This window comes from Halorubrum trapanicum, from assembly GCF_017873555.1.
Lineage (GTDB): Archaea > Halobacteriota > Halobacteria > Halobacteriales > Haloferacaceae > Halorubrum > Halorubrum trapanicum.
Genome location: NZ_JAGGKE010000001.1, coordinates 391,277 through 473,815 on the forward strand (window position 1 = coordinate 391,277; position 82,539 = coordinate 473,815).

An 82,539-nucleotide genomic window follows, 5' to 3' on the forward strand; every position below is an offset into this window, starting at 1 on the left:
CGCGGCGTTCGCCTCGTGGAGCCGGTCGTACGCCTGAATGATTCCGCGCTCGACGTCGGCGTCGCGTCGGTTCGTGTGACCTTTCGCCTCGACGACCACCAGCGGCGGGTCGTCGCCAAGTCGGTCCACGGCCAGTAGCTCGTCGCTTAGCAGCCGCACGCCGACGAGGTCGGGGTAGCCGGAGCCGACTCGGACGTGGTTGAACGGCGCCAGTTCGTCCGTGATGGCCGGATCGATGGACTCGTCGGCGAGCCACCGGTCGGACGAAAACTGGGTATCGACGACCGCGTACCCGTCGTCGGCGTCGTCGGGGTACAGGCGGCGCTTCGCGTGCGCCAACACGCGCGGTTCCGAGAGCGGCGACGCCGCGCTTGCCATGAGGGTACAATGCCATCACCGGCTCATGAAGATGGGGGGTAACGGTGAGCGCGGTCATCGTCGCCGTGGACTCGACCGAACCGCGGCGGGAGATGCGACCCGCACCCCAGACAGACCCCGGACTCGTCCGGCTCAACACGGAGGTCCATCATGCGAACACCACCCCGCTGTTTGTCGGGTCGAACGCCCGACGCGAAGGGGCGCGATCGGTGACGTATGGAACCCGAATTATGGCCAGGTTCGGAAGGAACCTATTCGGCCGATTCCGTAGCGTAGCGAGTCGCTACGAGAGAATCCGTATTAGTCCCGAAACGGACCGTAAGTAAGTGGGCGCTACAGGATTTGAACCCGTGGCAACTTGGTCCGAAGCCAAGCACTCTGTCCAAACTGAGCTAAGCGCCCGTGCCCTCCTGTACTTCCGAGAGCGTGTTAAGTCCCGCGATTCGAAATTGGCGCCGCGCAGTCAGCGGGTCCGTCAACGTTACCGCCGTTCTTTCGATTCGCGGATGTGATACGTCCGGCCCCTGCGACGGCGCACGATTCCGGTCCAGCGATCGGAGCCGGCGGCTGAGCCGACGCGGGACCGCGCGGAGACGCGGCGGCGGCTTGCGAGGGGCGATCAAAAAGAATATTATTCGGAGCGGGCATGTTTCGGTAGTAGATGAGTCCTGGTCGTACGGCCTCGCGGCCGAACGAGCGGTCCGCGCCGACGACGTCGCCCCCGAGGTGCGTCCATGTATGAGTTGACGCCGCATTTCGACGCCGAGGTCGAACCCGGGACCAACATCCTGTTGACCGGTCCCCCGCTCAGCGGGAAGCGGTCGATCATGATGGACATCCTCGCCGCGGGGACCGACCGCGACGAGGGCGCCATCGTCGTCACCACGAAGGACGGCGCCGACCGCGTGCTCCGCGACTACGAGAAGCGGACGCCCTACGAGGGAAAGCCCGTCGCGGTCGTCGACTGCGTCACCCGCCAGCAGGGCGGCGACATCCGTGAGTCCGACCGGATCAAGTACGCCTCCTCGCCGGTGGACATGACCGGCATCGGGATCAAGCTCTCGGAGTTCTTCCAGGCGTTCGGCGACCGGGGTATCGAGCGGAACCGCGTGATGGTCCACTCGCTGTCGACGCTGCTGATGTACTCAGACCTCCAGACCGTGTTCCGCTTCCTCCACGTGTTCACGGGCCGGGTCCAGAGCGTCGACGGGCTGGGGCTGTACAGCATCGACTCGACGGCGCACGACGACCAGGCGATGAACACGCTCAAACAGCTGTTCGACGGGATCATCACCGTCACCGAGGACGGCGAACCCGACATTCGGCTCCCCTGACGGGAGGGGTGGCAGTCCGCTCCGTGTCCTCTCGCTTTCTCCCCGCACGACGACCGGGGGATCCGCTTAATCCCGTCGCGACCGAACGAGGAGCCATGCCCATCACGGACGACGCCGGACTCGACCGCCTGCTCGACGCGGAGACCGTCGCGGTCGTCGGCTGCTCGACGACGCCCGGGAAGGCCGCCCACGACGTGCCCGCGTACCTCCAGAATCAGGGGTACCGCGTGATACCCGTAAATCCGTTCGCGGACGAGGTCCTCGGGGAGCCGGCGTACGACGCGCTCGGTGACGTGGAGGAGGAGATCGACCTCGTGGACGTGTTCCGCCCGAGCGAGGAGGTGCCGGAGATCGTCGACGCCGTCCGCGAGCGGCACGCGGCGCGCGGCGATGCCGACGCGGTGTGGCTCCAACTGGGGATCAGCCACGACGAGGCGGCCGCGGCGGCGGAGGCCGACGGGATCGACGTGGTACAGGACCGCTGTATCAAGGTCGAACACGGTCGGCTACGCAGTTAAGACGGCGGGACTGTCGAGATCCCCGTTTTCAGACATCAGTTTGTCCGAAACGGCTGGTCGCTGATGCGTGCGTCTCGATCGGTTGCGGTACTGGGTGAATCGGATCTGTAGGGTAGTTGGTTATCTGTAAAATGTGGTGTTGCTGTCTGCTATTTGTAAGCAAATAGCAGAGCTGTGGTGAACACCGTCGAATTCCCGGCAGCTCGCTTATAAACTGTTGCCCGCAGATCGGTGGCGAACGCCGCCAAAGCCCCGGCCGCGAGGACTCGCGTGGCTCGTTGCGGTCCTCGTCGCTCGCTACGCTCGCTCCTGCGGTCCTTACATCGCCAAGCGTCGTCCTCGCGGCCGCCCCTTTGAGTCCCGCCCCGCACAGCAACCGCACCTCACGCCTCCCCAGCCTCGCGGCTCACGGCTCGCGGCTTCGCCGCTCGCGTTCGCCGCGTCCCTCGCGCGTGCTGCTCGGCCGCAAGGCGGCCTCGCAGGCACGCGCCACCGCCCTCCGTTATAGGAGATAGCCGTCGCCCAGGGCCAATTTAAATATCGCACCGCTGTCGATCACGGCGCCGCTCTCGCATGAATCACCCCTCCCACTCCTCGAAGCTCCGATAGACGCCCTTCGAGAGGTAGCGCTCGGAGGAGTCGGGGAAGACGGTGGCGACCGCGTCGTGCGGGGCGTCGATCTCGCCGTCGCGGACGTCGCGGGCGACCCGCTTCGCGGCGATCGCGTTCGCGGCCGACGAGGAGGCGACGAGGTGGCCCTCCTCGCTCGCGAGCCGCCCCATCTCCTCGTGGACGTCGCGGTCGTCGATCGCGACGATCTCGTCGACGAGGTCGGGGTCGAACAGCTCGTTGCGCTCGGTGTCGTGGGTGCCGATCCCCTCGGTCTTGTACTCCTCGTGCTCCACGTCCTCGCCGAGGAACTCGCGGTACGCGGAGCCGGCCGGCTCGACCGCGACGACGTGGGTGTCGGCGTCGCGTTCGCGGAAGTAGCGGGCGATCCCCATCAGCGTCCCGGCGGTGCCGCAGCCGGCGACGACCGCGCCGACCTCGCTGTCGAGCGCCTCGTCGATCTCGGGGGCGGTCGTCTCGTAGTGCGCCTCGGCGTTGAGCGGGTTCGAGAACTGCTGGGGGACGACGGCGTCGTCCAGCTCCTCAGCGATCTGATGCGCGCGGTCGATCGCCAGCCCCATCCCGTCCTCGCTGGGCGTGTTCACGACCTCCGCGCCGAGCGCGCGCATGAGCTGCTGTTTCTCCACCGAGAAGCGCTCGGGGACGACGAAGATCGCGTTCAGTCCCAGCTGCTTGGCGGCAACGGCGAGTCCGATCCCGGTGTTGCCCGCGGTCGGCTCGACCACGGTGCCGCCCTCGCCCACGTCGCCGCGCTCCAGCATGCGTTCGAGCATGTACTTCCCGATGCGGTCCTTGATGCTCGCGCCGGGGTTGAACGACTCCAGCTTGGCGTACACCGGCACCGCGTCCGGCGCGTCGTGGACGTCGACGAGCGGCGTCTCCCCGATCGTCTCCAACACCGACGACAGGGGCTCCCGATGAGCGGTCATAGCCCGGCAAACGTTGCCGCGGGATTTGTGTGTTGCCATCGCTTCCTCCGGATCCGGGGATCCCGGGCGGCGGCGTGGCTTGCCGGGACCGGGACCTCTCGGGGACCGCCGTGGCGGACCGATTCGACCGTCTGACCGTGTGACTCCGCGCCGCGGATCGAACACACTTATGCCGGTCGTCCGGCTCCGACCCTGTATGAGCGAGACCGATGCGGAGGCCGAGGTGACGGTCGTCCTGCCGGACGGATCAGAGCTGACCGTACCGGCGGGGTCGACAGTCGAGGACGTCGCCTTCGAGATCGGCCCCGGGCTCGGTCGCGACACCGTCGCGGGGAAGATCGACGGCGAACTCGTCGAAAAGTACGCCGAGGTCCACGACGGCGCGCGGATCGAGATCGTCACCGACCAGTCCGACGAGTACCTCACGGTGTTGCGCCACTCCGCGGCCCACGTGTTCGCGCAGGCACTCCAGCGCCTCCACCCGGAGGCGACGCTGACGATCGGTCCCGCGACCGACGACGGGTTCTACTACGACGTGACCGACGTCGACGTCGACGAGGACGACCTGGCCGCCATCGAAGCGGAGATGGACGAAATAATCGCGGCCGACTACGACATCGAACGCGAGGTCCGGTCGCGCGAGGAGGCGAAGGAGGTCTACGCCGACAACGAGTACAAGCAGCAGATCCTCGACGAGGAGGCCGACGGCGAGGAGGTCACCTTCTACGTCCAGGACGGCTGGGAGGACCTCTGTCAGGGACCCCACGTCGAGTCGACCGGCGAGGTCGGCGCCGCGACGCTGCTCGAGGTGTCGGCCGCCTACTGGCGCGGCGACGAGGAGAACGACTCGCTGACGCGGGTGTACGGCACCGCCTTCGCGAGCGAGTCCGACCTCGAGGAGTACCTCGAACTGCGCGAGCAGGCCCAGGAGCGCGACCACCGGAAGATCGGTCAGGAGATGAACCTCTTCTCGATCCCGACGGTGACCGGACCCGGTCTCCCGCTGTACCACCCGCCGGGGAAGACGGTCCTCCGCGAGCTGTCCGACTTCGCGAACGAGCTCAACCGCGAGAACGGCTACGAGGAGGTGGAGACGCCGCACGTGTTCCGGACGGAGCTGTGGAAGCAGTCGGGCCACTACGAGAACTACAAGGACGACATGTTCCTCCTCGACGTCAACGACGAGGAGTACGGGCTGAAGCCGATGAACTGCCCGGGCCACGCGACCATCTTCGACCAGCAGTCGTGGTCATACCGCGACCTCCCGCAGCGCTACTTCGAGAACGGGAAGGTGTACCGGAAAGAGCAGCGCGGGGAGCTGTCGGGCCTGTCGCGCGTCTGGTCGTTCACCATCGACGACGGCCACCTGTTCGTCCGCCCCGACCAGATCCGTCAGGAGATCGAGTCCGTCATCGAGATGATCTTCGAGGTCGTCGAGACCCTCGACCTGGAGGTTGAAGTCGCGCTGGCGACCCGCCCCGACAAGTCCGTCGGCGGCGACGAGATCTGGGAATCCGCCGAGGAGCAGCTCCGCGACGTGCTCGACTCCGGCGGCTACGACTACGACGTCGAGCCGGGCGACGGCGCCTTCTACGGGCCGAAGATCGACTTCGGCTTCGAGGACGCGCTCGGTCGCGTGTGGGACGGCCCGACCGTCCAGCTCGACTTCAACATGCCCGACCGGTTCGATCTGACCTACACCGGCGAGGACAACGAGGACCACCAGCCCGTGATGATCCATCGGGCGCTGTACGGGAGCTACGAGCGCTTCTTCATGGTCCTCATCGAACACTTCGACGGCAACTTCCCGCTGTGGCTCGCGCCGGAGCAGGTCCGGATCCTCCCCGTCTCCGACGAGACCCTCGGCTACGCCCACCGGGTGAAGAACGAACTGGAGGACGCGGGCTTCCGCGTCGAGGTCGAGGACCGCGACTGGACCGTCGGCCGCAAGATCCGCGCGGGCCACGACGACCGGCTCCCGTACATGGTGATCGTCGGCGACGACGAGCAGGAGGCCGGCACCGTCTCGGTTCGCGACCGCTTCGAGGACCAGCGCGGCGACGTCGAACTCGACGACTTCGTCGACCACCTCGTCGACGAGCGCGACGAGAAGCGGACGGAGCCGGACTTCGTCGACGGCGAGTGACGCTCGACGCGGGGCCGACGGGCGGCCGCCGGCGCGCGGCGGGAGTCAGGCCGGCTCGACGCCGGTGACCTCGAACTGCGCACCGCCCTCCTCGGACTCGGTGACCCGGACCGCCCAGCCGTGCGCGTCGGCGATCTCCGCGACGATGTTCAGGCCGAACCCCGTCCCGTCGCTCGCCGTCGTGAACCCCGTCTCGAACACCTGCTCCCGCTCGTCTTCGGGGATCCCCGCTCCGTCGTCGGCCACGTAGAACCCGTCGCCGTCCGCGAGCGCTCCGACCGTGACCGTGACGTCCTCGCCGCCGTGCTCCACGGCGTCGTCGGGCCCCGCCCGACTGCTCGTTGAGTTGTGCTCCACGGCGTTGCGGAACAGGTTCTCCAGCAGCTGTCGCAGCCGCGCCTCGGCGGCCAGGATATCGAGTCCGTCGACCGCGACGCGGAGCGCTCCGCCCCGACTGTCGGTCGTCTCCCAGGCGTCGGCCGCGAGCGCGCCGAGATCGACCGGTTCCGGGTCGTCGACGTCGCCACCCTCCCTGGCGATCGTGAGCAGGTCGTCGACGAGCGCCTCCATCCGCGAGAGCGACCGCTCGACCGGCTCGACGTGCTCGCTGTCGCACTCGTCGGCGAGGAGGTCGAGTCGCCCCCTCGCGGCCGTGAGCGGGTTCCGGAGGTCGTGGCTCACGACGCTCGCGAACTCGTCGAGGCGGTCGCGCTCGCGTTCGAGCCGCGCCGCCGCGCGCTGGCGTTCGAGCTCGTAGCTCACCCACCGCGTCAACAGCTCGACGAACGTCCGCTGCGTGTCCGTGAACGGCTCGGCGCGGGGCGTCGTCGCGGCGAAGCAGAGCGTCCCGTACTGCTCGCCGTCGGTCTCGACTCTCCCGCCGATGTACGTCTCCAGCCCGAACGTCTGGTGTGCGGGGTCGCCGGCCCACCCCTCTGCGGAGGCGTTGACGACCGTTAACAGTTCGTCGCGTTCGATGGTCCGCTTACAGTACGCCTCGTCGAGCGGACAGGTCTCCCCGGGCTGTAACAGGGGGTGTTCGGCGTGCGACACCTCGACGTGTTGGGTCCCGTCCTCGATCCGAGTGAGGAACCCGTTCGGTACGTCGAGGTACTCGCAGCCGAGCGTCAGAATCGCCTCGACCTTCTCTTCGAACGTGCGGTCGTGGTCCGACGAGACCGCGTAGAGCCGTTGAATCGCACGGAGGCTCTCCTGCTGTCGCTGTTCTAAGTCGCGCCGCTCGGTGATGTCCCGAAGGTAGACGGAGAGACCGCTGTCGGCTGGGAACGCGCGCACCTCGAACCAGGTGTCCAGCGGCTCGTAGTAGGAGTCGAACGAGACCGGCTCCTGGGTCGCCATGGCGCGGTGGTACTGGTCGTGGAACTCCGTCCCCTCTGACCCGGGGATCGAGTCCCACAGGTGGCACCCCTCCACCGCTCCCTCCGGTCCGACCGCGTCGTCGCTCATCGCGGACCGGAGGATCCGCCGTCCCTGCTCGTTCGCGTACGTGACCGTCCAGTCCGCGTCGAGGGCGAAGAACCCGTCCGCCATCCGGTCGAGGACGGTCTGAAGGTCCTGCTCTGATGCCGAGCCGCGCGCGGGACCGGACATGGTACCGAGTACGCGTCGCGGCGGTTTAGGTGACGCGGATCGCCGGTCAGGGTCTCGGTGGCGGCGGTGGGGTGGGCCGACACGCGTCCGTTGCGCTCGGGTCCGTCGATCTGCCCGCCGAGACGACACGCGGTGGTTCCGTCGGGTTTTTGCCGACGCTCGCCGGAACTGAACGCATGTCAAACCGGCACGCCGAACTCGGCATCGACGAGCGACCGCCCGAGGTCGGAGAGCTGACGCCCCCGGACCGCACGCTGATGGGTCCCGGGCCGAGCGACGTCCACCCACGCGTACTCAGGGCGATGAGCACGCCGCTCGTCGGCCACCTCGACCCCTCGTTCGTCGAGATCATGGACGAGGTCCAGGAGCTGCTGCGCTACACCTTCCGGACCGACAACAAGTGGACGATTCCGGTGTCCGGCACCGGCTCCGCGTCGATGGAGGCCGCCATCGGCAACCTCGTCGAGCCGGGCGACACGATGTTGGTCCCGACGAACGGCTACTTCGGCGGCCGGATGAAGTCGATGGCCGAGCGCGCGGGCGGCGAGGTCGTCGAGGTGTCGGCGCCGTGGGGCGAACCCCTCGATCCGGTCGACCTCGAGCGCGCGTTCGCCGAACACCAGCCCGACGTGTTCGGCTTCGTCCACGCCGAGACCTCTACGGGCGTCCTTCAGCCGAACGTCCCCGAACTGACCGACATCGCGCACGACCACGACGCGCTCGTGATCGCCGACTGCGTCACCTCGCTCGGGGGCGTCGAGCTGCGCGTCGACGAGTGGGGCGTCGACGTCGCCTACTCCGGACCCCAGAAGTGCCTCTCCTGTCCGCCCGGGGCGAGTCCGCTCACCCTCAACGACCGCGCGATGGACAAGGTGCTCGACCGAGAGGAGCGACCGCGGTCGTGGTACCTCGACCTCTCGCTGTTGGAGGGGTACTGGGGCGACGACCGCTCGTACCACCACACCGCGCCGATCACGAACGTGTACGCGCTGCGCGAGGCGCTCCGCCTCGTCGCCGAGGAGGGGATCGAGGAACGGTGGGCGCGCCACCGCCGGGTCGCCGGCGACCTGAAGGCGGGCCTTCAGGATCTGGGACTGGAGATGAACGCCCCCGACGAGTACTGGCTCCCGAGTCTGAACGCCGTCCGCGTCCCCGACGGGGTCGACGACGGCGCCGTCATCGACCGCCTGCTCGACGAGTACGACCTGGAGATCGCCTCCGGTCTCGGCGCCCTCGAGGGCGACATCTGGCGGATCGGCTGTATGGGCTACTCCGCCCGGCCGAAGAACGTCGAGTACGTCCTCGCGGCGCTGGAGGACGCGCTGGCGCGACAGGGATTCGACGGGTAGCGACGGGCAGCGACGAATAGTAACCGATAGCAACCGATGGGACGGGGAGGGTTGCGCCCTCCCAGACGTCTCCCTCCGGCGCGCGCGAGAAACGCGCGCGAGGGCCAGTTCGGCGCCCGGAGCGACGCGGAGGGCGCCGAACGGCGGTTGGGGAGGGAGAGGCCGCCCCGAGAGCGAAAGCAGAACTGTTCTACCGAAATCTCGGCCCCTGGTCACACCGCCAGCGCTGTCCTACCACGTCGTCAGCGCCACCCTACCACGTCGTCAGCGCCGCGCGCCCGTGATCCCGCGAGAGAATCGCGAGGAACGCCAAGACGCCGGTGATCGCGAACGCCCCGCCGACGTAGAAGACGGATGCCATGCTCACCTCGACCATCAGCCAGCCGGCGATGAGCGGTCCCGCAACGGATCCGGGTCGCCACACGAGCTCGCGGATCCCGAAGCTGGAGGCGACGCCGCCGTCGTCCGTGCCCTCGTCGGCGAACAGCGCCATGCTGGCCGGTTCCCGGAAGGAATCGGCGACGCCGAGCAGTCCCGACAGCGCCACCAGCGGGAGGTACGCCGGGGGTAACCCGCCGAGGAGCGGAACCGTCACGTCGGCGCCGAGCGCCGTGCCGGCGGCCGGGGCAAACGGGATCAGGACCGCTATCGCGCCGTAGGCGCCGCCGCCGGCGAAGACGAACAGCGACCGGCCGTAGGCGTCCGAGAGCCGCCCGGTGAACAGCTGCCCGACCATGTTCGTCGCCTTCTCGGCGGTGACCGTCACCGCGACCGCGGTCGCGCCGACCGCGAGCCCGCCCGCCGCCAGCTCCGTGCCGGCGTAGATCGGGATCCACGTCCGCACCATCGTCACCGCGAAGGCGTACTGTGCGCGGAACGTCGAGATGGTGAGGATCCTGCGGTTCACCGCCAGATCGGAGAACGGGAACCCCTCGATCCGCGTCGGGTCGGCGTCGAGCATGCCCCACGTGACGAGCCACGCGACCACCATCAGCGCCGTGATGAGCGTGAACACCGGCCCGAATCCGACGGCGTCGTAGATGGCGCCCGCGCCGAGCGACCCGAGGATCGACGCCGCGAAGGAGGCGGCGTTCGCCTTCCCGATCTTGTCCGCCCGCGTGCCGGCGTCGGCGAGCTGGCCGACGAGCGAGAGCGTCATCAGCCCCGCGCCGGTGACGACCAGCCCCTGAAGCGCGCGGACGAGGATGAACGACCCCGACGAGTCAGCGAGCGGGAAGAGGGCGTACACGCCCGCACCGGCGCCGAGAACGCAGAGCAGTACGAGCCGCTTGTCGAACCTGTCCCCCGCCCACGCGAGCGGAACCACGGCGACCGTCTGTGCGAGCGTGAAGCCGGTGGTGTACATCCCGATGACGAACCCGGCCGAGACCGTGACGCCCAGCACCGTCGTCGCCTGCGGGTCGAGCGTGTTGATGTACGTCGGCAACAGCGTGATCAGCGTGATGAACCCGAACCCCTCCGCGAACCGGGTGAGGTAGAGCGCCCAGAACTGCGATCGGTCCGCCCCGTTGCCGTCGTCCGCGTTGCTCACACCATATCGGCGCGTACCGCTTCAAAAGGGGTTACGATTCGAAACGTCTGCCGGGCCGGATGGCCGAGGGCCGCCGTCGGGCTTATGTGGCGTCCGAGAGACGTGCCCGTATGGGCGAATCCGCCTGCGACCGCCGGTTCTGTCCGGAGTGCGACCTCGCGGTCTCGTGTGCCGACGAGGCCTGTCCGGAGTGCGGGGCGGTTATCGAACCGCCGACGAGCCGCGACTGACGTCGCCGCGGTGGTTCGGTGCGGCCCGGCTTCCCGAACGGTCGGTCTCACTCCGTGAGCGGGAGCAGGATTCCGAACACGAAGGGCGCGAGGAGCATCACCAGTACGCCGAACATCTCGGCCTCGACGAGCAAGGTCTGCTCCCACGCCGGGACCGCCGCACCCGTGGAACGGAGGTACACGTCAGCGACCACTCCGAACGTGAAAAGCACCGCGCCGACCGCGAACGCGCGTTTCGTCGCTTTCGAGTAGTCGATGTCACCGTAGCGTCCTACCATATCGACGGTCTGAACGGCGTTCGTACAAGTATCCGTCGGCTGCTCCCCGTGGATTCGTCTCCGGTACCGCGCCGTCGTCGTGCTGTCGTCGTGCTGTCGTCGCGCCGTCGTCACGCGGTCGTCGCGTGGCTGTCGCTCTGCGATTTAAGAACGGGCCGGGCGCGATTGTGAACTACGAGAAGACGGTCGCTCGCTTCGCTCGCGCTGCGACTTCTCTACTTCAAATCGCTTCCGTCCGGTTCCTTCACCGCGTCGCTGTCGCTCCGCGGTTCAGTGTACGGGCCGGGCGCGATTTGAACACGCGACCGACGGATTAAGAGTCCGTCGCTCTCCCTAACTGAGCTACCGGCCCTCACGAGTTCGTATCCCGGTCACGGTAAAAGGCCTTTTCATTCGACCACGCCGGCGTCTCCGAGTCGGCGCCCGAATCGCACGAGAGCGACGGGACCGACTCGGCTCGACGGCTATCTACTGATCCGAAAGCGACTGACTCCACGACCTCCTCGCGTCCCGCGACGGCGAGAGCGCACTCGTTAAGTGTCGTGCCGCGGAAATCCCTCCAATGAGTAGTGGGGCATCCGGATCCGCGCGGACCCGATACGCCATCCTCGGCTGTGGAAGCGTCGGCCACGCCGTCGCGGAGGAACTGACCGAGCGCGGCAAGGACGTCCTCATCCTCGACCGCGACGAGAGCCGCGTCGAGGCGCTCCGCGACCAGGACCTCAACGCGCGCGTCCAGGACATCGCCGAACCGGACGTCGTCGACGAGCTCGGCGACCGCGACATCGTGTTGATCCTCGCGAGCGACGTCGAGGCGAACAAGGCGGCCGTCTCGGCGGTGCGGGAGACGGGCGGCGACCACTACGTCGTCGTCCGGGCCTCCGACCCCGTCAGCGAGGACGAGTTACGGGAGCGCGGCGCCGACGTCGTGATCAACCCCTCGACGGTGATCGCCGACAGCGCACTCCAGTCGCTGGAGACGGGGGAACTGGAGTACATGGCCCGCCAGCTCGCGGAGATCATCGAGGCGGGCGGCGACCGGATGGCGATCCTCACGCACGACAACCCCGAACCCGACTCGATCGCGTCCGCGACCGCGCTCCAGGCCATCGCCGAGGCGTTCGGCGTCGACGCCGACATCGTCTACTCCGGCGACGTCGGCCACCAGGAGAACCGGGCGTTCGTCAACTTACTCGGGATCGACCTGCTGGCGCGCTCCGAGGCGCCGGACCTGTCGGAGTACGGGACCGTCGCCGCCGTCGACCTCGCGAAGTCGGCCGACGAAAGCTTCGACTTCGACGTCGAGATCGACATCTACCTCGACCACTTGGAGACGGAGGTGCCGTTCGACGCCCGGTTCGTCGACGTGCGGACCAACGTCTCCTCGACGTCGACGATCCTCACGAAGTACCTCCAGGAGTTCGATCAGTCGCCCTCGGAGGCGGTCGCGACCGCGCTCCTCTACGGGATCCGCGCCGAGACGCTCGACTTCAAGCGGGACACGACGCCCGCCGACCTGACCGCGGCCGCCTACCTCCACCCGTTCGCGAACCACGACACGCTCGAACAGGTGGAGTCGCCGTCGATGAGTCCGGAGACGCTGGACGTGCTCGCGGAGGCGATCCAGAACCGGGAGGTTCAGGGGAGCCACCTCTTCTCGACGGCCGGGTTCATCCGCGACCGCGAGGCGCTCGCGCAGGCGGCCCAACACTTACTCAACCTCGAAGGGATCACGACGACGGCCGTGTTGGGCATCGCCGACGACAACATCTACCTCGCGGCCCGCTCGAAGGACATCCGGCTGAACATCGGGAACGTCCTCGACGAGGCGTTCTCCGAGATGGGCGACGCCGCCGGCCACTCGACGCAGGGGTCGCTCGAAATCCCGCTCGGTATCTTCACCGGCATCGAGGCGAGCGGCGAGAACCGAGACACCCTGCTCCACCTCACCGAGGAGGCGGTCCGCCGGAAGCTGTTCGACGCGCTCGGCGTCGAGGGCGGGAGCGGCGACGGCTCGAACGGGTCCTGACGGGGCCGTTTTCAGCTTCGCGGCCGTAGCTCCGTTCAACCTTCATGTACGTCCCTGACGATCCGCCGGCGGAGTGTCCCGCCTGCGGCGACCCGTACGAGTCGGTCTCCCGGCACACCGGCGGCTTCGTGGCGAACTTACTCGACAACGAGCGCTACCGGCGGGTGTGTTTCTATCCCGCGACCGACGACGGCGACCCCGCGGTCGACTGTTACCATCATACGCACGCGCAGGCCGGTACCGACGCTGCGAGGCGCTATAACGACGACTGAACGCGGACAGCGCGCTCAGAACTCGTCGCCCTCGGTGATCGAGGTGTGCGAACCGATCAGCGCGCCCGAGAGGTCGACACCCCCCAAATTGGCGCCGGTGTCGATCACGGAGTTGCGGATCTCGGAGTCGGTGATCGTCGCGTCCTCGAAGACGACGGTGCGGTCGAGCGCCGAGTCGGTCACCGTCGCGCCCGACATGACGTGGACCACGTCGCCCAGGTCGGTCCGCTCGACGGTCGCGTCGTCGGCGACGAGCGTTCCGCCGTCGAGCGCGTACTCGACCGCGTCGAGGTAGCTCTCGGGGGTGCCGATGTCGAACCACGCGCCGTCGAAGGTGTACGCGTGGACCGCCCCGCGCCGCTGGAGCCACTGGAGGAACCAGCCCGGCTCGTCGGGGTTCTCGCCGTCTTCGAGGTAGGTCGTGAGCTTCGGGAGCGTCTCGGCGGGGAAGGCGTAGCAGGCGATAGAGACGAGCGTCGACTCCGGGTAGTCGGGCTTCTCTTGGAACTCGATCACCTCGTCGCCGTCCAACTGGACGAGTCCGTACGACTTCGCCCGCTCGCGGTCGCCGACGTCGTAGGCCGCGAGCGTCGTCGTCCCCTTGTCCTCGAAGAAGTCGGCGAAGTCGGACAGATCGAAGCTGATCATGTTGTCGCCGGCGACGACGATCAGGTCATCGTCGACGCCCTCGCGCTCGACGAGCTGTTCGAGCGCTCCCACGACGCCGAACTTCTCGTCCTCCTCGACCGTCTCCTCGACCGAGAGGGTCGGCTTCTCGAAGGGACTGTCGGCGAGGTACTCCGCGAACGTGTCGGCGAACCGCTCGTTCGTCGAGACGAACACCTCGTCGACTCGGTCGTCGGCCTCCAAGTCCTCGAATATCTCGTCGATGATGGTTCCCTCTCCCACCGGCAGGAACATCTTCGGCCGGTGTTCGGTGATCGGCCAGAGCCTGGTCGCGTAACCCCCCGCGAGTACGACTGCCTTCATACGTCTCCCGTCTCGCCCCGATGACATACCTCTTGTGCCCACGCGCGTTCCGGGAGACGGGTTTCGACGTCGGTCCGAGGCCGGACGGTTTTCCCCGTCGGCGCCGAAGTCCGCGCATGGAGACGACCCGTCAGCGGATCGCGAACGCGCTCCGCGAGGAACCCCGGACCGCGAGCGACCTCGCCGCGGCGCTGTCGCTGCCGACGCCCGTCGTGTACGAACACCTCGAACACGTCTCGCGGTCGGTCGCGGACGACGAGGAACCCGGAAGCGACGGAGCCGGCGACGAGGGCGAGGAGTTCCTCGTCGCCCCGCCGACCTGCCGCGAGTGCGGGTTCGACCGCTTCGACGACCCGGTCAACGATCCGTCGCGGTGTCCGGAGTGTAAGTGCGAGCGGATCGAGGAGCCGGCGTTCGTGATCCGGTAGCCGGGCGATTCGGGGCCGGCGTCCCGACCGAAGCGCCTACAGTTCGTCGAGCAGCGTCGCGGCCGCGGCCGCCGACGAGCCCGGGCCGCGGGCGGTGATCAGGTCGCCGTCGACCGTGACGCTGGTGTCGGCGTCGAGTTCGGCGTCGAAGTCGGCGCCGGCGAGAATGACCTCGTCTTCGACCCAGTAGGGGAGCTTCCGCCCGTCGGGCATCACGTCGTTCTCGTCGACGATGTCTTCCTCCCACTCGTTCGGGAACCCGGTGATAGCGCGCCCCTCGACGAGCGGCGTCCCGTCGGCCTCGCGCGTGAACGCCAAGATGCCGACCGCGTGGCAAACGACGAGGGCGACGCCCTCCTCGCCCGCGACCGCGTCGAGCAGCAGCTGGCGGGCGTGACGGTCCTGGTTCACGTCCCAGACGGTGCCGTGGCCCCCGGGGAAGACGACCGCGTCGTAGTCGGCGGCGTCGACCGTCGCGACGGGCGCCGGATCGTTGAGGCCGGGGTGCTCCTCGTCGACCTCGCGAAGCTCTGCGACTCGCTCCTCGCCGCCCGCAGCCTCGGGGTCCAGCGAGCGCTCGTCGACGACCGGCGGCGACCCGGAGGGGGTCGCGACGGTCACGTCGACGCCCTCCGATTCCAGCGTCGTCAGCGGCTCGATACACTCTTCGGCCCAGTAGCCTTCCTCGCTCACGACGAACAGCGCTTCGGTCATGTGTACCCCGTCATTCGCGACCGCCATATAAAAGGCGCCCGCGCCCGGCAGCGACGAGGGACGGCGCGGGGTTTATAACTGAACGTGGCGGTGCGGTCGGCGCGCGCCTCCGAGCGCCCTTTGGGCGCGAGGAGCGCGTGCGAGGGACGCGGTGAGCGACGGGCGACCGAAGGGAGCCCGGAGCGAACCGCGAGGCTGGGGAGGCGTGAGGTGCGGTCGCTTGCGGGGTGGGACTCGAAGGGGCGGCCGCGAGGCGGACGCAGGCGACGGGAGGACCGCAGTGAGTGAGCGGAGCGAACGAACGAGGACCGCCCCGAGCGTGCGTCCGCCTCGCGGCCGGGGCTTCGGCGGTGCTCACGTCGTCCGGTGATTCACGAACGAATATTCGGCTGCTGTCCTCCGTGCCATCGTCTCCCACCGCGATCCCGTAACCGCCACGCTTTATTAATCCGCCCGAGTACCCGCGACATGGACCAGTTGCGGCAGTCGCTCCTCGACGCGCCGATCATCGAGAAAGGCGAGTACCAGTACTTCGTCCACCCGATCAGCGACGGCGTCCCCATGCTCGAGCCGGAGCTGCTCCGGGAGATCGTCATCCGGATCATCCGGAAGGCGGAGCTGGAGAACGTCGACAAGATCGTCACCCCCGCGGCAATGGGGATCCACATCTCCACCGCGCTCTCTCTGATGACCGACATCCCCCTCGTGGTCATCCGCAAGCGTCAGTACGGTCTCGACGGCGAGGTCCCGCTGTTCCAGGAGACCGGCTACTCCGAGTCGGAGATGTACATCAACGACGTCGAGGAGGGCGACCGCGTGCTCGTGCTCGACGACGTGCTCTCGACGGGCGGCACGATGAAGGCCATCCTCGACGCGCTCACCGACGAAGTCGGCGCGGAGGTCGTCGACGTCGTCGCCGTGATCAAGAAGGCCGGTCCCAACGAGCTGGACGACACCGACTACAACGTGAAGACGCTGATCAACGTCACCGTCGAGGACGGCGAGGTCGTGGTCGTCGACGCCCAGGGCGACGAATAGGTCGTTAACTACAGATCCGCGGGGAATTCTGCGAAAGTTCCACTCGCACCTCTATTCGTAGTCGACGACGGACCGGCGCTGGACACTTCCAAAGCCCCAGTCGCGAGGACTCGGTGCGCTCGCTGCGGTCCTCGTCACTCGTTTCACTCGTTCCTGCGGTCCTTGCGTCGCGCGCCTTCGCCCTCGCGACTGCCCCTTTGAGTCCCACCCCGCAAGCGACCGCACCTCACGCCTCCCCAGCCTCGCGGTTCGCTCCGGGCTCCCTTCGGTCGCCCGTCGCTCACCGCGTCCCTCGCACGCGCTCCTCGCGCCCAAAGGGCGCTCGGAGGCGCGCGCCACCGCAACAGATCCGAGTCGGCCGGGATTTGTCTACTCGAACTCCGGCTCGCGCTTCTCGAAGAACGCCGCCATCCCCTCGCGCTGGTCGTGCGTGCCGAACAGGCCGGCCCACGCCCGCCGCTCTAAGGCGAGCCCGGTCGCCGACGATCCGTCGCCGGCCGCGTTCAGCGCCTCCTTCGCGGCCCGCAGCGCGGTCGCGGGCTTCGCGGCCAGCTCTCCCGCCAGCTCGTCGATCCGCTCGTCGAACGCGTCGTCGGCGACGACCTCGCCGACGAAGCCGACCTCGGCGGCCTCGGCCGCGTCGATCCGCTCGCCGAGGAAGATCAGCCGGCGGGCGACCTCGTCGCCGACCAGCGCGGGAAGTCGCTGCGTGCCGCCCCAGCCCGGGATGATCCCGAGGTCGATCTCCGTCTGTCCGAGGACCGCGCTCTCGGCCGCGACCCGCAGGTCGCAGGCGAGCGCCAGTTCGCAGCCGTCGCCGAACGCGTAGCCGTCGACCGCGGCGATAGTCGGCGCGGGGAACGTCTCGATCGCGTCCGCGACGCGGTGGCCGAGCTCGGCGTACGCCTGCGCCTCGGGCGTCGACAGGTCGACCATGTGCGAGATGTCAGCGCCCGCGACGAACGCCTCGTCGCCCGCGCCGGCGAGGACGAGGACGCGCGCGTCGCGGTCGGCCGCCTCGTCGAGCGCGTCCTCGATCGCTTCGAGCGTCTCGACGGTGAGCGCGTTGAGCTGTTCCGGTCGGTCGACGGTGATCGTCGCCACGCCGCGGTCGTCGACGTCGAAGGCGATGGTGTCCCGACTCATACGCGGTCCGTCACGGGGGGGCGTGAAAACGGTTCGGCAGGCGGGTCCGGCGGGCCAGAAACGTCGTCGACGGCCGGCCGCGGTGCGCCCGTCAAACCTCTTCGCGGCTGTCGATCCCCGTGTAGATGAACCACGCCGTCGTGTACACGCCGACGAACAGCAGGTAGCCGACGATCAGCCCTCCGAGCTGTCGGCTCGCGAGCCCGTCGGGGAGCGTCCGCGAGAGGATCCCGAGGGCGAGGGCGAAGACGACGAGCGAGAACAGCCCGGAGAGGGCGTACACGCCGAGGTCCGAGGTGAGGCGGTCGCGCACGCCCCCACAAACGAGGCCGAGTTACATACCCCCATCGGTCGCGCGCCGAATCGCGGGATGGCGGGCGCGAGACCGGTCTCGGTCGGAGACGGGCGCCCGATCGCTTAATCGGACGCGACGCCTATCGGGCGACATGGAGCGCACCCGACGCGAGGTCCTCGGCTCGGGCGCGGCGCTCGCGGCTGTCGCCGCGGCCGGCTGTCTCGACGCGATCGGCGGCACCGACGGCGAAACGGCAAACGACGCGGCGGGAGCGGTCCCCCAGACCGACCCGCCAGTCGACGACCCGGCGAGCGGCTCCGGCTACGACGCGGTGTACGACGCGGTCGCCCCCTCCGTCGCCCGCGTCCAGACGTACGTCGAGAGCCGCGAGACGATTTTCGGTCCCGGCGAGGGGGGCGAGGCCGGACAGGGGTCCGGCTTCCTGTACGACGACCGCCGCCTCGTCACGAACGACCACGTCATCGGGGACCCGGACACGATCCGGGTACAGGGGGCCGACGAGCGCTGGGTGAACGCGACGGTCGTTGGGCGCGACCCCTACAGCGACCTCGCCGTCGTCGAACTGGACGGCGACCTCCCCGGCGACCCGCTCCCGGTGGCGAGCGAGCTGCCCGACATCGGCTCGGAGGTGCTCGTCGTCGGCGCGCCCCTCGGGCTGGAGGGGTCCGCGACGCAGGGGATCGTCAGCGGCCGGAACCGGACGATTCCCGCCTCGTCGACCGCGGCGGGGCGGTACTCGATCGCCGACGCGATCCAGACGGACGCCGCGTTGAACCCCGGCAACAGCGGCGGACCGATCGTCACCCTCGACGGCACCGTCGTCGCCGTCGCGACCGCGACGCAGGGGGAGAACCTCGGCTTCGGCGTCTCCGCGCGGCTCGTCAACGAGGTCGTCCCGGAGCTGATCGCGTCCGGAAGCTACGACCACTCGTACATGGGCGTGAGCGTGCTGGAGGTCGACCCGCTGATCGCGGCCGGCAACGACCTCCCGGAGGCGCGCGGCGTGTACGTCCGCGGCGTGGTCGACGGCGGCCCGGCCGACGGCGTCCTCCGCGGCGCAACCGGCGAGACGACGGTCGAGGGCGCGAGCGTCCCGACCGGCGGCGACGCCATCGTCTCGCTCGACGACACGGAGGTGGCCGAGAGCGCCGACCTCTCGCAGTTCCTCGCGCTGGAGGCGCGTCCCGGCGACACCGTCTCCGTGGGCGTCGTTCGCGACGGAGACGAGCGGACCGTCGAGGTGACCCTCGGGGAGCGACCCGACCCGTGAGACCGCGCCGGCGGTCGCCGGCCGCGGCACCGTTGCGCGGATTGCAACCCCTATAAGCCCCCGGCCACACGTGCGGGTATGAACGGGAACCGGTTCGGCCGACTCTTCCAGCTGACGACCTACGGCGAGAGCCACGGCGACGCGATGGGCGTCACCGTCTCCGGCGTCCCCGCGGGCGTCGAGCTCGACGAGGAGGCGATCCAGGCGCAGCTCGACCGGCGCAAGCCGGGGCAGTCGATGATCACGACCTCGCGGGGCGAGCCGGACGAGGTCGTCGTCAACTCCGGCGTCCAGGACGGCTACACCACCGGCACGCCGATCGGCATGGTGATCCAGAACAAGGACGCCCGGTCGGGCAAGTACGAGCCGTACGTCACCGCGCCGCGCCCCTCGCACGGCGACTACACCTACTCCGCGAAGTTCGGCACGCGCAACTGGGGCGGCGGCGGGCGCTCCTCGGCGCGCGAGACCGTCAACTGGGTCGCGGCCGGCGCGGTCGCCGAGCAGGTGCTCGCCGCCTCCGACCACGACGTGGCGATCAAAGCCCACGTGAACCGGATCGGCGACGTCAAGGCCGACGCGGTGAGCTTCGACCAGCTGCTCGACCGAAGCGAGGAGAACGACGTGCGCTGCGCCGACCCGGACGCGGCCGCCGAGATGCAGGAGCTGATCGAGGAGTACCAAGAGGCGGGCGACTCCATCGGCGGCTCGATCTACTTCGAGTGTCGGGGCGTTCCGCGCGGACTCGGCGCGCCGCGCTTCGACGGCTTCCCGAGCCGGCTCGGGCAGGCGATGTTCTCGATCCCCGCGACGACGGGCGTCGAGTTCGGGCTGGGGAAGGACGCGGTCGACGTGACGGGCAGCGAGCGCAACGAGGACTGGACGTTCGACGACGGCGAGTCGTTCGACCACGTCGAGAGCGAGGCGGGCGACCCCGTCCCCGTCGGCAACGATCACGGCGGGCTTCAGGGCGGGATCACGACCGGCGAGCCGATCTACGGCGAGGCGACGTGGCACGCCCCCACGTCGATCCCGAAGAAGCAGCGCTCCGCCGACTGGGAGACGGGCGAGGAGAAGGAGATCCAAGTCGTCGGCCGCCACGACCCCGTCCTCCCGCCGCGGGCCGTCCCCGTCGTCGAGGCGATGCTCTACTGTACCGTCCTGGACTTCATGCTGCTCGCCGGCCGGATCAACCCCGACCGCGTGGACGGGAATCCGGGCCAGTACGACACCGAGTACCATCCGAGCAGCCCGGAGAACGAGTAGCGGGGGACGCTGGTTCGGCGCGGTTTTTCGCGGTGGCAACGGATTCGAGAGCCGACGAGTCGTTGACTCGCCCACAAATTTATTACAGAATATTACAGACTATGGCACATGCCGATCGGTATCGACGCGTTCGACGACGAACCGGAGGCGGCACTCGACGTGGCCCCCGGGACCCAACCGTATCGGGTCCTCGCGTTCCTCGCCGGGCACGACGACCAAGCGTTCACACAAACCGAGATACACGAGGAGACAGGAATCAAGCGCGGGAGCGTCGGTGCCGTCTTATCGCGACTCGCGGACCGCGGACTCGTCCGCCATCGGGGTCGGTACTGGGCGATCGCCGAGGACGAGCGGCTCGCGTCGTTCGCCGCGCAGCGGGCGGCGAGTTCGGCGTCGACGACGGACGATTACTACGGCGAGGACGAAGCGTGACCGAGGAACGCGGGGCGGTGGTCAAGGGGCCGGATCTGTTCGCGGACAACGAGTTCCGGCCGTACGTCCGGATTAACGACGACACGCACCCGTTCGCCGACGAGGAGGCCGTCTACGTCACCGCGACGACGACGCGCCGCTCGGCCGCGATCCCGCTCACAGAGGAGGACTTCGCCGACGGTGGTCTCCCGCGCGAGACGTACGTCAACCCGTGGACCGTCGTGACGATACGGCACGCGGACATTTACGGCGAGGAGGGACGGCTCATCGAGGAGACGACGGAGGCGATCGCGAGGGCGACGGCGGGGTATCTGGGGGTTCGCTGAGTGCGTAAGGGTCGGAAGATAGCGGTTTGGGTCCTCACTCCCCCGGCGTCCACTCGCAGGCGTTCCCCGCGGTGAGGTCGTTCTCGTCGACGTGCGCCGAGAGGCACGCGTAGTTACAGAAGTACCTCGGCGAGCCGCAGCCGTCGTCGCAGTCGCGCACGCAGATCGGGTCGTGATCGAAGATCCGCGAGCCGCAGTACGCGCAGGACTCGTCGGCGTCGGGCGTCGACACGGTCGTGGACATGGGCGGAGACAGGGCGTACCGCCTTGAAAAGGCGTCGCGCGTCCGTGCGACTCACACCACGACGACGGCGTCGACGACGACGAGCAACACGAAGCCGACGAGGAAGGCGCCGGTCGCGGCGTCGGCGTGTCCGTGCCCGTGCGAGGAGGGGATCAGCTCCCGGAAGACGACCGCGAGCATCGCGCCGGCCGCGAACCCGGACGACACCGGGAACAGCCCGGCGCTCAGTCCGACGAGCGAGTAGCCGAAGACGGACGCGACGACCTGCGGGACGACCCCCGAGAGAGTGGTGTACCAGACCACTCGGAGGTTCGGCATCCCCGTCTCGGCCATCGGCACCGCGAAGGCGAAGCCGTCCGGAACGTTCTGGAGACCGATGACGATCGCGAGCAGCAGCGCCACCTCCTCTAACCCGGACGCGAACGCGACGCCGATCGCCAGCCCCTCCGGCGCGTTGTGGAGGGTGATCGCCCCGCCGATGAGCAGCGCCTTCCGGAGCGACGACTCGCGCTCGGCGAGGAGTCCGGCGTCGTCCGCTGCCGTCCCGGCGCCGGCGTCGCTTTCATCGCTTCGGCCGGTCGCTTCGGCGACCGGATCCGCTGCCGGGGTCTCCATCACGGCCACGTCGTCGTCGGTCGCGCCCCCCTCCGCGAACCACTCTCGGTACTCCGCGTGGAGGTGCGGGATGAGGTAGTTCCCGCCGAGCAGCGCGAAGCCGCCGAGGAGCACCCCGGCCATCACCGCGCGGAGCGTCCCCTCCTCCATGCCGGGGATCACGAGACCGAACACGCTGGCGGCGACCATCAGCCCGGCCGCCAGCCCGAGGGCGGCGTCGTAGACGCGGTGAGTCACGCGGTTCCGGAAGAACACCGGGAGCGCTCCGAGACCGGTCGCCAGTCCCGCGACACCTGTCACGCCGAGGACCGTCGCGAGCGTCGTCATGCGTTTCGCAACCGCACACGGATTGATAAAGGGCCGGGGGCGGACGCCGGGGCGACGGACACCGGGCCGGCGGCCGTCGGAGCGGCGGCCGTCGCCGGGGATCGCGATCAGCGGACCGCCACGCGCCGGAGGTCGCGGCCGTAGGCGGCGAGACCGACGACGAGGGTCGCGACCGCGCTCACCGGGAGGACCGAGAGCCAGCCGGCGGTCGCCCCGACGCCGAAGCGCACCCCCAGTCCCGCGGCGACCCACAGCGTCGCGGCCGCGGCGAGGACGAGCAGTCCGCCCGTCACCCGCCGGTCCTCTCGCCCGAGCGCGACCCCGCCCGTGGCGCTACCGGCCGCGAGCAGGTGGAAGCCGACCGCGAGCGGCCACGCCCGGATCGACGGCGGGAGCGTCGCGAACGGGCGCGGCTGGTCGAGGAAATACGCCCACACCGGGTAGCCGCCGACGCCGCCCCCGTCGGCGCCGAGCGTCACGAACCCCCAGAGGCTCACCAGCGTCGGGGCGTCGTCGCCGCCCGGAACGACCACCATCGGGACCGCGAGCAGGCCGACGACGAGGAGCCACTCGACGCGCCCGCTGGTCGACGGACTCTCCGGTCCCGACCCGGATCGCGACGCCGACTCCGCGGCCGACCGCGAACCGCCGCCCGGTCTCACCATACGAGCGGTTCGACCCTCGGAAGTAAGTATGGTCGGAAAACGCGGCCGAGGTCAGCCGCGACGGCGAGCGTCGCCGCGGCGTCGAGAGATTTTAAGCGTTCCCCGCGAGAACGACCGCCCATGCCAGCCCTCCGCTCGATCCGACCCGCGGTCGGTGCCGTCGCGAAGAACCCCGTTCTCGTCGGGGTCTCGGCGCTGTTCGCGCTCGCACAGCTCCCCGATCTCCTCGTGGGACCGGCCGCCAGCCCGGAGCTCTCGGCGGCGGTGTCGGCGCTGACGTTCGGGATCCTGCTCCTCGTCGCCCCCTTCTTCCAGGGCGGCCTGCTCGCGATGGCGGACGAGGCGCTCGACCGGAAGACGGGCCTCGCGACGCTCGTCTCGGCGGGGAAGGAACACTACCTGCCGCTGCTCGTCGCGTACCTCGCGGTCCTCGGCGTGAGCCTCGCGTTCGGCTTCCTCGCCTTCGTCGGCGTGCTCCTCGGGGTCGCCGGCAACCTCCTCAGCGAGCCGTCCGGATTCCTCGTCGTCCCCGCCGAGGACGTGACGCTCGTCGCGGTGCTCGCGATCATCGCCGTCGGGCTGTTCGGCGCGTACCTGCTCGTCACGTTCCTGATCCAGTTTTACGCGCACGCCGTCGTCGTCGACGACGCCGAACTCGTCGCCGCGTTCCGCCGCAGCGTCCGAGTCGTGCGATCGAACCTCGGCGTCACCCTCCTGTACACGGTTCTCCTGACCGCCGGCGCCTCCGCGTTCGGTCTCCTCGTCGCCGTCGCGTCGCTGTCGCTCGCACCGGCGCCGGCGATCGAAAACGCCCCGGCGTGGGTCCCGACCGTCGAGGTCGGCACGGGGGGAGCCGTCGGCGTCGGGGTCGCGGTGGTGGTCGTTACCGGCGTCCTCGGCGCGCTGTGGGCGACCTACTCCGTGGCGTTCTACCGCGCGCTCTCGGATCGGACCCCCGCTGCGGGGCGGTAGGCGTGACTCACCGGTGTCCGAACCGCGGGTCGAACCACCTGACCCGGACGGGCGCCGGACTCCTCCGGCCGCGGCGTTCGACGCGGACCGAGGGCATTTAACCGCCGGGGGCGAACCGGTCGATCGACATCCGATGTCGCCCTCCGTCCCCTCGTTCGGGAGCGCCGAGCGGTCGGCGTCCGCCGACGGCGCCAGCGACTCCCGCGGTCCCGGCGCGTCCGGCGGATCCGGTAGGCTCGGATCCGACCGCGGCCTCCGGATCCGGATGCTCGTCGCGACCGCGCTGGTCGTCGCGCTCCCGTTCGCGTTCGTGTACGCGTTCGTCTTCCTGATCAACGCGGTCGGTCTCCCGCTGTTGGAGTGGGCGAACGAGCGCCCCTACACCGGCGAGGTGTACGTCGATCCCGTCTTCCTCGCGGTCGTCGTCTTCGGCGGACTCGCCGTCCAGTACCGGTACGGGCCGCGGACCGTGCTGCGCTCGGTCGGCGCGCGGCGCGTCTCGGCCGACGAGTACCCCGAACTCCGCGCCGCGGTGACGCGGCTGGCCGCGCAGGCCGACGTGCCCGTCCCAGATATCGCCGTCAAGCGAACCGAGCTCCCGAACGCGTTCGCGGTCGGGACGTCGGGCGACGGCACCGTCGTCGTCACAACGGAGCTCCTCGACCGGCTCGACGACGAGGAGCTGGACGCCGTGCTCGCCCACGAGCTGTCGCACCTCGCGAACCGCGACGCGAGCCTGATGACGGTCGCGTGGGTGCTGCCGACGGTCACCTACTACGTCGCCGCCCTCGCCTTCTACGTCCTCTACGGCCTGTTCAAGCTCCTCCAATTCGGCGGTGGCGGGGGCGGAGGCGACCGAGACGGGCGCGCGCTCGCGGTCGGTCTCGTCGTGATCACCGTCAGCGCGCTGCTGACGCTCACCGTCTCCGCGATGTTCTGGGTCGGGAGCGTCCTGATCCACCGCGTGCTCTCGCGATACCGCGAGTACGCGGCCGACCGCGGGGCCGCGGAGATCACCGGCTCGCCCGCCGCGCTGGCGAGCGCCCTGCGGACCGTCGACGAGGTGATGCCGGAGGTGCCCGACAGCGACCTCCGCGAGCTCGACGGCGGCGCGGAGGCGCTGTACCTCGCGCCGCTGGAGGCCCGGGCGTTCGGCGACAAGGAGCTGGTCAGCACGGACGTGTTCCCGGAGACGCACCCGCCGACCCGAGAGCGGATCGCGCGGCTCCGCGAGCTGGCGGGTGAGGAGGCGTGACGGGCGACGAACGCCCCTCGTCGCCGCCGACCCGCCGGCGGTTCCTCGCGGGCGTCGCGACCGCCTTCGCGGCGGCGACCGCCGGCTGCGGCTACGTCCCGGGCGGCGGCGACCTCGCGTGGCGGGAGTCGCTCCGGGTCGGGAGCCTGGCGTTCGGTTCCGACAGGCGGTCCCTCCCGGCCGAGGATCGGCTGGTCACCGTCGAGAACCAGTCCGGGCGCGACTACGACTTCGAGGAGGAGGTCTGGCGCGACGTCGAGAACGCGGCCGTCTCGGTCCTCACGCCCGACGGGACTCTCCGGAGCGTCGGCGAGACGGAACGGCAGGCCGTCGGTGCGCCCGCGGTCGGCGGCGACGCCGTCTTCCTCCCGCTCGAACGGGATCGACTGACGGCGGTCGACCTGTCGGAAGGGGAACCGTCAGCGGGCGGTTCGTCCGAGGCGGATCCCGCCGGGAGCGACGGCTCGACGGAGGAGTCGGCGGACGGCGCGGTCCGCTGGCGGATCGACGCCGGATCGCTCCTCGCGACCGGATCCGAGGGCGGGTCCGGGAACGACGGGACGGCCGACGGGGACGAGACGACCGACGGAGACGGGACGGCCGACGGGGACGAGACGACCGACGGAGACGGGACGACCGACGGGGGTGGGTCGTCCCTCCGCGGCGTCCGCGCGAGCGACTCGATCGTCGTCGCGGTGGGAGCGCACGGGATCGCGGCGGTCGACGCGGAGACGGGCGACCGCGCGCTCGCGGTCCCGGACCTGTGGACCGACGAGAGCGGCGGGTCCCCCGCCGACCCGACGCCGCGCGTCGCGGTCGACGACGCTACCGTGTGGGTTCTGATCCCCGGAGACGCGGCGGCAACCGAGAACGGCGACGCGACGGTCGTCGGGTACGATCGGACGGGAGCGCGCCGCGTCGAGCGTGCCGTCGACGACGCGAACGACTGGATCGTCGCCGTCGACGGCACCGTCGCGGTCGGCGGCGCCGACGGGACGCTCACCGGATACGACCGCGAACTCGAACGCCGGTTCGCGCTCGACGCGCAGGCCCCCGAGAGCCGACCGCCTCACGTCTCGGGCGAGGGACGCCTCTACTACTCGCACGGGCGGACGGTCGTCGGGGTCGACGTCGACGCGGGCGAGGTCGCGTTCGAGCGGTCGGATCTCCCCCGGGGTCACCTCGCCGTCGACGAGCGGGGCGCGTACGTCGCGGAGCGCGGGGACGGATTCGACGACGCGGAAGCCCGGATGGTCGCCGTCGGTACCGACGGGTCGGTTCGGTGGGAGACACCGTTCCCGGAGGGCGTCGAGCCGTCGGAGCTGTTCGCGATCGGCGGGCGGCTGGTCGCCCTCGACGGCGGCACGGCGTACGGGTTCCGCGCGACCCCGGGCGAGCGCTGGTCGCCGCTCGGGTAGAAGCGAAATCGGTCGGGAAGAAGCGAGATCGAGCGAGCCGACCGCGACGCGTCAACCCAGCAGGCTCTCGCCGTCGAACTCGGCGTCGACGTCGACGTCCATCAGGTCGAGGACGGTCGGGGTCACGTCGAAGAGGTTCGCGTCGGTCAGGTCGAGGTCGGGGTCGGTCGCGTACAGCAGCGAGTTCTCGAACTTGTGCATCCCGTTTCGCGGGCCTTCGGTGAAGACGGCCTCCTTGCCCGAGAAGCCGGACTTGAGGTCGAACCCGTCCGCGGGAATGACGACCAGGTCCGGGGCGATCTCGTCGTGGTCGCCGTCGAAGACGGTCTCGCCTTTCACGATCCGCTTGCACACCTCTCGGCCGTCCGGCCCGGTGAGCGATTCGAGGTCGTCGATGAGTTCCTCGCGCGTCTCCTCGTACTCCGCTTCGGGAACGACGCCGTTCGGCTCGCGTCCCTCCAGGTTGAGGTAGAACCGGCCGGGAATGAGCGAGTACGCGCGGGTCTCGTCGTCGATGTCCGTGAGCGAGTCGTGGTCGGCGTCCTCGTAGGAGAGCCACCCCTCGTCGGCGAGGAACTGGTTGAAGTTCACCTCCCAGTTCAGCTCAGTGAAGCCGTGGTCGGAGGCGACGATCAGCGTGGTGTCGTCGTCCAGCGAGTCGCGGATCTCGCCGATGTACCCGTCGAGCCGCCGGTAGAACTCGAGGAACTCCTCGGCGTACTCGCCGTCGTTCGCGTAGTCGCCGAACAGGAAGTGGTTCACCCGGTCGGTGCTCATGAAGACGCCGAAGAAGAGGTCCCAGTCGTCCTCGGCGAGGTAGTGAGAGAAGGCCTCGTACCGGGCGTCGAGGGTCGCGTACGCGTTCTCGACGAACTCCGTCTTGTCGTCGTCGTGGCCGAGCTTGGCGTTGACGTCGATGCGGTAGTCGAAGCCGTCGAGCGTCTCGCGGACCGACTCGTCGCTCGCGGCCGCGTCGAGGTCGGGCGAGAGGAAACCGGAGACCATCCGCTGGACCCGCGTCGACGGCGGGAACGTCACGGGAACGTTGAGGACGGTCGCGTCGCGGCCGGCGTCGGTGACGCGGTCCCACAGCCGGGTCGCCTTCACGTGGCGCCCGAGCGGGACGTACGTCTCGTAGGAGTCGACCTCGCGATCCTGAAAGCCGTACACGCCCGTGGCGCCGGGGTTCACGCCGGTCGTGAGGCTCGGCCAGCACGCGCTCGACTCCGGCGGGACGATGCTCTCCAGCCGCCCGCCGGAGCCGGTCTCGGCGATGTCGGTCAGGTTCTCGAAGACGTCGGGATGGTCCTCGACGAGATCGAGCGGTACGCCGTCGATTCCGAGGAAGACGACGCGGCCGTCGTCGTCGCCGCGGAGCCGGTCGAACAGACCCATGTCCGCTGGTTCCGCGGCGGTCGACATATCCCTTGTGTTCCACGAGACCGCGGCGGCGACGGCCCACGCGTCGGCGGTCGCCCGCGGCCGAGATTCAGAAGGCATATCTCCCTTCGCGCCGACGGGTTCGGCGTATGAGCGACGACTTCCCGGCGAGCGTCGACGTCGATTACACGGACGGCGAGGGCGAGAGTCCCGACGACTACCCGTCGATCCAGCACAAAATCGAGAAGGCGGTCGAGGTCACCCGCCGCGGGCTCGAACAGTACGACAACCCCGCGGTGATGTGGACCGGCGGCAAAGACTCCACGCTGACGCTGTACTTCATCAATCAGGTGGCCGAAGAGTACGGCTACGAGAAGCCCACCGCCGTGTTCATCGACCACTTCCAGCACTTCGACTCGATCACCGACTTCGTCGAGCACTGGGCCGACGAGTGGGGGATCGACCTCGTGTACGCCCGCAACGACGACGTCGGCGCGTACGTCGAAGAGCACGGTCTCGAACCGGGTGACGACATCCCCGTCGACGCGCTCTCGGAGCACAACCAGCACCACATCCGAGAGATCCTGGAGTTCGAAGAGGACGCGTTCCCGTTCCTCTTGGACACCTACGTCGGGAACCACCTGCTGAAGACGGTCGCGCTCAACGACGCACTCGAGGAGTACGACATCGACGGCGTCATCTCGGGCGTCCGCTGGGACGAACAGGAGGCCCGCGCCGACGAGACGTTCTTCTCGCCGCGCCACGATCCTGATCTGTTCCCGCCCCACGATCGCATCCAGCCCATCCTCCAGTTCGCCGAGACCGACGTGTGGGACGCCTTCTGGAACTTCGTGGTGCCGGACACCGTCGACGCGTTCCCCGACGAGGGGTACATCCCGCAGGCCGACGACGACCTCCCCGAGGGGGTCACCCAAGCGGACGTACCCATCTCGCCGAAGTACTTCGCCGGATTCCGCTCGCTCGGCAGCGAGGTCTCGACGGAGAAGACGACCGAAGAGCCCGCGTGGCTCCAGAACCTCGAGGGCACGACCGAGCGCGCCGGCCGCGCCCAGGACAAAGAAGACCTGATGGAGCGCCTGCGCGACCTCGGCTACATGTAACGCTCGGCCGAGACTTCGACCGGATTTTTTTGATCGTGTGAAAGAGCCGAGTCAAACATGGCCGCGTACCGATTCCGTGTCTACACCCACGCGAGCGTATTTATGTATGGGTACCCATACGTAAGTCATGAGCAAGAATATCTCGATCAGCGACGACGTGTACCGCCGGCTCAAACGCGAGAAGGGCGATCGGAGTTTCAGCGATCTCATCGCCGACACGCTGGACGAGGGGGGCCGGCTCGCTGACGTGACCGGACAGCAGGTGCTCGACCCGGAGACGTACGCTGAGGTCGACGCCGAGATCGAGCGGCTGAGCGACGGGACGCTGGATCGACTGACCGACAGAGCGACTGATCGATGAAGCTGCTCGACACATCGGTCGTCGTCGACATCGACCGCGGCGGTATCGACGAGAAGGTACAGGCCCTCGACGAGCAGGGTCGCCACGCGCTCAGCATGGTGACGGTGACGGAGCTCCGACTGGGCGTCGAACTACAGTACGATCGCGGAACCGACGCGTATCGACAGGCGATGGACGACCTTGATCGACTCCTCGCGCGCTTCGAGGTGTACCCGATCTCACGGCCGATAACGACGGCGGCCGCCGAGATAATCGCGGATCTCCGAGACGACGGGCAGCGGCTCGACGACTTACACGACGTGTACATCGGCGCGACCGCACGCGCACAGCAGTTGCCGGTGTTGACGGCGAACGTCGATCACTTCGAGCGCATCGAGAACGTGCCGGTCGTCGACTGGGCGGAATTCTGAACGGTGGCCGAGTACCGCCTGGCGTTCCCAAGAACTACTCGTCGCGGTACGGCTCACACACGAGTTCGACGCCCTCCTCGAAGCCGATCTCCGGCTCCCAGCCGGTCGCCTCGTGGAACGTCGAGTAGTCGGCCATCGTGTCGTGGACGTAGCCGTCGAAGGGGCACTCGATGTAGACGGGGTCGATGTCGGTGCCGAGCGCGTCGTTGATCATCGCGACCATCTCGTTGAACGAGTACGCCTCCTGGGTGCCGACGTTGTACACGCCCGTCAGTTCGTGGTCGGCCGCCAGCTCGCAGGCGCGGGCCACGTCCGAGACGTGCGTGAAGTCGCGGGTCTGGCTGCCGTCGCCGAACAGCTCGGGCGCCTCGCCGTTCGCGATGGCGTCCGCGAACTGCGCGACCGTGTTCGCGTACTCGCCTTTGTGTTCCTCGTTGCCGCCGAACCCCTGGTACACCGAGAAGAACCGGAGGCCGGCCATGTTCATCTCGTGGTGGTTCGCGTAGTACTCGGCGTAGCGCTCGCGAGCGAGCTTCGAGGCCTCGTAGGCGGTGCGCGCCTCGACGTCCATGTCGACCGGGGAGGGTTCGGTGCGGCTCCCGTAGATCGAGGAAGTGGAGGCGTAGACGACGGTGTCACAGCCCGCTTCGCGGGCGCGCTCGACGGTGTTGACGAACCCCTCGACGTTGACCCGGCAGCCGCGCTGGGGGTCGGACTCGTGCATGTTCCGCGAGGAGAGCGCGGCGAGGTGGAAGACGACGTCGACGTCGACGGGGAACTCGCCGTCGACGACCGAGGCCTCGACGAACTCCACGTCGGAATCGAGGTTCTCGGACGTCCCGAGATAGGTGTCGTCGACCGCGATCACGTCGTTGTCGGCCGCGAGGCGGTTCGCGAGGTTCGAGCCGATGAAGCCGGCGCCGCCCGTGACGAGGACGCGTTTGTCCTGCATGGGTTACGCTCGTTCGGGCGTCCGGATTATCGTGTCGGTCCGGCGTCGACAGAGAGTGGAGATGAAATGTTAACTTGTGGATACTCTTGTAAATGGTACTTAGATAAGCTGATCCCATGCCAAGACAAACGATTGTAACCGGTTTTCGGCGGTATCGGTTCGACGTGGCAAAACGTATTTGAGAAGTGGTTTATTCATTGCTTTACTTCATGAAGGACACGTTCGACAGCATTTCGAGTCCCATATGTGACGTGTTGGAATCGGAACCCGTGGCGATGACAGGCCGCGTGTAACCATGGCGCACCCTCGACGGGAAAGACCGGGTTGTCAATCTGGTGTTTTTCACGCAGTTCTGAGAGAAACATCGATATGATCGCGTTTGTTCTCTCGGATAGAGCCGTACGTGGACAAGCGGTTCGTGTCGGGATCGACGGCAGCGTACAGCCAATATCGCTCAGGTTTGGGATCTATCACGACTTCATCGACCGCGACGAGACTCGAGTTGGGACCGTCTGTCGGCTGTAAATCGGCTTTTTGTACCCCTCGGTGGACTGTAGTTCAACGGGGATCGGCATCCAAGTTTTCAATTATCGAAACGGTATTCGAAAATGATATTCCAGCCAAATGGAGTCGGATACCGAGTTTTATCGCCGGTTCGGGCGTCACCTCTCGCTCCAGAAAATCTAACTCGATACAGCCGCTACCGCCGTTGAGACGGTCGAAACTGAGCATAGACCGTTCGATCCTCTGACCACCTCATTCCCGGCCTTATCTCAACACTACCCCACCGACACCTCGAAATCACGCGATACGCTCTTTGATCCGCCTGAGGGCGGGGAGGAGAACATTGCCGAGCGTTAGTCGAAAGTGCGGACTAAGAACGGCTAATGTACCGAAGTAGACGGCAGCGCCGAAACCGATAAGTCCGACGACCGGGAGCCACCACGACAGCGCAATCAAGGGCCTGACGGCGATGATAGTGATGTACATCAGTACTGCGCTCCCGAACTGTGCCCACAGCGGCCAAGGGAGGATGATACCGCCCAACTCTCTTTTGCTTAAGTATTGGTAGGAAAATAATACTACTACTTCGACAAAAAGGGTCGCCGCAATAATCCCCAGCAGGCCGTCCCAGTAGTAACCGAGCACACCGGCGAGCGGAAGGTGGATGATGAGTGCCGCTGTCCGGAGTCGGAAGACGAACTGCGGCCGGTCAGAGCTTTCGAGCGCCGTCGCGAACGGGTCCTGATAGATGTAGAAGATGAAGAAGCCGGCCACACCAACGAGTGCGGCTCCCCCAGCGCCGAAGCTTGACCCGAAAAAGGTCCGCATTAGTGCCGCTGGCATCGCCAGCGCACCGAAGAACATCGGGAGGACAAGCAGCCCCGAGTATGCGACGGTGTTCACTACATCCTCCCTGATTTCTTGGCCGAGCGAGGTGAGTCCACTCACTTTCACTCCGAGCGCGTTTGAGATGCTCCCCGAGAGCTGTTGGGCCGGCGTGACGATCCGGAGCGCCGTCTCGTAGAATCCCACTGCCGCGTCCCCCGCGAAGAAGCCGATGAGGATCACGTCGACACGCTTGTAGAAGTCCTCGACGACAGCGGTCGGCACAGAGTAGCGCGCAAAGACGAAGAGGTCCTCGCTAGTGTCACCGAATCCCTTGAGTCTGGGTCGGACGCCGGCGGCAGCAAACACTCCGAGCGCGGTGATGAGCGTTCCGCCAGCGAGGCCAGCAAGCAGGCCGAACGCTTCGTAGCCCGCGAACAACAGCGGAAGCTGGAATCCGAGTGTGAGTACGCTCCGGACGGTGTCGGCCCACAGCGAGCGGCTCGGGTATCCCAGCCCGGCGTAAAAGCGATTGAGTATCTGGAAGAGTCCGACCGTGGCGAGCACGGCTACGACGGCCGTGACGACGAGCGGCGTCATTGGCAAGAACGAGGTGTAGTACGCGACGGCAAACGTGGCAGTCGCGACGACGACGACCCACGCGAGGTGGAACGCTATCCCCACTGCCAGATACGGACGGGGGTCCGCACCCGCCTCGCTGACGCGCTTCTTCAGGGCAACCCCGACACCCGCGTCGACGCGGACAAGGAGGAGCGCTATCGCGAGCGCGAAGTAGTACCGCCCCGTCCCCGCGGGGCCGAGGACGCGAGCGAATAACACCACCCCGACGAACCCCAGTCCGGACATCGTAAATTTCGCTGCGACCGAGGAGAGGGCTTCGCTACCCAGATCGAGGTCAGCGGTGTTCTCCGCCATCCGTTACTTGTAGCCCAGTGCTTCGAGGTCGTCTTCAGGGAGTTGGTCCTTCGAGACGGGCTCTGCTGCGGTGGCGGCCCACTCCTCCAACGCGAGTTCGAGGTCACGGTCCGTCGCTGTTTCGCCGTCGAGGGTGCGAATGCCCTCTGCGTTGGCAAAGTGCTGAGCGTTCATCGCGGCATGGCTGCCGTTCGACGCAGCAAACGCGGTACCTCGCGAGAGATCCCCGTCACCGTGTTCAGCGCCCAGAAATACAGAGGGAATATCCACGAGGCTCCGGACCTCGCTGTCGGCAAGGTCGACAGAAAGGTTCCGCCCGGTGGCTGGCACGCGCAGTATCTCGGGGCACATCGTCGCGTGGTGGCCCCACTCACCGTACTCACCGAGCAACTCGCCGTGGTCCGCGCAGAACAACACTCTTGTCTCGTCGGGCACCGCTTCCCAGAGGCGCGCGAGGCGGTCATCCAGTTCCTGAACCTCGCCCCGGTAGAGTTCACGTCCGAGTTCGACGTCGTCCTCGCTCCCGCGGCCGTCGAGCAGGCGGCGGGTGACCTTCTGGGCCTCCGTCCGCGAGACCGGGGCGTCGTCTGGGTTGTACGGGTGGTGAGGCTCCATAAAGTGGAGCCAGCCGAACCAGTCGCCGTCGGGCGCCTCCGTCGCGACGTCCTCCAACAGGTCGTCGATGACCTCGGCCGCGGGTCGGTAGTCGCGAGAGGCGTCTCCAACCGTGCCCCGCAGGCTCTGGTATGCGTTGTACGCCCGCGAGGCGATTCCGTAGACGGTGCTCTGAGGCGTCATGTTCGCCGCAACCCGGTCCTTCAGCGAGGATCCGTCGCGCTCGGGTTCGACGAAGCGGTCGAAACCCGCGTCGTAGCCGTAGCGTTCGGAGAGGAAGCGGTTCGTCGAAACGCCAATTTTGTAGCCGGCGTCGACCTTCGGCACGAAGCTCTCCTCGGGCGTCACGCCTGCCTCGTCCGGATAGACCCCACCGATGATCGACTGGAAACAGGATGGTGTCGCCGTGTTCGTCGCGAACGTCGCTGGGTGGGCCTCGCCGAGGAACGCCCGCGTCTCAGGCATGTACTGGTAGTGGTCGTAGCGTAGGGAGTCCACGGTGACGAGAAGGGCGGGCGGGCTCATCGTCCGTCCTTCGCTCCCGTTGGGCATAAATCTCGTGCGGCGCTCATCTGTACCCCAGCGCGGTCAAGCGGTCTTCTAGCGTCGACTGTTCAAGTTCGACCTCCACGGGTTCGATCTTGGGTTCCAGAGTCCACTCATCGGTGGCGCTCGTCTCCACCCACGGCACTTCCCGGAGGGCGGACGCCGGGACGTGACGATAGTGGCCGTAAAGGCCCCACTCGCCGAAGGCCTCGCCGTGGTCGCTGGAGATGATAACTGTTCCGGAGTCGAGGTTCTTCAGGAGGGGCGCAACCCCGTCCTCAAGCACCCAGCGGAGGTTGTCTCGGTAGGCGGCCCACGCCTCTTCTTGGTCTATCTCACCCATCTGGAGGAGGTCCCAAACCGATTTTTCAGCCTCGCCGCGCTCGTCTGCCTCCGCGCGGTCGCCCACGTCGAGCGATCGGTAAGGAACGTGAGGTTGCATGTAGTGGACGATCAGGCGGTCGAAGTTTCCCTCCCGGCCGACCGAGACGGCCCGATCGGTGACAGTTTCGGGCGGGACGACACCGAGGTCGTCGTCCCAGCCGTAACGCCACACCTCGTCAAGTAGGCCGAACGCTTCGGGGTCGGGTTCGAAGGCGTCGCCGAACTCTTGTGAGAAGTTGTTCGCGCAGACGTAGGCGGTGTCAGCTATTGTTTCCGGATCCGCGCCCGCGAACGTCCGGTCAAGGAACTCCCATGACGTGGAACCGACCGAAGTGAAAGAGGGGATGTCACCGGGGAGGAAGTCGTACTCGTTACTCACTTCGGCCATCACGTCGGGACGGCAGGTGTCGAGGAGCAGGAGGACATCCCACTCCTCCTCGTAGACGTTCGTACCCCGCTGATCGAACCCAAAGGTGTGAGAGGAGTGACGCAGGGCGCCGCCCCAAAAATCAAGAGCAGCTGAACGCCCGCCCTTACGCAATCCGTACTGGTCGAGTTTGAACCGGGACTCCTCAACCCAGTCGACAAACGTCATACGTACCCGAGGGCTTCGAGGCGGTTCTGGCGCTCCGAATCGGACACCTCGGACTCGGTAGGTCCGGTCTCTACCACGAGTTCGCCCGAGTCTGTCGCGCTCGTCTCCACCCACGGAACCTCCTTCAGCGTCCGAATTGGAACGTAGGGTGGGTGGGCGTATGTGCCCCACTCCCGGCCGGTCGGGCCGTTGCCGGTCCACTTCTGTAGCCCCCAGCGACCGAACACCTCGCCGTGGTCGCTGGTGAGGACGACCGTATCGGCGTCGACGTTGTTCAAGAGTGGTTCGACACCGTCTTCCATCACCCAGCGGAGGTTGTCACGGTAGGCGTCCCACACTTCCTCAACCGAAACTTCACCCGCGCGGAGTTCCTCCCACATCTCGCGCGCCGGGTGGGTCGCGCCCTGGTTGCCGATACCGGGTTTCTCGTCCCAGCCGTAGCGGTCGATCATCGAGCGATAGGGGGCGTGGGGCTGCATATAGTGAACGACCAGCTGCTCGGGATCGTATTCGCGCGCGGCGGCGACGGCGCGCTCGGTGACCACGTCGGGTGGCGTCGTGTAGTCGTCGTCGTTCCAGCCGTACTTGTGGACCTCGTCCAGGTGGAGGAGGGCGTCCTCGTCGATATGCTCAGCGAACAGGTTGGACGTGACGTACGCTGTATCCGCCAGCTTCTCGGTGTAGTTCCCGTTGACGCTCCGGTCTATCGTCGGTTCGGGGTAGTCTCCGTTGGTGAAGTTCTTCTTCACCCACTCAACGGAGGCCGACCCGAGGGAGATGTGGGTCGGCACGTCTCGGGGGACGTAGTCGTACTCCCCGGCCATTTCCGCGAGCAGATCTGGACGACAAGTGTCGAGGACGACCAGCACGTCCCACTCGCGCTCAAACACCGACGTGCCGTAGTTGTAGCCGTTCCGTCCGACCCGGTCGAGGACGCCCGTAAGGAGTGCCTCAGCGGAGCCCCGCCCGCCGGTGAGGGCCCCGTACTCCGCCACGCGCTCCCGGGATTCGTCCATCCAGTCCTGAAGCGTCATATTGAGCTGTCATCGCGCCGTGCGGCACGACGTGTTATCGGGAGAGTTGGCCCCGCTCCTTTTAATACTTCCCTATTGGTAGCGCCCCGTGACCCGGAGACGGCCGTCACAGGGACTCTCAATGAGGTTCAAGGGCATCGAGGGGAGTCAGCGGTAGCCCAGCGCTGCGAGGCGGTCCTCAACCTCCCGGTCGCTCAGCCGGGTGGCCTCGGGCTCTATCTCCGGATCGAGTTCGCCCGAGTCGCTCGCCTCCGTCGTCGCCCACGGCACCCGCTTGAGCGGCGGGATGGGCGCAGGCGTGCTGTGACCGTAGTACCACCAGTCGCCGAACCCCTCGCCGTGGTCGCTAGTCACGGCTACTGTGCCGTCGATGTTCTCCAAAAGCGGCGCGACACCGCTGTTGAGAACCCAGCGCAGTGTGTCCCGGTAAGCCCTCCACGTCTCATCGACGGTGAGGCGGCCCGTCCTCAGGCGCTCCCACATATTCATCTCCGGGCGGTCATCCGGGTTATCCATTCCCACGGTGAGGGAGTACCACTCGGGGTGTTCCTGAACGAAGGTCCTGTAGGGGGCGTGAGGCTGCATGTAGTGGACGATCAGTCGCTCGGCGTCGTGTTTGCGGCCGATGGCGACGGCGCGGTCGGTGAGGTTCTCCGGCGGGACGTTCCCCCAGTTCACATCCCACGCGTACTTCCAGACCTCGTCTATCAGGTAGAGCGCGTCGGGGTCGGGTATGTCTCTGGTGTGCGGATTCGCGCTCACATAGGCCGTCTTCTCCAGTTCCTCGCCGTGCTCGTCGGGGTCGAAGGTCTTGCGTATCCACTCCGGCGAGCGCGACCCGACGGAGTTGATCCGGTCTCGCTCCGGGTTGTACCCCGAGAGGAAGTCGTACTCCTCGCTGACTTCGGCCAGCAGGTCGGGGCGACAGGTGTCCAACACGACCAATACGTCCCACTCTTTCTCCCAGACAGGAGTGCCGTAGTTGTATATGTGTTCGCCGATTTTGCCCAGCCCACCTTCGTACAACTCTTGGACGGCGCCGTAAACGCCCGTCGCCGCGCCGTCGCGCCCGAAGCGTTTGACGCTGTTCTCGACCCACTCGCCGAGCGTCATTCCGCGTCACCCCCCTCGAACGGGTCCGGTGGCTGGGTTTCACCGCCCCGCGTGTCTCCCGAACCGGAGTCGGACTCCCCGGATACGTCCGTCTCGAGCACCGTCACGCAGGACTCAGACTGCGCTCGTGCGACGGCCTCGCGCATCCCCTCGCGGAACGCCGCTGTACTGTAGCGCTCGGCGAAGGTCTGGATCTGCGCGGAGGACCATGCGACGCCCTCCTGTTCGAAGCGCGCTATCGACTCGCGAATACTCGCTGGGTTGGGGCCGTGGGTGTAGCCGTTCTCACCGTCCCGAACTTGGTACTTTGTGTACCCCTCCGCGACCCCGAGGACCGGGGTACCACTCGCGAAGGCCTCAACGGGTATCATCCCGAAGTCCTCGTTCATCGCGTTGAACAACAGAGCCTTCGCCTCACCGAGGCGACGTTTCTTCTCGGTCTCGTCCATGTAACCAACGAATGTGACGTTCTCGGGCGCGCGCGATTCAAGGGCGCCGCGCTCCCTGCCCGCACCGCCAACAACGAGTTCGGTGTCTAATTCGTCGAAAGCGTCGACGATGGCGCCGATTCTCTTCTCCGGGATGAGCCGGGAGTACGTCAGGTAGTAGTCCGCTCGCTCGCGGGGTTCGTACTCCCCAACAGGGACCGGTGGGTAGACGACACTCACCTTTTCGCTGGGGACGCCCCAGTAGCGCTGGACCCGCCGCGCGACGAGTTCGCTATTGGCGACGAAGCGGTCTGGGTAGTTCGTGTTCGGCAGGAACAGCGTCCGAGCGAGGAAGGCATAGAGACGGGTTATCGGACTCCCAGCACGCTGCTGGAACAGGTCGTATGGCGTGCGCGGCGTGCTGTGGATATAGTGTACGAGCGTTTGTTCATCTTCGGGGACATACCATGACAGTTCGTTCTTCGAGAGGACGAGCGTGTCGTACTCGGTTAGCTCGGGGAGTCGCTGCGCAGCCCACGCGTAGTAGAGGTCTCGTGTGAGGATGTTCCGTTTCAGGAAGGAGACGGGCGAGTCATTGAATAGGCTTGTCGTCTCCACGTCGGTGGGCAGATAATCAGGATCACCGAAACCATAGTAGAGTGGCGCATCAAAGAGCCGTGCGAGTTCGTCTGAGACCCGTTCGGCACCACCGCGTTCGAGGTAGTTGCCGTGTGCGACGGCGACGCTCCCGAAAGTCTCAGCGTCAACTGACTTTAGGTCCGTATCAGCGGTCTCGTCCACGTCGTCGTCATCTCCCGCTTCTTTCATACTCATTCGTAGATCTCCCTGAGTTCCGCGTCCACTTCCCATGTTCCGTCTCCTTTCCCACGGAGCAGATCGATTCCCCCCCGGAGAAGCGATACCTGTGTGTCGAATAGCGAGTACAACGCTTGGACGGGACCGAGCAGATCCTTCTGTCCGAGGTACGTGAACAGTCCCACTCCCACCGGTAGGGCAAGCCCGACGGCCCCGAACTGTAGAATTACCCCGGCTGTCCCAACGATCAGCGTCAGCGCCAGCAGCCACGGCGAGGCGATCATGAACCACCAGTTGAACGGCAACACCGCTCGCCCGTATTTGCCGTACCGGCCGAGTGCGTCGCGATGCTGAACCAACAGTCGGATCAACCCCATCGCGCGCCGGTCCTTCTGCTTGCGTCGCTTCACGAACTCCGAGTGGCTGGCCTCCTTGTACCGTACCGCGGGATCGAAGATCACGCGCCCGCCCTGTCGACGGATCTTCAGGGCGAGTTCGGTGTCGTCGGCGAGCGAGTTCGGGTCAATCGGGAGCAGCGCGTCGTTCTCGAACGCCGAAAACGGCCCGTGGAAGATCAGCGTCGAGTCGAGATGTGACTCCAGCTGTTGGATGTGCGACTGAACGCCCCGGTATCCCGACTCCACGCCGCTGCCGCCGAGGACTTCGACGTTGCGCCCCGTGACGGCGTCCACTTCGGGGTCAGCGAGGTTCGCGGCCGCCTCCCGAAGGACGTCCGGGGGGAGCTTCGAGTCGCAGTCGGTCTTCACGACCATCTCGCGCCCGGCCGCCTCGTACGCCTCGTTTAGCGCGGGCGCGAGCCCGCGACGCTCGTCTTCCTCGATCAGCGTGAGGTCCGGAACCTCCAAGTCTGAGAAGTAGTCGCGGATGATCTCGCGCGTTTCGTCCGTCGACGAGTCGACGACGACGAGTTCGACCTCCTCCATCGGATAGTCCAAGGCCAGCAGGTCGTCGAGTTTCGCTTCGACGATCCGGGACTCGTTGTACGTCGGGAGGACGATACTAACCGGGGGTTCGGCCTCGGACTTGGCTGCCGGTGACCCGGACGGACGCAACCACGCGTACAGCCCGAGAAACGCGATGTACGGGGCCGCCGTCACCGCGAGCAGCACGCCGGCGACGGCCGCGAATGGACTCATGCGTCGCGCTTGACGCCTGGAGGATAAAAACCCACGCGGATAGTGACGGACCCGCGGTCGACGGCTCGGAATCGTCCGCGTATATAACAAGTCTTAAGCGCGTTTTCACAGTGGCATTTTGTAATGAGCCAGCAACAGGACTCGTCCGAGGGTTCGGGTTCGTCCCCGCTCGACCTTCTCGAACGCTGGTTCCACGTCCCAGTGCTCGTCGGCGTGTTCGCCGTCATGCTGTGGACGCGGATCCGGTCGTACGGCAACTTCGTCCGCGACGGCGAAGTGTACTTCCGCGGCAACGACGCGTGGTACCACCTCAGAGAAACGACCTACCTCATGGAGAACTGGCCGAACACGCTTCCATTCGACCCGTGGACGGGGTTCCCGTACGGGAACAGTGCGGGGCAGTTCGGCACCCTTTGGGACCACATCATGGCGGTCGGTATCTGGATCGCCAGCCCGATCATGGGCAGTGCCGAGGAGGTCATGCTCGTCATGTCCCCCATCGTCGGCGCGCTCGTCGCGGTACCGACGTACTTCATCGCGCGTCGGTTCACCGAGCGCGTTCCCGCGCTCGCCGGCGCGGCGACCCTCGCGCTGTTTTCGGGTACTTTCTTCCGGTACTCGCTCGTCGGCTTCCCCGACCACAGCGCGGCCGAAGTCTTCTTCCAGAGCACCGCCGTCCTCGCGTTCCTCGTCGCCTTCGGCGTCGCGGAGCGCGAGAAGCCGGTGTGGGAACTCGTGGTGGATCAGGACTGGGAGGCCCTGAAACGCCCCGTCACGTACGCGGTCGCGGCCGGCGTCGCGCTCGGACTCTACCTCTGGACGTGGCAGCCCGGCGTCCTGATGGTCGGGTTCACGGGGATCTTCCTCGCGATCAAGCTCACGAGCGACGCCTACCACGGGAAGAGTCCGGAACCGGTCGCGTTCGCCGGCGCGGTCGCGATGACGGTCACGGGTCTGATGCAAGTCGTCCCGCTGAACCAGTTCGGATTCGACACCACCGGCTACTCCCTGCTCCAGATCGTTCTCCCCCTCGGCGTCGCAGTCGGCACCGTCTTCCTCGCGTGGCTCGCCCGCCAGTGGGAGGCACGCAACCTCGGCAACGACACCTATCCCGCGGCTGTCGGCGGTCTCATCCTCGCATCCGCGGGCTTCGTCTGGCTCGCGATCCCGTCACTGTGGTCGACGCTCGTCGGGAATCTCCTCAACACCGTCGGCTTCTCGGCTACGGCGAATACCCGCACCATCGGCGAAGCCCAACCCCCGCTCCAAGACGCCTCCTTTGCCGACTTCGTCCTCTCGCAGTACGGGCTCGCCTTCTTCCTCGCGCTGGCGGCGATCCTCTACGTCCTCGCTCGCCCGCTCTACCGGTCGGACGACACGAACCACACCCTCTACATCCCGGCCGCGCTCGCCGTCGTCGGCTCCGTCTACGTGGTCCCGCAGGCGTACGGCGCGATCGGCGGTCTCGTCGGCGTGAGCTGGCAGGTGATCGGTCTCCTCGTCGCCGCGGCGTTCCTCGTCGGCGCGACGTTCCTCGTCGAGTACGACACCCAAGAGCTGTACTTCGTCGTGTGGGCGGCGTTCATCGGAAGCGCGGCGTTCACGCAGGTCCGATTCAACTACTATCTCGCCGTCATCGTCGCGGTCGGCACGGCGTACTTCCTCCAAGTGGCGCTCGACGCTCTCGATCTCACCTCACTCGACGCGCTCCGCGATATCGAGGGGTGGCAGGTGCTGACGGTGGTCGCGGTGCTCGCCGTCCTCATCGTTCCCCTCGTCGGCGTCGCCACGCCGGTCTGGCAGGCGGGCAACTCCAGCGATCCCGGCAGCGTCGTCCAGTGGGACGAGAGCCTCCAGTGGATGAACGACGAGACCCCGCAGCCGGGCGAGCTCGAGGGCGCGGACAACCCGATGGAGTTATACGGCACCTACGAGCGCCCGGCCGACGGCGACTTCGAGTACCCGGAGGGCGCCTACGGCGTCCAGTCGTGGTGGGACTACGGCCACTGGATCACCACGCGCGCCGAGCGCATCCCGAACGCCAACCCGTTCCAGCAGAACGCCGGCGAGGCCGCCGACTACCTCCTCGCGCCGAGCGAGGAAGAAGCCGCGGAGGTCCTCGCGAGCCAGAGCACCGAGGGCAACGACACCCGCTACGTGATGGTCGACTGGCAGATGGCGTCGCCGAACTCCAAGTTCAACGCCCCGGTCACCTTCTACAGCGGTAACGAGACGGTCAACGACTTCAACGAGCTGCTCTACCAGCAGGTCGAGGGGCAGGACGGCCAGCAGGGCGGGCTCCAGGCCGCGCTTCAAATACGGACGCAGCGCTACCACGAGAGCCAGATGATCCGGCTGTACCAGCACTACGGGAGCGCGGTCGAGCCGGAGCCGGTCGTGCTCGACTGGGAGCCGCGGACGGCCCAGACCCAGTCCGGCGAGCAGGTCGACATCAAGGTCCTCCCGAGCGAGGGCGAGCCGATCCAGCGGTTCGACAATCTCTCTGCCGCGCAGTCGTACGTCGAGGAGGACGGCTCGGCACAGGTCGGCGGCGTCATGGGCGTTCCCTCGGAGCGGCTCGACGCCCTCGAACACTACCGGCTGGTCCACGCCACGCAGTCCCCGGGACAGTCGCCGTACGCGCAGCAGGCGCAGATCCTCGCCCAGCAGTTCGGGATCGACCTCCAGTCGACGTTCGGCGAGTCGCTGTTGGGCGCGTTCAGCGACGACTTCGTCAAGACGTTCGAGCGGGTTCCGGGCGCGACGGTCGAGGGGTCGGGCGCCGAACCCGGCCAGGAGGTCGAGGCGACCGTCGAGATGGAGAAGCCGAACGGGCAGACGTTCGAGTACACGCAGTACGCGACCGCCGACGACGACGGAAGCTTTGAGCTCACGCTCCCGTACTCGACGACGGGCTACGACGAGTTCGGTCCCGAGAACGGGTACACGAACACGAGCGTCCGCGCGACCGGGCCGTACAACGTCACCACCGAGCAGACGACCGGCGACGACCTCTACACCACCCAGCGCGTCGGACAGGTCGAGGTCACCGAGGGCCAGGTCGTCGGCGCCGACGACTCGGCCGCGACGGTCGAGCTCGAAGAGCAGATCATCGACTGCCCGAGCGGCGACGCGGAGTGTCCGGTCGACGACGGCAGCGGGAGCGACGGCGGGAACTCGACGAACTCGACCGACGCGGGGTCGCTGATCGGAGTCGAGCCGGCCGCAACGACCGCGACGACCGCGACCGCACCGAACTGACCGCGGTCCCCGAGACGGCGGCCGACGGGGGCGCCCGATCCCGTCCCTTCATTACCGCCGCTCCGCTTTTCGACGCACGAAGATGGTCGAGTTTCGCGAATGGGCGACGCTGTATCTGAAAGGCGTGGCGATGGGGAGCGCCGACGCCGTGCCGGGCGTCTCCGGCGGGACGATCGCGCTCATCGTCGGGATCTACGAGCGGCTCGTGGCCGCGATCACGGCCGCGACTCCCTCGCGACTCCGGCGGATACTCGCGGGCGTGCGCCCGGCGAGCCGCGCCGACGCGCGGACCGCGTTCCGCGAGCTCGACGCCGGCTTCCTCCTCGCGCTCGGCGCGGGGATCGGCACCGCGGTCGTCGCGGTGTTGAGCGGCGTCGACTACCTGCTCGCGACCCGCCCGGTCGCGACCTACGGGTTCTTCTTCGGGCTGATCGCCGCGAGCGCGGCCGTGCTCTTCGCCGACGTCGACCTCTCGACGCCGCGACGGAAGGCGGCCGCGTTCGGCGGATTCGCGGCCGCGTTCCTCGCGTCCGGGTACGCCTCCGCCGCGGTCGAAAGCTCCCTGCCCGTCGTCGCCGTCGCCGGCGCGGTCGCGGTCAGCGCGATGATACTCCCCGGTATCTCCGGCTCGCTACTGCTGATCGTCCTCGGTCAGTACGACTACATGGCGGGGACGGTGGGCCGGTTCGTCGACGGCGTCGTCGCGCTCGCGCTGGGTCGGGGGACCGACGGGATCGTCGAGACCGCGCCGGTCGTCGCCGCGTTCTGCGCGGGCGGCATCGTCGGACTGGTCACCATCGCGCACGCGGTCCGGTACGCGCTCTCCCGCGCCCGCGAGGCGACGCTGGCGTTCCTCGTGAGCCTGGTCGTCGGCGCGCTCCGGGCGCCGCTCATCGAGACGGGAGACACCTTGTTCGAGAGCGGCGAGTCGTGGCGGGCGGCCGCGCCGCGGTTCGCGCTGGCGGCGCTCGCCGGCGCCGGCGTCGTGCTCCTGTTGAACCGCTACTCCGCGGCGATCGAGTACTAACTCGCTGCGGGATAGATCAGTTGCCGCGGAGCAGATCAGTCGCCGCGGGGCGGAGCGCGTCGCTCGACTGAGCGCACCGCGCAACGCCTTTTCCGTTCCCGCCCGTACGCACGCCCATGGTTCAGATGGAATCCGACTCGGCGCTCGACCGCGGCGACGCCGCGCCCGACTTCGAACTGCCCGGGACCGACGGGGAGACGTACGCGCTCGACGACTTCGAGGCGGACGCGCTCCTCGTCGTGTTCACGTGTAACCACTGCCCGTACGCGAAGGCGAAGATCGACCTGCTGAACGACCTGGCGGCCGAGTACGACGAACTCGCCGTCGTCGGGATCAACCCCAACGACGCCGACGAGTACCCCGAGGACTCCTTCGAGACCATGCGTCAACGCGTCGCCGACGGGACGGTCGCGTACGACGCGTACCTCCGCGACGAGACCGGCGAGGTCGCGGCCGCCTACGACGCGGTGTGTACGCCCGACCCGTTCCTCTTCGGCCGCGAAGACGGCGCGTGGCGGCTGCGGTATCACGGCCGGCTCGACGACGCCCTCAACCCCGACGACGAGCCGACGGAGTTCTACGTCCGCGACGCGGTCGACGCCGTGCTCGCGGGCGAGGAGGTCGAGATTCCGGACCGACCCTCCCGCGGCTGCTCGATCAAGTGGCCCGACGAGTAGGGCGGTGCCGGATCGGCGTTCCGTCAGAGACGGGTTAACAAGGATCCGGGCCGAAGAGGACGTATGAGCACCAGAGACGAGGAGCCGGACTTTCACGAGATAGACCGCTACGACGGCGGCGTCGGCTGGATCGCGTACCCCGACGAGGCGATGGAGCGCGCGAGCCACGCGTTCGCGGTCGCGAACGAGGAGACGGGCGCGGACGACGTGTGGGTGGTCGACCCGGTCGACGCGCCCGGCGTCGACGACCTGCTCGACGAGCTGGGGACCGTCGCCGGCGTCGTGGTCGGACTCGACCGCCACGTGCGCGACAGCGGCGAACTCGCCGAGCGCCACGGCGTCCCGGTGTACGTCCCCGAGTGGATGACCGGCGTCGCGGAGGAGCTCGGGCCGGACGTCGACGTCGAGCGGTTCGGTTCGCGGCTCGCCGACACCGGCTTCGAGGCGATCCGGATCCGCGACTCCTCGCTCCCGCCGTGGCAGGAGGTCGGCCTGTTCGACGGGGAGACGCTGATCGTCCCCGAGTCGCTCGGCACCGGGTCGTACTTCCGCGGCGACCGCGAGCGCCTCGGCGTCCATCCGATGCTCCGGCTCACGCCGCCGACGACCGCGCTCTCCGGTCTCGATCCCGAGCGCGTCCTCGTCGGCCACGGCGTGGGCGTCCACGAGCGCGCGGCCGTCGCCGTCGAGGACGCCCTCTCGAACTCCCGGGGGAAGGCCCCCGGACTGTACGCGAAGACCCTCAAGTCCGCGCTGCCGTTCTGAACGCGGGCGAGACGCCCGTCTCGGCGACGGGGACCCCTTCTCCCACCGGCCGATCCGTGCGTGTCCTTTTGCCGTCTCGTCCCGTAGCCCGGAGCGAACAGTGATCTACGTCACCCGCGACCTGTTGACCGTGCTCCGCGAGCGCGCCGCGAGCGAGGACCCCGACGAGGTGAACGTCCGCCTCTCGACGACGCCCGCGGGCGAGTTCGAGACCGACCTCGGACTCGACCCGGAGACGCCGGTGGTGACGCATTTTACCCTCCCGTCCGTCGGCGGCTCGGTCAGCTCCGTGTTCGGCGTCGACCTCGGCACCCCGGCCGGCGACGGCGGCGCGCGGTTCGTCTCGCACCCGAACGGCTTCCTCGGCGTGTCGCGGACGGACGACCTCGCGGCCGTGGTGCTCGTCGCCGTCCCACCGTACGACGACGACTCCGTCGCCGCGTTCGACCGCTCCGGGGACGGGGTCAAACTCAGCGTCGTCGACGCGGTCCCGCCGACCGAGTCCGTTCCGGAGTGAGAAGAACAGGAGTTTCAAGCGGCCGGAGGGAGTAGGTCGCATCGATGGCAGCACGGCCACCCGGCGGCGGCGATACGGAAGAGCCGGAGGCGATCGAGTTCGGCATCGCGGCGCTCGACGCTCGGCTCGACGAGGCGGAGGTGTCGTTTCCCGCGACGGCCGCGGAGCTACGCGACGCGCTCGGCGATCAGGCGGTCCCCTACGACGCGCAGGGGCGCACTATCGCGCTCTCGGACGCCCTCGACCGCGTGCCACAGGAGAAGTTCGAAACCGAGACGGCGTTTCTCAACGCGCTCTATCCGGTGTTCGACGAAGCGCGCCGCGAGGAGCGCGGCGTGATCGCCAGCCTCCGCGACGCCCTTCCCTTCTGAGCCGGCGTCGAGCGGCGACGGCGTCGCCCGAACCGCTCACCGAGCCTCCGAGCGGGCCTCGATTTCGGCCGACTCCTCGTCCTGTTCGCCGGCGTCGTAGCGCTCGATAACGTCGTTGACCAGGACGATGTCGCCGACCGCGCGGACCCAGCGGTACGGGACGATGACGCCGGTCGAGCCGCCGACCTGTCCGGCGAACAGCTCGTGATTGAGTTCGGCGAGCGCGAGTCCGGTCACGGCGCGGGCGTCCAGGTCGAGCTGGATGTCCTCGATTTCGCCGACGAAGACGCCGTTGCTCGAGTACACCTCGCGACCGACGAGCGACGTGATCTCTTCGGGGGCTGCGTTCATACTCGATACGGTCACGAGCGCGCCTAATAAGCGTTCGTTGTCGAACGACGCGCGTCGGACAACTTCGACTCCCGCGCGTCGGCCGCCATCTCCTGTTTTCCCGCGTCACTCCCGCGGCGCGATCACCTCGATCGGGTGTCGCGGGGACGAGTCCAGCAGGGCGTCGAGCTGCTCGGTACAGGACGTGCCGGGGGCGACGACGGTTCGGTCGGTGTCGCCGAACTGCTCGCGGAGCGGCTCGCCCACGTCCATGCTCAGCTCGTAGTAGTCGGTCTTGTAGCCGAACGAGCCGGCCATCCCGCAACACTCCGTCTCGGAGACGCGCACGTCGTAGCCGAGGCGCTCGAACACCGCGGTCGCGTACTCGCCCACCTCGACCGTGCGGGCCTGACAGTGCGGGTGGTACGCGATGCGCTTGCCGGAGGCGACGGGTCCGGTCCCCTCGCTCGGCGCGCGCAGCGCCGCCGGGTCGGCGCCGCTCTCCAGCAGGCCGAAGACGTACTCCATGACGTCGTAGCTCGCGTCCGCGAGCCGCTCGTACGACTCGCTCGGGAGGAACCGCTCGTACTCGCGGCGGAACGTCGCGAGGTCGCTCGGCTCGATGACGACCACGTCGCGCCCGGCGTCGAGGTGGGGGGCCAGCCCGGCGTACACGTCCTCGGCCGCCGCCTCGGCCGTCGCGACCATCCCCTGCGAGAGCGGGGGACGTCCGCTGCCGGGGAGATCCGGCACCCGAACGCGGACTCCGAGCGCCTCCAGCGCGCGCACCGTCGCCTTCCCGCGCTCGACGTCGACGTAGTTCGTCGCGGTGTCGGGGTAGACGACGGCCTCGCGGGTCGCCTCGGTCTCGGAGACGGCGGGGCCGCCCCGGGCTTCGAACCAGTCGACGAGCGACTCGCGCGCGAACTCGGGGAGGTCGCGGCGGCGGTCGATCCCGACGACGCGCTCGGCGAGTGCGCGCAGGGGGCCGGCGTTCGCGAGCCGGTTCGCGACCGGCGCGGTCTCGTGTCCCAGCTTCGCGAGCGTCGCGTAGTTGCCGACCAGCCGGGTAGCCAGATCGAGCCCGCCCGGCTCCTCGTCGGGGACCAGCTCCTCGAACGCCCAGTCGAGCTGGCTCGGGTCCGCCTCGCCGCGGTTGATCCGGTCGCGGACCGCGGTGTTGATCCACGGAATGTCGATGCCGACGGGACACGCCGGCACGCAGCGCGAGCAGCCGGTACAGAGGTCGTTGAACTCGGCGGCGGTGTCGAGTCCCTCGATGCCGGCCTCCCAGCCCGTCGCGATGCCGCCGGAGTACGTCTCGCCGCCGAACGCGTGGCCGCCGACGCTCTGGAAGTTCCCGCAGGCGTTCGAGCAGGCCGAACACCGGATACAGTACAGCGTCTCCTTCAGCGTCTCGTCGTCGCGCATCGCCAGCCGGCCGTTGTCGATCAAGACGAGGTGGAACTCGCGGTCGGACGCAGCGCCGTCTGGATCGGCGGCCAGCGGCGTCTCGTCGTCCTCGAAGTCTGGTACGGGCGAGTCCACAGGGGGCGTGAGCGTCGAGATGTAGGAGGTCACGTCCTGGCCGGTCCCCGACCGGCCGATCAGCTCGACGAAGGGGGAGAACTCCTCGACGGTCGGGACGAGCTTCTCGACGCCCGCGACCGCGACGTGCGTGTCGGTCGCCGTCACCGTCTTCCGGGCGTTGCCCTCGCTGGTGACCAAGAGCATGGTGCCCGAATCGGCCGCAATGAAGTTCGCGCCGGTCATCCCGAGGTCGGCGTCTTCGATCAGGTCGCCGAGCCGCTCGCGGGCGAACATCGTGAGCTCCTCGGCGGTCTCGGGCGGGTCGTCGGGGTCGAACCGCTCGGCGAACAGCGCCGCGATCCCCTCGCGCGACTTGTGGATCGCCGGCGCGACGATGTGCGACGGCTCCTCGTCGGCCAGCTGGAGCACCCACTCGCCGAGGTCGGTCTCGACGACCTCCACGCCGTCCGCGGCGAGCGCGTCGTTCACCTCGATCTCCTCGGAGGTCATCGACTTCGATTTCACCGCGCGCTCGGCGTCGCGCTCGGCCGCGACCTCCCGGACGTAGCGGTTCGCGTCGGCCGCGTCGTCCGCGAGGTAGACGGTGCCGCCGTTCGCCTCCACGGTCTCTCTCACCTCGTCGATGAGCTCCGGGAGCCGTTCGATGGCGTCCTCCTTTATCGAGCGCGCCTCCGCTTTCAGCGCCTCGTAGCCGTCGAGGCGACCGGTCGACTCGTAGCGCCCTTCGTTGAACCCGCGGGTGTTCGCCGCGACCGCGTCCCCCTCCGTCGCCAGCAGCTCGCGGATCCGCTCGGCCTTCGTCTCTCGGTCGATGTCGCTCGCCTCCGCGCCCCCCGCGCGGCCGGTCTCACTGCCGGGGCCGGCGTCGCTGCTCATCGGTCCACCTCCGGCTCGTCGCCCGGGCCGCTCGCGTCGTCCGCCGCGTCGCCGTCGCGCAACAGGACGACGTGGACCTCCTTCGGCCCGTGCGCGCCGTGGACCAGCCCGCCCATGTCCGCGGTGGCGCTCGGACCGGTCGCGAACACCACGTCGACCGACTCGTCGCGCGCCCGCGGGCCGAGCCAGTCGAAGGCGTCGGGCATGTCCGGGACGATGTCGCGCTCGCGGAGGACGACCACGTGGCGGTCGACGAAGAGGGTTACCGGCTCCGTCCCGGCCGCGTCCGCTTCGAGCGCGACGCTCCCGTACTCGGCGACGCCGAGCGACGCCGCGGTGACGCCGGTGTGGGCCTCGCGTAAGTCGGCGGTCGCGGGATCGGTCCCGACCCGGTCGGGCAGCGTCGCGGGCGAGTCCGCGAACGCGTCCGGTCCCGAGCGCGCCAGCGGCACCCCGACCGCAGGCTCGCCCGCGGCCGCGTCGATCATGGCCGCGCACTCCGCCGGCGGTCCCGCGGAGACCGCGACGCCGAGCTCGTCGAGCCGACCGGTGAACGTCGACGCGTCTGCGAGTGCCATGATCGTCCGTTCGCCGGCCGGCATATGGGTGTTGTGGCCGTTCTCGGCGCGCAGAAGCGGTGCGCCGAGGCGGTCCCGTTCGACGCGGCTGGAACGGGCGAATTCCCGCGACGTGCGGACGGCAGGAGCTTTTTCATGATTCGACCGTGAGGGACTCGCATGGCGACACACACGCCGGGGTCGGACCCGACCGACGGCGGCGACTTCGACTACGCCGGCGGCGCGGTGGAGCGACCGGAGCTCGTCGACGCGCTCGACCGCCGCGTCGACGGGGACGTACGGTTCGACGACTACTCGAAGCGGCTGTACGCGACCGACGCCTCGGCGTACGAGGTCACGCCGATCGGCGTCGTGATCCCGGAGTCGACCGCGGACGTCGCGGCCGTCCACGAGTACTGCTTCGCCGAGGGGGTCCCCGTCCTCCCGCGCGGCGGCGGCACCTCGCTCGCGGGGCAGACCGTCAACGAGGCGGTCGTCCTCGATCTCACCGGCGAGATGGACGCGGTGGTGTCGACCGATCCCGACGCGAAGGCGGCCCGCGTTCAGGCGGGCGCGTACGTCGGCGACCTCAACGCCGCGGTCGAGGACGACGGCCTGAAGTTCGCGCCCGACCCGGCGTGGCGCGACAAGTCCGCGGTCGGCGGCGCGATCGGCAACAACTCCACCGGCTCGCACTCGCTGAAGTACGGGAAGACGGACCACTACGTCGAGGAGCTGGAGGTCGTCCTCGCGGACGGCACCGTGACGACCTTCGGCGAGGTCGCGGTCGAGGAACTGCGGGAGTCCGCGGACCCCGACAGCGACGACCTGCTACCTCGAATCCACGCCGAGATCGTGCGAATCCTCGACGAGGAGGCAGACCGGATCGACGAGCGGTTCCCGGAACTGAAGCGGAACGTCTCCGGCTACAACCTCGACCGCCTGCTCGCCGAGTACCGCGGCGAGCACGGCGAGGCGGGCGTCGTCAACCTCGGCCGCCTCATGGCCGGCAGCGAGGGGACGCTCGCGACCGTCACCGAGGCGACCCTCTCGCTCGTCGAGATCCCCGAGACGAAGGCGGTGGCGCTTCTCACCTACGACGACCTCCTCGACGCGATGGAGGACGTGGCGGCGTGTCTCGAACACGACCCCGCCGCCGTCGAGGTGATGGACGACGTGCTCCTCGGGCTGGCGGCCGACACGCCGGAGTTCGCGGACGTGGTCGACATGCTCCCCGACGGCACCGACTCCGTGCTGCTCGTCGAGTTCTACGCCGAGAGCGACGCCGAGGGAAAACGGAAGGTCGCGGACCTGATCGCGGACCGGGTGGGCGCCGCCGCGAACGGGGGGACCGCCGACGAGGACGGCGCGGCCGTCGACACCGCGGCTGACCCGAGCGCGGGCGCCGCCGAGACGACGAGTTACCCCCGCCGGGCGGTCCACGCGATGGAGGCGCACGACCCCGAGACACGCGACCGATTCTGGAAGATGCGCAAGGCGGGCCTGCCGATCCTCCTCTCGCGTACCACCGACGAGAAGCACATCTCCTTCATCGAGGACTGCGCCATCCCGCCGGAACACCTCCCGGAGTACACCCGCGAGTTCCAGCAGATCCTGGCGGACAACGACACGTTCGCCACCTTCTACGCGCACGCCGGGCCGGGCGTGTTACACGTCCGCCCGCTGATCAACACGAAAGACGTCGACGGCGTCGACGCGATGGTCGACATCGCCGACCGCGTCACCGACGCGGTGGTCCGGCTCGGCGGCTCGGTGTCCGGCGAGCACGGCGACGGCCGCGCCAGGACCCAGTGGAACCGGAAGCTGTACGGCGACGACCTCTGGGACGCCTTCCGCGACCTCAAGACCGCGTTCGACCCGGACTGGCTCCTCAACCCCGGGAACGTCTGCGGCGACTTCGACATGCGCGAGAACCTCCGGTTCGACGCCGACTACGAGCACGACGCCGGCTTCGACCCCGCGATGGAGTGGGCCGTCGACAACGGGATGCAGGGGATGGTCGAGCTCTGTCACGGCTGCGGCGGCTGTCGCGGGCCGCAGGAGACCACCGGCGGCGTGATGTGCCCGACCTACCGCGCGTCCGAGGAAGAGATTCAGTCGACCCGCGGCCGGGCGAACACCCTCCGCGGAGCCATGAGCGGGGAGCTTCCTGACGACCCGACCGACGACGAGTTCGTCACGGAGGTGATGGACCTCTGTGTCGGCTGTAAGGGCTGCAAGGTGGACTGCCCGAGCGGCGTCGACATGGCGAAGCTGAAGGCGGAAGTCGAACACGCCCACCACGAGGAACACGGGGTCGACCTCCGGACGCGGCTGCTCGGCCGCTTCGAGTCGCTCGCGCCGCTCGCTTCGACGCTCGCCCCCCTCTCGAACCTCCCGAACAAGATTCCGGGCAGCGGTCTCTTCGCGGAGAAGGCGCTGGGGATCGCGAGGGATCGGGACCTCCCGACCTTCCGCTCGGAGACGCTCACCGACTGGTTCGAGGCGCGCGACGGTGCGCGCGTCCCGCGCGAGGAGGCCGACCGCAACGTGCTCTTATTCCCCGACGTGTACACCACGTACACGAACCCCGCGGCCGGAAAGGCGGCGGTGCGCGTGCTGGAGGCCGCGAACTGCCACGTCGCGATTCCGGACGTGGACGGCAGCGGGCGCCCCGCGCACTCGAAGGGGATGCTCGACGTGTCCCGCGCGACCGCGAGAGACGCCGTGGAGACGCTCGCGCCAGACGTCCGCGACGGCTGGGACGTGGTCGTCGTCGAACCCTCCGACGCCGTCATGCTCCAGTCGGACTACCACGACCTGCTCGACGGCGGCGCCAGTGACGTGCCAGACGACGACGTGGCCGCCGTCTCCGAGAGCGCCTACGGCGTGATGGAGTACGTCGACGCTCACCGCCTCGACGAGGCTCTTCCCCTCGACGCGCCGGCCGAGTCGCTCACCTACCACGGCCACTGCCACCAGAAGGCGACGAAGAAGGACCACCACGCCGTCGGCGTGCTCCGGCGCGCCGGCTACGGGGTCGACCCGCTTGACTCCTCCTGTTGCGGGATGGCCGGCTCGTTCGGCTACGAGGCCGAGCATTACTCGATGAGCAAGGCGATCGGCGAGACCCTGTTCGACCAGGTCTCGGCCAGCGACGGCGACGCCCTCGTCGCGCCCGGCACCTCCTGCCGGACGCAGTTGGAGGAGGGTCCCGGCGAGGTCCCAGAGCCGTCACACCCGGTCGAGAAGTTGGCGGCCGCGCTGGCGTAAGGCGGCAGCCCGTTCGGGCTGTCACTCCGCCGTCGACCACACGTTCGCCCCGACGAGGGCGATCAGGTACGAGAAGACCGGGAACAGCACCGCGACGACGGCCAGGAACGCCGGGTCGAGTCCGGCGGGTTCGTCGGAGAGCAGTCCGGTGTACTGGAGAACGGCCAGCGTGAGGACCACGACGGCCGTGTTGAGCGCGTACTCGGAGAGCGACGGGTTCGGGAACCGCATACGACGGGGTGGCGCCGCCGCTCACTCAACGTTTTCGGCCCGGTCGCGCTCGCGTTCTCGCCGCCGGGCCAACACCCGCTCGAACCCCTTTCCCGGGCCGCCCTCGATCGGCCATCCCTTCGTCCGCCACTGAGGTGGCTCCGGCGAGAACTCCGAGCAGGAGCCGGAACACTCCCGCGCGGTCGGGACTTTCCCCTTCGCCGCGCAGTACGGGAGGAGCGCGCGGCCGTCGCGCCGGAGTTCGAAGTGGCGGCAGTCGGGCCGCATCGTGTCGTGGTACGAGCGCCACCCCTTCCCGTAGGCGCGCTCGGCGATCTCCAGCCGCAGCGTCTCGGTCTCGCGGTCCCGGCGCTCGCCCTCGCCGGGCGCCAGATCGCTCGGATGCCACGCCACGTCGACCGCGTCGGCGTCGACCCCGTTGTCGAAGTCGGTCGCGAGGATCCCGGCCTCGACCGGCATCTCGCGGAGGAGGGCGGGTTCGACGCGCTCGCCGGTCGTCTCGGTCGCCAGCCACGCCTCGTCGGCGAGACCGGTCTCGATGTCGTGTGTGAGCTGGTCGGCGAGCCGGTCGGCCGCCGAGCGGTCGAGGTCCGGCTTGTTCTCGACCGCGACGATCCGCTCGACCCAGTCCGGGTACGGTCGCACCCGGCGAAGCTGGATCCGGTTGTTCCGGCGGCGCTTCTCGATCAGGTCCCGACCCGCTGCGCGGTGGACCGCCTGCCGGACGTAGCGCCACGGGTAGCCGGGGTCGGGCAGCGCGTCGCGGTACCACGCCCACTCGGCGGGCGCGCCCCGGACGACGTGGAGCAGGTCCGAGTCGATCGTCCGGTCGCCGAACGCGCGCCGCCGTTCGAACGCCTCCGGATCGACTTCGAGCACGACCGTGTCCCAGCGGCGCTCCTGCGTTCCGAGCTGGCGGGAAACTATCGCGGGGCGAGACCCTTCGCTCGGGTGCCAGGTAAGCTCGGCGTACCGGCAGACGAGAAGCTCGTAGCCGAACTCGGCGTCGGGCGTCACTACTCGAACCGTCGAGCGGGGCGGACAAAAGGAACCCGCTCGGGGGCGGGACGGTCGTCGACTGCGATCCGCCCCAGCAGCCCGATCAGACGTACTTGCCGTTCTCCTCGTCTTTCCGCTCGTCGAGGTACTCGTGTGCCTCTTCCAGAATCTCGCGGGGACCGTCCTGAGTGATCGTGTTGAGCGCCTGGTCGTAGTCGCGCCACTGGAGGTCGCGGTGTTCCTTCGAGAGCTCGGCGCTCGCCTCGAACGAGCGGGCGATGAACAGGTGGACCGTCTTGTGGATGGTCTTGCCGTTCGCCTCGAACACGTAGTCGTACTCCTTGCGGAAGCCGTCGATCAGCCGGAAATCCTCGATCCCGGCCTCCTCGCCGACTTCCCGTATCGCCGTCTGCTGGAGCTCCTCGTCCCCCTCGACCCCGCCTTTGGGGAACTCCCAGTCCCCCGGTCGGCTCTTCAGGAGCAGGTACTCCCGTTCGCCGCGGGTGTCGCGGAAGAGGATGGCTCCGGCACTGGTCGCTTCGACCGTCATTGGCCGCAGGTAAGCGATCACCCCTAAAGAGCGTGTCGGACTCCCGAACAGATCCGAGCGACTCGGCGGCGTCGACCGGTCTGCGGACGAGATTCGCGGGTCGATCGCGCGCGTCGACCGCGGGTAGATGCGTTTTTACCGCTCGGGCGGCCATTCACGCACGACCCCCAGCCATGACCTTCGTCACGAAACTCGACTTCGCGTCCGGCGACCGCGACGTGCTCGCCGAGACCGTCCAGGAACTCAAGGAGACGCTCGAACGCAAGGGCGCCGAGTGCAAAGGCCCGCACGCGACCCCCTCGGAGACCGTCACCGTCCCACTGTACAAGAACCTCTCCGCCGGCGACGAGTTCTCTCCGTGGCGCTACGACGTGTACCGGCGCTCGATGGAGATCCACGGCGCCGACGACATCGCACGCGACGTCGTCGGGCGCGACTTCCCCGACTCGATCCACGTCGAGGTCGAGGTCGACCAGAAGAAGCCGCTCGGTCACCGGCGGGACTGAGGCGCGCGACGACGCCGAACCGGCGGTCGAAACGGTCACGGCTGCGGTTTTCGCCGCGACGGATTCCCGCCGCCAGCGCCCCGCTCGTCAGCTGAGCGTCCGCAGGTTCTCCGTCTCGACGCGGTCCGGCAGCCGGTCGAGCGCGCGCTCGCACCACGCGTCGTGGCCGAGCGTGACGGCCGTCTTGGGGTTGGCGGCCGCCAGCGCGACGACGCTCTCCGCGGCCGCGACCTGCGCCGCGTCGTCGGTCCGCTCGGGCACTTCGGCGGTGAGCGGGTACGTCTCCGAGAGCGCGGGCGGGTACGGGCCGAACGGGGGCTTCACGCGCCACACGGCGTCGTACTCGTGATCGGAGGGGGCCTTCGACTCGGTGAGGAGGAGCTTCTCGGGCGCCGCCAGCCGAGCGAGGCGGTCGCGGTGGCGATCTACCTCCGGGCGGCGGGCCGCCTCGTGGGAGGTGTAGAAGAACGCGTCCTTCGAGCCGGGGTCGGTGCGCTCCAGCTCGTCGGCGTGGTCGAGCAGCGCGCGGTACCCGTCGAGCATCGCCGGGTGCCCGCGGGCGCGGCGGTCGACGAGTTCCAGCAGCGTCCCCGAGCGGATCGCCTCCTTCACGCGCCGCAGTTCCTCGAAGGTGACGTGGAGGTTGTGCTCGGCGAGCAGCCGCTCCGTCTCCGCGTCGTCGAACCCGCGGAGGTCCGCGGGCGCGTGGTCGGCGCACACCGGACACGAGCAGGGGAAGTAGTCGAGGTCCGCGAGGTGTTCCGTCCCGGAGACGGTCAGGTAGCGGCCGTCGCGCGCCATCAGCGCGTAGGCGGCCGAGTCGAACAGGTCGCAGCCGGCCGCCACCGCGAGCGCCAGCATCATCGGGTGGCCGGCGCCGAACAGGTGGACCGGCGCGCCCGGCCCGAGCCCGCGCTTCGCCGCCCGCACCGCCTCGACGGTGTCGGCGTAGCGGTAGGAGTTCAGGAGGGGGACCATCGCCCCGACGGGGAACACGTCGAGGTCGGTCCCCGCCGCGTGTCGGCCCGCCTCCTCCCGGAGGTCGGCGTAGGTCGACCCCTGAACCGGCGCGTTGACCAGCATCTCGCCGGTCTCGGCCTCTTCGGCGTCCGCGAGCGCCCGCTTCGTCGTCGCCAGCTCCCGCTCCGCCCGCTCGCGGTCGGCGTCGGGCGGCGTGGGCACGTCGACTGGGGTCGCCACGTCGCTGCCGATCTGCCGCTGGAACTCGATGATCTCCGCGGTCGTCACGTCGATGTCGCCGTACTCGGCCAGCTGGAAGGAGCCGGAGTCGGTCATGATCGCGCCGTCGAAGCCGAGGAACTCGTGGAGTCCCTCGTCGACCGCGCGGTCGCGGATGCGGTCGGTGCTGCGGATGATGTAGGAGTTCGTGATCAGCATCTCCGCGCCGAACTCCGATTCGAGCCGCTCCGGCTCGATCGTGAGCACGTTGGGGTTGACCACGGGCAGGAGCGCCGGCGTCTCGACCGTGACGCCGGCGCGCGGGACCTCCAGCCGGCCGATCCGCCCGGCGGCGTCGTGGTCCCGGATCTCGAAGTGATCGCGCATACCCCGACTGTGCGGACGCGGGCGGTAAGGGTTGCGTTCGGCGGTGACGGGCCGGCAGCCGGGCGCTCGGACGCGACCGTCCGCGACGGCCTACAGCCCCGTCGGGTGCGAGGCGTACGTCGTCTCCAGCCCCCACTCGCTCGACAGCGACTCCAGCGCGCGGACGCCGAACGTCTCCGTGGCGTAGTGGCCGGCGAGGAACACCGTGAGACCGGCCTCCCGAGCCTCGTGGTAGACCTTCCCTTTCCCCTCGCCGGTGATCAGCGCGTCCGCGTCGGCCGCGACCGCCTCGTCGAGCCAGTCGACGCCGGAGCCGGTGACGACCGCGACGCGCTCGATCTCCTCGGGTCCGAAGTCGAGGACGCGGGTCGGCGACGGCTCACCCTTCGGCTGGCCCTCGAACCCGTCGAGCGTCTCGCGGATCGCGTCCGCCGAGCGCGGCGACGCCGTCTCCCCGATCGTTCCGATCGTCACCGGCCCGATCTCGCCGAACGGCTCCCGCCCTGAAAGGCCGACCGCGTCTGCGACACCCGCAGCGTTGCCCAGTTCCGAGTGCCCGTCGAGCGGGAGGTGAGAGACGTACAGCGCGACGTCGTTCTCGATCAGGGCCGCGATCCGGTCGTGCGCGCGTCCCGTGACGCGCTCGATGCCCCCCCACGAGAGTCCGTGGTGGACGACGAGGGCGTCGGCGCCCGCGTCGGCGGCGGTCTCGATCGTCGCCTGCGCGGCGTCAACTGCGAACGCGACGCGTTCGATTTCGGCCTCGTCCGGACCCACCTGTAGCCCGTTCGCGCTCGCGTCGACGTCGGCGTACGCGGCCGTGTCGAGTTCGTCGTCGAGTCGGTCGACGTACTCGGAGAGCTTCATACCGGACCGTGGACCGGGCGGGGAATAAAGCGCGGCGGTCCGTCGGGATCAAATCGAGTCGCAGGTGCGATCGATCCGCGACCCCTGCGGCCAACGGTTTATAAATAACCGAGGCGGTGGCGCGTGCCTGCGAGCGGCCGCCACCGGCGGCCGCGAGTCAGCACGCGCGAGGGAGTCAGTCGCCGGAGCGAAGCGACGGCGACTGACGAGGCTGGGGAGGTGTGAGGTGCTGTGCAGGGCGGGACTCAAAGGGGCAGCCGCGAGGGCGGCGTAGGCGACCCAAGTACCGCAAGGAGGGGAGCGTCAGCGACCGACTGAGGAACGCAGCGAGCGTACGCCGCCCTCGCGGCTGGGGCTTTGGAGGTAGTCGTCGTCGATCCGCTGTTAGCTATTTATATGCGAGCGGCTGGGGGTTTGGCGGTGTTTGTCGTCGATCCGCAGTCACCCATTTATAAACGACCGGCTGGAGATTCAGAAGAGTTCCTCGTTGACCCGCTGTCAACTAGTTATAAACGACGAACTTAGTCGTCGAGCTCCTCGGCGATGGAGTCGGGGACCGCGTCGGGACCGCCGACCGCAGCGTCAGTAATATCCGCCTCCTCCGGTCTCTCGGCCTCTGACGTGAACTCGGGGTCGAACAGCCGGAGCGCGGTCCGGATCGTCTCCCAGTCGTCCTCGCCGGCGGCGTCCCGGAGCGAGCGCGTCGGCGCCGCGAGCAGCTGGCCAACCAAGGCGTCCGCCAGGTCCGCGACCGTCTCGCGCTGCTCGTCGGTCAGGCCGCCCTGCGCCTCCAGCTTCGACATCGCGCGGTCGAGCTCGCGCGCCTTCACCTGGTCGGCGCCGGCGTACATCGACGAGATGGCGTCGTCCGCGCGCTTGCGCTTGTACGCCTCCAGGATGCGCTCTAACTCCTCGTCGATGATCGACTCGACGTCGCGGGCCTCCTGCGCGCGGCTCTCGCGGGTCCGGCGCGTGACGTCTTCGAGGTCGTCGATGTCGTAGACGGTGACGCCCTCGCGGGCGCCGGCCGCCGGGTCGACGTCGCGCGGCTGCGCGATGTCGATACAGACGACCCGCCCGGCGCCGTCGACGTACGACGGGTGGACGATCAGGTCCGGGCTGCCCGTCGCGGTGACGACGAGGTCGGCCTCGGGGATGACCGCGGGGAGGTCCGCGAGCGACACCGCCTCCGCGGGGGTGTCGACCTCCTCGACGACGAACTCCGCGTGCGGGACGGTGCGGTTCGCGACGACGATCTCCGAGACGGCGGTGTCGTCGAGCGTGCGGGCCGCGAGCGTCCCCATCTCGCCGGCGCCGACGACGACGGCGGTGCCGTCGGTCAGGTCGATCTCGCTGGCCGCCAGCCGGACCGCCGCGGAGCCGAGCGAGACGACGCCCTCGTTGATCTCGGTCTCCGTCCGCGCGCGCTCGCCGACGTGGAGCGCCTTCGTCACGGCGTCTTTCAGGACGGGACCGATCCCGCCCGCGGACTTCGACTCCTCGTAGGCCTCGCGCAGCTGGCCGATGATCTGGTCTTCGCCGAGCACGAGCGACTCAAGCCCGGACGCGACCCGCATCAGGTGCTCTAAGCTCTCCTCGTGGTCGAGGCGGCGGACCGCGCCGCCGCGAACCTCCGGCGCGAACGTCGACAGCGCCGTCGCGCCGTCGACGGTGCGGTCGGTGACGACGTACGCCTCCGAGCGGTTACACGTCTGCACCGCGAACGCCTCTTCGACCCCTTCGCGAGCGAGCAGGTCGGAGACGGTCGCGCGGACGCCGTCGCCGCCGGCGGCCTCGATCTCGTCGACGGTCGCGTCGGCGTGGGCGACGCTCACGCCGGCGATCGCACCCGTCTCTCTCATCGATTGAGTACCTCCTCGATCACGGTGTCGGCCTCTTGCCGTCCGTTGGATCTCCCCTTTTGTAAACCCTTCCAAACCCCCCGCGACCTGACAACGCGCCGGACCGCTTCCCGGCGCGTCTCGGGGTCGATACCCGCCGATTTCAGCTCCTCGCGGATCTCGCCCGAGAGCGCCGCCATCTCGCCGGCGCCCTCGATCTCGGCTTCGATCCGCTCCCGCAGCGCCTTCGCGAGCGCGGGGCTGGTCCCCCCCGTCGAGAGCGCCACGGTTACCGGGTCGTCCTCGACCGTCGCGGGCACCACGACGCTTCCCGGGTCGCGCCCGCCCGAGACGTCCGTCCGGTTGACCAGTATTCCACGGTCGAGCGCGGCCGCCTCCACGGCCGCGTTGACCGCGGCGTCGTCGGTCGCGGCGACCGCGATCGCCGGGTCGAACCGGTCGATCCAGTCGCCCACGGCGTCGGCGTCCGGGGCGGCGCGGACCAGTTCAACTGCCGGCGCTTCGTTCCCGTCGCCGTCGCCGTTCCCGTCGCTGTTCCCGTCGCGTCCGTCCGCGAGCGAGCGCAGCCGCTCGTCGAACTCGGGGCTGATGACGACGATCCGGGCGGCCTCGTCGAACCCGCGGGCCTTCCGCGCACCCACTGAGCCGCCCCCGAAGACGACGACCGTCTCGCCCGCGAAGTCGTGGTACAGCGGCGTCACGGCGCACCTCCGAGCGGCGGGAGTCGGCGGGTCACGCCGTGTTGCTGTCCGCCCGGTCCGCGATGCGGATGCCGGTCTTCTTCAGGATGCGCGTCGAGAACAGCGTGTCCCAGTCGTCGGCGCCGACGTCCCAGTGCTCGTCCATCAGCTCCCGCACCTCCGCGATCCGGCGCTCGCTTTCCGCCTCCGTGCGGCCGTGCGTCATCGCGAAGAAGTTGTACTCCCAGACGCCCGCGTGTCGCGGGCGCTCGTAGCAGTGGGTGACGAAGTCCAGCGCCGCCACCGCGGGCCCGACGTCGTCTAGGGCCGCCTCGGGCACGTCCCAGACCGTCATGCCGTTCTCCGTGTAGCCGAGCGCGTAGTGGTTCGGGATGACGCCGACGCGGCGCACCTTCCCCTCCCGCTCGAACCGCTTCACCGTCTCGATCACCCAGTCGACGTCGGCGTCGAGGGCTGCCGCCACGTCCGCGTACGGCGTCTCCGTCACCGGCAGCCCGCCCTGAATCTCGACGACGAGGTCGCGCTCGTCGGGCGTGAGCGTCCCGCGGTCGCTCGGCGTCACCTCGGGACCGAGGTCCGAGAGGTCGACGTCGCCGTCGGGGACCGGGCCGTCGACGAGGAACTTCGCGCCGACGTGGAACTCCCGGAGCTTCGGGAGGTTGTACGTCTCCTGGCCCGTCGCGGCCTCGATCTCCGCGAGCACCTCCGCGACGCGGTCGCTCCCGTCCTTGTCCGGGTCCGGGTGGTCCGCGACGCTCACGACGAACCACATGTTGAGGTGCGGGTGTTCGCGCTCGTAGTTGTGCGCGACCGCGGTGAACTCGTTGACGGTCTCCGCGATCTCCTCGTAGCGGTCCTCGGGCGCGTGCATCGCCACGAGCGACGCGGCGCCGCCGATCTCCTCGGCGTTGACGAGCGCGCCGAACCGCGAGAGGATTCCCTCTTCGTCGAGTTCGCGCACGCGCTCGCACAACTCCGGACCGGTCACCTCGACCCCGCGCTCGCGGAGCGCGGCCGCCGCCGCGTCGAAGGGGCGCTCCGCGACCGGGAAGCCGCCCTGGAACGCGTTGATGATCGCGCGGTCGAGCGCCGTCAGATCCGCGTCGACCTCCTGCATGAGTCGAGTTCGGGACCGAGCGAGAATAAGCGGTTCGACCTGACTCGGCGGTGTCGGACGAGCGGACCGGCGCGAGCCGCGTCGGTCGCCCCGGCTGCGCTACTCGTCCACGTCGCGGGCGATGTCCGCGAGCGACGACCGCGGCCCGCGGTTCGCGTCGTACACGGTCCGTTCACCGGGGATACGCAGTCCGTACAGCTCGCCGGGCACCACCACGTCGAAGACGACGCTGTCGCCCGGCTCCCGGTCGTTCTCGTCGAGCCACTCGACCAACCGGTTCGCCCCCTCGCCCGCGAGGCGGGCGAGCCGCCGGTTGTCGAACGCGCCGCGGAGGAGCCGCCCCTTCGAGTCGGCCGCGACCCGCGCGTGGTACTCCTCGCGGTCGATCACGACCCGAACGATGTCGTCCGCGCTCAGTCCGAGTTCGTCACAGGTTCCGGACTCGACGCGCCTGTCGAGCGCGTCGTCGTCGGGGAGCCTGGCGCACGGGCGACGAGTGCCGCCGCTCCGGGCGAGCGAGACGCGGATCGAAGAAACGTCCTCGCCGTCGGAGGGGACGCGAGGCATCGGGGACCGTTACTCGTCGTCTTCGGCGTCTTCGGCGTCGCCCTCGCCGAACGCGGCCGCGACGTCGCCGTCGCCGTCGACGACGCTCGCGTTGATCTGCGCGACGTCGTCGTCGATCTCGCGGCCGCGGACGGTGATCCGCTTGCGCTCGCCCTCGCGGGACGGCTCGAAGCCGACGCCGCCCTCGAGGAGGAGCTCCTTCAGGCGGGTGCCGGAGACGTCCTCGCGCATCGGGCGCCCGGTCTCGTCGGAGCCGCCGGTGAGTTCGATCGTGTGCTCGGAGAGTCCGACGGCGTCGCCGCCGATCTCGTCGCCGAGTTCGCGACCGAGGAATCGGTTGGCGTCCTGTCCGTCGACCTCTCGCTGGAACGTCTCGCCGGTCTCGGGGTCGGCGACGACGACTTTGAATTCGGCCATGCGCGAACCCAGATGCCCGCGCATAAAAAGCACGTCGAAACGTCGGAACCGCGAGCCGCGCCGCGCTCAGGCGTCTGCCCCGTCGACGCGCACGATCTCTCGCTCGCCGTCGCCCCACGGTCCCTCGACGAACGCGGCCTCGACCGCGCGGGCGACGGCCTCCGGGTCGTCCGGACCGTCGGCGTCGGCGACGCTCCCGACCGACTCCGGGTCGAAGGGCACGTCGAGCGCGTCGTAGACCGGGTCGGTGACCGACGCGATCGGACCGGGGTCCGCCGCCGAGACGACGAGGACGCCCGCGACGAGCGCCGCGTCGGCGCGGACGCGCTGCGCGAGGCCCGCAACTTTTCCGCCGGTTGAAGCGCTCGCGCCGTCCGCGCCGGTTCCGCCGACCGTCACGCCCGCCCCGCCCGCCTCACCACCGCCGCCCCCAACCCGCAGCGAGTGGTCGCCGGGACAGAAGGCGTCCGGCGGCTCCCCCCGTACCACGTCCGCGCCGAGGTCTCGGAGCGCGCCGCGGAGCGTCTCGGCCGCGACCTCGTACCGCGAGTCGATCGATCCGCGCCCGTCGCCCGTCGGCACCGCGACGCCGACCGAGAGGGTTGAGCCGGTGTACGCCACCGCGCGGCCGCCCACGTCGCGCTCGACCGGGGGAAAGCCGGCGTCGCGCGCCGCGCGCTTCGCCTCCACGAATCCGTCCTCGCGGGCGTCGCGGCGGCCGAACGCGACCTGTCGCGGCGGCGCGGTGACGCGCACGGCCGGGACGCCCGCCGCGGCCGACGCGAGCAGGTCCGCGGCGGGCGCACGGTTGGCCGCGGGCGAGGAGCGGTCCCCCCTGTACACGCGCATGGATCGAACCCAGGGCGGGGGAGCACAAGCACTTTGCGGCGGGCGGTGTCGGTCGCGTTCCCGTCTCGCGCCGCGCTCGTCGGCGCGTGACACAACAGTTTTGTCGGCCGTGGAAGTGATACAGGTATCGATGAGCGACCTGGGCGCGCTGCCGGTCCGAGCGTACCTGACCGCCTGCCTCCTGGCGGGGGTCATCGGACTCTGGCTCGGCCGGGTCGCGTGGCGGGAGCGCGACGAGCCGGGGGGGATCGAGGTCGCGCTCTACCTGCTCTGCGGGGGCGGCGTCTCCCTCCTGTACGCCATCCGGGTCGCGGCGCCCGGCGAGACCGCGATGACGGTCGCGCTCAACCTGGCGACGCCGTTCCTCGGGGCGCTCCCCGTCCTCTGGATCTGCTTCGCGCTGGCGTTTACCGGGCACGACCGCTGGCGGACGGAGAACCGGATCGTCGCGCTCGCGACGCCCGCGTTCGTCTGGGTGCTGCTCGCGTGGTCGAGCGGGACCCACGGGCTGGCCCGGCGCTCGGTGACCCCCGTCGCCGACGGCCCGTTTACCCTGCTCGGGTACGGGCTCGGTCCCGCGAGCTGGGCGTTCGTCCTCTTCGCGTACGGCCTGTGCATCGCCGGCGCGCTCCTCGTCGTCGACCTCTACGAGCGGACCGGCAACCGCTACCGGCTCCAGACGTTCGTCGTGCTGCTCGGCACGCTGTTCCCGTTCCTGGCGAGCGTCGCCACGCTCGTCGACGTCGGGAGCTACGCGAACCTCTCGTGGCTGCCGACGGCGTTCGTGATTCACGGCGTGTTCCTGTACGGCACCGTCTTCTGGCTCGGCACGCTGGACGCCGCGGTCGTCGCGCGCGACACCGCCGTCGAGGTGATGCAAGATCCGGTGATCGTCTCCGGCTCGGACGGCCGGATCCGCGACCTCAACCCGGCCGCCGAGGCGCTCCTCCCGCCCGACGCGGTCGGCTCGTCGCTGTCGGCGGCCTTCCCGCGGCTGGAGGACGGCTCCGAACACCCGATCGTCATCGGCGACCGCCAGTTCGACATCCAGGAGAACCCGATAACCGACCCGCGCGGGACCGACCGCGGCCACGTGTTCCTGCTCCGCGACGTGACCGCGCGAGAACAGCGGCAGGCGGCGCTCGAACGGCGGGAGGCCGAACTCGAACGGCAGAACGAGCGGCTCGAGGAGTTCGCCGGCGTCGTCTCCCACGACCTTCGGAACCCCCTCGCCGCGGCGTCCGCGGCCGTCGAGCTGGCCCGCCAGCGCGGCGACGACCCGGACGGCGCCTTAGAGCGGGCCGCGAACGCCCACGAGCGGATGGACGACATGATCGAGGGGCTGCTCGCGCTGGCGACGGCGGGGGAGACGGTCGACGACCTCGACCGCGTCTCGCTGGACGCGACGGTCAGGCGCGTCTGGTCCCGACTCGAAACCGCGGACGCGACGCTGACCGTCGACGGCGACGCGACCGCGTTGGCCGACCGCGACCGCCTCGAACAGCTGATCTCGAACCTGTTCCGCAACGCGATCGACCACGCGGGCGAGGACGTCGCCGTCACCGTCTCCATCGCGTCGGACGGCGAGGCGGTCTCGCTCGCGGTCGGCGACGACGGTCCCGGGATCCCGCCCGAGGAGCGCGAGCGCGTCACCGAGCGCGGCGTGTCGCTCGGCGGCGGCACCGGACTGGGGCTGGCGATCGTCGGCGACATCGTCGAGGCCCACGGCTGGACGCTCTCCGTCGCCGAGTCCGACGCCGGCGGCGCGCGGTTCGCCATCGAGGGGATGGAGGCGGCGGACGGGTGACGGGGTCGCCGGCCGGCGCCGCCGACCCCGATCCGCCGGATCCGACTGTCACGCTCCCCGGCGACGTCGTCGGGCGGTACGAGAAGTTCTCGCGGTTCAACTCCCCGTACCCCGCCCACCGCCGCGGCCGCGCGGTCGACCTGTACCCGGGCGACGACATCGGGCGCTCTCCGGTCGCCGGCGTCGTCCGCGAGGTCCGAACCGTCGGCTGTCCGGACCGCCCGTACGCGGCCGACGAGGATCACCTGATCGTCGTCGACCTCGCCGACGAGTGGTGCGCCCGCGCCGGCGCGCCCCCCGGCACCGTCGCGCGGATCCTCCACGTGATCCCCGAGGTGTCTCCCGGCGACCGGGTGACCGTCGGCGACGCGCTCGGCCCGACGACGCGCTCCGGCTTCTTCGGCCGGTGGGTCGACGACCACGTCCACCTCGGCTTCCGCCCGCCGGACGCGGATCCGCTCAGGGCGAGCGGGTCGCTCCCGGTCGCCGTCGACGCCCCCGTCGAGCCGGTGGCGTGGGACGGGACCGGAACCGTCGTCGAGCGCGCCCCGGCGCACGTCGTCCTCGACGGGCCGCGCCGTCGGGGATCGAGTCGGTCCGGTTCCGGTCCGGCGTTCGCGGCGTTCGCGAGCGACGAGGGAGTCCCGCTCGACGGCGGGCTGACGCACTACGCGGGCGGCGGCACGTTCGGGGCGGTCGGTGAGTCCGCCGTGGCGGGCGACTCGCTGTCCCTCCTCGGGACCCGAATCGGAACCGCGGTCGGACACGGCGGGGAGGCGGGGTCGGAACCGGGCGCGCCGCGCGTCGAGTGGGCGCCCGTCGACGTCCTCGCGAACGGCGAGCGCGTCGTCGGGCTGTCGCTGTTCGCGGCGCGCGCCGACCGGGTCGGCGTCAAGGTCGTCTGCCCGGACCGCGAGTTCGACATCGGGGAGTCGGTGACGGTCGCGGTCGTCTCCAGCGACGACCCGATCCGGCTCGGCGTCGGGTGATCGAGACCGTCAATCGATCGCCGGTTGTCGCGCGTTTCCGGGGGCTACAAGCCCTCTCGGAGAATCCCCGAAGTATGGATCGCACGGAGATCGCCGAGATGGATCCGCTCCCGTCGGCCGCGACGGCGTACGTCGAGGAGAAGCTGGAGGACGAACACGGCTACCTCTCGTGGCTGAACACGTCGGTCGAGGCGATCGAGCGCGGGCGCGTCGTCCTCTCGATCCCCTTCGACGACAAGCTCACGAACGCGGACGGCCGGACGATCCACGGCGGCGTCGCGGCGACGCTGATCGACACGGCGGGCGGCGTCGCCCAGCGCACGACGTTCGAGGACCCGCTCGCCGGCGGCGTGGCGACCGTGAACCTCAACGCGAACTACCTCCGCCCCGCGACCGGCGACCTCCGCGCGGAGGCCGAGGTGGTGCGGGCCGGCGGCTCGATCGGCGTCAGCGAGATGACGGTTACCACCACCGGAAACGGCGGCGAAGGGGCCACGGGAGACGACGCGAGCGACGGAGGTCGCTCGGAGGTCGTCGTCGGTCAGGGGTCGTTCCGGCTGTTCCGAGAGTAGCCCGGGAGGGCGTCGAGGATCGCGTCGAGGTCGGGCCGGCCGTCGGACGCGCCATCGGCCGCGCCTGCCTCCTCGGCGTCGATGTCGGCGTCGGCGCCACCGCCGAGTTCCGCCGCCAGCGCCGCGACCGGTTCGCGGTCGACGCGGTCGGGAGCGGCGCGGACGACGACCGACTGCTCGCCGAGCGAGACGAACCCGCAGCCGAGTCGCGCCGCGGTCTCGCGGAGGCCGAGTCCCGCGTGCGCGTCGCCGGCGACGACCGCGCGGACCGGACTCTCGAACGCCTTCGCGGTTCGTTCGTAGCCGTCGATGCGCTCGGCGAGCGCGCGGCGGTCGGCGTCGCGCTCGTCCGCGAGGTCGTCGAGCGCCGCGTCGAGGCTCCGGCGGAGTCCCGAGACGGTCGGCCGGTTCCGGAAGCGGAGGTCGCGGTCGACGAGGTCAGCGAGTCCCTCGACGCCGTCGGGGTTCCCGTCGGGCACGACGAGTCCCCACTCGCGGCTCCAGCCGCCGAGTTCCGCGGCGTCGACGTCGCGGTCGGTCGGTCCCGCGGTCACGGCGATGTCGGGGACGCCGTCGCGGAGGCGGCGGAGTCCCTCCCGAGAGCCGACGGCGAGGTACCGGGGGTTCGCGAGCCGGTCGAGCAGGCGGTTGAGCGCGGGGTCGTCCTCGCCGACACCGAGCAGCGTCGGCGGGCGCACGTCCGGCGAGAACAGGTCGACGGAGACGGTCTCGCCGGCGTCGAGGTACTCCGTGTCCGGGTCGACCGCGACGACGCCGTCCGCCTCGACGAGGCTCGTCGTCGCGCCCGACCCCTTGTCGACCGGGTAGACGAGCGGGCGGTCGTCACCCCTCTCCGTCGCGGCCTCGTCGAGGTCGAGCAGGCCGACCGGCATCAGGCGCAGGCGCCCCTCGCCGTAGCGCTCGCCGACGCCCATCCGGCCCTCGACGGTCGCCGTCGCCGGCTCGGGCTGGCCGGCGGCCTCGCGGATCGCGGGCGCGACGAACGTCCGGAAGATGGTGAGCGCGGACACCGGGTAGCCGGGGAGTCCGATGTACGCCGACTCGCCGGCGGGGGCGGTACTCCCGGCCGCGGCGCCCTCGTCGGCGTCGGCGCCGCCGCGGTCGAGTCGCCCGACGAGCATCGGCTTGCCGGGCTTGACGGCGACGCCGTGGAGGAGCAGCTCGCCGCGCGCCTCGATCACGCGGTAGATCACGTCGACCGCGCTCGCCGAGGTCGACCCCGAGGAGAGCACCAGGTCGCACTCGTCTGCCGCCCGGCGGAGCAGTCGCTCCATCTCCTCGTAGTCGTCGCCGGCGTGCGGGTACAGCACCGGTTCGCCGCCCGCCTCCTCGACGCCCGCGGCGATCGTCGTCGAGTTCACGTCGTAGATCTCGCCGCGCTCGGGGTCGAGGTCCTCGCCCGGCCGGACCAGCTCGTCGCCGGTCGAGACGATGCCGACGCGGGGACGTCCCTCGACCGGGGCCTCGTCGACGCCGAGCGCCGACAGCAAGCCGATCTCGCGGGGCGTCAGCCGCGTTCCGGGTCCGAGCGCGCGGGCGCCGGCGGCGATGTCGGTCCCCGCGGTCATCACGTGGTCGCCGGGCGCGACCGAGGTCCGGACCGCGATCCGTGAGGGTTCGCCGTCGGCGGCGTCCCCGCCCGCACCGCCGTCGTCGCCCCCGCCGACCTCGTCGGTCCGCTCGACCATCACGACCGCGTCCGCGCCGTCGGGCATCACCGCGCCCGTCGATATCTCCGCGCAGGTCCCGGGTTCGACCGCGACGTCGGGCGCCGCGCCCGCGTGGACCGCGCCGACGAGGTCGAGTTCGGCGGGGTCGGCCTCGTCGGCGCCGAAGGTGTCGCGCGCCCGCACCGCGTACCCGTCCATCGAGGCGCGGTCGAAGCCGGGCACGTCGATCGCGGCGTCGACGCGCTCCGCGAGGACGCGGCCGCGGGCCTCCCGCAGCGGGACCGTCTCCGGCGCCGGCGCGAGGTCGAGCGACGCGATCGCGTCGCGCGCGGCCTCGGGGGTCGCGAGGTCGCGGAACTCCTTGCGGTCGCTCACGGCGTCACCTCCCACAGCTCCACGTCGACGGTCTCGCCGGCGTCGAGTCCCTCGCGCGGTTCGGGGACGACGACCCAGCCGTCCGCGAGCGCGACGCTGGATAAGATTCCGGAGCCGCTCGCGCGGGTCGGCGTCGCGGTCGGGAGGGCGTCGTCCGCCGGGTCCGCGTCGCTCTCGGCCGGCTCATTGTCCGAGAGCGTCACCCGCGCGAACGTCCGCACGCCGGGTTCGCTCGCGACCTTCCGGTCGAGCGTCGCGCGCCGCGTCGGGAACGGCTCGGCGTCGATCCCGGCCGCGCGCTTCACCGCGGGCCGGAGGAACTGCGCCGCGTTGACGATACACGCGACCGGGTACCCCGGCAGCGACACGATCGGCGTCCCCTCGGCGCGGCCGAGACACACCGGGTGGCCGGGCTTCAGGGCGACGCCGTGGACGAGCACCTCGCCGAGTCCGTCGACGACCTCCGGGATCAGGTCCCGCTCGCCGACCGAGGAGCCGCCGGTGGTGACGACCACGTCGGCGTCGAGGTCGGCCGAAACCGCCTCCCGAAGCGCGTCCGGGTCGTCGGTGACGACGTCGCGGTAGCGCGCCGCGCCGCCCCAGCGCTCGACGAGCCGAGAGACGGTGAGTCCGTTCGTCTCGATCACCTCGCCGGGACCGGGGTCGGACTCGACCAGCTCCTCGCCGGTCGGGATAACGGCCACCTCGGGCGGCTCTCTGACCCGGACCTGATCGAGACCGACCGAGCGCAGGAGACCGAGGTCGGAGGGGCGCAGGACGTGACCCGGCTCGAAGCAGCGCTGGCCGTCGGCGACGTCCTCGCCAGCCTCGCCGACGTTCTCGCCGTCCGCGACCGCGTCGAACACCTCCACCTCGTCGCCGACCGCCTCGACCCGCTCGATCATCACGACCGCGTCCGCGCCCTCGGGCACCGCGCTTCCGGTGTGGACGCGGGCCGCCTCGCCGGGCGCGACCGCGTCGGACTCAGCGGGCTTAGCGGTCAGAACGGCGGGCGAGCGGTCGCCGGCACCGAAGGTGTCGCTCGCGCGGACCGCGTACCCGTCCATCGCGGCCCGATCGTATCCCGGCACCGGCGCCGGCGCGTCGATCGGTTCGGCGACGACCCGGCCGTCGGCCGCCGCGACCGGGACGGTCTCCGCCCGGTCGCGGGGCGTGACGGCGTCGAGCAGCGCCGCCCTCGCGTCCGCGACCCGGGTCCGCCGCTTGAATCCGGACTCGCGTCTGTCGTGGCTCATGGGTGTGAATTTCGCGTCCGCGGGCAAAAAGCCCGGACCTTCGCGGGGCGCGGTCCCCGGCGGAGTCCGGCGGTGATCGGAGCGTGCCGCGGCGCCACACACCGGTCGCGACCCGTGCGCGGTCGACCGTTGGATCGTCGTCCTCCGTAACGCCGCGGGACTGGTCCTCTAAGGGACGACCAGCACCCGCAGATCGTTCAGGTTCGTCCCGGTCGCGCCCGTGCGAATGAGGGCGTCGCGGGCGTCGAGATACGGGTACGCGTCGTTGTCGGCGAGCGCTTCGCGGGCCGCCTCGGGGTCCGCGACGGTCGTTCCGTCGACCAGCGCGCCCGCCGCGTCGGTCGCGCCGTCGATCCCGTCGGTGTCGACGGCGGCCACCGCGATCCGCCCCCGAGCGTCGGCGTCCGGACCGTCGTCGCGGAGGTCGAGCGCCGCGCTCGTCGCGAACTCCTGGTTCGGACCGCCGGTCCCGTCGCCGCGGACCGTCACCGTCGTCTCGCCGCCGGAGAGCACCACCGCGGGCGGCGAGACCGGCGTCTCGGTCGCCCGGACCTCCTCCGCGACGGCGACGTGCGTCGTGGCCGCCTCCCGGGACTCGCCGCGGACTCGCGAGGAGAGCACCAGCGTCTCGTAGCCGCGTTCGGCCGCCGCCGACCGGGCCGCCCGGAGGACCGTCATCCCGTCGGCGACGACGTGAGTCGAGACGGCGTCGAACGCTGGGTCGCCGGGAGCGGGGGTCTCGTCGATGTCGCCGGCCGCCCCGCGTTCGAGGCGGGTCCGGACGGCGTCCGGCGCGTCGATTCCGTACCGGTCGAGCACCGCGAGCGCGTCCGCGAACGTCGATTCGTCGGGGACCAGGGGTCCGCTCGCGATTGCGCTCAGGTCGTTCCCGACGACGTCGCAGAAGACCAGCGACACGACCGTCGCGGGAGCGGCGCGGCGGGCGAGCCGGCCACCCTTCAACGCCGAGAGGTGTTTGCGGACCGCGTTGATTTCGTGGATGTCCGCCCCGCTCGCGAGCAGGGCGTCGGTCGTGTCCTGAAGGGCGGCCAGCGAGACGCGCCCCGCAGGCGCGGCCATGAGCGCGCTCCCGCCGCCCGTTATCGTCGCCAGGACGAACGTGTCACCATCCGCCGCGTCGGCCGCGGAGAGCAGCTTCCGGGTCCCGTCCGCCCCGCGCTCGCTCGGCATCGGGTGGTCCCCCTCGCGGACCGTCACGCGTTCCGTGGCCACGGGGTCGTCCGTGACGACGACGCCGCGGTCGATCCGGTCGCCGAGCTCGCGTTCGAGCGCGGCGGCGACGTGCGCCGCGGCGTTCCCCCCGCCGAGGACGACGACCTCCTCGTACTCGCTGAGGTCGTAGGTCGCGTCCGCGATCCGGAGGTCGGTCCCGTCGAGCGCGACGGCCTCCCGGACGACCGTCCTCGGGTGGCCGGCCTCGATGCCGGCCTCGACGCATTCGAGCGCGGTCTCTCGGGCCTCGCTCGACGCGAGGCGGTCGGACTCCTCGATCATGCGTCCGTGCCTCCCGCGGCCGCGCCGCCAGCGTGGGTGCCCGCGGTCCGACCGGACCGCAGCACCGGCGTCCGCGCGTCGGTCCGTTCGGCCACCCCGTCGCCGTCCGCCCGAGTTCGCCGCCCGAACCCGGACGCAGGTCTGTCGTGGCTCATGCTCGAACGTTTCGAGACCGCAGGAAAAAACCCTGTCTCGTCCGCGACCGCCGCCGGAGCCTCCGGGTATCGAACCGCCTCCCGACTCGTCCCGTCAGGCGAACCACGAGAGGAGCCGCCGGGTGCGGTGGACCGACTGGAGGGCGGCGACCTTCGCGGCCACCGCCCCGTCGACCGCGGTCCGCTTGGTGGCTCGAACGCCCCGGACCGCGCCGGTCCGGGCGTAGTACGCCGACCGGCGCCCGGCGGCGCCGACGTAGTGTTTCGCCGCCATCCGGATCGGCGCGCCCCGGCCGTCGACGGTCGTCGTGCCGCGACGGATCGCCGTCAGCACGTCGTCCGCGGTGACCTCGTCCGGCGACTCCCGGCCCTCGATCCCCAGCTCGGTGAACGCCCGACCGACGTACTGGAGGTGGTGGGCGTCGCTGGCGGCAATTCCGGGGTAGCCGTGTTCGGCCGCGAACCGCCGCGCGCGACGGTTTCGGTACCCCGTGAACAGCCAGGCGTTGAACACCTCGATCGCGTCGACCTCGTCGACCGCGCCGGACGTCTCGACGCCGCCCGTCTCCGCGACCGGATCGGCGCGGTCGGCGTCACGCTCCGGGTTCCGGTTCCCGTCGGCGGCCTCGTCGGCCGAGCCGGGCGTCGGGATGTTGCGCTGGCGGACGCCGTGGCGCGAGCGCTGGAAGGGGTGGGGGACGACGGCGACGCCGCCCTGCTCGTGGATCTTCCGGACCGTCTCCGCGTACGGGCGGCTGCGCGGCGGCATCCGGTCGACACCGATCGCCAGCAGGTGGCCGTGCGCGGTCGACACCTCCACGCCGGGAATGCCGATCAGCCCGTACTCCGAGGCGATCTCCGCGGCGCGTTTCGACTCCCGGATCACGTCGTGGTCGGTGATGACGACCGCGTCGAGTCCGATCTCGGCCGCGTGTTCGAGAATCAGCTCGACCGGTTCGTGGCCGTCGTAGCTCCCCTCGGAGTGGACGTGCGGGTCGATGCTGACGGTGACGCGGGACACGCCCGAACTACGCGGCGGGAACTATATAAATGGGCGAGCGACGGTCGTCGGACAACTGACTCGCGGGGATTCGTAAATTCACTTGCGGTGGCGCGTGCCTGCGAGCGGGCCGCCGGCCCGCGAGTCGCACGCGCGAGGGAGTCGCTGGCGGCGTCAGCCGCCAGCGACGAGGTTGGGGAGGCGTGAGGCGCGGTTGCTGTGCTGTGCGGGGTGGGACTCAAAGGGGCAGCCGTGAGGCGGGCGCAGGCGATGTAAGGACCGCAAGGAGGGAGCGTCAGCGACCGACTGAGGACCGCAACGAGCGTGCGCCCGCCTCACGGCTGGGGCTTTGGAGGCGTTCTCCATCGATCCGCAGTCGGGCACGTATCGCCGAGGGACTGGGGCTTTGGAGGCCTTCACCGGCGATCCGTACTCGGCTGCTTATAAGCGGACGACTGGGAGTCCAACGGCGTACACCGCGGAATCGACGACCGATGAACACCGGCGGTATCCCGCTCACTTTTCCAGCAGCGTCACCGTCTCCCCGGCCAGCACGACGAGCGCGATCGCCGACCCCAACACGAGCGTGATCAGGGGGCCGACGAACGCTCCCCGACCGCCGTACGTGAGCGCTCCCGGCGACGCGACGACTGTCCGGAGGTTCAACAGAAATGCCAACAGCGTGAGGACGCCGAGACCGCCGAGGACGACCGCCTCGACGTTCCACTCGCCCGAGCGGACGCCGTACAGCGCGAGAACGGCGAGCAGCGACGGGGCGAGCCAGATAGCGGCACCGAAAACCGGCCCGACGGCCGAGCCGCTGATACGGGTGATCAGTGACGGGAACCCGAGAACCGCTACGACGAGGACCAGACAGGTGACGGAGAGCGCGATCACAGCCGGCCGGGTTCGAGAGGTCGAGTTCACCATTATCGTGGTTCGTGGGTGCCTGACGCGAGCGAGTCAGCCGAACAGCCCCTTGATCCTGTCGACGACCGAGCCGTCCTCGTCGGCCGCCTCGGCCTCCTTCCGCTGCTGTTCGCGCAGTTCGCGGAGCTTCGCGGCCTGGTCGTCGGTCCCTTGCCCGCTGTCGGTCTTCGTCTCGCCGCCCTGGAGGCCCTGTAACTCCGAAACCGCGTCGTTGACCGTGCCGGAGGTCGTTCGCGTCTCGGTCGCGGACCCAGCGAGCTTCTCGGTGTCGACGTCGGCGTCGTCGACCGCGCTCGTGTTCAGCTCCAGCCGGCGCGTCTCGGAGCGCTCGACGCCGCCCCACGTCAGCTCCGCGTCCTCCAGCTCGCGTTCGATGTCGGTGCGGACCGACTCCTCGGTGACCTCCTCGTCGCCGCCCGCCGCTCCCGCGCCCGCCTCGCCACCGGCACCCGCGCCGGCGCCGCCTCCGGCCGCCCCCGCGCCGCTCGCGGCCGCGCCGCCCGTCACGCGCTCGACGCGGTGCGCGACCAGGGCGCCGCCCGTCGCGCCGATGACCGCCACCAGCCCGACGCTGTAGACGGCGACGACCTGCGCGCTGTAGTCGGGGTTGACGACGACGTTCCAGTTGTGCGGGTACGCCCAGACGAACGCGCCGACCCCGGCGAGCGTGATTACCCCTCCGGCGCTCGCGAGGTACAGCATCCGACGGTCGACCGGCAGGAGGACGACGATGCCGAACAGCAGCGCGGGGAGACCGACCGCGCCCGCGACGGCCGCGACCTCGCGGACCGCGTACGTCGAGAGCGCGGTCGGGTCGAGCGTCGCGCTGTAGAGGAACACGACGACCCCGATCACTCCGAGCGCGATACCGGCGAAGAACAGCCCGAACCCGGCGTACACGTCGATCGTCCGGTCCGGGTCGCCGACGTACCGCCGGTAGTACTCCATGAGGACGTTCTCGGCGTCCGCTTCGCTCATGTCCGAACGTTTCCGCCGAGTGTAATGACTGTTACCCCGAGCGGTGGCGACCGGAGCGGGACCTCGCCGGCTCCCCGGCCGCCGCGTCCCCCACCCGACCCGTGCGTTTTTCACGGCGGGCGACGACGTTCGACGCGAGAATCCGTGTCGCCCGAGTGCCCCCGCTGCGGCGGCGACCTGTCGACGCTCTCGCTCGGCGCCGCCACCGCCGTCGCCTGCGACGACTGCGGCTACGCCGACGTCGAGGCCGACCACTCCGGCGAACCGGAGTTCGCCGAGAGCTGGGCGGACGCGCTCGCGCGCTTCGAGGAGAACCAGTAACCGCTCGATCGGACCCACACCATGCCCACGCTCGACATCACCGACGACCACGCGGACCGGATCGAAGCGCTCCGCGAGGAGCTGGCCGCGGCCCACGCCGGCCCGTACGCCTCAGTCGACCGCGAGGACGCGCTCGCGTACCTGCTCGACCTCGCGGACGCCGTCGACGACCCCGACCGCCTCGCGGCGCCGCCGTCCGGCGACGATGCGGACGGAGACGGGGAGGCGGGCGAGGATGCGGACGGTACCGGACCCGACGCGCCATTCGACCGCGACCGCGCCCGAGAACTGCTGGCGGCCCGGAACCGACGACACGGCGACCCCGAGCCGGACGATCCGATGGATCTGTCCGACATCGGCGCCGCCTTCGAGATCACGGGACGCAGCGAGATGACGAAGCCCGAACTCGTCGACGCCATCCTCGACGCCGCCGAGCGTCTCGCCGCCGACCCGTTCGCGCGCGTCGACGTCGACCCCGACGACGAGGCGACCGCCGACGGTGACGACGCCGGAGTCGACCGCGACGGGGCCGACGCCGACGAAACCGAGTCGGCCGACGCGGGCGACGACGACACGAACGACGCCGACGCGGGCGACAACGCGAGCGACGACGACAGCAACGACGGCGGCGCCGGCCAGCTGGACGCGATGATGAGCCTCCTCGACACTCACGGGGACAAGTGGCGCGAGGCGGACGGCGACGCGCGGTACGAGGTCGACCTCCCGGACGGGAGCGTCGAGACCGCCCGAACCAAAGACGACGTGCGCGCGCTGCTGTTCAAGAACTACTGACGACGACACCACCGACCAATGGGATTCATCGACGCGGTCCGCGCGTGGCTCTTCGGCGCGGACGACGAGGCGGACGACGCGGCCGAATCGGGCGACGAAACGGAATCGAGCGGTAGCGACGCGGGCGACGCCGACGAACCCGACGGACTCGACCCCGCGGCCGCGACCGAGACGCGGACCGCAGCCGCCACCGACGACGCGGTCGACGCCCTCCGCGACGTCCGGGGATCCGGACCGCCCGCCGACGAGACGGGCGAGGGTAGCGAGACCGAGACCGGCGGCGACCGCGAGCGACCCCCCGACGACGACCGCAGGAAGCGTTAGGTGGCCGCGGCGGGACGTGCCCGTATGGCCGACGAGAACGCGCTCGGCGAGCCGGCGGCGGGCGACCTCCCGCCGGACGCGACCGACCGCGAGTACGTGGACCGAGCGATCGAGCTGGCCGAAGCCGCCGTCGCGGTCGGTGACACCCCGTTCGGCGCGCTGCTCGTCGTCGACGGCGAGGTCGTCCGCGAGGCCCGGAACGAGACGAGAACCGAGGAGGACGTCGCTGCCCACCCCGAACTGACGCTCGCGCGGTGGGCCGCGCGCGAATTCGGCGCCGACGAGCCGGCTGCGTGTACGATGTACGCCAGCACGGAGCCGTGCCCCATGTGCGCGACCGCGATCCACTACGCGGGGATCGACCGGGTCGTCTTCGGCGTCGACGGCGAGACGCTGGCCGACCTCTCTGGCGGCGTGGTCCCGATCCCCTGCGAGGAGGTGATCCGCCGCGCCGACGGCGAGACGAGCGTCGAGGGACCGATCGCCGCCGACGCCGCGACGAGCGTCCACGAGTCCTTCTTCGGCGAGCCGTGACGACGGAATCGAACTCCGGAGACGGGGACGACACCGAGAGGACGGAGGGGGCGGTCCGGACCGGCGGCTCCCCCGCGATCCTCTCGGTCGGCGCCGCGGCGATAGACGAGTGGTACGCGGTCAGCAACCTCCCGGAGCCGGACGGGGGCGCGTTCGCCCGCGAGGTCACGTCCGCGTTCGGGGGCGTCGGCGCGAACGCCGCGGTCGCGCTCGACCGCCTCGGCCGCGACGCGGGGCTGATCAGCCGCGTCGGCGACGACGAGTACGGGCGACGCGCGCTGGAGTACCTCGACGAGACCGGCGTCGACGCGACCCACGTCGCGGTCGGCGACGACCCCCACACGCGGTCGCTGATCCTCCGCGACCCGGAGGGCGAGCGCGCCATCGTCACCGCGGGCGAGAGCTTCCGCGGACTCCGACTGGGCGACGACGCGCTGGCGGCGATGGCCGACGCCGACGCGGTGTTCCTCACCGCCTACGCGCCGGATCGCGCCGCGAGACAGGTTCTCGACCGGGTCGAGTCCCTCCGAGAGCGCGCCGCCGAGCGTCCGGAAGCGGACCCGCCCGCGCTCGTCTTCGACCTCTCCGGCCCGGTCGAGGAGCTGGTCGGACGCGGGACCGAGCCGGAAACGGTCCACCGGTTCCTCCATCGGGCCGACCTGTTCGTCGCGGACGGCGTCGCCGCCCCCGCGTTCTTCGGCTCGGCGGACTCGGCGGTCGAGCGGGTCGCGGCCGCGCAGACTCGGGCGACACGCCCGCGGGGACACCGAGGACCGACGTGGCCCCGCGCCGTCCTCACGCACGGCGCGGACGGGATGACGGCGATCGCCGGCGGCGAGGTCTCCCGGTTCGACGCGTTCGACGTCGAGACCGTCGACGCCACCGGCGCCGGCGACGCGTTCACCGCCGGGCTGATCGACCAGTGGATCGCGGGGGGATCGCCCGGGACCGCCGCGGAGCCGCTCGCCGACCGCGACTGCGTCGCTCCCGGCGTGCGGTTCGCGGCCGCGGTCGCCGCGATCAACTGTACCGCCCGGTTCACGCAGCCGGGACTCCCGACGCGGGACGAGGTCGAGTCGTTCCTCGCGGAGCGCGGGTACGGGCCGGCCGGGAGTCGGTGACTCGGATCGGACCCGTGAGCGTCACCGCACCGCGTCGGCGGCCGCGACGAGGGCGGCGACGCGGTCGGCGTCGATCGGCGCGGTCGTCACGCCGCCGCGCTTGAGGGCGGTGCCGACGATGGCGCCGTCGGCGATATCGAGCAGGTCGGCGACCGTCTCGGGGGTGACGCCGCTGCCGACGAGGATCGGCGTGTCGAGTCCGTGGCGCTCGCGCTCGGCGACGACCGCCTCCAAATCCGTCGCGTCGACCGCCTCGCCGGTCCCGGAGCCGGAGGCGATGACGGCGTCGGCGAGGCCGCGCTCGGCGGTGTCCGCGAACGACTCGGCGGCGTAGCCCTCGGGGGTCAGCGGCGCGGAGTGTTTCACGTCGGTGTCGGCGAAGACGCCGACGTCGACGCCCAGGCGGTCACGCAGGCGGAGCGTCTCGTGGGCGCGCCCCTGGACGATCCCCTGATCCGTGACGCGGGCGCCGGTGTGGACGTTCACGCGGACGAAGTCGGCGTCGACCGCGGCGGCGACCGAGAGGGCGGCATCGGCGTCGTTCCGGAGGACGTTGATCCCGAGCGGGAGGTCGGTCTCGGCGGCGACTGCGGTCGCGGCGCGGGTCACGCCGGCGACGACGTGGGGCGGGACCTCGTCGGGGTAGAACGGCGCGTCGCCGAAGTTCTCGATCACGATCCCGTCGACGCCGCCGCGGTCGAGCGCCCGCGCGTCGCTCGCGGCCCGGTCGACCGCCGCGCGCATCGCCTCTCGCCCGTCGTCGGGCGCTTTGGGCGCGCCCGGCAGCGGCGGGAGGTGGACCATGCCGAGCAGCGGCGCAGTCGTGCCGAAGGTGGACTCGAACTCCATCGTGGGTGCCGAGGAGGCGCCCGGACAAAAGCCTCCCCACAGCGTTTAGGGCGCCGGCCGTCTGGGTCCGATCGAGATGGGAATCGACGCGACGGACCCCGGCGACGGCGACGTGACGCTCGTCTTCTCGCTCGGCGCCGCGCGCTCGCTCGCGGACCCGGCCGCGGCGTTCGCCGACGCGCGCCGGTGGGGCCGCCACGTCGGTATCGTCGCGAACGAGGCGGACCAGGTGGCGGCGTTCGCCCGCGACCACGGGATCGAGAACGATTACGCGCTCACGAACTGGGACAAGTGGGGGACGCTGGCGGACGTCCGCGAGGAGAGCGCCGCGCCGCGGTGCGTGTTCGTCGGTACCACCCGCGCGGACGAGCGCGTCGCGACGGAGACCGGCTACGAGTTCCTGCGGGTCGACGAGGCCGCAGCGAAGGCCGGTTGGGAGGTGTCCGATCCGGGCGCGACGGGACCGAACGGCGACGGTCTCGACGGCGATGGTCGCGGCGGCGACGACCGCGGGTCCGGGGGCCTCGCTCGGCTTCGACGGGTAGTCCGCGACGCGGTCTCGCGGTTCCGGTGAGTCCCTGCTCCCCGCTCGTCAGGTCTCGCTCGTCGGCCGCGCCGGGCCCTCGCCCGCGGAAGGTACAAACCGCTCGTCGCCCAACACGGGGTATGTCCTCACCGCTCGCGGACGAGCCGGTCGAGCCGGCCGACGACGACGCGGAGCCGCTCGACGACGACGAGTACGCCGATTACTTCGACGAACTCGGTGACGCCTGGGAGGTGATCGACGACCACCACCTGGAGGCGAGCTACGAGTTCCCCGACTTCGAGACGGCGTTGGCGTTCACGAACGACGTGGGCGAGCTGGCCGAGGCAGAGTGGCACCACCCCGACATCGCGCTGTCGTGGGGCGAGGTCGGGATCGAGATCTGGAGCCACGAGGTCGGCGGGCTGACGCGCGCCGACTTCGTGATGGCGGCGCGGATGGACCGCCTGTACGCCGACTACGAGGGGTGACCGGACGGCCTCAGACCGGACACAGCAACGAACGAGTTTAAACCCCTCCCGGCGAAACGGAGGACAATGAGCGAGAACGTCTTCCTGGTCCCGATCGACCCGGAGAACTTCGACCGAACGGTCCGGTCCCCCGTCGATCTCACCGACTACCCGGATCGGCCCGAACCCCTCGCGGACCTCGACGAGGCCCGCCTGTGGGCCGTCGACGACGACAGCGGCAACGGGTCGACGTTCGAGAAGATGAAGGCGGGCGACCTCCTGTTATTTTACGCGGACGACGAGTACGTCGCGACCGGGCGCATCGGCGAGACGTTCGAGGACGACGACCGGTGGGCGAGCGGGGCGTTCTGGACCGCCTTTCCGACCACCCGAGTGTACACGGTCACCGAGTTCAACGCCGTCTCCGCGCCCAAGCGCGCCGTCAACCGCATCTTCGACTACTCGTCGTCGTACACGCCCGGGTTCATGCGCGTCGCCGACGACCGGGTGAGCGCCGACCTCTCGTCGATCGAGTCCGCGCTGGAACACTACACGAAGCGGAACGCCTGAGCGCGGGCCGTACGCGTCACTCCTTCACTCCTCGATCGCGCCGACCAGCGTCTCGTACGCCGACTCGTAGCGTGTCGCCACGCGGTCGGGATCCCCCCGAACGTCGCCGGACAGCGCCGGGAGCGGGACGGTCGCCAGCGGTTCGATCATCTCCGTCACCGCGTCGACGTGCTCCTCGCGGCTTCCCTCGCGCGGGCTTCCGGCGGCGACCTCTCGGGCCTTCGCGTACCGGTCGCCGGCGTAGATCCGTGCGCGGCCGGGGTCGACGACGGCGACCGCGTCGGGCGCGACCGGCCCGTCGCGGGGGAGCGTCCCGGCGACGTCGGCGTACGACTCGACGACGACCGGGACCGGGGTCCGTGCGACCCGCGCCGCGAGCCGCTCGATCGCCGGGAGGTGCGCCTCGGCCATCACCTCGTTGAAATCGGGCACCTCGCGCACGCGGGTCGCGTCCGCGAGCGGGAGGCGCTCGACGAGGTCGTCGGGGAGCAGCCCCGCGCCCTCGGCCGCGCCGTTGACGACGAACCGCGTTCCGGACGCGGTCGTCACGCGGTCACAGAGGAAGGTGCGGTCGGCGTCGCCGAGTATCCCGGTCCGGCCCGGCGTCGGGCGCCAGAGCCGGTGGACGGGGTTGATCGACTCGGGCGTGACCGCCGAGGGGGACGGGGAGGGCGACGACGGCGACTCGTCGGCGGTCTCCAGCGTCCGGGTGTTTGCGGCCGCGAGGGCCCGGGCGTCCTTCCCGTAGAGGCGGGCGGAATCGGTGGCGACCCGGTAGTCGTCGTGGTCGAACCAGTAGTCGTTGCCCGCGCGGGGCTTGACGCCGACGGCGTCGCCCGCGCGCTCCGCGAGGTGGGCGACCAGCCCCGCCGAGAAGGTGGTCTTGCCGGCGTCGACGCGGGCGCCGCCGGCGACGAGGTACACCGGCGGATCCGACGGCTCCCCGGTCACGCGGACTCGTCGACGGGGGTCGCGTCGCTATCGATGTCTGAGTCCGAGCCGCCCTCCGTTGCGAGTCCGTAGTAGCCCGGGCCGTCCTCGCTCAGCGGCTCGGCGACGACCATGTCCTCGGCGTAGACCAATACCCACGGGACCGCCCAGTCGACCAGCACCGCCTCGGTGTCCGGGTCAACCTCGGCGTCCGGCTCTAACCCCTGAAGCAGGCGACCGATCTCGGGGATCGTGTACATCTGGTCCGGCTCGAACAGCTCGGCAGGCTCGTAGAAGTCGCACGGGTAGGTGGCGTCGAACGCCGACTTCGGTTCGGGCATGCGCGGGGATACGCGACCGCGTCCGTAAACGCTGCCGATACGATCCGAATCGATCCGATGACACTCGGACCAATGCGGTGGCGCGTGCCGACGAGCGGCCGACAGGCCGCGAGTCGCACGCGCGAGGGACGCGGCGACCGGAGCGAAGCGGAGGGAGCCGCGAGGCTGGGGAGGCGTGAGGTGCTGTGCGGAGCGGTGTGGGGCGGGACTCAAAGGGGCAGCCGCGAGGGCGGCGTAGGCGACGCAAGCACCGCAGGGAGCGAACGGAGTGAGCGACCGAGGAGCGCAGCGAGCGTACGCCGCCCTCGCGGCTGGGGCTTTGGAGGTGTTCACCACTAACTCGCGGTCAACCAATGATACCCTCGCGGCTGGGGCTTTGGAAGTGTTCGCCGCGGCTGTTTACAAGGCAATTGCGACACAGAGAGCAGTCACTAACCGGGCAACGTACTGCGAAAAAATGCGGATCTCGACGCGCGTAACGCGTTCGCTCGAACGCGCTTACTCGAACAGCTCGACGGCCTGCTCGTAGCGGCTGGTGGGTTCCTCCCAGTCGACGACCTCGAAGAAGTTGTCGACGAACTCACCGCGAGCCGGACCGTAGTCGTGGTAGTAGGAGTGCTCCCACACGTCGAGCGCCAGAATGGGATGACCGCCCCAGATGGCGCCCTGGTCGTGCTTGTCGACCACGACGTTGCGGAGCTGGTTCGAGAACGTGTCGTACACCAGGAGTGCCCAGCCGCCGGCCGCGGAGGCCGCCGCCTCGAACTCGCCCTTCCAGGCCTCGTACGAGCCGAAGTCCTCCTCGATGCGGTCGGCCAGCGCCCCCTCGGGCTCGTCGCCGCCCTCCGGGGACATGTTCTGCCAGAACAGGTCGTGGAGGATGTGACCCGAGGAGTTGTGGGTCACGTTGCGGATGGCCCCGCCGGACGAAGAGAAGTCGTGGTTCTCACGGTTCTCTTCGAGCGTCTCTTCGGCGGAGTTCCAGCCGTTGACGTACCCCTGATGATGGGTGTCGTGATGCCATTCGAGCACCTGCTCGGAGAGGTGCGGTTCCAGCGCGTCGTACTCGTACGGCAGCGGATCGAGTTCGTAGCTCATGCTTGTATCACCTGCTCTATTGAAAATGGAAGACAGCAACGGGATCACGCCGTAATGAGTTTAGGAAAACGAGGTCGAGAAAGCGGTAATGGGAGTCGCCTTGCTC

General features: G+C 69.7%; 84 protein-coding genes, 2 tRNA genes and 1 pseudogene (1 of these 87 running past the window's edge). 37 read left to right on the top strand and 50 right to left on the bottom strand.

Going from position 1 to position 82,539, the window contains the following annotated elements; translation table 11 throughout:
• The 3 genes from J2744_RS01895 to J2744_RS01900 all read right to left on the bottom strand — a co-directional run.
• A protein-coding gene (locus tag J2744_RS01895) for a hypothetical protein (RefSeq protein ID WP_209543703.1) crosses the window boundary here: on the bottom strand, positions 1-378 show its beginning. The gene continues 864 nt to the left of window position 1, outside the view; the window shows 378 of its 1,242 coding nt (coding positions 1-378); the start codon lies at positions 376-378; the stop codon falls past the left edge of the window.
• Positions 379-401: 23 nt separating this feature from the next.
• Positions 402-530 (bottom strand): DUF7563 family protein, encoded by a 129-nt coding sequence (locus J2744_RS15610; RefSeq protein WP_449405214.1) that lies wholly within the window; start codon positions 528-530, stop codon positions 402-404.
• Between the two features lie 175 nt (positions 531-705).
• Positions 706-780: transfer RNA gene (locus tag J2744_RS01900), tRNA-Arg, on the bottom strand.
• Between the two features lie 332 nt (positions 781-1,112).
• Between J2744_RS01900 and J2744_RS01905 the strand changes: the two genes are divergently transcribed.
• Both J2744_RS01905 and J2744_RS01910 read left to right on the top strand, forming a co-directional pair.
• Positions 1,113-1,712, top strand: a complete 600-nt coding sequence (locus J2744_RS01905) for an RAD55 family ATPase (RefSeq protein ID WP_209543713.1) — start codon at positions 1,113-1,115, stop codon at positions 1,710-1,712.
• A gap of 95 nt (positions 1,713-1,807) precedes the next feature.
• The gene (locus J2744_RS01910) at positions 1,808-2,230 is read left to right on the top strand and encodes a CoA-binding protein (protein WP_209543715.1); all 423 of its coding nucleotides are present in this window, start codon (positions 1,808-1,810) and stop codon (positions 2,228-2,230) included.
• A gap of 578 nt (positions 2,231-2,808) precedes the next feature.
• Here J2744_RS01910 and J2744_RS01915 read toward each other — a convergent pair.
• Positions 2,809-3,789 (bottom strand): PLP-dependent cysteine synthase family protein, encoded by a 981-nt coding sequence (locus J2744_RS01915; RefSeq protein WP_209543717.1) that lies wholly within the window; start codon positions 3,787-3,789, stop codon positions 2,809-2,811.
• Positions 3,790-3,958: 169 nt separating this feature from the next.
• Between J2744_RS01915 and thrS the strand changes: the two genes are divergently transcribed.
• Positions 3,959-5,935 carry a threonine--tRNA ligase gene (gene thrS / locus J2744_RS01920; RefSeq protein ID WP_209543719.1) on the top strand — a complete coding sequence of 659 codons (1,977 nt, stop codon included), beginning with the start codon at positions 3,959-3,961 and terminating at the stop codon, positions 5,933-5,935.
• A gap of 45 nt (positions 5,936-5,980) precedes the next feature.
• Here the strand turns inward: thrS and J2744_RS01925 are convergent, their stop codons facing one another.
• Positions 5,981-7,546, bottom strand: coding sequence for an ATP-binding protein (locus J2744_RS01925; protein ID WP_209543721.1), 1,566 nt, complete (start codon positions 7,544-7,546; stop codon positions 5,981-5,983).
• A 176-nt stretch (positions 7,547-7,722) separates the two neighbouring features.
• Here J2744_RS01925 and J2744_RS01930 point away from each other — a divergent pair, with 176 nt between their 5' ends.
• On the top strand, positions 7,723-8,895 hold the full coding sequence (locus J2744_RS01930) for a pyridoxal-phosphate-dependent aminotransferase family protein (RefSeq protein WP_209543723.1): 1,173 nt from the start codon (positions 7,723-7,725) through the stop codon (positions 8,893-8,895).
• A gap of 253 nt (positions 8,896-9,148) precedes the next feature.
• Here the strand turns inward: J2744_RS01930 and J2744_RS01935 are convergent, their stop codons facing one another.
• From J2744_RS01935 to J2744_RS01945, 3 genes are all read right to left on the bottom strand, one after another.
• Positions 9,149-10,447: an MFS transporter gene (locus tag J2744_RS01935; protein WP_209543725.1), complete on the bottom strand. Its 1,299-nt coding sequence runs from the start codon at positions 10,445-10,447 to the stop codon at positions 9,149-9,151.
• A 277-nt stretch (positions 10,448-10,724) separates the two neighbouring features.
• Complete coding sequence (locus J2744_RS01940; RefSeq protein ID WP_209543727.1) at positions 10,725-10,955, bottom strand: DUF7860 family protein; 231 nt, start codon at positions 10,953-10,955, stop codon at positions 10,725-10,727.
• A gap of 278 nt (positions 10,956-11,233) precedes the next feature.
• Positions 11,234-11,307: transfer RNA gene (locus tag J2744_RS01945), tRNA-Lys, on the bottom strand.
• Positions 11,308-11,517: 210 nt separating this feature from the next.
• On the opposite strand from J2744_RS01945, the gene J2744_RS01950 reads away from it, so the two are divergent.
• Both J2744_RS01950 and J2744_RS01955 read left to right on the top strand, forming a co-directional pair.
• Positions 11,518-12,984, top strand: a complete 1,467-nt coding sequence (locus J2744_RS01950) for a DHH family phosphoesterase (RefSeq protein WP_209543730.1) — start codon at positions 11,518-11,520, stop codon at positions 12,982-12,984.
• Positions 12,985-13,028: 44 nt separating this feature from the next.
• Positions 13,029-13,256 carry a hypothetical protein gene (locus J2744_RS01955; RefSeq protein ID WP_209543732.1) on the top strand — a complete coding sequence of 76 codons (228 nt, stop codon included), beginning with the start codon at positions 13,029-13,031 and terminating at the stop codon, positions 13,254-13,256.
• Positions 13,257-13,271: 15 nt separating this feature from the next.
• Here the strand turns inward: J2744_RS01955 and J2744_RS01960 are convergent, their stop codons facing one another.
• Positions 13,272-14,246, bottom strand: coding sequence for a sugar phosphate nucleotidyltransferase (locus J2744_RS01960; RefSeq protein ID WP_209543734.1), 975 nt, complete (start codon positions 14,244-14,246; stop codon positions 13,272-13,274).
• 116 nt (positions 14,247-14,362) lie between these two features.
• Between J2744_RS01960 and J2744_RS01965 the strand changes: the two genes are divergently transcribed.
• Positions 14,363-14,674 carry a transcriptional regulator gene (locus tag J2744_RS01965; protein ID WP_209543743.1) on the top strand — a complete coding sequence of 104 codons (312 nt, stop codon included), beginning with the start codon at positions 14,363-14,365 and terminating at the stop codon, positions 14,672-14,674.
• A gap of 36 nt (positions 14,675-14,710) precedes the next feature.
• Here J2744_RS01965 and J2744_RS01970 read toward each other — a convergent pair whose 3' ends face one another.
• Positions 14,711-15,388 (bottom strand): DJ-1/PfpI family protein, encoded by a 678-nt coding sequence (locus tag J2744_RS01970; protein ID WP_209543746.1) that lies wholly within the window; start codon positions 15,386-15,388, stop codon positions 14,711-14,713.
• A gap of 468 nt (positions 15,389-15,856) precedes the next feature.
• Between J2744_RS01970 and hpt the strand changes: the two genes are divergently transcribed.
• Complete coding sequence (gene hpt / locus J2744_RS01975) at positions 15,857-16,426, top strand: hypoxanthine/guanine phosphoribosyltransferase (RefSeq protein ID WP_209543748.1); 570 nt, start codon at positions 15,857-15,859, stop codon at positions 16,424-16,426.
• 369 nt (positions 16,427-16,795) lie between these two features.
• Here the strand turns inward: hpt and J2744_RS01980 are convergent, their stop codons facing one another.
• Together J2744_RS01980 and J2744_RS01985 are read right to left on the bottom strand one after the other, a co-directional pair.
• Positions 16,796-17,572 carry an enoyl-CoA hydratase/isomerase family protein gene (locus tag J2744_RS01980; protein WP_209543750.1) on the bottom strand — a complete coding sequence of 259 codons (777 nt, stop codon included), beginning with the start codon at positions 17,570-17,572 and terminating at the stop codon, positions 16,796-16,798.
• Between the two features lie 91 nt (positions 17,573-17,663).
• Positions 17,664-17,885: a hypothetical protein gene (locus tag J2744_RS01985; protein WP_209543752.1), complete on the bottom strand. Its 222-nt coding sequence runs from the start codon at positions 17,883-17,885 to the stop codon at positions 17,664-17,666.
• A gap of 133 nt (positions 17,886-18,018) precedes the next feature.
• On the opposite strand from J2744_RS01985, the gene J2744_RS01990 reads away from it, so the two are divergent.
• The 4 genes from J2744_RS01990 to J2744_RS02005 all read left to right on the top strand — a co-directional run bounded on the left by J2744_RS01990 (position 18,019) and on the right by J2744_RS02005 (position 21,182).
• Positions 18,019-19,158 carry a S1C family serine protease gene (locus J2744_RS01990; protein WP_209543755.1) on the top strand — a complete coding sequence of 380 codons (1,140 nt, stop codon included), beginning with the start codon at positions 18,019-18,021 and terminating at the stop codon, positions 19,156-19,158.
• A gap of 78 nt (positions 19,159-19,236) precedes the next feature.
• Positions 19,237-20,424 (top strand): chorismate synthase, encoded by a 1,188-nt coding sequence (aroC, locus tag J2744_RS01995; protein ID WP_209543757.1) that lies wholly within the window; start codon positions 19,237-19,239, stop codon positions 20,422-20,424.
• A 108-nt stretch (positions 20,425-20,532) separates the two neighbouring features.
• The gene (locus tag J2744_RS02000) at positions 20,533-20,856 is read left to right on the top strand and encodes a MarR family transcriptional regulator (protein ID WP_209543761.1); all 324 of its coding nucleotides are present in this window, start codon (positions 20,533-20,535) and stop codon (positions 20,854-20,856) included.
• Entirely contained in the window at positions 20,853-21,182 is a 330-nt protein-coding gene (locus J2744_RS02005) for a hypothetical protein (protein ID WP_209543763.1), read from the top strand. The genes J2744_RS02000 and J2744_RS02005 overlap by 4 nt, the downstream gene beginning before the upstream one ends.
• Positions 21,183-21,216: 34 nt before the next feature.
• Here the strand turns inward: J2744_RS02005 and J2744_RS02010 are convergent, their stop codons facing one another.
• The 3 genes from J2744_RS02010 to J2744_RS02020 all read right to left on the bottom strand — a co-directional run bounded on the left by J2744_RS02010 (position 21,217) and on the right by J2744_RS02020 (position 23,033).
• Positions 21,217-21,426: a hypothetical protein gene (locus J2744_RS02010; RefSeq protein WP_209543765.1), complete on the bottom strand. Its 210-nt coding sequence runs from the start codon at positions 21,424-21,426 to the stop codon at positions 21,217-21,219.
• Between the two features lie 51 nt (positions 21,427-21,477).
• Positions 21,478-22,368, bottom strand: coding sequence for a ZIP family metal transporter (locus tag J2744_RS02015; RefSeq protein ID WP_209543768.1), 891 nt, complete (start codon positions 22,366-22,368; stop codon positions 21,478-21,480).
• Between the two features lie 107 nt (positions 22,369-22,475).
• A complete protein-coding gene (locus tag J2744_RS02020) occupies positions 22,476-23,033 on the bottom strand; it encodes a TIGR04206 family protein (protein WP_209543770.1) in 558 nt (185 codons plus the stop codon).
• A gap of 120 nt (positions 23,034-23,153) precedes the next feature.
• Between J2744_RS02020 and J2744_RS02025 the strand changes: the two genes are divergently transcribed.
• From J2744_RS02025 to J2744_RS02035, 3 genes are all read left to right on the top strand, one after another.
• Positions 23,154-24,005 carry a DUF7847 domain-containing protein gene (locus J2744_RS02025; protein WP_209543772.1) on the top strand — a complete coding sequence of 284 codons (852 nt, stop codon included), beginning with the start codon at positions 23,154-23,156 and terminating at the stop codon, positions 24,003-24,005.
• Between the two features lie 133 nt (positions 24,006-24,138).
• A complete protein-coding gene (locus J2744_RS02030) occupies positions 24,139-25,260 on the top strand; it encodes a M48 family metalloprotease (RefSeq protein ID WP_209543781.1) in 1,122 nt (373 codons plus the stop codon).
• Positions 25,257-26,678, top strand: coding sequence for a hypothetical protein (locus tag J2744_RS02035; protein ID WP_209543790.1), 1,422 nt, complete (start codon positions 25,257-25,259; stop codon positions 26,676-26,678). The genes J2744_RS02030 and J2744_RS02035 overlap by 4 nt, the downstream gene beginning before the upstream one ends.
• Positions 26,679-26,729: 51 nt before the next feature.
• Here J2744_RS02035 and J2744_RS02040 read toward each other — a convergent pair whose 3' ends face one another.
• Positions 26,730-28,073, bottom strand: coding sequence for an alkaline phosphatase family protein (locus J2744_RS02040; protein ID WP_209543793.1), 1,344 nt, complete (start codon positions 28,071-28,073; stop codon positions 26,730-26,732).
• A gap of 134 nt (positions 28,074-28,207) precedes the next feature.
• Between J2744_RS02040 and J2744_RS02045 the strand changes: the two genes are divergently transcribed.
• The 3 genes from J2744_RS02045 to J2744_RS02055 all read left to right on the top strand — a co-directional run bounded on the left by J2744_RS02045 (position 28,208) and on the right by J2744_RS02055 (position 29,950).
• Positions 28,208-29,179 (top strand): phosphoadenosine phosphosulfate reductase family protein, encoded by a 972-nt coding sequence (locus J2744_RS02045; protein WP_209543795.1) that lies wholly within the window; start codon positions 28,208-28,210, stop codon positions 29,177-29,179.
• Between the two features lie 127 nt (positions 29,180-29,306).
• Positions 29,307-29,540: an antitoxin VapB family protein gene (locus tag J2744_RS02050; RefSeq protein WP_209543797.1), complete on the top strand. Its 234-nt coding sequence runs from the start codon at positions 29,307-29,309 to the stop codon at positions 29,538-29,540.
• A complete protein-coding gene (locus tag J2744_RS02055) occupies positions 29,537-29,950 on the top strand; it encodes a type II toxin-antitoxin system VapC family toxin (protein ID WP_209543800.1) in 414 nt (137 codons plus the stop codon). Before J2744_RS02050 ends, J2744_RS02055 begins: the two co-directional genes overlap by 4 nt.
• 34 nt (positions 29,951-29,984) lie before the next feature.
• Here the strand turns inward: J2744_RS02055 and J2744_RS02060 are convergent, their stop codons facing one another.
• From J2744_RS02060 to J2744_RS02100, 9 genes and pseudogenes are all read right to left on the bottom strand, one after another.
• Entirely contained in the window at positions 29,985-30,902 is a 918-nt protein-coding gene (locus tag J2744_RS02060) for an NAD-dependent epimerase/dehydratase family protein (RefSeq protein ID WP_209543808.1), read from the bottom strand.
• Between the two features lie 99 nt (positions 30,903-31,001).
• Positions 31,002-31,634: pseudogene (locus J2744_RS02065) on the bottom strand (IS6 family transposase).
• Between the two features lie 69 nt (positions 31,635-31,703).
• Entirely contained in the window at positions 31,704-33,167 is a 1,464-nt protein-coding gene (locus tag J2744_RS02070; RefSeq protein ID WP_209543810.1) for an oligosaccharide flippase family protein, read from the bottom strand.
• A gap of 3 nt (positions 33,168-33,170) precedes the next feature.
• Positions 33,171-34,307, bottom strand: a complete 1,137-nt coding sequence (locus tag J2744_RS02075; RefSeq protein WP_209543812.1) for a sulfatase-like hydrolase/transferase — start codon at positions 34,305-34,307, stop codon at positions 33,171-33,173.
• A 43-nt stretch (positions 34,308-34,350) separates the two neighbouring features.
• On the bottom strand, positions 34,351-35,307 hold the full coding sequence (locus tag J2744_RS02080) for an alkaline phosphatase family protein (RefSeq protein WP_209543813.1): 957 nt from the start codon (positions 35,305-35,307) through the stop codon (positions 34,351-34,353).
• Positions 35,304-36,341 carry an alkaline phosphatase family protein gene (locus tag J2744_RS02085; RefSeq protein ID WP_209543816.1) on the bottom strand — a complete coding sequence of 346 codons (1,038 nt, stop codon included), beginning with the start codon at positions 36,339-36,341 and terminating at the stop codon, positions 35,304-35,306. Before J2744_RS02085 ends, J2744_RS02080 begins: the two co-directional genes overlap by 4 nt.
• Before the next feature lie 147 nt (positions 36,342-36,488).
• Complete coding sequence (locus J2744_RS02090; RefSeq protein ID WP_209543817.1) at positions 36,489-37,454, bottom strand: alkaline phosphatase family protein; 966 nt, start codon at positions 37,452-37,454, stop codon at positions 36,489-36,491.
• On the bottom strand, positions 37,451-38,710 hold the full coding sequence (locus J2744_RS02095; RefSeq protein WP_209543819.1) for a glycosyltransferase: 1,260 nt from the start codon (positions 38,708-38,710) through the stop codon (positions 37,451-37,453). The genes J2744_RS02090 and J2744_RS02095 overlap by 4 nt, the downstream gene beginning before the upstream one ends.
• 2 nt (positions 38,711-38,712) lie before the next feature.
• Positions 38,713-39,855 (bottom strand): glycosyltransferase, encoded by a 1,143-nt coding sequence (locus J2744_RS02100; protein WP_209543822.1) that lies wholly within the window; start codon positions 39,853-39,855, stop codon positions 38,713-38,715.
• Positions 39,856-39,978: 123 nt separating this feature from the next.
• On the opposite strand from J2744_RS02100, the gene J2744_RS02105 reads away from it, so the two are divergent.
• The 6 genes from J2744_RS02105 to J2744_RS02130 all read left to right on the top strand — a co-directional run bounded on the left by J2744_RS02105 (position 39,979) and on the right by J2744_RS02130 (position 46,473).
• Entirely contained in the window at positions 39,979-43,116 is a 3,138-nt protein-coding gene (locus J2744_RS02105) for an oligosaccharyl transferase, archaeosortase A system-associated (protein WP_209543824.1), read from the top strand.
• 82 nt (positions 43,117-43,198) lie between these two features.
• Positions 43,199-44,143, top strand: coding sequence for a DUF368 domain-containing protein (locus J2744_RS02110; RefSeq protein ID WP_209543826.1), 945 nt, complete (start codon positions 43,199-43,201; stop codon positions 44,141-44,143).
• Positions 44,144-44,259: 116 nt separating this feature from the next.
• Positions 44,260-44,820, top strand: a complete 561-nt coding sequence (locus J2744_RS02115) for a thioredoxin family protein (protein ID WP_209543829.1) — start codon at positions 44,260-44,262, stop codon at positions 44,818-44,820.
• A gap of 63 nt (positions 44,821-44,883) precedes the next feature.
• Entirely contained in the window at positions 44,884-45,585 is a 702-nt protein-coding gene (locus J2744_RS02120; RefSeq protein ID WP_209543830.1) for a hypothetical protein, read from the top strand.
• Positions 45,586-45,685: 100 nt separating this feature from the next.
• Complete coding sequence (locus tag J2744_RS02125) at positions 45,686-46,102, top strand: MPN domain-containing protein (protein WP_209543832.1); 417 nt, start codon at positions 45,686-45,688, stop codon at positions 46,100-46,102.
• A 44-nt stretch (positions 46,103-46,146) separates the two neighbouring features.
• On the top strand, positions 46,147-46,473 hold the full coding sequence (locus tag J2744_RS02130) for a DUF5789 family protein (RefSeq protein WP_209543834.1): 327 nt from the start codon (positions 46,147-46,149) through the stop codon (positions 46,471-46,473).
• Between the two features lie 36 nt (positions 46,474-46,509).
• Here the strand turns inward: J2744_RS02130 and J2744_RS02135 are convergent, their stop codons facing one another.
• From J2744_RS02135 to J2744_RS02145, 3 genes are all read right to left on the bottom strand, one after another.
• Complete coding sequence (locus J2744_RS02135) at positions 46,510-46,824, bottom strand: PRC-barrel domain-containing protein (protein ID WP_209543836.1); 315 nt, start codon at positions 46,822-46,824, stop codon at positions 46,510-46,512.
• 105 nt (positions 46,825-46,929) lie between these two features.
• Positions 46,930-49,230 (bottom strand): LUD domain-containing protein, encoded by a 2,301-nt coding sequence (locus tag J2744_RS02140; protein WP_209543838.1) that lies wholly within the window; start codon positions 49,228-49,230, stop codon positions 46,930-46,932.
• Positions 49,227-49,808, bottom strand: coding sequence for an LUD domain-containing protein (locus tag J2744_RS02145; protein WP_209543840.1), 582 nt, complete (start codon positions 49,806-49,808; stop codon positions 49,227-49,229). Before J2744_RS02145 ends, J2744_RS02140 begins: the two co-directional genes overlap by 4 nt.
• Positions 49,809-49,967: 159 nt before the next feature.
• On the opposite strand from J2744_RS02145, the gene J2744_RS02150 reads away from it, so the two are divergent.
• Positions 49,968-53,060, top strand: coding sequence for an FAD-binding and (Fe-S)-binding domain-containing protein (locus J2744_RS02150; RefSeq protein ID WP_209543850.1), 3,093 nt, complete (start codon positions 49,968-49,970; stop codon positions 53,058-53,060).
• 21 nt (positions 53,061-53,081) lie between these two features.
• On the opposite strand, the gene J2744_RS02155 is transcribed toward J2744_RS02150, so the two are convergent.
• From J2744_RS02155 to J2744_RS02165, 3 genes are all read right to left on the bottom strand, one after another.
• Positions 53,082-53,291 (bottom strand): hypothetical protein, encoded by a 210-nt coding sequence (locus J2744_RS02155; protein WP_209543852.1) that lies wholly within the window; start codon positions 53,289-53,291, stop codon positions 53,082-53,084.
• Between the two features lie 21 nt (positions 53,292-53,312).
• The gene (locus tag J2744_RS02160; protein WP_209543861.1) at positions 53,313-54,308 is read right to left on the bottom strand and encodes a DUF5787 family protein; all 996 of its coding nucleotides are present in this window, start codon (positions 54,306-54,308) and stop codon (positions 53,313-53,315) included.
• Between the two features lie 85 nt (positions 54,309-54,393).
• Entirely contained in the window at positions 54,394-54,840 is a 447-nt protein-coding gene (locus J2744_RS02165) for a bis(5'-nucleosyl)-tetraphosphatase (protein WP_209543863.1), read from the bottom strand.
• 173 nt (positions 54,841-55,013) lie between these two features.
• On the opposite strand from J2744_RS02165, the gene J2744_RS02170 reads away from it, so the two are divergent.
• Positions 55,014-55,346: an uS10/mL48 family ribosomal protein gene (locus J2744_RS02170; RefSeq protein WP_209543865.1), complete on the top strand. Its 333-nt coding sequence runs from the start codon at positions 55,014-55,016 to the stop codon at positions 55,344-55,346.
• Positions 55,347-55,433: 87 nt separating this feature from the next.
• Here the strand turns inward: J2744_RS02170 and tgtA are convergent, their stop codons facing one another.
• From tgtA to J2744_RS02210, 8 genes are all read right to left on the bottom strand, one after another.
• On the bottom strand, positions 55,434-56,912 hold the full coding sequence (gene tgtA, locus J2744_RS02175) for a tRNA guanosine(15) transglycosylase TgtA (protein ID WP_209543874.1): 1,479 nt from the start codon (positions 56,910-56,912) through the stop codon (positions 55,434-55,436).
• Between the two features lie 90 nt (positions 56,913-57,002).
• Positions 57,003-57,779 (bottom strand): Nif3-like dinuclear metal center hexameric protein, encoded by a 777-nt coding sequence (locus tag J2744_RS02180; protein WP_209543877.1) that lies wholly within the window; start codon positions 57,777-57,779, stop codon positions 57,003-57,005.
• Positions 57,780-58,300: 521 nt separating this feature from the next.
• Positions 58,301-59,641, bottom strand: coding sequence for a glutamyl-tRNA reductase (hemA, locus tag J2744_RS02185; RefSeq protein WP_209543879.1), 1,341 nt, complete (start codon positions 59,639-59,641; stop codon positions 58,301-58,303).
• Positions 59,638-60,342: a precorrin-2 dehydrogenase/sirohydrochlorin ferrochelatase family protein gene (locus J2744_RS02190; RefSeq protein ID WP_209543881.1), complete on the bottom strand. Its 705-nt coding sequence runs from the start codon at positions 60,340-60,342 to the stop codon at positions 59,638-59,640. Before J2744_RS02190 ends, hemA begins: the two co-directional genes overlap by 4 nt.
• Positions 60,343-60,373: 31 nt before the next feature.
• Complete coding sequence (gene ahbB / locus J2744_RS02195) at positions 60,374-61,459, bottom strand: siroheme decarboxylase subunit beta (RefSeq protein WP_209543883.1); 1,086 nt, start codon at positions 61,457-61,459, stop codon at positions 60,374-60,376.
• 99 nt (positions 61,460-61,558) lie between these two features.
• Positions 61,559-62,026 (bottom strand): DUF7112 family protein, encoded by a 468-nt coding sequence (locus J2744_RS02200; RefSeq protein WP_209543885.1) that lies wholly within the window; start codon positions 62,024-62,026, stop codon positions 61,559-61,561.
• 9 nt (positions 62,027-62,035) lie between these two features.
• Complete coding sequence (locus J2744_RS02205; protein ID WP_209543894.1) at positions 62,036-62,443, bottom strand: 30S ribosomal protein S6e; 408 nt, start codon at positions 62,441-62,443, stop codon at positions 62,036-62,038.
• Positions 62,444-62,509: 66 nt separating this feature from the next.
• Positions 62,510-63,292: a lipoate--protein ligase family protein gene (locus tag J2744_RS02210; protein WP_209543895.1), complete on the bottom strand. Its 783-nt coding sequence runs from the start codon at positions 63,290-63,292 to the stop codon at positions 62,510-62,512.
• 130 nt (positions 63,293-63,422) lie between these two features.
• Between J2744_RS02210 and J2744_RS02215 the strand changes: the two genes are divergently transcribed.
• From J2744_RS02215 to J2744_RS02225, 3 genes are all read left to right on the top strand, one after another.
• Positions 63,423-65,099, top strand: a complete 1,677-nt coding sequence (locus J2744_RS02215) for a sensor histidine kinase (protein ID WP_209543897.1) — start codon at positions 63,423-63,425, stop codon at positions 65,097-65,099.
• A complete protein-coding gene (locus J2744_RS02220) occupies positions 65,096-66,088 on the top strand; it encodes a hypothetical protein (protein ID WP_209543899.1) in 993 nt (330 codons plus the stop codon). Before J2744_RS02215 ends, J2744_RS02220 begins: the two co-directional genes overlap by 4 nt.
• A gap of 74 nt (positions 66,089-66,162) precedes the next feature.
• A complete protein-coding gene (locus J2744_RS02225) occupies positions 66,163-66,660 on the top strand; it encodes a PaaI family thioesterase (protein WP_209543902.1) in 498 nt (165 codons plus the stop codon).
• Here the strand turns inward: J2744_RS02225 and J2744_RS02230 are convergent.
• From J2744_RS02230 to J2744_RS02260, 7 genes are all read right to left on the bottom strand, one after another.
• A complete protein-coding gene (locus J2744_RS02230) occupies positions 66,630-68,726 on the bottom strand; it encodes a molybdopterin biosynthesis protein (protein WP_209543904.1) in 2,097 nt (698 codons plus the stop codon). The two genes, J2744_RS02225 and J2744_RS02230, sit on opposite strands and share 31 nt — an antisense overlap.
• Positions 68,723-69,982, bottom strand: a complete 1,260-nt coding sequence (locus J2744_RS02235; RefSeq protein WP_209543906.1) for a molybdopterin molybdotransferase MoeA — start codon at positions 69,980-69,982, stop codon at positions 68,723-68,725. The genes J2744_RS02230 and J2744_RS02235 overlap by 4 nt, the downstream gene beginning before the upstream one ends.
• 168 nt (positions 69,983-70,150) lie before the next feature.
• Positions 70,151-71,497, bottom strand: coding sequence for a glycerate kinase type-2 family protein (locus J2744_RS02240; protein WP_209543914.1), 1,347 nt, complete (start codon positions 71,495-71,497; stop codon positions 70,151-70,153).
• On the bottom strand, positions 71,494-71,652 hold the full coding sequence (locus J2744_RS02245; RefSeq protein ID WP_209543916.1) for a hypothetical protein: 159 nt from the start codon (positions 71,650-71,652) through the stop codon (positions 71,494-71,496). Before J2744_RS02245 ends, J2744_RS02240 begins: the two co-directional genes overlap by 4 nt.
• A gap of 94 nt (positions 71,653-71,746) precedes the next feature.
• Positions 71,747-72,673, bottom strand: coding sequence for a CehA/McbA family metallohydrolase (locus J2744_RS02250; RefSeq protein ID WP_209543918.1), 927 nt, complete (start codon positions 72,671-72,673; stop codon positions 71,747-71,749).
• A 495-nt stretch (positions 72,674-73,168) separates the two neighbouring features.
• On the bottom strand, positions 73,169-73,549 hold the full coding sequence (locus J2744_RS02255) for a hypothetical protein (protein ID WP_209544007.1): 381 nt from the start codon (positions 73,547-73,549) through the stop codon (positions 73,169-73,171).
• Between the two features lie 66 nt (positions 73,550-73,615).
• On the bottom strand, positions 73,616-74,560 hold the full coding sequence (locus tag J2744_RS02260; protein ID WP_209543919.1) for a DUF7139 domain-containing protein: 945 nt from the start codon (positions 74,558-74,560) through the stop codon (positions 73,616-73,618).
• A 144-nt stretch (positions 74,561-74,704) separates the two neighbouring features.
• On the opposite strand from J2744_RS02260, the gene J2744_RS02265 reads away from it, so the two are divergent.
• From J2744_RS02265 to J2744_RS02285, 5 genes are read left to right on the top strand one after another with little or no spacing between them, the layout of a single operon-like run.
• Complete coding sequence (locus tag J2744_RS02265; protein ID WP_209543921.1) at positions 74,705-74,881, top strand: hypothetical protein; 177 nt, start codon at positions 74,705-74,707, stop codon at positions 74,879-74,881.
• A gap of 21 nt (positions 74,882-74,902) precedes the next feature.
• Positions 74,903-75,673, top strand: coding sequence for a hypothetical protein (locus J2744_RS02270; RefSeq protein ID WP_209543923.1), 771 nt, complete (start codon positions 74,903-74,905; stop codon positions 75,671-75,673).
• 18 nt (positions 75,674-75,691) lie between these two features.
• The gene (locus tag J2744_RS02275; RefSeq protein ID WP_209543925.1) at positions 75,692-75,997 is read left to right on the top strand and encodes a hypothetical protein; all 306 of its coding nucleotides are present in this window, start codon (positions 75,692-75,694) and stop codon (positions 75,995-75,997) included.
• 24 nt (positions 75,998-76,021) lie between these two features.
• Positions 76,022-76,531 (top strand): nucleoside deaminase, encoded by a 510-nt coding sequence (locus J2744_RS02280; RefSeq protein WP_209543927.1) that lies wholly within the window; start codon positions 76,022-76,024, stop codon positions 76,529-76,531.
• The gene (locus J2744_RS02285) at positions 76,528-77,652 is read left to right on the top strand and encodes a carbohydrate kinase family protein (protein ID WP_209543929.1); all 1,125 of its coding nucleotides are present in this window, start codon (positions 76,528-76,530) and stop codon (positions 77,650-77,652) included. Before J2744_RS02280 ends, J2744_RS02285 begins: the two co-directional genes overlap by 4 nt.
• A 21-nt stretch (positions 77,653-77,673) precedes the next feature.
• Here J2744_RS02285 and J2744_RS02290 read toward each other — a convergent pair whose 3' ends face one another.
• A complete protein-coding gene (locus tag J2744_RS02290) occupies positions 77,674-78,501 on the bottom strand; it encodes a BtpA/SgcQ family protein (RefSeq protein ID WP_209543941.1) in 828 nt (275 codons plus the stop codon).
• Between the two features lie 76 nt (positions 78,502-78,577).
• On the opposite strand from J2744_RS02290, the gene J2744_RS02295 reads away from it, so the two are divergent.
• The 3 genes from J2744_RS02295 to J2744_RS02305 all read left to right on the top strand — a co-directional run bounded on the left by J2744_RS02295 (position 78,578) and on the right by J2744_RS02305 (position 80,064).
• On the top strand, positions 78,578-79,075 hold the full coding sequence (locus J2744_RS02295) for a DUF7124 domain-containing protein (protein ID WP_209543943.1): 498 nt from the start codon (positions 78,578-78,580) through the stop codon (positions 79,073-79,075).
• A gap of 92 nt (positions 79,076-79,167) precedes the next feature.
• Complete coding sequence (locus J2744_RS02300) at positions 79,168-79,515, top strand: 4a-hydroxytetrahydrobiopterin dehydratase (protein ID WP_209543945.1); 348 nt, start codon at positions 79,168-79,170, stop codon at positions 79,513-79,515.
• A gap of 66 nt (positions 79,516-79,581) precedes the next feature.
• On the top strand, positions 79,582-80,064 hold the full coding sequence (locus tag J2744_RS02305) for a hypothetical protein (RefSeq protein WP_209543947.1): 483 nt from the start codon (positions 79,582-79,584) through the stop codon (positions 80,062-80,064).
• Between the two features lie 24 nt (positions 80,065-80,088).
• Here J2744_RS02305 and J2744_RS02310 read toward each other — a convergent pair whose 3' ends face one another.
• The 3 genes from J2744_RS02310 to sod all read right to left on the bottom strand — a co-directional run bounded on the left by J2744_RS02310 (position 80,089) and on the right by sod (position 82,433).
• Positions 80,089-81,015 (bottom strand): ATPase, encoded by a 927-nt coding sequence (locus tag J2744_RS02310; protein ID WP_209543950.1) that lies wholly within the window; start codon positions 81,013-81,015, stop codon positions 80,089-80,091.
• Positions 81,012-81,335, bottom strand: a complete 324-nt coding sequence (locus J2744_RS02315) for a DUF5827 family protein (protein ID WP_209543952.1) — start codon at positions 81,333-81,335, stop codon at positions 81,012-81,014. The genes J2744_RS02310 and J2744_RS02315 overlap by 4 nt, the downstream gene beginning before the upstream one ends.
• Positions 81,336-81,833: 498 nt before the next feature.
• Positions 81,834-82,433, bottom strand: a complete 600-nt coding sequence (sod, locus tag J2744_RS02320) for a superoxide dismutase (protein ID WP_209543953.1) — start codon at positions 82,431-82,433, stop codon at positions 81,834-81,836.
• Positions 82,434-82,539 lie beyond the last annotated feature (106 nt).

Coding starts and splice junctions, on each gene's coding strand:
- J2744_RS15610 (WP_449405214.1), bottom strand. CDS start 530: ATGATGGACCTCCGTGTTGAGCCGGACGAGTCCGGGGTCTGTCTGGGG.
- J2744_RS01905 (WP_209543713.1), top strand. CDS start 1,113: ATGTATGAGTTGACGCCGCATTTCGACGCCGAGGTCGAACCCGGGACC.
- J2744_RS01910 (WP_209543715.1), top strand. CDS start 1,808: ATGCCCATCACGGACGACGCCGGACTCGACCGCCTGCTCGACGCGGAG.
- J2744_RS01915 (WP_209543717.1), bottom strand. CDS start 3,789: ATGACCGCTCATCGGGAGCCCCTGTCGTCGGTGTTGGAGACGATCGGG.
- thrS (WP_209543719.1), top strand. CDS start 3,959: ATGCCGGTCGTCCGGCTCCGACCCTGTATGAGCGAGACCGATGCGGAG.
- J2744_RS01925 (WP_209543721.1), bottom strand. CDS start 7,546: ATGTCCGGTCCCGCGCGCGGCTCGGCATCAGAGCAGGACCTTCAGACC.
- J2744_RS01930 (WP_209543723.1), top strand. CDS start 7,723: ATGTCAAACCGGCACGCCGAACTCGGCATCGACGAGCGACCGCCCGAG.
- J2744_RS01940 (WP_209543727.1), bottom strand. CDS start 10,955: ATGGTAGGACGCTACGGTGACATCGACTACTCGAAAGCGACGAAACGC.
- J2744_RS01950 (WP_209543730.1), top strand. CDS start 11,518: ATGAGTAGTGGGGCATCCGGATCCGCGCGGACCCGATACGCCATCCTC.
- J2744_RS01955 (WP_209543732.1), top strand. CDS start 13,029: ATGTACGTCCCTGACGATCCGCCGGCGGAGTGTCCCGCCTGCGGCGAC.
- J2744_RS01960 (WP_209543734.1), bottom strand. CDS start 14,246: ATGAAGGCAGTCGTACTCGCGGGGGGTTACGCGACCAGGCTCTGGCCG.
- J2744_RS01965 (WP_209543743.1), top strand. CDS start 14,363: ATGGAGACGACCCGTCAGCGGATCGCGAACGCGCTCCGCGAGGAACCC.
- J2744_RS01970 (WP_209543746.1), bottom strand. CDS start 15,388: ATGACCGAAGCGCTGTTCGTCGTGAGCGAGGAAGGCTACTGGGCCGAA.
- hpt (WP_209543748.1), top strand. CDS start 15,857: ATGGACCAGTTGCGGCAGTCGCTCCTCGACGCGCCGATCATCGAGAAA.
- J2744_RS01980 (WP_209543750.1), bottom strand. CDS start 17,572: ATGAGTCGGGACACCATCGCCTTCGACGTCGACGACCGCGGCGTGGCG.
- J2744_RS01990 (WP_209543755.1), top strand. CDS start 18,019: ATGGAGCGCACCCGACGCGAGGTCCTCGGCTCGGGCGCGGCGCTCGCG.
- aroC (WP_209543757.1), top strand. CDS start 19,237: ATGAACGGGAACCGGTTCGGCCGACTCTTCCAGCTGACGACCTACGGC.
- J2744_RS02000 (WP_209543761.1), top strand. CDS start 20,533: ATGCCGATCGGTATCGACGCGTTCGACGACGAACCGGAGGCGGCACTC.
- J2744_RS02010 (WP_209543765.1), bottom strand. CDS start 21,426: ATGTCCACGACCGTGTCGACGCCCGACGCCGACGAGTCCTGCGCGTAC.
- J2744_RS02015 (WP_209543768.1), bottom strand. CDS start 22,368: ATGACGACGCTCGCGACGGTCCTCGGCGTGACAGGTGTCGCGGGACTG.
- J2744_RS02020 (WP_209543770.1), bottom strand. CDS start 23,033: ATGGTGAGACCGGGCGGCGGTTCGCGGTCGGCCGCGGAGTCGGCGTCG.
- J2744_RS02025 (WP_209543772.1), top strand. CDS start 23,154: ATGCCAGCCCTCCGCTCGATCCGACCCGCGGTCGGTGCCGTCGCGAAG.
- J2744_RS02030 (WP_209543781.1), top strand. CDS start 24,139: ATGTCGCCCTCCGTCCCCTCGTTCGGGAGCGCCGAGCGGTCGGCGTCC.
- J2744_RS02040 (WP_209543793.1), bottom strand. CDS start 28,073: ATGGGTCTGTTCGACCGGCTCCGCGGCGACGACGACGGCCGCGTCGTC.
- J2744_RS02045 (WP_209543795.1), top strand. CDS start 28,208: ATGAGCGACGACTTCCCGGCGAGCGTCGACGTCGATTACACGGACGGC.
- J2744_RS02050 (WP_209543797.1), top strand. CDS start 29,307: ATGAGCAAGAATATCTCGATCAGCGACGACGTGTACCGCCGGCTCAAA.
- J2744_RS02055 (WP_209543800.1), top strand. CDS start 29,537: ATGAAGCTGCTCGACACATCGGTCGTCGTCGACATCGACCGCGGCGGT.
- J2744_RS02060 (WP_209543808.1), bottom strand. CDS start 30,902: ATGCAGGACAAACGCGTCCTCGTCACGGGCGGCGCCGGCTTCATCGGC.
- J2744_RS02070 (WP_209543810.1), bottom strand. CDS start 33,167: ATGGCGGAGAACACCGCTGACCTCGATCTGGGTAGCGAAGCCCTCTCC.
- J2744_RS02075 (WP_209543812.1), bottom strand. CDS start 34,307: ATGAGCCCGCCCGCCCTTCTCGTCACCGTGGACTCCCTACGCTACGAC.
- J2744_RS02080 (WP_209543813.1), bottom strand. CDS start 35,307: ATGACGTTTGTCGACTGGGTTGAGGAGTCCCGGTTCAAACTCGACCAG.
- J2744_RS02085 (WP_209543816.1), bottom strand. CDS start 36,341: ATGACGCTTCAGGACTGGATGGACGAATCCCGGGAGCGCGTGGCGGAG.
- J2744_RS02090 (WP_209543817.1), bottom strand. CDS start 37,454: ATGACGCTCGGCGAGTGGGTCGAGAACAGCGTCAAACGCTTCGGGCGC.
- J2744_RS02095 (WP_209543819.1), bottom strand. CDS start 38,710: ATGAAAGAAGCGGGAGATGACGACGACGTGGACGAGACCGCTGATACG.
- J2744_RS02100 (WP_209543822.1), bottom strand. CDS start 39,855: ATGAGTCCATTCGCGGCCGTCGCCGGCGTGCTGCTCGCGGTGACGGCG.
- J2744_RS02105 (WP_209543824.1), top strand. CDS start 39,979: ATGAGCCAGCAACAGGACTCGTCCGAGGGTTCGGGTTCGTCCCCGCTC.
- J2744_RS02110 (WP_209543826.1), top strand. CDS start 43,199: ATGGTCGAGTTTCGCGAATGGGCGACGCTGTATCTGAAAGGCGTGGCG.
- J2744_RS02115 (WP_209543829.1), top strand. CDS start 44,260: ATGGTTCAGATGGAATCCGACTCGGCGCTCGACCGCGGCGACGCCGCG.
- J2744_RS02120 (WP_209543830.1), top strand. CDS start 44,884: ATGAGCACCAGAGACGAGGAGCCGGACTTTCACGAGATAGACCGCTAC.
- J2744_RS02130 (WP_209543834.1), top strand. CDS start 46,147: ATGGCAGCACGGCCACCCGGCGGCGGCGATACGGAAGAGCCGGAGGCG.
- J2744_RS02135 (WP_209543836.1), bottom strand. CDS start 46,824: ATGAACGCAGCCCCCGAAGAGATCACGTCGCTCGTCGGTCGCGAGGTG.
- J2744_RS02140 (WP_209543838.1), bottom strand. CDS start 49,230: ATGAGCAGCGACGCCGGCCCCGGCAGTGAGACCGGCCGCGCGGGGGGC.
- J2744_RS02145 (WP_209543840.1), bottom strand. CDS start 49,808: ATGGCACTCGCAGACGCGTCGACGTTCACCGGTCGGCTCGACGAGCTC.
- J2744_RS02150 (WP_209543850.1), top strand. CDS start 49,968: ATGGCGACACACACGCCGGGGTCGGACCCGACCGACGGCGGCGACTTC.
- J2744_RS02155 (WP_209543852.1), bottom strand. CDS start 53,291: ATGCGGTTCCCGAACCCGTCGCTCTCCGAGTACGCGCTCAACACGGCC.
- J2744_RS02165 (WP_209543863.1), bottom strand. CDS start 54,840: ATGACGGTCGAAGCGACCAGTGCCGGAGCCATCCTCTTCCGCGACACC.
- J2744_RS02170 (WP_209543865.1), top strand. CDS start 55,014: ATGACCTTCGTCACGAAACTCGACTTCGCGTCCGGCGACCGCGACGTG.
- tgtA (WP_209543874.1), bottom strand. CDS start 56,912: ATGCGCGATCACTTCGAGATCCGGGACCACGACGCCGCCGGGCGGATC.
- J2744_RS02180 (WP_209543877.1), bottom strand. CDS start 57,779: ATGAAGCTCTCCGAGTACGTCGACCGACTCGACGACGAACTCGACACG.
- hemA (WP_209543879.1), bottom strand. CDS start 59,641: ATGAGAGAGACGGGTGCGATCGCCGGCGTGAGCGTCGCCCACGCCGAC.
- ahbB (WP_209543883.1), bottom strand. CDS start 61,459: ATGCAGGAGGTCGACGCGGATCTGACGGCGCTCGACCGCGCGATCATC.
- J2744_RS02200 (WP_209543885.1), bottom strand. CDS start 62,026: ATGCCTCGCGTCCCCTCCGACGGCGAGGACGTTTCTTCGATCCGCGTC.
- J2744_RS02205 (WP_209543894.1), bottom strand. CDS start 62,443: ATGGCCGAATTCAAAGTCGTCGTCGCCGACCCCGAGACCGGCGAGACG.
- J2744_RS02210 (WP_209543895.1), bottom strand. CDS start 63,292: ATGCGCGTGTACAGGGGGGACCGCTCCTCGCCCGCGGCCAACCGTGCG.
- J2744_RS02215 (WP_209543897.1), top strand. CDS start 63,423: ATGAGCGACCTGGGCGCGCTGCCGGTCCGAGCGTACCTGACCGCCTGC.
- J2744_RS02225 (WP_209543902.1), top strand. CDS start 66,163: ATGGATCGCACGGAGATCGCCGAGATGGATCCGCTCCCGTCGGCCGCG.
- J2744_RS02235 (WP_209543906.1), bottom strand. CDS start 69,982: ATGAGCCACGACAGACGCGAGTCCGGATTCAAGCGGCGGACCCGGGTC.
- J2744_RS02240 (WP_209543914.1), bottom strand. CDS start 71,497: ATGATCGAGGAGTCCGACCGCCTCGCGTCGAGCGAGGCCCGAGAGACC.
- J2744_RS02245 (WP_209543916.1), bottom strand. CDS start 71,652: ATGAGCCACGACAGACCTGCGTCCGGGTTCGGGCGGCGAACTCGGGCG.
- J2744_RS02260 (WP_209543919.1), bottom strand. CDS start 74,560: ATGAGCGAAGCGGACGCCGAGAACGTCCTCATGGAGTACTACCGGCGG.
- J2744_RS02270 (WP_209543923.1), top strand. CDS start 74,903: ATGCCCACGCTCGACATCACCGACGACCACGCGGACCGGATCGAAGCG.
- J2744_RS02275 (WP_209543925.1), top strand. CDS start 75,692: ATGGGATTCATCGACGCGGTCCGCGCGTGGCTCTTCGGCGCGGACGAC.
- J2744_RS02280 (WP_209543927.1), top strand. CDS start 76,022: ATGGCCGACGAGAACGCGCTCGGCGAGCCGGCGGCGGGCGACCTCCCG.
- J2744_RS02290 (WP_209543941.1), bottom strand. CDS start 78,501: ATGGAGTTCGAGTCCACCTTCGGCACGACTGCGCCGCTGCTCGGCATG.
- J2744_RS02295 (WP_209543943.1), top strand. CDS start 78,578: ATGGGAATCGACGCGACGGACCCCGGCGACGGCGACGTGACGCTCGTC.
- J2744_RS02300 (WP_209543945.1), top strand. CDS start 79,168: ATGTCCTCACCGCTCGCGGACGAGCCGGTCGAGCCGGCCGACGACGAC.
- J2744_RS02305 (WP_209543947.1), top strand. CDS start 79,582: ATGAGCGAGAACGTCTTCCTGGTCCCGATCGACCCGGAGAACTTCGAC.
- J2744_RS02315 (WP_209543952.1), bottom strand. CDS start 81,335: ATGCCCGAACCGAAGTCGGCGTTCGACGCCACCTACCCGTGCGACTTC.
- sod (WP_209543953.1), bottom strand. CDS start 82,433: ATGAGCTACGAACTCGATCCGCTGCCGTACGAGTACGACGCGCTGGAA.